Origin of the sequence: Pandoraea communis (genome assembly GCF_902459745.1) — a bacterium.
GTDB classification, from domain to species: domain Bacteria; phylum Pseudomonadota; class Gammaproteobacteria; order Burkholderiales; family Burkholderiaceae; genus Pandoraea; species Pandoraea communis.
Window position 1 is genome coordinate 227,511 of the sequence record NZ_CABPSJ010000001.1, and the last position, 115,343, is coordinate 342,853.

The window sequence follows — 115,343 nt, forward strand, 5'->3', positions numbered from 1 at the left end:
GTGCGGTCGCAATGCCGAGATGCGCGCGCCCGGCGACTTCCTGCGCGAAGACCGTAAGGTTCGGCATGACGAAGCCAAGGCCGAGACCGGCAAGCAGCATATAGGTCGCGATCAGACCGTGAGGTGTGCCGCGATGCGTGGTGACGACGCCTGCGCAAGCGAGCGCGAGCAGGAAAAAGCCGCCGTAGAGCATGACGTTCGGGTTCCGCAAACGGGTGATGAGCCGGCCGTTTACGATGCTGCCCACGGTGATGCACACCACCATCGGCGTAATGAGCAAACCGGTTTCACGCGGCGAGAGTCCGAAACCGCCTTGCAGCATCAGCGGCGCGTAGAAGAGCACGCCGAACATAGCGAAGCCTGCGAACACGGACAGCACGAAGAGCGGCGCCAGACTCTTGTCGCGGAACATCTCGAAGGGGAGGATCGGATGCGATGTGCGCTTCTCCCACCAGTAAAGTGCATACGACGAGACGACCAAGACAACGAGCAACGTCACCACGCCGCGAGAGAGACCGTCGGCGGGCAGCCATTCGACGAGCATCTGCAAACTGCCGAGGGCAGCGGTGATGAGCAGCGCGCCGAGCCAGTCGAGGCTCGCCTTGCCATGGCCTTCGGCGCGCATATGCGGCAGGTGGCGTGCGACGAACCAGAGGCCGAGCAGACCGACCGGCACGTTGACGTAGAAGACCGAACGCCAGCCGTAGCCTTCAGTGAGGAAGCCGCCGAGTGAGGGGCCGATGGCGTTGGCGATGCCGAACGCGGAACTGAGCATGACCTGCCAGCGCAGACGCACGTGCGAATCGGGAAACAGTTCCGGGATGCAGGCGAACGCGGTACCGACGAGCATGCCGCCGCCGATGCCTTGCAGGGCCCGCGCGATGACGAGGAACGGCATGCTGGTGGCGGCACCACACAGGACGGAGGCCGCGGTGAAGACGATGATGGCGGCGACGACGAACGGTTTGCGTCCGTAGAAGTCCCCGAGCCGGCCGAAGATCGGCACGGTAATGACAGAGGTCAGGAGATATGACGTTGCGACCCAGGCGTAGTACTCGAACCCCTTGAGTTCCGCAACGATGGTTGGCAACGCGGTGCCAACGACGGTCTGATCGAGCGCCACCATCATCGTGCAGAAACAAAGGCCGAGCATCGCCACGAGCGACTGCCGGAAGGGCAATACCTGCCCCGCCGAATGCGGGGTACTGGGACTGGGAGCCATTTTTTGGACGGATCAATGTTTGATCAGTCAAAGATTCTAGCACGTTAAGTGCGGAGGGCTTCCAAGCCGGGTTGTCAGTTGGGGGGCAAGGCGGGGGCGGGGCATCCCTCGGCGTCAGGGGGACGGGCCGAATTGAATTCCGAGCAAGTGCATACCGCGCGCGGGTCAAGGTGACGACGGCTTTCGGCCAGCTTGGGACATTCGACGTACTGGCGTAAATCGTCGACAATCCCCGCGCACAAACGCATACATTGAGAGGGGCCATGAGACAGGAAATCACCCTTAACGTTCGATCCGATATTTCGGAGCAAGAGTGGGCCAAAGTTGGGGCCGTCTACAGGTCGATGGACGGTTGGATAGAGGATGAGCACGGGCCGGCTTGGTATGGGCGAGAGGGCGACGCTAGATTCATTTGGGCCTCAGTCGAGCCTGGTGGTATCCAGTTCTGCGGCGAACTCGAAACGCCAATATGGATTGGGTGGCTTACCGTCTTGTGCGCCAAGTTGAGTCTCGCTCTCGGGCGTGAGGTTCGTGACGCCGAAATGTAGATCGGCCGTTCAATTGGCAAGTATTGAAATTGAATGACGAGATTTCGTCGTAGCATCGCATCGGCCGGTGGCAAACTGAGAATATTGACCTCACCATTCTTTCGGACATGGATATGTCGAAAAAGCCAGTATGGGCAGCGTTTCCACTCATCCCGTGGGGTAGCATTGGTTGGAGAATGGGGCACGGAGAGGTTTATTGGGATCAGTGGGTCAAGTGGTTCCGAGCCATATCGCCTGCGGAGCAGGAGGCATATCAGCGCGAATGGCCAGAGCCCAGCAATTGGGCGGGCTTTTACGCACTAGTCCTGCACGGCGTTCCACCCCCACATATCCTGGAGCAGCGCGCAAGAGATCAGAAGCAACAACCACCCACTTCCAGCGAATTGCGCGTGGATGCACCCGACAGAGTGCGATGGTTGGTTCGCTGTTACCTAGAGCGAACAAACGGACGCGATCCAGACTCAACCGCTCCTATTTTTGTCGCACCGAATGGCGAGTTCTGGAAATTCTGTGAGGCCCCTCCAGATTCGCGCATTGCCCCATTCGCTTGGTTCGAGCGCTTTAGCGGTCAAGTGATAGGTCCTGACAACACCTACGACAGCGTGCGCACGGTGCGAGGGAGGCGACCGCCTGTACTTGACAGATAAGTGAAGGCTTCCTGAGTGTCCGCCGCGGGGAAAGATGAAAGACCGCCCCGGGTCGGAATCTGCCGGTAACGACCGGTCGAATCCAAGGTCAGAAGCCGCTGCTAGTCAGCGGAAGTTTCCGGTCAGGCACGGCCGGTCGCGTTTGAACCTTTGGCGTGCGCGAGTGGATCGCGACAGGGCGTTAGGAACAAAGTATCTACGCCGCCCCTTTCGACGACAGGTCTCCCCACTGCAATCAGCGCGGTAACGGCTAGAATTGCGGTTTTAGCCCCGAATACGTCCATGTCTTTCACCTCGCTTGGCCTGATCGACCCGTTGCTGCGCAATCTGCAGGAACGCAATTACCAGACACCTACACCGGTGCAGGCCAAGGCGATTCCTGCTGTGCTCAGTGGCAAGGACGTCATGGCTGAGGCACAGACCGGCACGGGCAAGACGGCGGCTTTTGCACTGCCGCTGTTGCAGCGGCTGGTGCAACACGGCCCGGCGGTGTCGAGCAACCGTGCGCGTGTTCTGGTGCTGCTGCCCACGCGTGAACTGGCTGAGCAAGTGCTGCAAAGCTTCGTCGCTTACGGCAAAGGCCTCGACTTGCGATTTCTGGCCGCCTACGGCGGGGTGAGTCTCAACCCGCAGATGATGAAGTTGCGCAAAGGCGTGGATGTGCTCGTTGCCACGCCGGGCCGTTTGCTCGATCTCAACCGCCAGAACGCCGTGCAGTTCGATCAAGTGCAAACGCTGGTGCTGGACGAAGCCGACCGCATGCTGGATCTGGGCTTTTCACGCGAACTCAACGCCGTCTTCGCCGCCTTGCCCGCTCAGCGCCAGACCCTGCTGTTCTCTGCCACGTTTACCGACGACATCCGCACCATGGCGTCGAGCATTCTGCGCAGCCCGGTCAATGTCAGCGTCAACCCGCCCAATACCACGGTCAGCAAGATCAAGCAGTGGGTGGTGACGGTGGATAAGAAAAACAAGCCCGACCTCTTCATGCACCTTGTGGCCGAGAACCACTGGCAACACGCGCTGGTGTTCGTCAAAACCCGCAACGGCGTGGATTACCTGGCGGCCATACTGGACGAAGCAGGCTACGCGGTCGACACCATCCATGGCGACAAACCGCAACCCGCGCGTTTGCGTGCGCTGGAGCGCTTCAAGACGGGTGAAGTCCAGATGCTGGTCGCCACCGATGTGGCCGCGCGCGGACTGGATATCGACGACCTGCCACTAGTGATCAACGTCGATCTGCCGATCGTGGCGCAAGACTATGTGCACCGTATTGGCCGCACCGGCCGCGCGGGCGCCAGCGGCGTGGCGGTGTCTCTCGTGTGTGCCGACGAAGCGCCGCAACTCGCCGCGATCGAAGCGCTGATCCGGCAAACGCTGCCCCGCGAAGAAGTGCCGGGTTTCGAAGCCGAACACCGCGTGCCGCAGACGAGCGCGACCGGCCAGATCATCAAGAAACCCAAGAAGCCTAAGAAGCCCAAAGTGCCGCTGGCTACGCCGGGCGGCCTGCCGGCGCCAAGCAAAAAACCGCGTAGCCAACCTGCCGGCAAGCCGGCTACGGGTTCACGCAAGCCCGCAGGCAGACCCGCAGGTGGTCACGGCAAACGCCGCCCCTGATCCGTGGGGCTGCGTCGCGCCAGCCGTGAGAATGCGTCCCCGCACCACTACTGTGTCGCCAGTTGAAGTGCCAGTTCGCGATAGATGTCGCAAGCGCCTTCAAGTTGATCGAGGGCGATCGATTCATCTATCGTGTGCGCGTCCTCCTCGTTACCCGGCCCTAGCCCAATCGTCGGAATGCCGCGGCGGCCCGCAGACTCCGATCCATTGGTGCAGAAACGCCATGTACCGAGGCTGGCGACACGACCCGCCGCCCGGACTGCGCGCCCCGCCGCCGACACCAGCGCGTGATCGTCCGCCATCTGCCATGCGGGCAGCCATCGGAATGGCCGTGCACAGCATCCGGTGAATGTCCTCACCTTGTCGCCTGTCACCGCGAGCGTGAAGCGCTCCAGTCCTGCCGCATGCAGTCGCGATTCGATCGCGGAGAGTACGTCCTGCGATGTTTCGCCCGGCAACGTGCGCCGGTCGAAACGGATCGTCACCGCCGTCGGAATCATCGAGATCGACGGGTACGGTGTCGATACGATGTCCGTCGGCACCAGCAACGCTTCTCCCAGCGACGAATGCGTCGGCAATTGCAGATCCTGCAAGGCGATCAGGGCCTGCGCAGCCGCGTGCAACGGATTCACGCCGCACTCGGGCGACGCCGCGTGCGCAGGGGTGCCTTCGAACGTCAGCAGAATCTCCATGCGCCCCTTCTGCCCCGACTTGATCTGCAACTTCGACGGCTCGCAGATGATGACGGCCGCAGGCGAACACCGATCAAGGACCGGTGCCAGCGCAAAGCCTTCGATCACCTCCTCCATCACACTGGCCGATACCGCGACGCGCTGCGTGAGGCGCGCCGTGGCCGCCGCCTGCGCGACTCCGCACATGGCCGCCGCGATGCCGCCCTTCATATCGGTGCTGCCGCGCCCGTAGAGCCGGCCATCGCGAATCTCGCCCCCGAAAGGCTCGACACGCCACTGGCCGACCACCGGCACGACATCCATGTGGCCGTCGAACAGTACGGCAACATCGGTGCCTGCCGGGCCGATGAGGCCCAGCACCGAGCCGTTCTCGTCGCGATGGATCTCGTCGAAACCGAGGTCCCGCATGCGCCGCTCCACCAGCGCCGCCATGCTCCCCTCGTCGCCCGAGAGGCTCGGCGTGCGCACCATTTCCTGCGTCAGAGCAATGACGTCGATCGTCATGTCGTTCCGGCTCCCCATGCTTAGCGATTGACGAGCCGCGCCGGCACTCGCAGCACCAGGAAGGCACCGATGAACGCGAAGCTCGCGAGGAAGTACATGCCCCAGTCGGTCGATCCGGTGGTGTCCTTGATCCAGCCGATCGCATACGGGCTGACGAACGCGGCCAAACCGGCGAAGGCGTTGATGCCCGCGATGCCCGCAGCGGCACTGCGCCCTTCGAGGAAGGCCGTCGGCAAACTCCAGAAGAGCGGCGAGCAGACCATGCAGCCGGCGGCAGCCACCGAGAGCATCGCAACGGCGACCGGCGGGTTATGACCGAACAACGTCGACAGGATCAGACCCGCGCCCCCAACGACGAACGGAATCACCATGTGCCAGCGGCGCTCGCGCGTCTTGTCGGAATGACGGCACACCAGCACCATCGACACCACCGCACAGGCGTTGGGCACGGCGGTCAGCAAGCCGATCTCCAGCAGCGACTTCACACCAGTCGACTTGATGACAGAGGGAATCCAGAACGCAAGGCCCGAAAGGCTCGACACCGTGCAATAGCAAATCAGCGCCATGTGCAGCACGCGTCGATCCTGCAGCAGCTTCCACAGCGAAACGTGCTCGACCTTCTCGCGCGTTTCCGCGGCGACATTGTGGGCGAGACGTGCCTTCTCCGCGTCGTTGAGCCAGCTAGCGTCGGTGATACGGTCGTCGAGGTAGGCCAGCACCGCGACACCCAGCACCAGCGACGGCACGGCTTCGATGACGAACATCCATTGCCAGCCGGCCATGCCATGCCCCATGTGGAACGTCTGCATGATCCAGCCCGAGAACGGGCCGCCGAGAATGCCGGCGAAAGGCACGGCCGTCATGAAGATGGCGATGATCTGGCCGCGACGCGCCGACGGGAACCAGTACGTCAGATACAGGATGATGCCCGGATAGAAGCCGGCTTCGGCTGCACCGAGCAGGAAGCGCAGCACGTAGAACTGGGTAGGCGTTTGCGTGAAGGCCATGGCGGCAGAGATCACGCCCCACAGAACCATGATGCGCGCCAGTGTCTTCCGGGCGCCGATGCGATGCATCAGCACGTTGCTGGGCACTTCGAAAAGGAAGTAACCAATGAAGAAGATGCCTGCACCCAGGCCGTACACGGTCTCGGAAAAGCCCAGATCGTCGAGCATCTGCAGCTTCGCGAAACCGACGTTCACGCGATCGAGGAACGCGGCCACGTAGCAAAGCATCAGGAACGGGACCAGCCGCCATGCCACGCGGCGATACAGCGTATTGTCGTCGGCGTCGCTCAGGACGCGAGGGTCGGCATGCATGCGTTGCTCGGGCGAGCTGCCCGCTAGGGATACAGGGGACGGTGCGTTTTTCATCATAGGCTCCAGCGCGAAAATAATCGTGACGAACTGTTGGCCAGGCGTGATGCACACGAAGACTTCGGCATAAGCTTCGGGCAACACGTTCCCCTGCGGGCCTCGCGGCCTGCATGCCTGTTATGGGGGGTTGGAAAATCTGGAGGCGTCGCGTTGCCTGCCGCGCGCCCCCTCGTCAGACGCTTTCGCGTCTCACGCCCTGCATGCCGGCGGCATCAAGCCTCCGGCGCTACGGCTCCGCGCCGCTCGACGATCATGCGATACGCCTCCGGACGGCGGTGCTTTGCGAAATTGAACGTAGTGCTCTTGTACGAATTACACAGATCGAGATCGCAACGTGCGATGGCGAGTTCGTCGCCCTTGGTCGAGCACGCCGCCACCACTTCCCCCGACGGGGCGATGATGCAGCTCCCGCCGATCATCTCGCAGCCCTCTTCCTTGCCCGCCTTTGCGACGCCGACCACCCACGTACCGTTCTGGTACGCCCCGGCCTGCATCACCAACTGATTGTGGAACATCGACAGGTCGTCGTGCTCCGGCGCCGGCGGATTGTGCACGGGCGTGTTGTAGCCGAGCAGGATCATCTCGACCCCCTGCAACCCCATCACGCGGTAGGTCTCCGACCAGCGACGGTCGTTGCACAGCGCCATGCCCATCACGCCGCCGAAGCCACGCCAGACGTCGAACGAGTCGCCCGGCTCGAAGTAGTGCTTTTCCAGATGCTGGAACGCGCGCCACGGCTCGTTCTCGGCGTGGCCCGGCAGATGCACCTTGCGGTACTTGCCGATGATGTTGCCGTCGGCGCCCACCAGAATCGATGTATTGAAGCGCCGCGCACGACCAGCGTCGTCGAGCGTAATCTCGGCATACCCGAGGTAGAAGCCGATACCCAGACGTTTGGCCGTGTCGAACAGCACCTGCGTCTGCGGGCCGGGCATCTCGCGCTCGTAGAATGCGTCGATCTCGACCGGGTCTTCCATGTACCAGCGCGGGAAGAACGTCGTGAGCGCCAACTCGGGGAAGACCACGAGGTGGCAGCCCATCGCATGCGCGTTGTGCAGATGAGCGAGCAGACGCTCCATCACGTCGGCTCGGGAATCGGCGCGCTGGATCGGTCCGAGCTGCGCGGCGGCGACGTTGACGATACGGGACATTTCGTTATCTCCTTGATGAATCTCGAACCCCTGAGCGGCCGGCATTCCGGGCGCCTCCTTCAGGGGGACAGTCAGACAATTGCATGAACTACGCTGCAAGCTCGGTCATGATCGCGAGCAGCAGATTGGCCCCGGCGCCGATATCGGTGTCGTGGGTGAATTCGGCCACGTTGTGCGAGAGGCCCTTTACGCTCGGCACGAAAATCATGCCGGCCGGGCAAACGCGGGCAAGCATCTGCGCGTCGTGGCCCGCGCCACTCGGCATGCGCCGCACCGAATGCCCCCGCGCCCGCGCCAGCGATTCGACACGCGCGACGATGCGCTCGTCGAACTGCACCGGCGCGAAGTCCGCCAGCGAGCGATGCGTGATGCGTACGCCCTCGGCCTCGGCCACCGCGTCGGCCTTCGCAAAGACGCGACGCACGGCTTCGGCGAGCACCTCGGCATCGGTATTGCGCAGGTCGACGGTGAAGACCGCGCGGTTCGGAATCACGTTGATGAGGTTCGGCGAGACGGACACATGTCCCACGGTCGCCAACTGTGCGCCGCCCAACTCACGCGCCACTTCGCGAGCGAAGCTGGCAATGGTGCAGGCCGCGTAGCCGGCATCGTGACGCATGCGCATCGGCGTGGTACCCGCGTGGTTCGACACCCCCTCGACCGTGAATTCGGTCCAGTGAATGCCCTGCACTCCCGTCACGGCGCCAATCGTGATGCCCTCGTGCTCCAGCACCGGCCCTTGTTCGACGTGCAATTCGACGAACGCGTGCACATCGGGTTTGCCGACCGGACGCTGGCCGGCGAAGCCGATGCGGGTGAGGTTCTCGCTCACGGTGGTGCCATCGATTCCCACGGTGCCGAGCGCGTCGTCCAACGGCATGCCCCCCACATAAACCAGGCTGCCCATCATGTCGGGCGAGAAGCGCGCGCCTTCCTCGTTCGTAAAGAAGCCCACTGCGAGCGGACGGCGCGTGACTACGCCCGCGTCATTGAGTGCAGCGATGACCTCCAGTCCGGCAAGCACGCCCAGGTTGCCGTCGTAACGACCGCCCGTGCGTACGGTATCGATGTGCGAGCCCGTCATCACCGGCGGGCCGTCTTCACGACCGGCACGTACGCCCACGACGTTGCCGATGGCGTCCACACTCACCGTCAGCCCTAGGTCGCGCATCCAGCCGACGACGCGCTTGCGGCCCTCGCCATCGTCGTCGGTGAGCGCCAGACGGCTGCAACCGCCGCCATCGATCGCGCCGACTTCCGCCAGCGCAGCGATGCGGGCAAGCAGGCGCGGCAAATCGATGCGCAGATCCGACATTGCGCCGTCCGGGGAAGTGGCAGGGAAAAGCATGCTCATGGTGCGTTCCGGCTCCGGTAGTCAGGCGGCTTGTTTGACGGCGGCGGCTGTCACGGCTTCGGCGGATTTGCCGACGATTGTCTCGAACAGCACCGGGTCGGTCGCGCCTTCGCTGCCGAAGACCAGCACTCGGCTTGAGGCGTCGAGACCGAGTTCGGCCCGCGACTGCGCGTCGGCGGCGGCGCCAAGACAACCCGCGAGACCCGCCACGGCAGACTCGCCCGCCACCATCGGCGCGTCGCCGAAGCGGCCTTGCGCGAGGATGCGCATGGTCTCCAATGCCGACTCGTCATCGATGGTCAGAAAGGCGTGCGCACCGGGGCGCAGAATTTCCCAGGCGAGCAACGACACTTCGCCGCACGCCAGCCCGGCCATCACGGTATCGAGATCGCCATGGACGGCCACCGGCTTGCCGGCGCGTGCGCTCTCGAAGAGGCACGCCGCCTTTTCCGGCTCGACCACGATGAAGCGCGGACGCGATTCGCCGCGAGCCTCGAGCGTTTCCCAGAAATGCGCCAGCACGGCAGCCGCCAAGCCGCCCACGCCCCCTTGCAGGAAGACGTGCGTCGGCAGTTGTCCCGTTTCGTCGCGAAACTGACGCAACGCTTCGTCGGCCATCACGGCGTAGCCCTGCATCACGTCCTTGGGCACGTCCATGTAGCCGGGGTACGACGTATCGGACACCACGAAGCGGCCCAGACGCGCCGCATCTTCCGCCGCCTGACGCACGGCATCGTCATAGTTGCCCGCCGTGCGCACAACCTCGGCGCCGTAGTGCGCAATGGCGTCGACACGTCCTTGACTGACCGTCGCGTGAACATAGATCACGCACTGGCAACCGAAGCGTTGTGCCCCCCAGGCCACCGAGCGGCCGTGATTGCCATCGGTGGCGCAAGTGACGCACAGCGTGCGGGTCAGGTCGGCAAAGCGTCCCGACAACAGGTCTGCCACGGTGATGCCCGTCTCCCCGGTGCGCGCCTCGATCTCGCGGATCAGCAGGCGGCTCACGGCGTATGCGCCCCCCAGCGCCTTGAAGCTTCCCAGCCCGAACCGGCCGGCCTCGTCCTTGTATCGGATCTGTGCAACGCCTGCGGTACGTGCCAACCCGTCGAGCGCCACGAGCGGCGTCTCGGCGTAGCCGGGCCAGCGCGTGATTTCACGCGATGCCGTGGCAAACGCGTCGCCGCCCAGAATCGCGCGGCGCGCTTCGCCATAGCGTGCGCCGGGCTCGATGGCCGGGTTCACGAAGCGCTGCAGGCGCAGATTGGGAAGGGGGTGGGTCATACAATCTCCTCGTTTCTCTGGATGGATCTGTCGGTGAACTACCGGCTAACGGCGCAAGTCGCCGTAGTCGTCGTGCAGACGCTCGATGTGAGCGAGGCGCTCGCGCGCCGCGTCGCCCAGGGCGATGCCCAGACGCGTGCAAAAGTGGTTGATCAGGCTCATGACGGCGACATACGAATCGAACATGCCGGTCGTGCGATTCACACAGCGCAGCACGACGTCGCTGCGCGCCGGCAGTTCGGTCGCGGTCGGATCGGTCAGAATCACGACGTGCGCGCCCACGCGGTTGGCGTGCTCGACCATCGGACGCAGCAGCGTCACGCGGCGGCGGAAGTCCATCACGACGAGCATGTCGCCGGCGCCCATGTCGGCCAGGTCTTCCGCCAGGTTCAGACCCGCGCCCGGCACAAGCAACACGCCGTCGCGCACCTGAGTGAGCAATGCCCACATGTATTGCGCGAGCACCCGGCCGTTGCGGAACCCCGCGATGAAGACACGCCGCGCGCGTGCGCCGATTTCCACAGCTCGCTCGAGATCGGCTGCGTCAATACGCTCGAAGGTGTGTGCCAGATTCTGCAGATCGGTCGCCAGATGCGCGCCAAGCGCGCCTTCCGGGGCGTCGCCCTCGGCCTGCGGTGCCGCAATGCCCGCCAGGGCGAAGAGGGGCGAGCCGTGATCGGCGTCGTCGCGCATGCGGGTGCGCAGATCGTTGAACGTCTCATAGCCAAGACGCTTGAAAAAGCGTGCCGCCGATGCCTTCGACACCTCGGCCATCTCGGCCAGCTCGGTGGCGGAATACGAGGCCAACTGCGGCAAGTGGGCCAGGGTCACATCCGCCAGACGTTTCTCGCTGGGCGTGAAATCGTCTTGCAGTTGCAGAATCCGGTCTTGAAGCGTGCCGTTCATGGTGTTTTCCAATCGCCCGTCCGTTGCCGGCGGGCGCAAAGTTGCGGGTTCCAGCATGCTGCCACCGACCGCGCCGTTTGCATCGCGCGTTTCAACAGCATGGCATTTTTGGAACTTATATTTCAGTAAACTATGTAAACGAAAATAAAGTGTCAAAGAGAAAAAAAATAGTATTTCGCGGGCGATCGATCGTCCGCGGTGGGATTGGCATGGAGATGGATTGACGCAGTGGCGCATCAAGGAGGACCTGCCCCTGCAAAAATGGCTACGTCGATGGACCGGGCGAGCAGGAGTGATTCAAAGACGTGGGGGCGATCAGCGTCTGGAAGGTGAGCTGAGCAAAGGCAAACGTGCCAGCGCCGGCGGCAATGCCGCGGGCACTGGATGCGCGCCAACCGCGACATTCCCAAGAAAAAAGCGGTGCAACGGGATAACCCGTTGCACCGCCCAGGAACGGCAATCCGGCGCTGTCCCTACGATTTACTTTGCCGTCGGCATCGCAAACTCGGCGCCCTTTTCGGTGCTCTCCGGCCAGCGCTGCATGATCGACTTCTGCTTGGTGTAGAAGCGCACGCCTTCTTCGCCGTAGGCATGCATGTCGCCGAACAAGCTGCGCTTCCAGCCACCGAAGCCATGCCATGCCATCGGCACGGGAATGGGCACATTGATGCCGACCATACCCACTTCGATACGGCGGCCGAACTCACGCGCGACGTGGCCGTCTCGGGTATAGCACGCCACACCGTTGCCGAACTCGTGTGCGTTGATCAGATCGACCGCTTCGGTGAAGTCCTTCACGCGCACGCATGCGAGCACCGGGCCGAAGATCTCTTCTTTGTAGATGCGCATTTCCGGTGTGACATGATCGAACAACGTGCCGCCGGTGAAGAAGCCCGCTTCATGGCCCGGCACTTTCAGCCCGCGGCCGTCGACCACCAGCTTGGCGCCCTCTTCCACCCCCAGGGCAATATAGCTCTCGATACGCTCAAGCGATTGCCGGGTCACGATCGGCCCCATCTCGGCGTCCGGCTCCATGCCGTTCTTGATGACCAGCGTGCGGGCGCGCTCGGCCAGACGATCCATGATCTTGTCGGCAACGTCGCCGACCAGCACCGCCACCGAAATGGCCATGCAGCGCTCGCCCGCCGAACCGTAGCCCGCGCCGACCAGCGCGTCGATGGCCTGATCGAGATCCGCGTCGGGCATCACGACCATGTGGTTCTTCGCGCCGCCCAGTGCCTGCACGCGCTTGCCGTGCTTCGCGCCGGTCTCGTAGATGTAGTTCGCAATCGGGGTCGAGCCGACGAAGCTGACCGCCTTGACGTCCGGATGCGTGAGCAACGCGTCGACAACCACCTTGTCGCCCTGCACCACGTTGAAAATGCCGTCCGGCAGGCCCGCTTGCTTGAGCAGATCGGCCATGAACAGCGACGCCGACGGATCGCGCTCGCTCGGCTTCAGGACGAAGGCGTTGCCCGCGGCGATGGCCACCGGGAACATCCAGCACGGGACCATGCACGGGAAGTTGAAGGGCGTAATGCCGGCAACAACGCCAAGCGCCTGACGCGTCGTCCAGTTATCGATACCGGTCGACACCTGCTCGGTGTAGTCGCCCTTGAGCAACTGCGGAATGCCACAGGCGAATTCGATCACGTCGATACCGCGGGAGACTTCGCCCTGCGCGTCCGAAAACACCTTGCCGTGCTCGGCGGTGATGATCGCGGCGAGTTCGTCGCGATGCTTGTTCATCAATTCGAGGAACTTCAGCATGACGCGAGCACGGCGAATGGGCGGTGTGTCGCTCCATGCCGGGAACGCCGCCTTGGCGCTGGCCACGGCCGCATCGACGTCAGACGTCTCCCCCAGCACCAATCGACGCGCGCTGGCACCCGTCGCCGGGTTGAAAACCGGCTGAGTCCGCTCGCTGTTCCCCTTCACGCGTTGGCCCTGGATGTAATGAACCACGTCGGCGGTATCGTTGAACGCTTGCATTTCGACTCCTCATGAATGGATGAACGATGCCAGCAGTGTATGAATCGCCGGGGGCGACGCATAGGCGGTATCATTGAATTCATTGTTTACATTGACGAACAATCGATCGATGGATCCGGAAAAAATTGAAGGCCTCTGGACGCACCTTCACTGGCTGACGGTGCTCGCCGAACAGGGCAGCTTTACCGCCGCCGCAGCCCGTCTGGGCGTGAGCAAAGCGGCGATGAGTCAGCGCATTGCGGAACTGGAGCGCGCGGCAGGGGTGTCGCTTGTGCAGCGCACCACGCGCAGTGTTCGTTTTACGGAGGCGGGACAACAACTCGTCGACGACACGCGAGGTCAGTACGAACACATCGCGACCAGCTTTTCGAACGTGAGGGATCAGGCCGGCGTGGCGAGAGGATTGATTCGCGTCACGATACCGGTGGCGCTCGGGCGGCAGCAAGTGATTCCGAGACTGTCGCAATTCCTGCGCGCGCACCCCGAGGTTCGCGTGCAGCTCGACCTGTCGGACAGACTGAGTTCGATCGCCACGGAGGGCTTCGATCTCGCCATCCGGCACAGCACGAACGCACCCGAGACGCATGTGGCCTGGAAGCTATGCGACACGCGTTCGCTCATCGTCGCCACGCGCGCGTATCTGAAGCGTCGTGGCACGCCCGCTTCGCCCTGGGATCTGACGGCGCACGATTGTCTCTCCTATCCGCGAGCGCAATCGGCGAACACCTGGTCGTTTGAACCGAATACGAACCGCAAATCGGCCGCGAGCCCTGTCACGGTAAATATCAGTGGCCCGGTGGCGGCGAACAACAGCGAAGCACTGCGCGATGCCGCGCTGGACGATCTGGGAATCGCACTGCTGCCCGATTTCACGGCACAGGCCGCCGTTCGCGCCGGCAAACTGGTCGTGCTGTTGCCCGAATGGCGTCCGGTCGGCGCATTCGCCGAGCGAATCTACGTGGTGCGCCCCTATGCCTCCCATGTGCCACGCGCCGTCAAACTTTTCGTCGATTATCTGCGCGGCGCGTTTACCGACGGATTTCCCTGCTAGCCATCACGATACGGCGCGACGCAGGCGTTAGCGGCGCCGAACGATTCGAGGGAGCCTTCGGTGGCATACTGACGGCTAAGTTCGGCGTCCATCCACCTATCCAGTCAAGCCCAGCAAGATTAGGGTGTCCCCATGAATCTCACCCCTCACGATCTCGAGCAAATCAGTACCGGGACGTTGCAGCACTACAATGCCAATGCCGACGACTTCCGGGAAGGCACGCGCGATCACGACGTCACGCAGAACATTGCGGCGCTGTTGCGTCATATCGACGTAGCGCCGCCTTTCACGATCCTCGATTTTGGGTGTGGCCCCGGCAGAGATCTCAAGGCATTCACAGCACTGGGGCATCACGCAATCGGTCTCGATGGCGCCGAACGCTTCGTTGCGATGGCGCGCAACGACACCGGTTGCGAGGTCTGGCAGCAGGACTTTCTGCACCTCGATTTACCGGGCGCACGCTTTGACGGCATTTTCGCCAACGCCGTCCTGTTTCATATCCCGAGTCAGGATCTGCCGCGTGTGCTGCAGCAATTGCATGCAGCGCTCAAGCCAGGCGGGGTGCTATTCAGTTCCAACCCGCGCGGCACAAATCAGGAAGGCTGGCATCACGGCCGCTACGGCACGTTCCATGATCTGGCGTCGTGGCGTCGATATATGACGACTGCCGGCTTCGTCGAACTCGAACACTATTACCGCCCCGACGGCTTGCCGCGGGAGCAGCAGCCCTGGCTCGCGAGCGTGTGGCGCAAACCGGCCGTCTGAACCGCCGGCGGGTTTCGTCGCCACGCCCCCCCCCCGAACAAGTGACCGGTCGACACGATACCGGGCACCTTGGAGATTTGCATGGCTACTCACGACACGCTGCATCCGCTACGTCCGTTCCTGAAAAACTGGGTTTGGGAGCATGGCCGAATCGGCACTCGCTATCTGGACTGCGTCGATGGCGAAATCAAGTTCGACGAAGGCAAGAAGTCGCACTTTGCGGCGGAAGATTATGTGTACGTGCCCCTGGGCGAGAACGCTGTCGACGATCCGTCCGTGGATGGCCCCGCGATTCAGGAAGCGGGGCTTGCCCGTTTTCTGAAAGCCGCGCAGTTGGGCAAGCCGGAGGAAGCGGGATCGGTCGCCGAGGTTCAGCGGGCTGTTGCCGATTGCCTGGAACTAGGACTGTTCAGCGCTTATCAGGGCGCCGCCCGCGAGGCCCTTGCCCGCTACGCACAAGAGCCGATGTTCGAGGATGAAATCCGCGCGGCGGTTGTGGACGATATCCGGCGCGTCTATGTGGGCATGCGCGCGCAACTGGCGCTGTACGATTTCAGTGTGCTCTACGGCCTGCCCGCACCGTTGCTCATTGGCGATGCGCCCTTCATCGATTGGCGCGCCCTCCCTAGCCCGGCACTTCCCCTCGTATCGCTTCCGCTCGGCCCGCACTCCCTGCTCGTGGGCACACCCTCGGGCAGAAAAAGCCGAATCGGTCCTGTGGTCTGGAAGGCGGCTGCCGCAATGGGCCCGCTGAAGGATCACAACCGCCATATCGCGGAACAGGCGCGTTTGTGGCTGGTCGCCACTACCGATGACCAACTCGTTGCCGTACAAAGCCGCTTCGCCGTGGCGCAAAACGGCAAAGCAGCGGATGCGAAGCCCTGACTGGCATCGCGGACATCGGTTTTGCGATGACGCCCGGTTACGTGATCGCTGACACCGATGGTCAGGCGCTGCCGGACCATGACGGGACGTGAGGCTGCGAACGTCCGCTACGGCGCGTCTTGCCTTGGCGTGGCCCGAAGCGACGAGGTCGTGTTTATCCGGATCACGGCGAACATCACTCGCACTACGCGCGATGCAGTTGCCAGCCGCGCCAACGCTCGCTCTGCCCGATATCGAACGTCTCGCCGAACTCATGCGCGGGCATCGGCACACCAAAGAGATAGCCTTGCCCTTCGTCGCACCCGAGCTGACGCAGGTTATCGCGCTGCTGCAATGTCTCGACGCCCTCGGCAACCGATCGCAAATCGAAGCTGCGCGTCATGTCCACCAGCGCACGCACGACAGACGCGTCGCGTGCCGACTCCATCATTCCCTGCACAAACGAACGGTCGATCTTGATGCGGCTCAGCGGATACCGCCTGAGCAGGCTGATCGATGCATAGCCGGTGCCAAAATCGTCGAACGCGATCCCGACGCCGTAGTCGCGCAACCGTTGTAGCGCGTCGAGAACAACGTCGTCGTCGAGCACGATGCTTTCGGTCACTTCAAGCTCAAGCGCCTCGGGCGGCAAGCCGTGCCGTTCAAGCACCGCGATCACCTCGTCCACAATGCTGCCGATACGGAACTGCAAGCCGAACAGGTTGACGCCGATGCGAAACGCCGGTGCGCCGTTGCGACGCCAGAACGCCGCTTGGCCGCAGGACTCATCAAGTACCCAGGCGCCCACGGTCGCCGCCAGCGGCCCACGTTCGAGCGCGGGCAGAAATGCCGCCGGAGACAACAGTCCGCGTTGCGGATGCCGCCAGCGAATCAACGCCTCTGCGCCCGTCAGCGAGCCATCCGTGAAATCCACCTGCGGCTGGTAGAACATCACGAACTCCCCGTCGCTGACGGCGCGATGCAGCTCGATGTTGTACACACGACGCGTCACCGCCTCCATGCGCAATGCATCGACAAATGCGAACGCCTGACCTGGCCCGTGATGCTTGGCCTGCGACAGTGCGAGATCGGCGTCGCTGATGAGGCTCAGCGCTTCCTGGGCATGCTGCGGCGTGACCGCGATGCCGGCGCATGCGGTCACGCGCACATCGAAGCCATCAATGACCATCGGCTCGGCGATGGCTGCCGCTGCGATGTCGGCGAGGCGGCGAGCGTCCACAGTATTCGTCACGCCCGGCAGCAGCAACGCAAATTCGTCGGCACCAATGCGGGCGATCGTATCGCCAGGCCCCGCGAGTGCTCCGAGGCGTCGGGCGACTTCGCAAAGAATGCCATCGCCGACGACGTGCCCAAGCGTGTCGTTGACATCCTTGAAGCCGTCGAGATCGAGGATCACGACGGCACCGCCCGTCAAATTGACCGAAGCGACTTCTGCGTTCCGGTAAAAGCGTGCGCGATTCGCCACGCCCGTGAGCGGATCGGTATTGGCAAGCCGTTTCAGCGTGTCCTTTTCGATGTTCAGCCCGCTCAGATCGTGCGCATGTGCGCTGAACGTCAATGCGCCGTTTTCGCGCCAGCAAAACAGCGAGAGGCTCAACAGAAATTCCGTACCGTCTTTGCGTTGCCCATACACCTCGGACGGCATGGTCACGCCGTCGACGGAACCGATCGACACAGCTTGCGCGATCTGATCGCGTAGCGCAGACCGGCCGCGCTCAGGGACGAGCGTCTCCATCTCCCTGCCCGGCCCCTCGGCGACTTCGTACCCATAGAGCATGGCGGCCGCGAGATTCCAGTCGAGGATCTTGCCGAACTCGTCGAAGCGAATCATCGCGGTCGGCGAACGACGCTCAGGTTCTGCAAACGTTCGCCGGTCGCGCTCGACGAACAGCTCGACGCGGCGCAGCTCCAGGCGGTCCGATGCCATCCTCGCCAGTTCGAGCAGGCGTTCGCGGTCAACGTCGGAGAAGTTGTGGTTTGGCTTGTTGTCGATCACGCACAGCGCGCCGAGCGCATGTCCTCCCGCGGACAGGAGGGGCACGCCGGCATAGAAGCGCACCTGGCTGTCGCCCGTGACGAGCGGGTTATCGTGAAAGCGCTCATCGCAAGCCGCGTCAGGCACGACCATCACGCGATCCTGCAGGATCGCGTGGGCGCAGAACGACGCATCGCGGCTCATATCCACATCACCGCTGGCGAAACCGGTAGCGGCGGCGAAGAATACGTGATCGTCCCCGACCATGTTGACCGCAGCAACCGGCACGTCGAACATGTGGGCTGCGATTCGTACCACGGTATCAAGACTCGGCAGCGGCCGGTCACTGCCCAGCCCGTATTCGGCCAACGCTGCCAGTCGTTCGGTTTCCATCGGCATTACAGGGGGGCACTTCATCAGTGATCTCCTCGCCTGAAAGCGGTTTATGGACAAACTTCGAGAAGCAAATACCTTGTGATTCGATGCGGGAACGGTTTGATGTAGCGCTTTCGGTATGTCATTGAAAAATCGCCCCGCCTGATTCTCCATGCACGGTGTGAATACGGCCGGGATCAACGTCCCGCCCGGTCCGTATTGCCTGTCCGATTTTGCGGATTATAAGCGGAAGATGGTGTTTTTTGCTTTCTGACGATTCGTCATACGAACCATATGGATAGGCGCGCGAATTCAACAAGGAATTCATCGCATTCGCCATTGATTCATACCAACGTTTGAAACACTTTTTTAGTTGTACGTTTCAGGACAAACAAGGACGACAGGGGTATCGGCCGGCAATCCGGGATACATCGGCGCGGAGGCTCGTCCAACCGTGCGTCTCCCGGCGTCATGCCATATCGTTGGCGGGAAGCCTTTCCAAAGGCCGCCTGACCGGTGAAGCCGCCTTCGTAAGCGATGGCCCCTCACCGCCATCGCGCCGTCTGCTCTGCCCGGCAAGTCGCGAATCTGTATCTGTTATCGCCTTGCCGCCGCGCCTAGAATAGCGTCGCTCCCTCCAACGACCTAAGCTCAACATGCTCAGCATTCTCGGCAGACCGACATCCATCAACGTGCGCAAGGTGTTGTGGCTTAGCCACGAACTCGATGAGCCTTTCGTCAATGAACCCTGGGGAGACGGCGATGCATCGCGCAAGCTCGACACCCCGGCGTTCGTCGCCTTCAATCCGAACAAGATGGTGCCGGTGATCGACGACGACGGCTTCGTCCTGTGGGAATCCAACAGCATCCTGCGTTACCTCGCCGCCACGCGCGAACGCGCCGATCTTTACCCGATTGCGCCGCGTGAGCGCGCGCGGGTCGATCAGTGGATCGACTGGCAAGCCTCGGACCTGAACCCGGCATGGGTGTACCCGTTCAAGGCGCTCGTTCGCCAGGCCCCCGGCTACGACGACGACGGCATGATTGCCGCTGGCGTGGCGCGATGGAGCGAACTCATGCGAGTGCTCGATCAGCAATTGCAGTCCACACAGGCGTTCGTCTGCGGCGACCGGTTCACGCTCGCTGACATCCCCATCGGTCTGGCCGTGCATCGCTGGTTCGCCACGCCCATCGGGCATCCCCCGCTCGACGCGGTCGCGGCCTATTACGAACGGCTGTCGTCCAACGAAGGCTTTCGTCGCTATGGCCGCAACGGAACGCCCTGACGGAACCTGCGGCGGGCTCTGCTTTTAGCCCGCCGCCAACGTCTCGCGCAACACCTCGGCCAGCGCAATGATGCCCGCCTCGATATGCTCGAGCCGTATCGAGGAGAAGCCGAGCCGGAACATGTTGCGTGGCGGCGCATCGCCCATGAAGAACACGTCGCCCGGCTCGATCAGAATGCCGCGCGACTTCGCCCGCGCCGCCAGCACATTCGCGTTCAGCGTCTGCGGCCCCCGCACCCAGCAAGACGCCCCGCCCTTCACCTGCACGAACGACACCTCCGGCATATGCGTGGCGAGCGCCGCGCTCAGCACTTCGGCGCGATGGGCGTAGGTGTCCGCCAGCCGGCGCAGCAACGCGTCGTGGTGGCCCAGCGCGAGGAACATCGAGAACGAGCGCTGAATGAACGCCGAAGGATGTCGAATCATCAGACGCCGCAGCGCACGCAACTCGGCCACCAACGCCGCAGGCGCGACGATGTATCCCAGCCGTAAGCCGGGCGCAAACGATTTGGACAAACTTCCGATATAGATCACCCGGTCGCTGCGATCCAGGCTCTTGAGCGCCGGGATCGGGATGTCCGAATAGCTGTTCTCACTCTCGTAATCGTCTTCGATGAGCACGAAGTCCTCGGCTTCCGCGCGACGCAGCAACGCTTCGCGATGGGCGAGCGGCATCGTGGTGGTCGTCGGGCACTGATGCGAGGGCGTGACGTACACGTAGTCGCATTGCGACAGCCGGTCGTCGACGGGCACCCCATATTCGTTGACAGGCAGGCCGACCAGCTTTGGCGTTCGTATCGCGAAGATGTTGCGCGCATCCGGATAGCCGGGATCTTCGATCCCCACCGTCGTGCGCGCCCCGACGAGCAAATCCGCCAGCAGATAGAGCGCCTGTTGCGCGCCGTTGGTGAGTACGATCTCGTCGGCGTCGGCCCACACGCCACGTCGTGGCAGCACGCGAGTGCGAATCTGCTGAATGAGCGTCTCGTCGTCGCGGGCGATCATGTCCGGTGCCCAGTCACGAATCTCCATGACGGTGAGCGCCTTATGACAGCACTCGCGCCAGTCGGCCGTCGGGAACATCGTCGGATCGAACTGTCCGTAGATGAACGGGTACTGGTACTGCTGCCAGTCGATGGGCTTCACGATGTTGCGCTGCCCCGACGGACGCACCACATAGCGGCCTTCCCAGTCGGGGGTCGACGGGGCTAGTGGCGCGATGGTGCCAGCCGCCGGCGCCGGTGCGGCCTGCGCGGGCGCGCTCTGCGACCCGACGCGCGGTGCGAGGATGTCGCCGTTGACAAAGTATCCGCGCCGCTCGCGGGCGATCAGATATCCCTCGTCGACCAGTTGCTGATAGGCCAGCACCACGGTGTTGCGCGCCACGCCAAGCCCTTCGGCCAACTCGCGCGACGACGGCACGGCAGCACCGCGCATCAGCCGCTCGTCCAGAATCGCCGACACCAGCATCTGGCGAATCTGGCTCTGCAGCCCCATGCCAGCGCGCGCCGACATCAGAAACAACTGGTTCCACATCGCCGCAGAAATCCGGCTCGACATCGCGCCCTCTCTTCGTGTCACTTCCAGAACGTCAATTATTACTCATGAGAAGGTGACGTTAATTCCGAATTGGGGTTTATCCGCAGTCGCGCTGAATCCGGTCGAATTCCAGCATCCATGCGGCTTACGAGCCGATCTCTCGCCATCTGGACCAGTTGGCATCATCAAATGCGGCCAACTGGCTCTAACGAACAAAAATACGGACAGCAATGATGCAGTCACTTGACGCCGATTCGTCACCACCGTTGCGTCAACCGAGTGTTCCACCGATAACTTCCCGATCAGAGGTGAACCATGAATGGACTTCCGAACCGGCTGCGACGGGTGTTCGCTACCACCGCGCTGGCCGCCGCCGCGCTACCCGCCGCCCTCACGCTCGGACTGACGCAGCCGGCCACGGCACAGGCTCAGGAAAAAGAGGTGACGATTGCGTACCAGCAGATCGTCGATCCTTGGCTGGTCGCGATTGCCGGCGGCGAGTTCGAGAAAGCCACCGGTTACAAGATTCACTGGCGTCAGTTCGAATCCGGCGCCAAGGTCGCCACGGCCCTGGCTTCGGGTGACATCAAGATCGGCGTGCTCGGCTCCAGCCCCATGGCGGCGGCCGTCTCGCAAGGGCTGGACTTGCAACTGTTCTGGATTCTCGACGACATCAACCAGGCCGAAGCGATGGTGGTGCGCAACGCATCGAACATCAAGACGCCCGGCGACCTGAAGGGCAAGAAGATCGGCGTGCCTTTCGTCTCGACCACGCACTACCACACGATGTTTGCGCTGCAACAGTGGAACATCAAGCCGAACGAGGTGACGGTGCTCAACATGCAGCCGAACCAGATCGTGGCGGCATGGGAGCGCGGCGACATCGATGCGGCCTATGTGTGGGACCCGGCGCTCGCGCAAATCAAGCAAAGCGGCCATGTACTGATCACGTCCGGCGAACTGTCGAAGCAGGGCAAACCGACGTTTGACGGTATCGCCGTCGACCGCAAATGGGGCGAGGCCAACGCCGACTTCATGGCGAAGTTCGTCAAGGTGATTGCCGACGCGGACGCCGCGTATCGCCAGAATCAGGCCGCATGGTCCGCCGGTTCGCCGCAGGTCAAAGCGATTGTGAAAACGATCGGCGGCAAGCCGGAAGACGTTCCCGGCGCGCTCTCGCTCTACGCCTATCCGTCGGCGCAGCAACAGGCCTCCGGCGATTGGCTGGGCGGCGGCAGGGACAGCCGCGCAGCCAAGGCCCTCAAGGACACGGCCGAGTTCCTCAAGAGCCAGCAGAAGATCAACGCCGTCAAGACCGACTACGCACCCTATGTCACGTCGCGCTACGTCGACGCCGCACTCAAACTGAAGTAAGCCGTGCCGGGGCGGCCACGCCGGATCTCGCCGGTGCGACCGCCCCTCCCCGATCGCTGGATCGACAGGAGAAGGGCTTCATGGAACAACTCATCGTCAACGACGTCAGCGTCGTCTATCCCGGCCGGCGTCCCGGCGAGCAGGTGCAGGCGCTCGCTCACGTCGATCTGAGCATCGCCCCCGGCGATTTCGTGGTGGCGCTGGGCGCCTCGGGTTGCGGCAAGACCACGCTGCTCAGTCTGATGGCCGGCTTCATCGCGCCCACTTCCGGCGAATTGCTACTGGGCGACGCCCCCATCGAAGGCCCCGGCGCCGACCGTGGCGTGGTGTTCCAGAAGCATGCGCTGCTGCCGTGGCTCAACGTGATGGAGAACACCGAATTCGGGTTGAAGCTGCAAGGCATCCCCAAGACGGAACGGCGCGCCCGCGCGGCACGCAATCTCGCGCTCGTCGGCCTGCAGGATTTTCACAACCACATGATCTACCAGCTCTCGGGCGGCATGCAGCAGCGGGTGGGCATTGCGCGCGCGCTCACCTGCAACCCGTCGATGTTGCTCATGGACGAGCCGATGGCCGCCCTGGATGCACTCACGCGGGAGACCATTCAGGAACTGCTGCTCGACGTATGGCGCGAGACCGGCAAGATGATTTTCTTCATCACCCATAGCGTAGAAGAAGCGCTGTTTCTCGCGAGCCGCCTGATCGTGATGTCACCGCGTCCCGGCCGTATCACGCACACCTACGAACTCGACTTCAATCAGCGCTATCTCGAATGCCGCGATGCGCGCGCCATCAAGTCGAGCCCCGATTTCATCGCCATGCGAGAGACCGTGCTCAGCATCATCTATGGTGACGAACGTGCAGGCCAGACGGCGACGTCCGGCACCAGCGCGGTCGCCGCCTGATCGACGCAGGAGACGTTGCCATCATGATGACCAAACCCGTCACCACTCCCCACGCACCATCCGCCAGCGCGGCGCCCGGCAGCGGCGCGCAACGCCCCGCCATGCCGCCGAGTACGCCCAGTACGTCCCGCACACCGCGTCGGCGCGGCTGGTTCGCCCGCATGTTCGCGCCACGCCCCGTCAAGGCAGGAGAATCGTTCGGTGCCCCTGGCCAGGGTCCCAGTCTCGCAATCAGCATCGTGACCGTGATCGTGCTGTTGCTGCTGTGGGTTGCCATTACCTCGTCGGGCATGATCAAGCCGCTGTTCCTGCCGGGACCGCGCGCCATTGTCGAGAAATTCACGCAGGTCATGACCGAGGGCTTCGCAGGCTCGACGCTGTGGCAACACACGCTCGCGAGTCTGTATCGCGTGTTCGGGGCCTTCGCACTGGCGTGCGTCACGGCCATCCCGGTCGGCATTCTGATGGGGGTGTCGCGCGTGGCGCGCGGCGTGTTCGATCCACCCATCGAGTTCTACCGTCCTCTGCCCCCGCTGGCCTATTTGCCGCTCGTCATCATCTGGTTCGGCATCGGCGAGTTCTCGAAAGTGTTCCTGATTTATCTGGCGATCTTCGCCCCGCTCGCCATCGCCGCGCGCGCGGGTGTGCGCTCGGTCTCGATGGAACAGATTCACGCGGCGTATTCGATGGGCGCCTCGCCGCGCCAGATCGTCATGCACGTGATCGTGAAGTCGGCGCTGCCGGAGATCTTCACCGGCATGCGTATCGGCATCGGGGTGGGCTGGACTACGCTGGTCGCCGCCGAAATGGTCGCGGCATCGAGCGGGCTCGGTTTCATGGTGCTCAACGCGGCGGAGTTCCTCGCGTCGGACATCGTGATTATGGGGATCATCGTGATCGGCTTCTTCGCCTTCGGCTTCGATCTGATCATGCGCTATCTGGAGCGTGTGCTCGTGCCCTGGAAAGGCAAGGTCTGACAAGGCAGGCCCAGCAGGTCCGTTGGTCAAAGAAAAATGACGCAGGGCGGCTCCCCCGCCGCACCTGCCGTCAAACAAGGCATTCAGGAGGTTGTGTGGCAGTCGAGACATTGCAGAGCGGGCGTCTTGCCCGCGAGCGGCATTTTGTTGCTGTTGTCGCTGTAGTCCTTCCCCCCCGGTTCGTTCTTTCTCCCCGTTCCCCTCGTCTCTCCCCTAACGCCGTGCCGATTGCGTGCCATCTCACGGGAGGTCTTCATGGCCAATCGTGACAGCGGCGCGCATCTGCAATCGAGCCTCAAACAACGGCACATGAGCATGATTGCGCTGGGTGGCGTGATCGGCGCCGGACTCTTCGTCGGCAGCGGCGTAGTCGTGCACGCCGCTGGCCCGGCGGCAGTGCTGTCGTTCCTCATCACCGGTGCGCTCGTGGTGCTCGTCATGCGCATGCTCGGCGAGATGGCGTGCGCGCTGCCCGCCGTCGGATCGTTCTATGAGTACGCGCGGCTCGCGTGGAACGACAAACCGGTCGGCGGTGAGCTAGCCGGCTTTCTGACGGGCTGGATGTACTGGTACTTCTGGGTCATCGTGGTCGCGGTGGAAGCCGTGGCGGGCGCCAACCTGATTCAGTTCTGGCTGCCGGGCATTCCCGCGTGGGCCATCAGCCTCGCGTTGCTTGTCGTGCTCACACTAACCAATCTGGTGTCGGTAGCGTCGTATGGCGAGTTCGAATTCTGGTTTGCGTCGATCAAGGTCGCGGCCATCGTCGTGTTCCTGTTCCTCGGTGCACTCTTCGTGTCCGGTCTGTGGCCGGGCGCGGTGGCAAGTACCGGCAATCTGCTCTCGCATGGCGGCTTCATGCCCAACGGCATCGGCCCCGTGATGGCCGGCGCCGTCGCGGCCACCGGCTTTTACTTCGGGGCGGAGATCGTAACGATTGCCGCCGCCGAAGCCGCCGAGCCTCAGCAAGCCGTGGCGCGCGCGACCAATTCCGTCATCGGACGGGTGCTGTTCTTCTACATCGGCTCGATCTTGCTGGTGGTGATGCTCGTGCCCTGGAACTCGGCCGGGATGGCAACACCCTATGTGAGCGCGCTCGAAGCCATGCGCATCCCGGCGGCCGCGCACATCATGAATGCGGTCGTGCTTACAGCGGTGCTGTCGGCGCTCAACTCGGGCCTGTACGCCTCGTCGCGCATGCTCTTCGCACTCACGCGCCGTGGCGATGCGCCACGCTCGCTTGCCAGGCTCAACGCGCGAGGCGTGCCGGTTCGTGCGATTCTCGTCGGTACGGTGTTCGGTTATGTCGCCGTGGTGATGTCCTACGTCTCGCCCGACACGGTGTTTGCCTTCCTCGTGAACTCTTACGGCACGGTGGCGATCTTCGTGTACGTGCTGATTGCTTTCTCGCAACTGAAGTTGCGCAAACGGCTGGAACGCGATGCGCCGGGCAAGCTCAAAGTTCGGATGTGGGGGTATCCGTACCTCACCTGGGTCGCGATTACCGGCATGTTGTCCATTGTCACAGCAATGGCCTTCATTCCGGACCAGCGCACACCGCTCGCGCTGGGTATCGCCAGCCTGACGGTGCTGCTCGTGGCCTTCACCGTGCGTTCGATCTGGCGCAAACTGCGCTCGCCCGATCCGGGCTTCGAAATCTGACAAAAGCGTCCGGAAAATGGCCGGCGGCAGACACTCTGCCGCCGGCCATTTTCTTTTGGGGCATTTGGCACCACCCGCCATAAAAATGTGGTGCCAGCGAGCCGTGCCGAACGGCGCGAAAACGCTGCGGCGGTGCCGCTTTTCGCTGGCACCATCACAAAGCGGCGGTGGTACTAATCCCCGGAAAATGTTCTTGGCAGTATGGGCTCATTTCCGTCAGGAGCCTAACGTGGGTACGATTGAATCCTTCGCGCTGGATCGTCGCTCCGAAGCTGCACCATACGATCCGCTTTACGACCCGTTGGTCTCGCCCGGCCCCGGCCTGGGCATGGACTACGCACCAACCTATTGGGTCGCAACGGCCGGCGAACCTCCCGGAGACGACGGCCCGCTGCCCGGCGATGCCGATGTCGACGTGGTCATTGTCGGGGCCGGTTTCACCGGTCTGTCCACCGCGCTTTTCCTCGCGCGCGAACACGGCATCCGCGCCATGGTGCTCGAAGCAAACCGCACCTGCTGGGGCTGCACCAGCCGCAACGGCGGGCAGGGGCAGAACGCGAGCGGACGACTCTATCGCTCGCAATGGATTGCGCGCTGGGGCAAAGACACCGCGCTGCGGCTGGACGCCGAAATCCGCGAAGGCTTCAACACGTTCAAGTCGCTCGTGGCCGAAGTGCCCGAGTGCGACCCGCAACCGGGTGGCCATCTCTACATCGCCCACCGCGATCGCAAGATGGAATTCCTGCGCAACGAAGCCAAGGTCATGCACGACGTGTTCGGCTACGACACACGCATCCTCTCGCGTGCCGAGGTCAGCGAGCAGTACGTCGACGATCAGGAAAACTGCGGTGCCTTGCATGAACCCGACGGCATCGGTGTACACCCGCTCAAGCTCGCTTTCGGCTATTTGCGCATGGCGCGCGCGCTCGGCGCGCGCGTGCATCCGTCCACCCCGGTCCTGAGTGTCGAGACGATCAACGGCGTGCATCACGTGCGCACACCGCGCGGTGTCGTGCGCGCCAGGGCCGTCGCCTTCGCGACAGGCGGCTACACGCGCAACGACGTGACCAAGGCCCTGCGCGCGAAGATCATGCCGATCCTGTCGAACTCGCTCGTCACGCGCGTGCTCACGCCCGACGAAATCGCGGCGACGAATTTCCGCACCCATGAGGTCATCACCGATACGCGCACGCTGCGCTACTACTACCGTCTGCTGCCGGATAACCGCTTGCAGATCGGCAGCCGTAGCTCGATCACCGGCGCGGATGCGAAAAATCCGAAACACATGGCGGTGCTCGTCGAAGGACTGCATCGCAAATTTCCGGCACTGCGGGGCATTCATATCGACTACTCGTGGTGGGGCTGGGTCGACGTGAGCCACGACATGATGCCGCGCGTCACCCAACCCGATCCGCGCCAGAACCTCTTCTACGCCGTGGGCTACGGTGGCAACGGCGTGTCGTTCTCCGCACACGCAGGACGCCGCCTCGCCCAACGTATCGCCGGTCAGCGCGACCCGTCGTGGGATTTGCCGATCTACGACTCGGCGCTGCAATACCCGAACGTGTTCGGCGCCGTGCAGTGGCAAGGTTTCGCGCCGTTCCGCCGCATCGGCCAGCGCTTTCTCTATCAGCGGTATCACGCGCAAGACGAAGCGCGTTGATCCGTCCACAACCTCATTTATTTTGGACTCCGCAATGACGACTCAGAACGAATCTGCCGACATCCAGTTGCTCAAGACCTTCAACGATGCCTGGAATCACCATGACATCGACACCCTCATGGCCTGCATGACGGACACCTGTGTGTTTCACGCCGTGGCCGGCCCCGACATGCTGGGCCGCACCTTCGAAGGACACGACGCCGTGCGCGCTGCGTTTGCGTCCGCGTGGGAGAACTTCCCCGATGCGTCGTGGACCGAGGGCGTGCACTTCGTCACCGGGAATCGCGGCGTGTCCGAATCGACATTCCGCGGCACGAAGGCCGACGGCAGTCGCGTCGAGGCGCGCATGGTCGACGTCTTCACCCTGCGCGACGGCAAGATCGACGTGAAGAACGCCTTCCGTAAAGACCGCCCCGCGTTCTGACGCGCATTCGTCACCTTCGCAGTGCCCATGGCATGGTCACAATCGATTTCGTTTTTCAATACAAAACGTACCAAATAATAAAAATACAGATTGACCATGGCAAACATATCACCTAGATTTCCACTTACACAATGAAATCGGAATTATTTGTTCCGTTTATTTTTCACCGGAGACACCCATGAATGCCAAATATCCAGCGACGGCCCCCCAGCAACCGGCGGCCGCCGGCGACGGCCCGCAGGCCATGACGCCGTCTGAAGCCTTCGTCGAAACGATGGTCGCCAATGGCGTGAGCGAGATGTTCGGCATCATGGGCTCGGCCTTCATGGACGCGATGGACATCTTTGCGCCGGCCGGCATTCGCCTGATCCCGGTGGTGCACGAGCAAGGCGCCGGTCACATGGCCGACGGTTACGCTCGCGTGTCGGGCCGTCACGGTGTCGTGATCGGCCAGAACGGCCCCGGCATCAGCAATTGCGTGACGGCCATTGCCGCCGCCTACTGGGCCCATAGCCCGGTCGTCATCGTCACGCCGGAGGCCGGCACGATGGGCATCGGTCTCGGTGGCTTCCAGGAAGCGAAGCAATTGCCGATGTTCCAGGAGTTCACGAAGTATCAGGGTCACGTGACGCACCCGGCCCGCATGGCCGAATTCACCGGCCGTTGCTTCGATCGCGCAATGGCCGAAATGGGCCCGACGCAGCTCAACATCCCGCGCGACTACTTCTACGGTCAGATCAAGACCGAGATTCCGCGCCCGCAACGTCTCGACCGTGGCGCAGGCGGTGACGAACGCCTCAACGAAGCGGCCGAACTGCTCGCCCAAGCCAGATTCCCGGTCATCATCTCGGGGGGCGGCGTGGTCATGGCCGACGCCATCGAGGCGTGCAAGGCGCTCGCCGAACGTCTGGGTGCACCGGTGGTAAACAGCTATCTGCACAACGACTCGTTCCCGGCCAACCACCCGCTGTGGTGCGGCCCGCTCGGCTATCAAGGCTCGAAGGCCGCGATGAAGCTGCTCGCTCAGGCCGACGTGGTCGTCGCACTCGGCTCGCGTCTCGGACCGTTCGGCACGCTGCCGCAACACGGTCTGGACTACTGGCCGAAGCACGCCAAGATCATCCAGATCGATGCCGATCACAAGATGCTCGGCCTCGTGAAGAAGATCTCGGTCGGTATCTGCGGCGACGCGAAGGCGGCTGCCGTGGCACTGTCGCAGCGTCTGGCCGAACGCACGCTCGTGTGCGATGCCACGCGCGCCGCCCGCGCCGACCAGATCGCTACCGAAAAGGCGGCGTGGGAGAAGGAACTCGACGAATGGACGCACGAGCGCGATCCGTACAGCCTCGACATGATCGAAGAACAAAAGCGCGAGCGCACTTTCAACGGCGGTGAGTATCTGCATCCGCGTCAGGTGTTGCGCGAGTTGGAGAAGGCCATGCCGGAAGACGTCATGGTCTCGACCGACATCGGCAACATCAACTCGGTGGCCAACAGCTATCTGCGCTTCAACAAGCCGCGCAGCTTCTTCGCGGCCATGAGCTGGGGCAACTGCGGCTACGCGTTCCCGACGATCATCGGCGCCAAGGTCGCCGCGCCGCACCGGCCGGCGATCTCGTATGCGGGCGATGGGGCGTGGGGCATGAGCCTGATGGAAACGCTCACCTGCGTGCGTCACAACATTCCCGTCACGGCCGTGGTCTTCCATAACCGACAGTGGGGCGCCGAGAAGAAGAATCAGGTGGACTTCTACAACCGGCGCTTCGTGGCAGGCGAACTCGAGAGCCCGAGCTTTGCCAACATCGCGCGGGCGATGGGTGCCGAGGGCATCGTGGTCGATCGTCTGGAAGACGTAGGCCCGGCACTCAAGAAAGCCATCGATCTGCAGATGAATCACGGCAAGACGACGATCATCGAAATCATGTGTACCCGCGAGCTGGGCGATCCGTTCCGCCGCGACGCGCTGTCGAAGCCCGTGCGCATGCTCGACAAGTACAAGGACTACGTCTGACGCGGTTGAGGTCATTCGTGTGACAGCGCTCCCGGCTCTGTGGGTGCCGGGGGCGCTTTTTATTTTCTCGACATCATGAAAGCCATCAATCGCATCATCGATACCGCGCGCCGCGCACCGATGCGCATCGTGCTGTGCGAATCGGAAGACGAGCGGATGCTCACCGCCACCGCCCGCGCCACACGCGAGGGTATCGCACGCATCGTACTCGTCGGCGATATCGGCAAGACCCGGCGCGCGGCCGAGGCGGCACACATCGATCTGGCCGGCATGGAGCTGATCGATCCTGCGACGTCGGCGATGACGGACGCGTTCGCGCAAACGTGGCACGACATGCGCGCAAACAAGGGAATGACGCGCGCGCGCGCCACCGAGGAGATGCGCTCGCCGCTGGGTTTCGCCAACATGATGGTGCGACTCGGCCACGCCGACGGCGCCGTTGCCGGCGCCGTGAACACGACCGCCGATGTGGTGCGCATGGCCATACAGATCATTGGCGTGCAACCGTCGTTTCAACTCGTATCGAGCTTCTTTCTGATGATGCTCTGCGAGCCGTTCCACACGATGAAGGGCGGTCTGATCTTTTCCGACTGCGCCCTTGTCGTCGATCCCGATGCTGCCCAGCTCGCGCAAATCGCCCTTGCCGCGGCCGACAGTGCCAGCGCCCTGCTCATGGAGCCGCCGCGCGTCGCCATGCTGTCGTTTTCGACGAGCGGCAGCGCGAAACATGCGGCCGTGGACAAAGTCGTGGAAGCGACGCGTCTCGTCAAGGAGGCCCGGCCGGCGTTGGCCATCGACGGCGACGTCCAGCTCGATGCTGCCATCGTCTCCGAAATCGCTCAGCGCAAGGTTGCGCACTCGCAAGTCGAGGGGCATGCCAACACGCTCATCTTCCCCAATCTCGACGCCGGCAATATCGGCTACAAGCTGGCCGAACGCATCGGCGGCGCAAAGGCAATCGGCCCCTTGCTGCAAGGGCTGAACCGTCCGGCAAACGACCTGTCGCGCGGTTGCAGCGCCGACGACATCTACTACGTGATCGGCGTGACCTGCGTGCAAGCGCAGGCTGCCCGCGCGAAACTCACCGGAACGTCGCCGCTCGCCACCCGGCGGTGATGCGTCACTCGGGCGGGATGTTATCCGTGCGCGCGACGGCCGCCGGTGCCGATCCAGTCGACAAGTCTCGAGAGCGTCGTCATGTCGGGAAGTGCGCTCAGATCCAACGCAAGCGAGTTCCGGTAATACGGGCTGAGATCCAGGCCGACGCCGAGGCCCAGCACCTCCACGTCGCCGAGGACGCGCTGCTGCGCCACGACCTCACGCAAATGATGATCGAGATAGTGCTCGTCGTTGACCTGGTTGGTGGCCGCGTCCATTGGGCTACCGTCCGAAATCACGATCAGCAGACGCCGGTTCGCGCTGCGTGAGCGCAACCGCTCGCAAGCCCATTCCACCGCCTCGCCGTCCACCCCCTCGCGAAACAGATCGGCCTTGAACAACGACGCAATGCCGGTTCGCGCGCGCCGCCAACTCGTGACGGCGTCTTTGAAGATCAGATGCGAGACTTCGTTCAGACGCCCCGGGAATCGGGGTTTGCCATGCGCGAGCCAATCGGCGCGGGCGCGTCCGCCGTTCCACGCGCCGGTCGTGAAACCCAGGATTTCGTTGGTGACACCCGCCGCGTCGAGTGCGCGGGACAAAACGTCGACAATCATCGCCACAGCTTCGATGTGCGCTTTCATCGACCCTGAGCAATCGATCAGGAAGCTCACCATCGATTCGGCAATCAACGTGTGCTTCTCGAGCCGGAACAGCCGCCGCTCGGCAGGCGAACTGACCAGTTGCGCAAGGCGTCGTCCGTCGATGCGTCCGTGCTCTTCGCCGAACGACCAGCCGTCGCGTTGCGGCACCGCCAGCGCCGCCTTGAGGGCACGCGCGAGCCTTGGCACGTTGATCGCTTGCGCAACGATTCGCTCGTCGAGGCGCTCGCGGAATTCGGTCAGCAGCGCGTGACGCACGAGCGTGCCGGCATACAGTTCGCGGTCGTAGCGATTCGTGAAGACGCGATAGCCTTGCGCCGACGCCTTAAGCACGCGGCTATCGCCCGAGTGCGCGAGCGTGATGCCGTCGTCTTCCCGTTCGTCGAAATCGAGAAAAAGCGAGAAGGCATTGCGCGCGCCTTTTTCCTGCTCGTCGTCCTTATCCGTGCCTTCCGCTTGCTCGCCGCCCGACGCACGAATCAGTCCCGCGATGTCGGCGGCCAGCGCCCGCGCACACACGGCGAAGGCCGCCTGATCGGCCCGCGTTCGGCGCATGCCCGCGAGCGCGCCGCCGATACGCGGCGCGATGGCCATGCGCGTGGCTTCGATCAGTCCTTCCGTGTCCTCGACGACGGGATAACCCGTCAATCTCGACCAGGCCATTTGCGCGACGGTGTACAGCAACAACCCGACGTGACTGTCGGCCACGCCGGTCACATGCATCGCGCGCGACCACGCTTCGAACCGGTCGCGCAAGTTCTTCGCCACGCCGGGCATGCCCGCCGGGACGAACGTCTCGCAACGCAATTGCTCCATCAGATCGAAGAGCAGTCGCTCGAGCGGTGCTTCGGGTTGCAGGCGGCGGTGCAACGCAGCGTCGCTGTGCCGCAGCCGTAGCGCCGCACCGTCGGCAGCACCGCGCAACGTGTCCGACGCGGCGGCAGATCCCGGCAGCGTTTGCAGATGCGGCGCATGCAGCGGCAGCGGGCGCATGTTCCGGCACAGGCGCGTGCCGCTGTAATGCAGCGCAGCGTCGCCGGTCAACGCGCGCACCGTCGCGGCACACAGGGCCTCACCGCGCGCCGCGCGCCGTGCCGCCTCGCGCTCGGAGATCGTCACGATGCACCGGCCAGCAGCGAGCGGCCACCCTCGTTGGCGGGTAACTCATGGCCGAAAGCGCGCTGGTAAAACTCGGCCACCACGGCGCGCTCGGCCTCGTCGCACTTGTTCAGGAACGTGAGGCGAAACGCCAGTCCGGCGTCGCGGAAAATGCCGACGTTCTCCGCCCAGTTGATTACCGTGCGCGGCGACATGAGCGTCGACAGATCACCGGTGGCGAACCCCCTGCGCGTGAGTTCCGCCACGCTCACCATCGAGTCGATGAGCGTACGTCCGGCATCGTTGTCGAGTTCGGGCACACGCGCCAGCACGATGCCCGCTTCATCCTCGCGCGACAGATAGTTGAGCGTTGCGACGACGTTCCAGCGGTCGATCTGCGCGTGATTGAGTACCTGCGTGCCGTGATACAGACCGTTGAGATTGCCCAGGCCGACGGTGTTCGTCGTGGCAAACATGCGGAAGGCCGGATGCGGATGTATCACGCGATTCTGGTCGAGTAGCGTGAGCTTGCCGTCGCGCTCCAGAATGCGCTGGATCACGAACATCACGTCAGGACGGCCGGCGTCGTACTCGTCGAAAATCAGCGCCACCGGGCGTTGCAGCGCCCACGGCACAATACCTTCCTGAAACTCGGTGATCTGATGCCCGTCGCGCACGACGATGGCGTCTTTGCCCACCAGATCGAGACGGCTGATATGTCCGTCGAGATTCACCCGGACGCACGGCCAGTTCAGCCGCGCCGCCACCTGTTCGACATGCGTGGATTTGCCGGTGCCGTGCATGCCCTGCACCATCACGCGCCGGTTGCACATGAAGCCGGCGAGAATCGCCAGCGTAACGTCGGGGTTGAAGCGGTACGCCGTGTCGATTTCGGGTACGTGATCGTCGCGCTCGCTGAACGCCGGCACCTGCAGATCCGTATCGATGCCGAATACGGTGCGGGCGTCGACCAGGCGATCCGGTTGCTGGGTTGCGGTCTCCATCACGTTCCTCTCCTGTTCTGCTGTTTCACTGTGCCGAGGCAATGTCAGGGCATCATATCGTTAACCATTTTTAGAAACAATTCGTTCCGATTAATAAAATATTCGATTGACACTATCCCGTTGGCTCATCGACATTCGAACGAACTGAAACGCATCGAGAACCGGCCAATGGCGTTCAATCCGCTCGATAGTTCGTTTGGGTACAATACCGCTGATCCATTTTCCGGAACGGCGCATATGAACGACGCAGCGACCCAGCACGACACCCCGTCGGAGAACAAGGCGGATACCCCGACCCTGCGGGCGTTTGCGCTGCTCGAATATCTCGTTGCCGCCGACGCACCGGTGTCGCTCGCCGACATGGCGCATGACATCCAGATGCCGAAGGCTTCGCTGCACCGCATGCTCGGCTCGCTCGAGGCGGGCGGGCTCGTGATTCGCGAACCGGGGCAGAAGAACGCCTACGTGATCGGCCCGCGTCTCGCGCAACTGAGTCTGGGTGTGATGATGCAGGCGGGCGCACGGCGCATGCGTCATGCGATTCTCGGCCGCCTCGTGGCCGATCTCGGCGAGACGTGCAACCTCACGATGCTGCACGAAACCGAAGTGCTCTATCTCGATCGCATGGAGGCGCCGTGGCCGCTGCGTCTCGATCTCAAACCGGGGTCGCATGTGCCCGCACACAGCAGTGCGAGCGGCAAGTTGCTGCTCGCCATGATGCCGCGCGAGCAACGTGCCGCCCTGCTGCGTGCGATGAAGCTGCAACGCTTCACGCCGAATACGCTGACCGATCCCGAATTGCTGGAGAGCGAACTCGACCGCATTGCGCATAAGGGCATCGCCGTCGATAACGAAGAATTCGTGCTGGGCATTGCATGCGTCGCCGCGCCCGTACTCAAGGAAGACGGCTCATGCATCGCCGCGGTGGCTGTGCACGCCCCCGTCTCGCGCACGTCGTTGTCGAAGGCGATGGAGTTCGTGCCGCGTCTGCGAGAAGCCGCAAAGGAACTCGCCAAGACGTTCTGACGCGTCAGAACGCTTTCGACTTTTCTTCCGCGTCCGCTTTTTTCGCCAACGCCTGCGTCTTGCCGGTCCGCTGCCAGTCGAGCAGCGGCGCGAGCGCCGTCGCGGTGTCACGCAGCGTCGGCACCAGTCCCAACAGTTGCTCCAGCGTCACGCGCGCCGTCGGACCATGCACGGCGAGCACCGCGCGCACGTGTCCGTCCTCGATCGCGCGCACCGGCACGCCTACCGCGACCATGCCACGCACAAACTCTTCGTTGTCGATGCCGATGCCGCGCGCGGCCAGCCGGTCCAGCTCCGCGTCAAGCAGGCTGACGTCCGTGATCGTGCGTGGCGTCATGCGTTTGAGCGACAAGCGCGAGAGCACCGCCCGACGCTCGGCCGCCGCCATCTGGGACAGGAACAACTTGCCGCTCGCCGTGCAATGCAACGGCACGCGCATGCCGGGATGCATCTGCATGCGCAGCGGTTCGTTCGTCTCCACTCGCTCGATGTAGAGCACCTCATCGCCGTCGAGCGCCGTCAGATTCACGGTCTCGCCCACGCGATCGACCAGCGTGCGCAGCAGCGAACGCGCGGCGCGCGTGAAGTTGTTGTTCGCCAGCGTGACCAGCGCCAGTCGCGCGGACCGAGGCCCCAACGACAGGCCTCGCTCCGAGCCGCGCGAATCGGGCACATGCGCAACGTAGCCGCACAACTCGAGCGCCTCGATCAGGCGCATGAGTGTGGCCTTCGGAATCGACAGACGCGTCGCGAGTTGCGACAACGTGTAGGGCTGTCCGGCCATCGCCAATCGCTCGATGACGGCCAGCGCCCGCAAGTTCCGCGCCTCGTCGCTCGCGCGCAAGTCCCCATCGTCCAGCGTGCCCGTCTCGCGCATCGCGCCTCCTCGCTCGTCGCTCATACGCAATAAAGGAAACAAAATATACCAATTAATCGAATGGCATCTGCCTCGGGATAACCCCGGTGCAAGGCTGCTCACGCACCGAATACGCCGTTGATCGATGCGCCGCGCCCGCACCTCCCCCTCCCTAGTAAAACCCCGCAGATGCGCCGCAACAATTGTCGCGTTCTGAGACGGCAAGCGCGAAATCCGTTTCAGTTTTCCGTTGCGCACCGCTTTTCGCTTGGCATTTGCGTACCGCTCGCCGACATTGGATCGAAACAATCCGAAACGAATCGTTTCATCCCATCGAAGCAGACGCGAGGCAGGAGACAGGCGGTATGGAACATGAGGTCGACTATCTGATCGTCGGTGCGGGCTCCGCCGGGTGCGTGCTCGCCAATCGTCTGAGCGCAGATCCCGCGTGCCGGGTGTTGCTGCTCGAGGCCGGCGGCCCCGATAGCAATCCATGGATTCACATCCCGGTCGGCTATTTCAAGACGATGCACGACCCGGAACTCGACTGGTGCTATCGCACCGAGGCCGACGCCAATGTCGCCGGCCGCCGGATCGACTGGCCGCGCGGCAAGGTGCTCGGCGGCTCAAGCTCGCTCAACGGCCTGCTCTACGTGCGAGGTCAGCGCGAAGACTACGACCACTGGGCCGCACTGGGCAATCGCGGCTGGCGCTACGCCGACGTGCTGCCGTACTTCCGCAAATCGGAGGATCAGGAGCACGGCGCGAACGAGTATCACGGCGTTGGCGGCCCGCTGAAGGTGTCCGACCTGCGCCTGCGCCGTCCCATCGCAGAACACTTCATCGCCGCCGCGAAAGATACCGGCATCCCCTTCAACGAGGACTATAACGGCGCGACACAGGAAGGCGTCGGCTACTTCCAGCAGACGGCCTTCAAAGGGCTTCGCTGGAGCACGGCCAAGGGCTTTCTCAAGCCGATTCGCGAACGCCGAAACCTGATCGTGGAGACGCGGGCGCAGACGTGCCGTGTCCTGTTTGAAGGCAAGCGCGCCATCGGCGTGGAATATCTGCAAAACGGCGAGCGCAAGAAGGCGCGCGCGGGCGTGGAGGTCATTCTTGCGGCCGGGGCCATCGGCTCGCCGCAGATACTGCAAAACTCGGGGGTAGGTCCGACAACGGTGCTCGCCAAGGCGGGCGTTGCGTTGCGGCATGCGTTGCCCGGTGTCGGCCAGAATCTGCAAGATCACCTGCAAGTGCGTCTGGTCTTCAAAACCCGCGAGCGCACGCTCAACGACGAAGTGAACAACCCGCTGCGCAAGGCGCTCATCGGCCTGCAATACGCGATGTTCCGTACCGGGCCGCTCACGCTCGCCGCCAGTCAGGTGACGATCTTCACGCGCTCGCGCCCGGACTGTCCCGACATTACGCGCCCCGACATTCAGTTCCACATGCAGCCGCTGTCCGCCGACAAGCCGGGCACGGGGGCGCACCGGTTCTCGGCATTCACGTCGTCCGTCTGCCAGTTGCGTCCGTTCAGCCGGGGCAGTGTCGAGATCCGGTCCAACGACCCGCTGCAATACCCGGTCATTCAGGCCAACTATCTGTCGGACGAGCGCGACCATCGCGTTGTGATTGACGGCATCAAGGTGGCGCGCCGCATTGCCGCAGCACCTTCGCTCGCACCGCACATCATCAGCGAGTTCGTTCCCGGGGCGCAGTACCGGAGCGACGACGAGTTGCTACAGGCCGCACGCCAGTTCAGTCAGTCGATCTATCACCCGGCAGGCACCTGCAAGATGGGGCACGACGCCATGGCGGTCGTCGACGACCGTCTGCGCGTGCACGGTCTCGCGGCGCTGCGCGTCGTGGACGCGTCGATCATGCCCGAGTTGGTCTCGGGCAACACGAATGCACCGACCATCATGATCGCCGAGAAGGCGGCCGACATGATTCTCGAAGACAGGGAGCCGGCGTCGGGCATGCAGGAGATTCGCGGCAGCACGCAGGCACCAGAGGAAGCGGCAAGCGTTGCCGTCGCGATTTAGCCAATCACGTCAGCCCCCAACCATTACAAGATCCGGAGACAACCATGAATGCATCGACCCAGACCGACGCCCGGCAGATGCGCCGTGTCGTCGTCGCCAGCCTCATCGGCGCCACGATCGAGTGGTACGACTTTTTCCTCTACGGCGTGGTCGCCGGCATTGTGTTCAACAAGCTGTATTTCCCCGGCAGCGATCCGCTCGTCTCGACGATGCTCGCCTACGGCACGTTCGCCGTGGGTTTCCTCAGCCGGCCGTTGGGCGGCGTGATCTTCGGACATTTCGGCGACAAGCTCGGCCGCAAGAGCATGCTCGTGATGACCCTCACCATCATGGGGGTCGCCACCCTGCTCATCGGGATGGTGCCGACCTACGCGCAGATCGGCCTGTGGGCGCCGGTGCTCCTGCTCGTGCTGCGAGTGCTGCAAGGCATCGGGCTGGGCGGCGAATGGGGCGGCGCGGTACTCATGGCGTTCGAATACGCGCCAAAGGAAAAGCGCGGCTATTACGCCAGTATTCCGCAGGTGGGCCTCGCGCTCGGTCTGTGTCTGGCCTCCGGCGTAGTCGCGTTGCTGTCGTACACCCTCACCGCTGCGCAGTTCCTCACATGGGGCTGGCGGCTGGCGTTCTTCCTGTCGGTCGGCCTCGTCGCCATCGGCATGTATATCCGCCTGAACGTGATGGAAACGCCCGAGTTCACGAAGATCAAGAAGGCCGGGACCGAGATCAGGATTCCGATTGCCGAAGTGCTCACGCGCAACCCCGGCAACGTGCTGGCGGGCATGGGCGCACGCTTCATCGACGGCGTGTTCTTCAACATCTTCGGTGTGTTCTCGATTGCCTATCTGACGCAGACGCTCAAGCTCTCGCAGACCGAGGCACTCACCGGAGTGATGGCGGCCGCGTTCGTCATGATTTTCACCATCCCGTTCTTCGGCAAGCTGTCCGATCGCATCGGCCGCACGCGCATCTACTTCTGGGGCTCGCTCGCGACGGGTCTCTCGTCATTCGCGGGGTTCTGGCTGATGAGGGCGAGCGGCGGCAACGTGATGCTCGTCTGGCTGTCTATCGTGATTCCGCTGGGCGTCATCTACGCATCGGTCTACGGGCCGGAAGCGGCGCTCTTCTCGGAGCTGTTCGACGCCAGGGTGCGCTACACCGGCATCTCCTTCGTCTACCAGTTCTCGGGCATCTTCGCGAGCGGACTGAGCCCGATCATCGCCACGTACCTGTTGCAGAAGAACGGCGGCGAGCCGTGGATGATTTGCATCTACGTGCTGTGCGCGGGCCTTGTCAGCGCGCTGTCCGCCGCCTGGATCGGCAGCCGCAAGCGCCGCCAGCACGTATGGCACGGGGCAGGGGTAACCGAGCACTGACGGCAGGCGTTGTCCCACCGATACGCCGATCCGGCGCTGGTGCGCAGCGAGCCGCAAACAGGGCGAGTCCTTCACCGGGATGCGCCCTGTTCCCTTACGTATTTCGCATCCGGCATGACCCGGATCCGTCCGTGAAGGGTCGATCTCGTGCGATGATTCAGGGTATGGCTCACGTGCCTCGCGCGCCCCTCCGGCAACGCCCTTTCACGCTGTCTGCACATTTTCTTGCAGTGCAAAGGATTGTCTGCGACGGGCACGACGAACGCCCGTTGCCCCCAATTCTCTGGCCCGCGAGACATAATGCAGCGAGATCCGTCGCTAGATGCCGCTATTCCCGAAGACGAACCCGATCGTCCGGGGCCCCTCTCGGAAGCGTCCCTGCTCGGTGCGCCGTCGACGCCCCCCGGCCCAGCCTCGGCAGACGCCGTGCCGCTGCCCATCAGTGTCTATCCGGCGCTCATGGGCATTCTGCTGGCGTATGGCGTGCTGGTTGTCGGCAACGGGCTCTTCGCCACCGCCATCCCCTTTCATGCACTGAAGTACGGCGCATCGACGTTCACGATCGGTGTGATCCAGTCGTGCTACTACGGCGGCTTCCTGCTCGGCGCGTTCTACAACCGCTCGCTCATCGAGCGCATCGGGCAACATCGCGCGTTCGTGGCCTTCACCGCGCTGGCCGCCCTGTTCGTGATGGGCTTCGCGGTGAGCGAAACCACGCTCACGCTCTGCGTGCTGCGGCTCGGTACCGGCTTTGCGCTGATGGGCATGTACACCACGGTCGAGAGCTGGCTCAACGGCTCGGTGCCGAATACGATGCGCGGGCGCGTATTCGGCTCCTATCTCACGATCAACTACCTCGCCGTCAGTACCGGACAATTCCTGCTCAATATCGGAGACGCCGGGAGCGAGGGGCAGCTTCTGCTCGTCGCGGGACTCTTCGTCGCGGCGATTCTGCCGATCACGCTCATGCAGGGATGGCCGACGCGTGTCGCCGACGAACGGCTCGTCAAACAACCGGCAATCGGCCTCTTCGACAGCGTCGCCGAAATGGCACGCGCCACGCCGATCGCCATTCCGGGCTGCATCCTCGCCGGGTTTCTGTACAGCGCGTTCTACGCCATCATGCCGATCTACCTCACGCGCATCGGCCTGTCGATCGGCAGCCTGTCGACGTTGATGGGGGTGGCGCTCTTCGGCGCGCTACTCATGCAATGGCCGGTGGGCCGGCTGTCGGATCGCATGGACCGGCGCACGCTGTCGCGGCGTCTCGCGTTTGCATCGGCCGCGTTCTGCGCACCGTTGATCGTCTTCCAGACACACTGGCTGGTGTTCGTGCTGATGTTCCTGTTCTCTGCGGTCAACTTCACTCAGTACGGGCTGATCGTCTCGCATGTGAACGACCGTACGGTGCCCGAACGGCGTGTGGCGGTGAGCGCCACGCTGCTCATCCTCTTCTCGGTCGGGGGCATTCTCGGGCCGATGATCGCCTCGATGGTCGTAACGCTGCTCGGCCCGGGTGGCTTGCACGTCTTCAACGTCGTCTGCGCACTATCGCTCGCCCGGGTTGCCCGGCGAGCCCAATTGCTGGCGCCCTGACGGATGGCGTCATGAGCGCGGTCATCATTAAGTACGCAGCAAACGGAACGCAATGCCGCACTCGCAAGCCCTGCCGAATCTCGCGGAGAAGCCCCATTCTGGTGCAATCATGCCGCTCACTGGTGCGATGCGTCACAACGCCGGGGGAAAATCGCGGACAATATTGCCGGCGCCGCCGGGCGCCTTTGAGCACGCTTCTTGCTCATCTATTCTGTACATACCACTGCTGCCCCCGCGCCTGCCTCTACCATGACCATGATCGATCTCGACGCCCCCGGTTTGCTGCCGCCCCGTCTGACAGCGGCCGAGGACGGCCGACGCATCGTCATTTACGGCGACTTCACGATTTGCAGCGTCTTCCAACCGGTGTTCTCGGTCTCGCACCGCCGCGCCATCGGCTATCACGCGTCCTTGCGCGCGCATGACGCCGAAGGCCGTCACGTTCCATCGCATGAAGTCTTCACGCTCGCGGCACGTCACGGCGACATGCTCGAACTCGGCCGGCTGGCCGAATCGCTGCATCTGGGCAACTTCTGCGAGTTCGATGGCCGCGACGCGTGGCTCTTCCTGAGCCTGCACCCTGCGGCATTGATGGACACGATCTACGGCGAGGCGCTCATCGCCACGCTCAAGGCCACCGGCCTGTCGCCGCAGCGCGTGGTGCTCGAAGTCCCGGAGCAGGCGGGCGGCGACACGCCGCGCTTCGGCGCCATTGTCGGCAGCCTGCGCAAGGCGGGTTTCCTCATTGCGCTGGGCGGCTTCGGCGCCAAGCACTCGAACATCGACCGGGTATGGGATCTGCGCCCCGATATCGTGGCGCTCGATCGCGGCATTCTCGCGCAGGCGACCGAGCAATCGCACTTGGCGCACGTGCTGCCCGGCCTCGTGTCGCTGCTGCACGAATCGGGGCAGTTGGTCATGATGTGCGGACTTACGACGGATCGCGAAGCGCTGCTCGCCCTGGAGTGCAACGTGGACTTCGTGCAAGGGCAGCACTTTGCGGCGCCCGACGTCGATCCCGTACCGCCGAAGGTTGCCGCAGAGCGCATGGACGTGCTCTCGGCGGGACTGCGCACGCTACTGGTCGAGCGCGAGCGCGCCGAGCATGCGCGGCTTGCACCCTACGTGGCGGGCATCGAATCGGCGGCGGCGCGCATCGCACAGGGGCAGGACATCAAACAGGCCACGCACGACTTGCTCGCGCTGCCCGATGCGGCACGCTGCTTTCTGCTCGACCCTCTCGGACGCCAGATCGGCGACAACGTGCTGCCGCACAGCCATTCCTCGCAACGCGCCAAACGTTTCCGTCCGCTGTTGCATTCGGAGGGTGCGAACTGGGCGCGGCGGCCTTACTTCATCGAAGCCATGCGCGCGCCCGGCGAGGTGCATTTCACCCCGCCTTATCTCTCGATCAACGAGGCGCACCTTTGTGTGACGGCCTCGATTGCCACGCCCACCCAACAGGGGCTGCACGTGCTCTGCGTCGATATCAACTGGTAACTCAGGTGGTCGCGCGTTGCACGCGATAGCGTTCGAGCCAGTGAGCATACGGCGCGGGAAGCACCCACGACGCACGGGCCACGTCAAGCTCGCGTGCCGCGTAGTACGGCCAGTGCGGGTTGGCCAGCAACGCGCGGCCGATCATCACGAGATCCATCTGACCGTCGGCCACCACGCGGTTGGCCGCGTGGGGGTCGTCAATGCCCCACGACGACGCCACGGCAATGCCGGCTTCCTTCTTGACGCGCTCGGCAATCGGCGCGAGGAACGCTGACCCCCAGGGGATATTCGCGGTGGGCGTCGAGAAACCAACGCTCACGTTCAACAGATCGAGACCGCCTTCGCGCATCTGACGCGTGAGCGCGATCGATTCCGCCAACGTCTGTTCATCGCGGCCGTCGTACTCGATCACGCCGAAACGGGCCGTGAGGGGCAGATGGTCAGGCCACACTTCGCGCACGGCGGCGAGCGTCTCGAGCAGGAAGCGGCTGCGCCCGGCGAGGTCACCGCCGTAGGCGTCGTCGCGATGGTTCGCGTGGAGCGAGAAGAAGCTCTGCGCCAGATAGCCGTGGGCAAAGTGCAGTTCCAGCCACTCGAAGCCTGCGGCCAGCGCGCGGCGCGCTGCCGCCACGAAGTCGGCCTTCACGCGCGCGATGTCGTCGAGGGTCATCGCCTTCGGTACCTTGCCGAGATGCGCCCCGAACGGGACTGCGGACGGCGAGATCGTCGGCCAGCCGCGCGGATCGTCTTCCCCGATATGGTCGTCGCCTTCCCACGGGCGGTTGGCACTCGCCTTGCGACCGGCGTGCGCGATCTGAATGCCGGGCACCGCGCCGTGCGCCTTGATGGCCGAGGCGATGCGGGCCATGCCTTGCGCCTGCTCGTCGTTCCACAGCCCCGTACATCCGGGGGAAATACGGCCTTCGGGCGAGACAGCGGTCGCCTCGACAATCACCAGACCGGCACCCCCACGCGCAAGACCGGCGTAATGGGCAAGGTGCCAATCGTTGGTGACACCGTCGACGGCGCTGTACTGACACATCGGCGGAATCGCAACGCGGTTGCGCAACTTGACGCTTTTCAGCGCAAACGGGGAAAACAGGGCGGACATGAGGGGTTCTCTAGGGAGTCAGGGAAAGCGGCGCCGGCTGGCGGAGCGCTGGGCGCCTGGCAGCGATTCGTGGCACCTCGACCGGTTGCGGCCGACACCAGCAATACTAGCCGCACACCACTATAATGAAAACCATCTGTCCATTATCAAATCGATAACAGTTCATTATGGTCAATCCTCAGTGGCTCAAATCGTTCGCCACGCTCGCCGAGCTAGGTAACTTCACGCGCACCGCCGACCGGCTGGGCCTCACGCAGGCCGCCGTGAGCCAGCATGTGAAGCATCTCGAGGAGGCGTTCGGGCCGTTGCTCGTGCGGCGTCCACGCGCCGTGGAACTCACGCCCGCCGGGCAGGCGTTGCTGACCTACTGTCTTGAGGTCGAATGTGCGGCCCGGCACCTGCGCTCGCGTCTGGACGATGCGAACGAGGAATGCGGCGTCATTACGCTCATCACGCCGGGCAGCATCGGGCTGTACCTGTGTCCGATCCTGCTCGATATGCAGAAGGCCAACCCCGCGATGGCCGTACGGCATCGCTTCGCTCCCGACCGCGAAGTGCTCGAAGGCGTATTACAGAATCACTTTGAGCTGGGACTGGTAACGTTGCGACCGGAAGACCCGCGTCTCGCCGCCACGCCATTCACGCAGGAACCGCTCGAACTGGTGGTCCCGGCGGGGGAAGACGTGCACACGTGGGAAGACCTGAAGCGCATCGGGTACATCGATCATCCGGACGGCGAAGCGATGTCGACACGTTTGCTCAGCCGCCGCTTCCCGGGCAATCCGGGCGTGCAGAGCCTGCCGTGCAAGGGATGCACGAACCAGGTCAGTCTGATTCTCGAATATGTCGCTCGCGGTCTGGGATTCACCATCATTCCGCAGTACGCGCGACAGGCGTTTGCCTTGCAGGACGCCATTCGGGTGGTGGACTGCGGCCCGCCGGTGGTCGACACGCTGTGGCTCATCCATCGGGCCGAATGGCCGCTCTCAGCGCGCGCGCAACGCGCCGTGGCGCTGCTGCGCGAACGCGTCGATGCGCCGCGCCCGCATGCGTTCGGTGGCAAACGCGTCTTGCAGCCAACGAGCGCCTGACCTGAGCGCAAGACCTCTCTCGGCTTATCGCGCCGCCTGCGTGAACTTGTTGAACGACGTATCGAAGAGTCCGCGCACGTCGAAGCCCTTGGTCAGCGTGCCGGTCTTCACGAAATCGTCCACGCTCTTCTGCGCTTCGGCGATGGCGCTGTCCGTCAGCGGTTCATAGCGAATGCGTGACGTACTGAACCACTGATGCGCCAGCTTGGGATCGACGCGCGACTTGGCTGACCAGACATCCGCGCAGCGTTCGACATGTCGTGCGTCCGCCAGCGACCACTCGCGCGCACGCTGATAACGCTGAACGAAATCCCCCAACAATTCACGCTTGCTATCGATCACCTTCTGCGTCGTGGACAGATAACTCTGCGCCGCAATCAGGCCCCGAGCCGTCACCACCGTACGTGCGCCGGCCTGACGCAAGCGCGAGACGTACGGTTCCCACGTCGCCGTCGCATCCACCTTGCCCGCCTGTAACGCCGCCGCCGAATCGACAGACGCGAGATACGAGTATTTCACCGCGTCGAGCGGCAAGCCAGCCGACGTCAACGCCGCTTGCACCAGTTGCTGTGACCAGCCGCCGCGCGTGATGGCCACCGTCTTGCCCTTCAGGTCGGCCACCGTCTTGATTTGCGTGTGTGGCCCCGCGAGCAACACCACGCTGTCGGGACTGTCGCGGTAAATGCCGATGACTTTGACGGGCGCACCCTGCGCGGCGAGGAACAGCACCGGACCGTCGCCTTGCAAACCAATGTCGAGCGCGCCCGCATTGACCGCTTCGATCACGGGGGTGCCCGCCGGAAACTGCTTCCATGCAACGGTGTAGGGAGCATCCTGCAACACCCCCGACGCTTCAAAGAGACTCTGCGCGTTGTACGCCTGATCGCCGACGACAAGGACCGGTTTATCGGCCGCTTTGCTCGCGAACGGCAGAATCGCGGCGACGCTCAGCGCGGCGGCAGCGCCGCGACGCAGGCGAACACGCCACGCCGGCCAACGCTCACGCAGACGGCTGCGCAGATCGCGCTTCGCCGAGCGCGTCAGCGTCGCCCGTAACAGCGCTGCGCGCGACGGTGCTGAGATATAGAGACCCAAAGCAATCGCGGAGGCGGCGATGAATGCATCGATCACCGGGTTCACCGCCGGTGTGTTGGAGGAAGCGGATGTCTTCATGTCATGACGCCACACCGAAGCGCGGCTGCGGAAGTAATCGGACGTGTCAGTCTAGGCAAGCCCGCCCGCGCCCCCAACCATCGATTGATGCGATCCATAGCGCGCGCCGCGCCGGTTTGCATATTCGGGTTTGCTTATCGAATTTCGTTGTTTGTCTCGGCATGCGGCGCTCTCGTATCGTGATCGTCTATCGAAATCGAAATGAGAGTCACGTCATGAGCCAACCTGCCCGCAAGCTCCGGCTGGGCGCCTACATGTCGGGGTCCGGCGTGCAAGGCGATAGCTGGCGCCATCCCGACACGGACACCGACGCCTATTCGCAATTCGCGCGCTATCGTCATTACGCACAAACGTTGGAGCGCGGTTGCTTCGACGCCCTGTTTTTCTTCGACAACCTCTTCATGTCGACCGACCCGGTGTCGCTCGCCCATAGCCCCGGTGCACCGCGCTGGGACCCGGTCGTGCTGCTCGCCGGTCTGGCCGGAGCAACGAAGCACATCGGTCTGGTGGCATCGGTAAGCACCACGTACAGCGAGCCCTACAACGTGGCGCGCGCCTTCGCCTCGCTCGACCATCTCTCGGGCGGCCGCGCGGGCTGGAATATGGTGACGTCCACGGGCGGGGGCGAGAACTTCAATCGCGACGATCACGTCGATCATGCCGTGCGATACGAGCGCGCCAACGAGTTTTACGACGTGGTGACCGGTCTCTGGGACAGCCACGCCGACGACGCCTTCCCGCGCAACAAAGCCACGGGCCAATGGGCCGATCCAGCGCGTATTCGCAAACTCGATCATCGGGGCAAGCACTTCCGCGTGCGCGGTCCACTCAGCGCACCACGCCCGGTACAGGGATGGCCGGTGATCGCGCAGGCAGGTTCGAGCGAAGCCGGGCGCGAGTTGGCCGCGCGTGCGGGTGAATTGCTCTACACCGCTGCGCAGGACATCGAAGACGCACGCGCGTTCTATACCGATGTGAAAACACGGGCGTTGAAGTATGGCCGTCGCCCGGAGCACATCTTCATTCTGCCGGGCGTGTCGCCCATTGTCGGCCGCACGCAAGCCGAGGCGCAGGACATCTACGACACCTTGCTGGCGCATCGCGATCCCGCCGTCGTACTGCACTCACTCACGAACTATGCGAGTCTGGGCATCGACCTCGGCAGCCTGCCGCTCGACGCGAAGGTACCGCTGCCCGAACAGGTGCCGGAGACGAACTCGCACAAGAGCCGTCAGAAGCTGCTGGTGGACTGGATTCGGCGTGAACGGCCGACAGTGCGTCAGCTCTATACGCGATTCACCGGGGGCGGTCATCGCGTGCTGGTCGGCACACCGGAATCGATCGCCGACGATTTTCAGCACTGGTTCGAGACAGGCGCAGCCGACGGCTTCAACATCATGTTCCCGAGCGCGCCGAGCGGCATCGAGGATTTCGTCGATCTGGTCGTGCCGGAATTGCAGCGGCGCGGGTTGTTCCGCACACGTTATGAAGGCCACACGTTCCGCGAGAATCTGGGCGTGCCGGCGGTGCCGAATCGACACTTCAATGATGCGGCAACCGCCGTGGCGTCGGTCGCATAAGCGAGGTAACGCATCGAGGCTGACACAGATAGCGAGTGCTGCACTGCGCCGGTGATGGGCGTCACCGGCGCGGTGTATGCCGGCGTACGACTCAGAAAATCACGTACACCTTGCGAATGGTCTCGTCGATCTGCCAGAGACCTTCGGTATTGGCTTCGAAGAACAGCGTGTCGCCCGGTGCGATCTCCAGCGGCGCCTCGCCATCGGGCGTAAACGTCGCGCGCCCCGCCAGAAAATGCATCACTTCGGCCTGCTTGACCGAGCGTCGATAGGTGCCCGGTGTGCATTCGAACACTCCGGTATCGATCGCCTCGTTGCCCGGAATCACCTTCTGCACGCCGCTGACCTGCGCCGGCGTGGTTCCCGGCAGGCCCGCGGTGCCCCAATCTTCCAGGCCGCGCAACTGGGCGCTCTGCCTGATCTGCTGCACTTTCATGAATGACTCCTGTCGCGCGTGCCGTCAGGCGAGATTGCCCTGGCACAGATACTTGATGGCGAGATAATCGTCGAGGCCGTACTTCGACCCCTCGCGCCCATAGCCCGACTCTTTGACGCCGCCGAACGGCGCAGCTTCGCTGGCGAGCGCGCCTTCGTTGATGCCCACGATGCCGGCCTCGAGCGCACCGGCCACCCGCTCGATGCGGCGCAGGTTTTCACTGTAGAAATAGGCCGCGAGCCCGAACGGCGTGTCGTTGGCCCGCTGGACAACTTCGTCTTCCGTCTCGAAGCGGAACAGCGGTGCGACGGGACCGAACGTCTCTTCGCATGTCAGCGCCATGCTTTCGTCGGCGTTGATGAGCACCGTAGGCGCGTAGTAGTTGGGCCCCAGCACATCGAGCCGCTTGCCGCCTGTCGTCACGTGCGCGCCCCTTGCGACGGCATCGTCGACATGGCGGGCGATTTTCTCGACCGCCCGTGCATTGATCATCGGGCCGATCTGCGCCTGATCGTCGGTCGCGGGCGCCACCTTGAGTGCCGCAACGGCTTCGGTCAGCATGCCCGCGAAACGCTCGTACACACCGGCCTGCACGTAGATGCGATTCGGGCACACGCACGTCTGTCCGCCGTTGCGGAACTTGGCCGCCATCAGGCCCGCCACGGCAGCCGGCAGATCCGCATCGTCGAACACGATGAACGGCGCGTTGCCGCCAAGCTCCAGCGACAGTTTCTTGAGCGTGCCGGCGGACTCGCGCGCGAGATGCTTGCCGACCGGCGTCGAGCCGGTGAACGTGATCTTGCGCACGCGCGCGTCGGCCAGCCATTCGGCGACAGCGCTCACGCCCTGCTCTCGCGACGCGGCAATCATGTTGAGCACCCCGGCTGGCAGACCGGCATCTTCTGCCAGATACGCCAGCGCAAGCGCCGTCAATGGTGTGTCTTCGGCAGGTTTGGCCACGACCGTGCAACCGACAGCCAGCGCCGGTGCGATCTTGCGCGCGATCATCGCCAGCGGGAAGTTCCACGGCGTCACCGCCGCCACGATCCCGATCGGCTCCTTGACTGCCATCATGCGCTTGCCGCGCGTCTGCGTCGGGATGATGTCGCCGTACACGCGCGTCGCCTCATCGGCGAACCACGCCACATACGACGCGCCGTAATTGACCTCGCCACGCGCCTCGGCGAGCGGCTTGCCCTGCTCCATCGAAATCAGCCGCGCAAGATCCTCGCGATGCCCGATGATCGCGGCATGCCAGCGGCGCAAGAACGCGGCACGCTCGGCCGGCAACGTGGCGCGCCACGCCGGCAATGCGCGCTCGGCAGCGTCGACCGCAGCGCGGGCATCGGCCGGCGCGGCGTCGGCCACTTGCGCAATGGTCTCGCCCGTGGCGGGATTGGTCACGACGAAGCGTCGCCCGGTGACGGCATCCTGCCATTCGCCATCGACTATCTGTTGCGTGCGCAGCAGTTCGGTGCGCGTGAGTTCCAGCGTCATATTGCATTCTCCGGTTGCTTCATCGATACCGCCGCACGAAAACGCACAGCGGTATCGGTATCAAGGTCATCGTTGCAAAAGGGGCCGATGACTCGCCTGACGAACAAGACAGGGACGTAGAGGGCCTGAGAAATATCGGTGCGTGTCAGGCGCTCAGCACGGCGGCGATCGCCTCGCCGACTTCGGTCGTGCTGGCGGTACCGCCCATGTCGCCCGTGCGCGGGCCGTCCTTGATGACGGCGCCAATTGCCGCGACGATCGCGTCGTGCGCTTCGCGCGCGCGGCCCTGACCCTTGCCCAGAAAGTCGAGCATCATCGCTGCGGTCCAGATCATGCCGATCGGGTTGGCGATATTCTTGCCGGCGATGTCCGGCGCCGAACCGTGTACCGGCTCGAACAGCGACGGGAAGTTGCCTTCCGGGTTGAGGTTGCCCGACGGGGCGATGCCGATCGTGCCCGTGCAGGCAGGGCCCAGGTCCGACAGGATGTCGCCGAACAGGTTGCTCGCCACCACCACGTCGAAGCGATCCGGATTCAGCACGAAGCGTGCACACAGAATGTCGATGTGCTGCTTGTCCCACTTCACGTCCGGATACTTGGCAGCCGTCTCGGCGGCGCGCTGATCCCACCACGGCATCGAGATCGAGATGCCGTTGCTCTTGGTCGCCACGGTGATCTTCTTGGCCGCGCGTTGCTGCGCCAGTTCGAATGCGAACTTCATCACGCGCTCGGTGCCACGGCGCGTGAACACCGATTCCTGCACGACGAACTCGCGGTCGGTGCCCTCGAACATCACGCCGCCGATCGACGAGTACTCACCTTCGGTGTTCTCGCGCACGATCATGAAGTCGATGTCGCCCACTTTGCGGTTGGCGAGCGGCGACGGTACGCCGTCGAACAGGCGGGCCGGGCGCAGGTTGATGTACTGGTCGAATTCACGACGGAACTTGAGCAGCGAGCCCCACAGCGAGATGTGATCGGGCACCGTGTCGGGCCAGCCCACCGCGCCGAACAGGATCGCGTCGACGCCTTCGAGCTGCTGCTTCCAGTCGTCCGGCATCATCTGGCCGTGCAGCGCGTAGTAGTCGCAGCTAGCCCATTCAATGTGCTGGTACTCGAGCGGGATGCCGAAGCGGCGGCTAACCGCGTCAAGCGCGCGCAGGCCTTCGGGCATCACTTCCTTGCCGATGCCATCGCCCGGAATGACGGCGATACGGAACGGGCGAGAAACAGTGGCAGTCATGGTTGTCTCCTGAAATGTCCAAAACGATCGATGGGCTGAGCATCGGGTATGTGTGAAGTTTATTTCACCAAAAACCGAATAGAATCCACCTAACTGTTGACCAACTATCCACGAAGTGTGAATAAAGCATGGCACTGACCTCTCCCGCCCTGTCCGCCTCGCCGAATCTCGACGACCTGCGCGTGTTTTGCCTCGTGGCGCGCAAGGCCAGCTTCTCTGCCGCCGCAGACACATTGAACGCGTCGCCGGCCTATGTGAGCAAACGCGTCGGCATACTCGAAGCGTCGCTGGGCACCAAGCTGCTGCACCGCTCCACACGCCGCGTCACCATCACCGATGCCGGCGAACGTGTCTATGCCTGGGCCGAGAAGATTCTCGACGACGTGCATCATCTGATCGAGGACGTCTCGACCACCCGCCAGGTGCCGCGCGGCATGTTGCGTGTATCGAGCAGTTTCGGCTTCGGGCGGCACATGGTGGCGCCTGCCATGTCGCGCCTGCGCGAGCTGCATCCGCAACTGAACGTGCGGCTCGATCTGTTCGATCGCATCGTGGACGTCGCGGCCGAAGGATACGACCTCGACGTGCGCATCGGCGACGACATCGCACCGCATCTGATTGCCAAGCGACTGGCGGCCAATCACCGTGTGCTGTGTGCCTCGCCCGCCTATCTCGCCGAGCACGGTACGCCGCGACAGATCGACGATCTGGCCGGGCACGCCTGTATCGCCATCAAGGAGCGCGATCACCCGTTCGGCGTGTGGCGCTTGTCGCATCGCGGCGAGACGGTGTCGCTCAAGGTCACCGGCCCACTGTCGACCAATCACGGCGAAGTGGCCGTGCAATGGGCGCTTGATGGGCAGGGCATTCTGCTACGTTCGATCTGGCAGGTGCAGCCGCTGCTCGAGGACGGCACGCTGGTGCAGGTACTGCCCGATGTGACGCAGCCCGCTAACGTGTGGGCGGTCTATCCGACACGACTTGCCGGGTCGGCGAAAGTCCGCGCGTGCGTGAACTTCCTGTCCGAGGAATTCAGTCATTGGGAAGGCGGCATGGGCGTGCCCGCGTCGACACGCTGAGATGCGGGTGAGTCGGCTGCCCCCCGATGTGCTCAGCCTCGCGGAGCGAACAGGGATTCGAGCGGATACTGCGTCTTGACGAACGGCGACTTGATGATGACGTAGCTGAAGTACTTCTCGATGCCAATGTCGCGCTCCAGCAGCCCTTCGATGATGCTTTGATAGTGACTGACGCTGCGCGTGACGAACTTGAGCAGGTAGTCGTAACCGCCGCTGGCGAGATGGCACTCGACGATTTCGTCGACATCGCGAATGGCGTCGACAAAGCGGATGAAGTCCTCGCGGCGATGATCCGCCAGGGTCACTTCGGTGAAGACCAACTGAACGTCGCCGAGCTTTTCAAGCTGAATCTGCGCACCGTAGCCGGCGATGTAACCGGCTTTTTCAAGGCGCTTGACGCGTATCAGGCACGGGCTCGGCGAGAGGCCGACGGCGTCGGCCAGTTCCAGGTTGGTAATGCGGCCTCGCTTTTGCAACTGCGAGAGAATGCGCAAGTCGATACGGTCAAGTTTGCAGTCCGTGCCCATCGTCGTGTCTTCGCGCCCGCAGGGGCTTGGTCAATCGTAGATCGTCAACGATCTTAACACAGCGCTAACGCGCCACAAGCCCCCGCACGAGGCCGCCCATCATGCCGTCGAGCCCCTGCTCATGCGGCTTTCCGGGCCCCCTGCGCGGCGCTCACCGCCGCCTTCACGGCGTCGTCCTGCAGCACTTCGTCGAGCGTGGCGCGCACGCGATCGACCATCAGCGAAACGTCCTGCGCGGTGAAACACAACGCCGGTGCGAAGCCCAGGATGTTGTCGGCGAACGCACGGAAAATCACACCGTGCCGATACGCCGCCGAAGCGATCTTGTCCGACAGTTTCACCGCCGGATCGAAGCGCGCCTTGGTGGCCTTGTCGGCCACGAGCTCTACCGCACCGAGCAGACCGAGATGGCGCGAGTCGCCGACCATCGGGTGATCGAGCAGCGAGTCGAGCCCCGCACCGAACACCGGCGCCACCGCCTGAGCGTTGGCCAGCAAGCCGCCTTCGTACAGTCGGATGACTTCGAGCGCCACGGCGGCACTCACCGGATGCGCAGAGTACGTCTGCCCATGCCCGACAACGGCGCCGTGCTCGCCCTCGGCGATGGCCTGATAAATCGCGTCGCTCATGAGCACGGCCCCCATCGGCGCATAGCCTGAGGTCAGGCCCTTGGCCACGGTCATCATGTCCGGCTCGACCTGTTCGATCTCGCACGCGAACATCGGACCCGTGCGGCCGAAGCCCGTGATGACCTCGTCGGCCACGAACAGGATATCGAGGCGTTTGCACGCGTCGCGCATGGCCCGCAGCCAGCCCTTCGGCGGCACGATCACGCCGCCCGAGCCCTGTACCGGCTCGCAGAAGAACGCCGCCACATAATCGCTGCCGCCGAGCGCCGCCACTTTCGCTTCGAGCGCCGCCACACTGGCATCGATCAGCGCCTGGCCGTCACGCCCCAGCGGATCGCGATAGGCGTACGGCGACGGCAGATAGTGCTGCGTCGCCAGCGGCACGTCGAAGCCGCGGTGGAACGACGCCAGTGCCGTGAGCCCCGCGCCCACCGACGAAGCGCCGTGATAGCCACGCTCCAGCGAGATGAAATGCTTCTTCTGCGCACGGCCTGTGACGTTGTAGTAATGCGTGATGAAGCGCAACGCAGCGTCGACCGCGTCCGAGCCACCGAGCGAGAAGTAGACGTGCTGCAGCGAGCGCGGCGCGATCGAGACCAACTTCTCGGCCAGTTGTGCGGCCGGTGCGCTGCCGAAGTGGAAATAGCCGGTGGCGTACGGCAGCTTCGTCATCTGTTCGGCCGCCGCCGCAACGACGCTCTGCTGCCCGTAGCCGACGTTCACACACCACAGCCCCGCGAAAGCATCGAGCAATTCGTTGCCGTCGATGTCGCGCAGGTAAGCGCCGTGACCGGATTCGAGCAACGTCGCACCGCGCTGTTCGTGGGCGCGATAGCTGACGACGGGATGGATCAGATGCCGGCGGTCGGCATCGAGAAGCGCTTGCTTGGCCATTGGATTCTCTCGGCTTGTCGATGGAAGGGGGTGAACACGCCTTCCATACTAGAGAGTCGCCGGCACGCACGCGCCGCCAAATAATGCCGAAAAAAGAATGTGCGCCGCGTATTTTCGGCGCACGCAGCATTTTCTGCTGTGCGGGGTCCGCCCAGATGTCAGTAGCCCTGGCTGCGATCGATCTGACCGATCATCGGCAGCCCGTCGCGATGCCGGCGCAGGTTGTCGAGCACCACTTCCACGGCCGTCTCCGGACGCGTGGCGCTGGCGATATGCGGCGTGATGCGCACGTTCGGGTGAGCCCACAGCGGATGCGACGCCGGCAGCGGCTCCGGATCGGTCACATCGAGAATGGCATTTGCCAGATGACCGCTGTCGAGCAGCGCCAGCAGATCGTACTGATTGAGATGGCCGCCGCGACCGACATTGATCAACGATGCCCCGCGCGGCAGCCCCGAGAGCAGACGTTTGTCCAGAATGCCGCGCGTTGTTGCGGTGAGCGGCAGCAGGCAGATGAGATAGTCGGTGCGCGCAAGAAAGGCGTTCAGCGACGCGTAGCCGGCATAGCAATTCACGCCCTCGACCTCGCGCGGCGTACGGCTCCAGCCGGCGCAATCGAAGCCGAAGCGACGCAGTTCCCCCAACACGGCCTGCCCAAGCATGCCCAGGCCGAGTACACCGACACGGCGCTCGCCGGCGGGCACCACCGTCAATTCCGTCCACTCGCGTGCCGCCTGCTGGCGGGCATACGCAAAGATGTCGCGATGCAACGTCAGCACGGCTTGCGTGACGTACTCCACCATGCCCTCGATGATGCCGGGCTCGACCATGCGCACCACCGGCACATGCGCCGGTATCAGCGACAGGTCGAACTGGTCGATGCCGGCCCCGGTCGAGAACACCACTTCGACGTTAGGCAGCAGCGAATGCAAGTCTTCGGGTGGCTTCCAGGCGGCGAGGTATCTCACATCGCGGGCATCGCCCACGTCGGGCCACATGCGAAAGCCCGCCTCGGGGGCACGCTCGGCGAACAGACGCGCCCAGACGGCGCCGCGCGCCGGATCGGCCTTGTACAAAAACGACATTGCCCGCCCCCCCCTGTCAGCCGATGGCCTGATTGATGATGGCGAACTGGCGGAATTCGTCGTCGCTGCGCGGCACACCGTTACGGGCCATCTTCACGACGGTATCGACACGCGCCAGCCCAAGCGACGCAAGCCAGTCGGTCAGCCCGCTGTCTGCCGGTGTATCAATCCGCACGAAGCGGCCTTCGTGCAGCGTCAGCCAGTGCGCGATCATCGCCTCGGCGCGCTGCTGCGCCAGTGCGTCGCCACCCTTGCGGCTCACCACCACCGGGCCGATCACGAAGCCGCGGCCGAAACGGCGGAACAGCGAGAAGCCGAGCAGTTCGCCATCGTGCTCCAGCGCGATGCCATCGGCGATATCGAGCAATGCCGGCAGAATGCGACGGCGATCGAGATCGCTGGCACGGCTGGCGAGCACGATCAGGCGCTCCGGATCGTTGGCGCCGAGCGGGCGCAGCCGCTCGCCGGGCGGCAGCTCCATCAACGGCGGGCGACGGGCGGTGCCCTGGTGCTGATCGATCTTGCCGATGGCGGTGAAGCCAAGTTTTTCATAGAGCGGCTGACCGGCCGGCGTGGCGTGCAGCACGGTCGTGCGCGAGCCGAGCGCGTCGAGCATGCGCTCCATCAGTTCGCGGCCGATGCCTCGGCCCTGCCGGTCTGGCGAGACGATGACCATGCCGAGCGAGCCACCTGACTCGCCGTACTGCCAGTACAGTGCGGTGCCAACGACCTCGTCGCCGTCGAGCGCGACGAAACCCTGCCCCTGACGCAACAGAAAGCGCCAGTCGTCGGGTTTGTGCGGCCAGCGCGCGGCGCTGGAAAGTCGATGGCCAGCCGACACATCGGCCGCCGTGAAGGGCCGGTAGACGAGCCGGGATGATGCTGGGAATTCGGACACGCCGAGCCTCCTTGGAGCATTGCCGGATACAGGGTGAGCATGGCTCACGACGCCTTCACTATGGCGACCCGCCCGATCATTGCATAGGACGATCCTGTTATTCGGCGCCACAATCCCGCGCGACGAAAAGAACGCGACAAAACGTGTCGCGCATGCACCGAAAACCATTGCCTCATGCGGTCTGCGCATTTGTTTCGGCGCAATCTGCCACGCGCCTCTGACTACCATGACACAGGGCAGCACCGCACGGCCCTACCCCACATCGCTCCCGTTCCCAACCAGATCGCCTGTCGGCCCGGACCGTGCGCCGAGGCGGCCCCGGAGAATCAGTATGGACAGTTTCGATCCCGCCCAGGTCAGCATCCGCAGCGGACATTTCATCGACGGCAGTCTCGTCGACGCCGGTAACACTTATGCCGACGTAATCTGCCCGTCCAGCGGGCGCCCCTACGCTGCGCTAGCGATGGCCGACGCCGACATGGTCGATCATGCGGCCAGTCGCGCGTGGCACGCCTTCCGTCACAGTGGTTGGGCCACCTGCGCGCCGCGCGAGCGTGCCCGCGTGCTGCGCCGTCTGGCCGATCTGGTCGAAGGCGATGTCGCCACGCTCGCGCCGCTCGAAGCCATCGGCTCGACCCGCCCGGTGCGCGACGCCGCAGCCTGGGATGTGCCGTACACCGCCGAATGTCTGCGTTTCTACGCCGAGCATGCCGACAAACATGGCGGCGAGGTGGCGGCGACAGACCCGTCGCTGCTCGGCATGACCATCACCGAACCGATCGGCGTGGTGGGGGCGATCGCGCCATGGAATTTTCCGTTGGTCATGGCGATCTGGAAGGCGGCGCCCGCGCTCGCCGCCGGCAACGCCATCGTCATCAAGCCATCCGAAATGACGCCCTTTTCCGTGCTTCGACTCGCCGAACTCGCGATCCAGGCGGGTGTGCCTGCCGGCATCTTCAACGTGATACAAGGCGACGGACGTGTGACCGGCGATGCCTTGGTGCGTCATCCCCGCGTGGGCAAGGTCACGTTCACCGGTTCGACCCGCACAGGGGCGGCCATCATGACGGCCTGCGCACAAACCGGCACCAAGCCGGTGACGCTGGAGCTTGGCGGCAAGAGTCCGCAGGTCGTGTTCGCCGACGTGCCCGATCTCGACGCCGTCGCACGACGCATCGCCATGGGCATCACAGGCAATGCCGGACAAGTCTGCAACGCCGGCTCGCGGCTGCTCGTCGAGGCTGGCATCGCCGACGCGTTGATCGAGCGCCTTGCCCCCATCTTCGGTGCGTTGCGCCCGGGGGCAACGTGGGCGGCCGGCACGACGCTCTCTCCCATCATCAGCGCAGCGCAGGCGCAACGTATCGGCGGACTCGTCGACCGGGCGGGCAGCGCCGGCGCCGACGTGGTATGCGGCGGCAAGCCGATCGACGGCGGCACCGGTGGCGCCTGGTATGCCCCCACCATCCTGCGCAGCGTCGACGCGCACGCCGAGATCGTGCGTGAGGAAGTCTTCGGGCCGGTGCTGACCGTGCAGACCTTCACGACCGAAGAAGAAGCGCTGCAACTGGCACAGCATGAGGACTACGGCCTGGCCGCAGGTGTGCACACGGCCAACCTTGGCCGCGCCATGCGCATGGTGCGCGGCATCGATGCGGGCAATGTCTGGGTCAACCGCTACGGCCGGTCGTCGGACTTCGTGCTGCCCACCGGTGGTTTCAAGCGCTCGGGGCTCGGCAAGGACCTCGGCCGTCAGGCATTCGAAGCCAACCTGCGCAGCAAGGCCGTGCTGATCGATCTGAACGGCTGAGCGAATGAACAGACGCGGCGCAGCGGGTGCGTGAACGTTCACCGTTCGCTATTGACGGGCTCGCGCACCGCAGCCGGACAAACGATGAAACAGCGCACGACGCTTCCCGGCAATCAGGTATCCGGGTTACTACCGAGCTAAAAAAGCGCGAAGCATATCGTGCTGTTCATGCCCCCTAAAACGCATGGAATTCTATGTTTGCACCGGGCATTTCAACGCGAAGCCAAAATTTTGATTTGGTTTAATTTTTCACATGGATGTCGCAAAACGCGCATCCCGACACGGGCGACTTCGACGCAGCCCCCTTTCTTTCGCCCGGGAACCCCCAAGGGTTCGCCCTTCACTGAGGACAGAGATCATGATCGACTTCGAGCCGAAATTCATCACCTTCGATTGCTACGGCACACTGGTTAAATTCCGCATGGCCGACATGGCCCGCGAAATTTACGGCGACCGCCTGCAAGGCGAGGCGATGGATAACTTCGTGAAGCTGTTTGCCGCCTATCGCCGCGACGAAGTGCTCGGTGCCTGGAAGCCCTATCGCGACGTGGTGGTCGACTCGGTGCGCCGCACCTGCGAGCGCACCGGCGTGACCTTCAAGGTCGAGGAAGCCGAACGGTTCTACCTGGCCGTGCCGACCTGGGGTCCGCACCCGGACGTGCCGGAAGGTCTGTCGCGCCTTGCCAAGAAGTACAAGCTGGTCGGCCTGACCAACGCCGCCAACGAGCAGATCATGAGCAACATCGAGAAACTCGGTGCGCCGTTTCACGCCGTGATCACCGCGGAAGAAGTCGGTGCCTACAAGCCGCGCATGCAGGGCTTCGAATACATGTTCAAGAAGCTCAATGTGCAGCCGCACGAAATCCTGCACGTGTCCTCGAGCCCGCGCTACGACCTGATGACCGCACATGACCTGGGCATCAAGCACAAGGCGATGGTGCTGCGCGGCCACGAACCGGAAGCGCCGTTCTACGAATACACGCCGGTCAAGGACATCGTCGACCTAGCCGTGCAGCTCGGCTTGTAAGCCGCCGTTCGCTCCCCCCGTTTGTCTCGTCCCCAGACTCTCACCACGCCAATGAAACTCGAATCGTACTGGCTCGATACCGCACCACGCTTCCTCGGCGCCCAGGAAGGTCCTGTCGAGGGGCGGACCGACGTCGCCGTGATCGGCGCGGGCTTCACCGGCCTGTCGGCCGCGCTGGCGCTCGGCAAGCGTGGCGCGTCGGTGACGGTGCTCGATGCCGGTCCGATCGGCGGTGGGGCCTCGGGACGCAACGGCGGGCATTGCAATACAGGCGTGGCGCAAGACTACGCGGCACTGAGCGCACAGCTCGGCGCCGAGCGCGCCCGGGACTGCTATCGCGCGTACGCCTCGGCCGTCGATACGGTCGAGCGCGTCATTCGCGAGGAAGAGATCGACTGCGACTACAGCCGCCGCGGCAAGCTCAAGCTGGCCGCCAAGCCTCATCATCTGGCGCATCTGGAAGCTACGGCGGCACTGATCGCGCGCGACGTCGATCCCGACGTGCAGTTGATCGGCCGCGCCGACATCGGTGACGAAATCGGCTCGGACGCCTTCTACGGTGGCCTGCTGCAACGTCACGGCGGCCAGATGCATATGGGCAAGTTCGCGGTCGGGCTCGCCAACGCCGCCGTCCGTCAGGGCGCGCGCATTCACGAACACGCACCGGTCTCCCAGATCGTCAAGCAGGGAGACGGCACGTACCGCGTCGTCTCCGGGCGCGGCGACGTGATCGCCGCTCAGGTGCTGGTGGCCACCGGCCCGTCGCGCCACGGACCGTTTGGCTGGTACCGGCGCCGCATGGCGCCGGTCGGCTCGTTCATCATCGTGACCGAACCGCTCGGCAGCGACATGCTCGACCGGCTGCTGCCCAAGCGTCGCGCTTACGTCACCAGCCGCCTGATGCACAACTATTTTCGGACCACGCCCGATCATCGGCTGGTGCTCGGCGGGCGGGCTCGCTTCACGGCGTCCGAACAGCCGTCGGATGTGCGCAGCGGTCGCATCCTGCGAGCCAACCTCGTTCAACTGTTTCCCTCGCTCGCCCAGGCCCGCATCGACTACTGCTGGGGTGGCCTGGTCGACATCACCGCCGACCGGCTGCCGCGCGCAGGCCAGCACGACGGCATCTACTTCTCGATGGGCTATAGCGGGCACGGCACACAGATGGCGACGCATATGGGCCAGATCATGGCCGACGTGATGAACGGCGACACCGCAGCCAATCCGTGGCGCGACTTCGACTGGCCGGCGATTCCGGGACACACGGGCAAGCCGTGGTTCCTGCCGCTGGTCGGCGCGTATTTCCGCATCAAGGATGTTTTCTATTGATTCAACCGGCGCTGCGGCGTCGCGAAAAACTGGCAACCCCGATCCTTCGGCAACCCCTACGTGGAGATGTGCAATGAAATCAGAAAAATCGGTCAACGGTGTCGACGCGCTCTGTACACCGGATGAGAGCCTGAGCCAGCGAGGCACCCAACGCCGCGATCTGCTTCGCGCGATGGCTGCCGGCGGTCTGCTGACAATGGCGGGCACGGGATTGCTGACGGCCAGCGGCCAGGCTTTCGCCCAGACGCCCAAGCGCGGCGGCAAGATTCGCGTGGCGACGCAATCGGCGTCGGCGGCCGACACGCTCGACCCCGCCAAGGGCGCACTGGCCACCGACTATGTGCGCGCCAACATGTTCTACAACGGCCTGACCGAACTCGACTCGAAACTCGGTGCCAAGCTCGCATTGGCCGAATCGATCGACACCAAGGACGCCAAGGTCTGGGTCATCAAGCTGCGCAGCGGCGTGCAGTTCCACGACGGCAAGACCCTCACGCCGAACGACGTCGCTTACTCGATTCTGCGGCACAAGGACCCTGCCACGGCCTCGAAAGCGAAGACCCTGGCCGATCAGATCAAGGACGTGAAAGCCACCGGCCCGAACGAAGTCACCATTACGCTCGAAGGCCCGAACGCCGACCTGCCGGTGATTCTCGCCACGTCGCATTTCCTCATCATTCAGGACGGCACCAAAGACTTCAAGAGCGCCGTGGGCACCGGCCCGTTCAAGGTCAAGGAGTTCTCGCCAGGGGTGCGCACAGTAGGCGTGCGTAACGAGAAGTACTGGAAGTCGGGCCTGCCGCATCTCGACGAAATCGAACTGATCGGCATCGGCGAGGAATCGGCGCGTGTGAATGCATTGCTGTCCGGCGACGTGCAGCTCATCAATTCCGTAAGCGCACGCTCGACCGAACGCATCAAGAACACCCCGGGCTTCGCCGTGCTGGAAACCAAGACCGGTCAGTACACCGACCTGATCATGCGCGACGAAGGCGGCATCACGGGCAACGCCGATTTCCGCCTCGGCATGATGCATCTGTTCGACCGCGAACAGATTCGCAAGACGGTGTTCCGAGGCTTCGGCGCCATCGGTAACGATCAGCCGATCGATCCGAGCAACCGCTACTACATGCCCGGCTTGCCGCAACGTCCGTTCGATCCGGAGAAGGCCGCGTTCCACTTCAAGAAGGCAGGCCTGACAAGCTCGCCGTTGCAGGTCTACGCGACCCCCGCCGCCGAAGGCTCGGTCGAGATGGCCATGCTGCTGCAACAGGCCGCGCCGAAGGCCGGCCTGAACCTGCAGATCACCCGCGTGCCGGCCGACGGTTACTGGGCCAACCACTGGATGAAGCACCCGCTCACGTTCGGCTCGGTCAACGCCCGCCCCAGCGCCGACGTGCTGCTCACGCAGTTCTTCCGCTCCGACGCGCCGTGGAACGAAGCCAACTGGAAGAACCCGAAGTTCGACCAATTGCTGGTGGCCGCACGCGGCGAGCCGGACGACGCCAAGCGCAAGGCGCTGTACGGTGACATTCAGACGCTCATCCATCAGAACGGCGGCATCGGCATCCCGATGTTCCTGTCGTCGCTCGACGGGCACACCACCAAGCTCAAGGGCCTGGGCTCGATCCCGCTGGCCGGGTTGATGGGCTTCGCGTTCTCCGAGCACGTCTGGCTCGACGCGTGATGCCGGCAGCGGCCGCGCCTCCGGGTGCCGGCCGCTGATGATCCTCTGGGCTCGCGCTTGCGCGCAGCCGATGCAGGTGAAGTTGCAGTAGGAAGTGTGCGGTGCGCGCGGCCTCATTCGGCGCGCACCGGTTGGGCACCGACGTTCCCCCACGCGCGGTGTCGTATCTACCGGAGACGTTTCCGATGAAAGCCCAGGTGCAACGACTTGTCGCAGCACGCTTCGGCCTGGCCCTGCTGACACTACTCATCGTGTCGGCGATCGTGTTCACGATCACGGCCCTGCTGCCCGGCGACGCCGCTCAGATGGCGCTCGGCCAGGCCGCCACTCCCGAAGCGGTCACTGCGTTGCGTCATCAACTCGGTCTTGACCAACCGGCCATCACGCGCTACTTCCAGTGGCTGGCCCACATGTTCGCCGGCAATTTCGGCGATTCGATGTCGAACAACCTGCCGGTCGCGCAACTCATCGCCACGCGCCTGCCCAACTCGCTCGTGCTCGCCGGCCTCACCACACTGGTGTCGGTGCCGCTCGCGCTCGGTATCGGTGTGGCCGCCGCCATGTGGCGCGGCTCGCTGCTCGACCGCGCGCTCAATGTGCTGACGCTGGCGGTGGTGGCCGTGCCCGAATTCCTCGTAGCCACCGTCGCCGTGCTGATCTTCGCCGTGAAGCTGCGCTGGCTGCCCGCGCTGTCGTACCTGTCGTCGGTCAACTCGTTCGACGATCTGCTGCGCATCTACGCGATGCCGGTGATGACGCTGTGCTGCGTGATCGTCGCGCAGATGGCCCGCATGACGCGCGCGGCCGTGATCGACCAGCTGAGTTCGTCTTATGTGGAAATGGCCGTGCTCAAGGGCGCATCGCCGATCCGCATCGTCTGGCGTCACGTGCTGCCGAACGCCGTCGGGCCGATCGCCAATGCCGTGGCGCTGAGCCTGTCGTACCTGTTCGGCGGCGTGGTCATCGTCGAATCGATCTTCAACTATCCGGGCCTCGCGAGCCTGCTCGTCGACGCCGTCACCAACCGCGATTTGCCCCTGGTGCAAGGCTGCGTGATGGTGTTTTGCACCGCCTACCTCGCGCTCGTGCTGATCGCCGATCTGTGCGCTGTCGTCTCCAACCCGAGGCTCCGTCAACGATGAACATCCGACACCGCTCCCCCGCGACCGCAGCCAAGGCTATCGTTCCCGCCATGTCCGTACCCTCGACTTCCGACGCCGTCACGGCGCCCGCTCCCACTCGTCCCGGCCTGCTTGCCCGTCTGCGCGAGCGCGTGTCGTGGCTCGGCATGATCGGCGGCACGCTGGTGCTGTTCTGGTTGCTGATCGCCTGTATCGGGCCGTCGATCGCCCCGCACCAGAGCGGCACCATCACCTCCGGCGATGTGTTCAGCGCCTACAGCGCCGCATTCCCGCTCGGCACCGACTATCTCGGCCGCGACATGCTCAGCCGCATCCTGATCGGCACGCGCTTCACCGTCGGCATTGCGCTGGCCGCCGCCGTACTGGCCAGCGTGATCGGCACCAGCTTCGGCCTGCTCGCCGCAGTCTCGCCGCGCTGGGTGGACGAAGTGCTCTCGCGCATCTTCGACGCCCTGGTGTCGATCCCGAGCAAGGTACTGGCGCTGGTGGTCATCGCCGCGTTTGGCTCGGGCAATGCGCTGCTGATCGGCGTCGCCGCCTTCGCCTACATTCCCGGCGCGTTCCGCATTTCGCGCGCACTGGCCGTCAACCTGATGACGCTGGAATACGTGCAGGTCGCCCGCGCCCGTGGCGAGAAGCTCTTCTATATCGCCCGCGTGGAAGTGCTGCCTAACATGATCCATCCGATGCTTGCCGACTTCGGCCTGCGCTTCGTGTTCATCGTGCTGCTGCTCTCCGGCCTGTCGTTCCTGGGCCTCGGCGTGCAACCGCCCAACGCCGACTGGGGTTCGCTGGTGCGCGAGAACATCGGCGGTCTCTCGGAAGGCGCCCCCGCCGTGCTGATGCCGGCCATCGCCATCGCCTCGCTGACCATCGGCGTGAACCTGCTGATCGACAACCTGCGCCGGCGTGGCGCCTTCGGCCCGGGAGGTGCGAAATGACCGCCACCAAGACTCACGTCGATTCGTCTGCCCCCATGATCGACGTGCGTGGCTTGCGTGTGATTGCGCGCAGCCACGGCACTACCACCGAAATCGTGCGCGGCGTCGACTTCTCGGTTCGTCGCGGCGAAGTGCTCGCGCTGATCGGCGAGTCGGGCTCCGGCAAGACCACCATTGCACTGTCGCTGCTCGGCTATGCCCGCAGCGGCTGCGAAATCGCCGGCGGACAGATCCGCATCGGCGACATCGACGTGCTCTCGCTCGACGATCGCGCCCGCCGTTCGCTGCGCGCCCGTACCGTCGCGTACGTCGCACAGAGTGCGTCGGCCGGCTTCAACCCGGCGCGCACGATCATGGATCAGGTCATCGAGCCCGCCCTGCTGCACAAGACCGCCAGCGCCGCCCAGGCGCGTGCCAAGGCCATCGAGCTGTTCCGTGCGCTGGCTTTGCCGTCGCCGGAGACCATCGGCGCACGTTATCCGCATCAGGTCTCGGGCGGGCAGTTGCAGCGGCTCATGGCGGCCATGGCGCTGATCACCGATCCGGCAGTCGTGGTATTCGACGAACCGACCACCGCGCTCGACGTGACCACGCAGATCGAGGTGCTCGCCGCCTTCAAGAAGGTGGTGCGCGAGCTTGGCACCACGGCCGTGTACGTGTCGCACGATCTCGCTGTCGTGGCACAGATGGCCGATCAGGTCGTCGTGCTCAATGGCGGCACCGTGCGCGAGACCGGCACCACCGCCAAGGTGCTGCACAGCCCCGACGACGCCTACACCCGCGAGTTGCTGGCCGCACGCCGGCATGACGGCACACCACCGGCCCCGGCAAGTTCGTCCAAGGGAACCGTGCCGCTGCTGGAAATTCGCGGGCTGCATGCCGGCTACGGCAATCGCGACCGTCATGGCCTGCCCGCCGTGCGCGTGCTCGACGACGTCAGTCTGCGCATCGAAAAAGGGAGTGCCGTCGGTGTGATCGGCGAATCGGGCTCGGGCAAGACCACGCTCGCACGCGTGGTCGCCGGGCTCGTACCGCGCGCACGCGGCGAAGTGCTGTTCGACGGCCGCGCGCTGCCCGACACCTTGAGCGAACGCACGGCCGAACACTATCGCCGCATCCAGATCGTTTTCCAGAACGCCGACACCGCACTCAATCCGAGTCATTCGATCGCCGACATCCTCGCCCGTCCGCTCAAGCTCTATCACGGACTCAAGGGCGATGCCGCGAAGAAGCGTACGCTCGCCCTGCTCGACCGCGTACGCTTGCCGGCCACGCTGCTCGATCGCACGCCCGGTGGCCTGTCCGGCGGTCAGAAGCAGCGTGTGAACCTGGCGCGCGCGCTGGCCGCCGAGCCGTCGTTGATCCTATGCGACGAAGTGACGTCGGCACTCGATACCGTCGTGGGTGCCGCCATCATCGATCTGCTCGCCGAGCTGCGTCGCGAGCTTGGCCTGTCGTATCTGTTCATCAGTCACGATATTTCGACCGTGCGCGCGATTTGCGACGAAGTCGTGGTGCTGTACGCCGGTCAACGCGTGGAATCCGGTGCACGTGAGGTGCTGAGTTCGCCGCCGTGGCATCCGTACACTCGCCTGCTCATCGATTCGGTGCCTGCGCTGCGCCAGGGGTGGCTCGACGAACGCCGCGCGTGCCTCTCGGGCGCGCTGCCGCCGCTCGGCACCGCTGCCGATGTTGCCGAGCTGTGCGCGTTCCGCTCGCGCTGTCCGGTGCGCATCGACGGCAAATGCAACGTCACGCCGCCATCGCTCAAAGTGCTTCAGAACGGCGCTGCCATCCTCTGTCATCACGCGGCCGACGATCTCGATACGTTGCAGAGCGCAACGCTGGCGTCGCGCGAGCCGGAGATGAGCGCATGAGCCCACTGCCCGCCCCGGCACGCTTCGTGCGGCTAGCCGAAACGGACCGGCCCGCCGTGATGCTTCGCGTCGACGCGAAGCCCGTTCAAGCGTATGAAGGCGACACGCTGATGGTCGCCATCCTGAGCTTGCAAGGCGCGCTGCGCGATGCCGAGTTCGGGCCCGAGCGGCGCGCCGGCTTCTGCGTCATGGGCGCCTGCCAGGATTGCTGGGTGTGGACGCGCGACGGCGGACGGTTGCGCGCCTGCACAACGCCAGTGGCCGCCGGCATGGATATCGTCACGCGACTGGTTCGCCGTGGTGACGACGAGACCGCGCCGATGCGCGCGGCATCGGAAACCGGAGGGGATCTATGGCCGCTCGCGTAGTGGTGATCGGCGCGGGCCCGGCCGGCGTGCGCGCCGCTGCCGCGCTCGTCGAGGCGGGCGTGCGTCCGGTGGTGATCGACGAAGGCCGGCGCGACGGCGGGCAGATCTACCGCCGTCAGCCCGAAGGCTTCCGGCGCAGTTATACCGCGCTGTATGGCACCGAGGCAGACCGCGCTCGCCACCTTCACGAAACCTTCGACGGGCTGCGCCCGCATATCGACTACCTGCCGGAAACGCTCGTATGGAATATCCGCGATGGCGCCGTCCATCTGGCCAATGCGCAAGGCGCGTCCAGCGTGGCATTCGACGCGCTGCTGGTGTGCACCGGTGCGACCGATCGGCTCATGCCGGTGCCTGGGTGGCAGCATGCCGGCACGTACAGTCTGGGCGGCGCGCAGGTCGCGCTGAAATCGCAGGGCTGCGCCGTGGGCGCACGTACCGTGATGCTCGGCACCGGGCCATTGCTCTATCTGCTCGCCGCGCAATATGTGAAGGCGGGGGCCACCGTTGCGGCCGTGCTCGACACCTCACCCGCCAGTGCTCGCCTGCGCGCGCTGCCACAATTGCTCGCCAAGCCGGGCGTGCTGCTCAAGGGCGCCGCGCTGCTGCGTTCGTTGCGCGCGGCCGGCGTGCCCTTGCATCGCGGCGTGACGCCCGTGCGCATCGACGGTGACGCCGAACTCGGCGTGCGAGGTGTGCACGTGAACCTTGCGGACGGCACCGCACTGCACGTCGAGACCGACGCCGTGGCGATGGGCTTTCATCTGCGCCCCGAAACACAAGTGGCCGATCTCGCGGGATGTGCCTTCGATTTCGACGATGCGCTCGGTCAGTGGGTGCCGCGCATCGACACCGACGGGCGCAGCAGCGTGCCCGGCGTTTATCTGGCCGGCGACGGGGCCCGCGTGCGCGGCGCCGACGCCGCCGAGTCTGCGGGACGGCTCGCTGCGTTGGCGGCCATGCGCGATCTGGGGGTTGCCCCGAAGTTCGACGATTCCGCGAAACTGCGTGACGCACTTGCCCGTTTCACACGCTTTGCAGCAGGGCTGCGCACGGCCTTCCCGTGGCCGGCACAACACGCCAGACAACTACCCGACGACACCGTGGTCTGCCGTTGCGAAGGCATTACGGCCGGGCAACTGCGGCAGGTGACGCTGCAAGCCGGTGCCACGGAAGCCAATCGTGCCAAAGCGTTCTCTCGTGTGGGCATGGGCCGCTGTCAGGGGCGCTTCTGCGCGCATGCCGGCGCCGAAGTGATGGCAGGTGCGCTGGGCGTGCCCGTGTCGGCGGTCGGCCGGCTGCGCGGACAAGCGCCGGTCAAACCGCTGCCGGTCGCGCTCGCACCAGCACCCGCTTGCGCGGAGCACGCATCGACAGGTGCCGCCGACGCGGTACATACGACCTCCACGGAGACCGCATGACGACGTCCGCCTCGCCCACCGCCCAGGCAGACGTCCTGCTGATCGGCGGCGGCATCATGGGTTGCAGTACGGCATTCTTCCTGCGCCGGCACGGGTTGTCGGTCATCCTGCTCGAACGGCAGATGACCGGGCAACAGGCCAGCGGCACCAACTTCGGTGGCGTGCGGCGGCAAGGCCGCGCCTTGCCGCAACTGGCGATGTCCAATCGTGCACTGCGCATCTGGTATGCCGCACGCGATCTGCTCGGCAGCGACGTCGAATTCCTGCCGTCGGGACATACGCGCGTGGCCTATCACGCGCACGACGCCGACTATTTCGACAACTACGCCACTGCCGCGCGCGAGTACGGGCTCGACCTCGAAGTGCTGCACGGTACAGCGATGCGCAAGCGCTTTCCGTTCCTCGGTCCCGAAGTGTTGGCGGCATCGATTTCGCCGCTCGACGGGCATGCCAACCCGCGTCTGGCCGCGCCCGCCTTTGCGCGAGCGGCCGCTGCGCTCGGCGCCGATATTCGGGAGAACGTGTCGGTCCGGCATGTCGAGAAGACCCCGACGGGCTTTCGCGTCGAGACGACCGACGCTCAGGTGTTCCATGCGGGGCGCCTCGTCATCTGTGCCGGTGCGTGGAGCAATGCGCTCGCGACCCAGTTCGGCGAATCGGCCCCCCTGAGCGTGCACGGTCCGCAAATGGCCGTCACCGAACCGGTGCCCTACGTGTTCCGCTCGTCGATGGGCGTCTATACGTCGATCAAGGAAGAGAGCATCTATTTCCGGCAGATTCCGCGCGGCAACATCATCCTCGGCGGCGGCCCGCCCGGACCTGCCGATGTGGACACGTCGCGCGCCGCGGTGCTGCCCGAGAACACGTTGGGGCAACTGCACCAGTTCCGCCGGCTCGTACCGGCGGTCGCCCCGCTGCACATCATCCGTGTGTGGAGCGGTGTCGAGAGCTATCTGCCCGATAGCGAACCCGTGATCGGCGAGAGCGGCACCACCGACGGGCTCTACTACGCGTTCGGTTTCTGCGGCTCAGGCTTCCAGATCGGTCCCGGTGTCGGCGAAACGCTCGCGGAGCTGATCGCTACCGGCCGCACTGAAATCGATCTGCAACCGTTCGCGATCCGGCGCTTCGCCCGTCGTCAGGACGACGATACGCCCGGTGCCACGCCCGCCCCCAACCCCAACGCTACCCCCGCGCCCTCGGCGACTTCATCATGAATCCGCGCTCACCGGTCTGCCTCTCCGCCCGCATGGCAACGGACCCTCGCGCGTCGCGCGGACGGCTCGTCGAACGGTCGGTACACGGCACGCTCGACGACGCACGTGCCTACATCGACGCGTATTTCTACGAGCCGCTCACTGTCGCGCAACTCGCCGACCTCTGCTCGCTCTCGGTATCGCGCTTCGCCACGGCCTTTCGCGAGCGCTTCGAAGATGCGCCGTACCGCTACCTGTGCCGGGTACGTGTGGCCGCCGCACAGCGTCTGCTGCTTGCCGGCGTACCCGGCTCGCTGGTCGCCACCGAAGTCGGCTTCTTCGATCAGAGCCATCTGGCACGGCACTTCAAACGCATCTGCGGCATGACGCCCAGCGCCTTCGTACAGCATCATTTGCATGACGGATGCCATACCGGACACATGACGGCCACGCGCCTCACGCTCGGTCCGCGACTGGGGTAGGCATCGATGCGGGATGGATGGCCCCGCGTCGCGGCTTCCTGAGCGCGCACGACACGGGGCTGGGCAAACATGGGCTTACTGAAGCACGAAGCCCTGTTGCTGGACGTGCTCGGAATCAAGGCCGATCTGCACGTTGAAGTCGCCCGGTTCTGCGACATATTTCAGTTGGGCGTTGTAGAACCTGAGCATGTCTTCGTCGATTGCGAAGCGCACTTCACGCGACTCCCCTGCCTTGAGCAGGATCTTGCGGAAGCCCTTGAGTTCCTTGACCGGACGCACGACCGATGCCGCAACGTCCTGCAGATACAACTGCACGACCGTCTCGCCATCGCGCTTGCCCGTGTTGCGCACCGTCACGCTCGCCTCGAGCGTGCCACCCCTGGCCATCGTGCGCGACGAGAGCGTAACGTCGGACACGCTGAATGTCGTGTAGCTCAAGCCATAGCCGAAGGGGTACAGCGGGCCGTACTGCGCGTCGAAATATTGCGACGTGTAGTTGGCCGGCTTGCCCGGCGTGAACGGCCGGCCGATGCGCAACTGGTTGTAGTACGCCGGAATCTGGCCGATCGAGCGAGGGAACGTAATCGGCAGCTTGCCCGACGGGTTGTAGTCGCCGAACAACACGTCCGCGATCGCGTGACCGCCTTCTGTGCCCGCGTACCACGTCTCGAGCATGGCGTCTGCGTTGGTCTTCGGCCAGTTCAGATCGAGCGGACGGCCATTCATCAGCACCACGACCAGCGGCTTGCCCGTTGCCTTGAGGGCCTGCAGCAGCGCGAGTTGACTGCCCGGCAGCGACAGGCTCGTGCGGCTCGACGCCTCATGCGACATGCCGCGCGATTCGCCAACCGCCACAATCAACGTGTCGGCATGGCGTGCGACCTGCACGGCTTCGTCGATCATCTGTTGCGGGGTACGCTTGTCCTGCACGACTTCCGGATTGTCCCAGTCGAGGAAGTTGAGATACTCCACCACGCGCGGGTCGTCGGTAATGTTCGCACCGCGCGCATAGCTCACCTGCGCCTGCTTGCCGAGGGCATCTCGCACGCCCTGGAGCAGCGTGACAGCCTGCGACGCCTTGCCCGCTGCCGACCAGCTTCCCATGACGTCGATCTTCGCGTCGGCGAGCGGCCCGATCACCGCGATTCTGCCCGCCTTGCGAAGCGGCAGCGTGTCGTGCCGATTCTCCAGCAGGACGAGCGACTTGCGAGCCGCGTCGCGGGCGGCGTCACGATGCAGGCGGCTTTCGGCATTCACGTCCTTCGGGTCCTGCGCGGCGTTCCCGATACGGCGATACGGGTCGGCAAACAACCCCATGTCGTACTTCGCGCCAAGCACTTCGCGCACGGCGCTGTCGATGTCACGCATCGGCACGGCGCCGGATTTCACGAGATCGGGCAACTGCTTGAGGTACTGCACGTCGGCCATGCTCATGTCGACGCCCGCCTCGATGGCCAGTTTCGCCGCCTCGCGGCCGTCCTTCGCCACGCCGTGACGCATCAGTTCCTCGATGGCCCCGTGGTCGCTCACGGTCACGCCTTTGAAACCCCATTCATCGCGCAGCAGGTCACGCAGCAACCACTTGTTCGACGTGGCCGGGGTTCCGTTGATGGAGTTCAGTGCAATCATCACACCGCCGGCGCCTGCGTCGAGGCCCGCGCGATACGGCGGCAGATAGTCCTGATACATACGCATCAGGCTCATGTCGACGACGTTGTAATCGCGCCCGCCCTCCACCGCGCCATACAGCGCGAAGTGCTTCACGAAAGCCATCAGGCTGTCGGGGTTCGCGGGCGAGGCGCCCTGAAACCCCTGCACGCTGGCACGCGCGCTCTGCGAGACCAGATAGGGGTCTTCGCCGAAGCCTTCCGACGTGCGCCCCCAGCGCGGATCGCGCGAGATATCGACCATCGGTGCGAAAGTCGCGTCCAATCCGTCGGCACTCGCTTCGATGGCGGCCACGCGCGCCGCTTGCTTCACCACCGACATATCCCAGCTCGACGCCAGCCCGAGGCTGATCGGGAACACGGTACGATGCCCATGCACAATGTCGTAGGCGAAGAAGATGGGAATCTTCAGGCGGCTTTGCTTGGCGGCGGCGTCCTGCAACGGACGGTTATCCTCGCGTGTGACCGAGTTGAACGTGCCACCCACGCGACCGGCGGCAATCTCCTTGATGAGCATGGGTTGCGGCATATCCGCCCCGATGCTGATCAGGCGCAACTGACCGATCTTCTCGTCGAGCGTCATGCGCGCGATGAGATCGTCGATGAACGCCTGTTTGGCGGCAGGAGACGGCATGGCAACCGGGGCATTGCCCGGCGCACCGTTATTCGGGCCGGAAGGCGCGTCGGCAAAGGCCGGCGCCACTACGAGGCTGGCGGCAAGAGCCAGCGCACAGAACATTCTCATCTGATAGCGATCCAATGTGGCGCGACGCGAGGATGCCGGTAAGGTTGTCTGCGGCAGCCCCCGTCGTATCAACTGGCGTTACCCGGTCCGGAGAAACGCGCCGGACACGTAACGGCGAAGTGCGATACTTTGCCACAATCGGTATCTTCGAAGCGATTCCGCCCCGTTTTTTGCGCAGATCCGTGTGTAATGAGACGCTTATGAGACTTGGTACCTCCCCCCAACTTCTGGAGAGATTCGTGGTTCTGTTTTCCCCCGCCATGTCTTGGCATCGGCACATGCGTTCGTTCTTGCCGGCACTTGTGGCAGGCGCCGCCTTGTTGAGCGCGGCGCATGCCCATGCGTTCTCCCTCGACGATGTGACTGCCCGCGCGAAGGGGCTTGCCGACAAGCCCTACACCGCACCGGTGAGCAACCTCACGCCCGCGTTTGCGAACATGCAGTTCGGCGACTACATCAAGATCCAGCCCCGGCGCGAGACGTTCGAATGGAACGATCAGGCCACGCCGTTCCGGCTGGGTTTCTATCACCAGGGCATGCAGTTCAGCACGCCGGTGAAGATCAACGAGATCGTCGGCAGCGGCAGCAACGCAAAGATCGACGAGATCAGGTACGACACCCGCCGCTTCGACTTCGGCGACCTCAAGCTCGAGCGCAGCGCCACGCAAAACCTCGGCTACGCGGGCTTTCGCGTGCTGTACCCGATCAACGAACCCGGCAAGCTCGACGAGGTCATGAGCGTGCTGGGCGCGAGTTATTTCCGCGTGATCGGCAAAGGACAGATCTACGGCCTGTCGGCACGCGGTCTGGCCATCGACACGGGCCTGCCGATTGCCGAGGAATTTCCGGCCTTCCGCGAGTTCTGGATCGAACGCCCGAAGCCGGGCGAGAAGCATCTGGTCTTCTACGCACTGCTCGACTCGAAGCGTGCCACCGGCGCTTATCGTTTCGATCTGGCACCGGGCGAAGACTCCGTGTTGAAGGTGCAGGCGCGGGTGTTCATGCGCGGACCGGTGACCAAGCTCGGCATCGCGCCACTTACGAGCATGTTCCTGTTCGGACCGAACCAGCAGCGCGACCCGTACAACTTCCGCCCGGCATTGCACGACTCGAACGGGCTTGCGATTCACGCCGGCAACGGCGAATGGATCTGGCGTCCGCTGAACAATCCGCGCAATCTCGCCATCAGCCAGTTTCAGGTCACGAATCCGCGCGGCTTCGGACTGCTCCAGCGCGGACGCGATTTCGCTCAGTACGAAGACCTGAAGGATCGCTACGATCTGCGCCCGAGCGCCTGGATCGAACCGCAAGGCGATTGGGGCAAGGGACATATCGAACTGGTGGAGATTCCGTCGCCGGACGAAACCAACGACAACATCGGCGCGTTCTGGACGCCTGACCAGTTGCCGCCCAAGGGCCAGCCGTTGCAGGCCGATTACACGATCCACTGGACGATGAACGAGCGCAGTATCATCGACCGCAATCTGGCCTGGGTGAAGCAGACGCTTCGCACCGCCGGCGAGATCACGCAAGCCAATCTGATTCGTCACTTCGACGGCAGCACCGGACTCATCGTGGACTTCGACGGCGGCCCGCTCGCCTCTCTGCCCGCAGGCTCGGTCACGCCGCAGGTCAGCGTGAGCGATAACGCCACCCTCATCGAGCAGACGCTGCAACCGAATCCGGTTACGCGTGGCATGCGCCTGAATCTGCGCGTGATGGTCAAAGACCCGGCCAAGGTCGTGGAGCTGCGTGCTGCCCTCGTCGCGGGCGGCAAGGCTGTGAGCGAGACCTGGAGCTATCAGCTCCCCCCGTTCTCGGTCGCCAAGCAATAAGTTGCATCCCGCCGCTACGTGCGGCGGCATCTTGCCGCTGCACACCCCTCCCTCTGCGCAACACCACCCACCGCAATTAAACAGGCACTTACGTGCCGTGTTTTCTCATGTAAAACCCTGAAACGGGCAAATTACCCTTGCAGTTGGCGATCAATTCGCGTTTACTGCATGCACAATATTGCATAAAAACCACCCTTCGCTGTTCACAGAGGTGGTTTGCTGCATTGGCAACGGCCGCAGGCCGTGCCGGTGTGGCTCGGCCTGGTGCCGCTTGCGTCGGTCAAGACATCCCCAAGACTCTCCGCGTTTCGACGGAGGGCGGATTCGTTATGGAGACACCCGCATGCGACACATCGACGTACACCATCTGGCCGACGAAGCGCGCTTTAACGGCTATCACGGCCGCATTCTGCTTTGGTGCGCGCTCATCATCATCTTCGACGGTTACGACCTCGCGGTCGCAGGCATTGCGCTGCCGTCGATCATGAAGGCGATGAACGTGGACGCCACCAGCGCCGGCTTCATGGTCAGCGCCGCGCTCTTCGGCATGATGTTCGGCGCTATCGTGATGGGCATGGTGGCCGACAGCATCGGCCGCCGCAAAGCCATCGCCATTTGCGTGCTGATGTTCTCGCTCTTCACCGCCGCTGCGGGTTTCACACACGAGCCGATCAGCTTCTCCGTCACGCGCTTTTTCGCGGGGGTCGGGATCGGCGGCGTGATGCCGATCGTCGTCGCCCAGATGACGGAGTACTCACCTCGCAGACTGCGTGGCACACTCGTCACCCTCATGTTTTCGGGCTACTCGGTCGGGGGCATGCTCGCCGCCCTGCTTGGCAAAGGCCTGATCGAATCGTATGGATGGCAGTCCGTCTTTCTGGCGGCAGGTCTGCCCGCGCTGCTCGTGCCCTTCGCGATGAAAGCGCTGCCGGAGTCGATGCCCTTCCTGATCCGCACGGGCCGCCTCGATGCGCTCAAGCAAGTGCTCTCCCGGCTTGCGCCGCACTATGCCGCGCAGCCGGGCGATCAGTTCGCGCTGCCCACGACGGATCGCAAGCAGGCCGCGCCGCTGTCGCGCCTGTTTCAGGACGGCCGCGGATTCAGCACCGTCATGCTGTGGGTGGCGTTCTTCATGTGCCTGTTCATGGTGTACGCGCTCAGCTCGTGGCTCGCGAAGCTCATGGCCAGTGCCGGCTACAGCCTCGGCTCGGCGCTCACGTTCGTGCTGGTGCTGAACTTCGGGGCGATGCTCGGCGCCATCGGCGGCGGCTGGCTCGCGGATCGCTTCAACATCAAGTACGTGCTCGTCGGCATGTATGCGCTCGCCGCCGTATCGATCACGTTGCTGGGTGTGAAGGTGCCGACGCCGGTGCTGTTCGTGCTCGTGGGGTTGGCTGGCGCGTCGACCATCGGCACGCAGATCGTCACCTATGCCTATGCGGGCCAGTTCTACCCGATGGCCGCGCGCGGCACGGGCATCGGCTGGGCCTCGGGGGTGGGACGCAGCGGCGCCATTCTCGCGCCCATCGTGATCGGCGTGCTCGTGAGCATGTCGCTGCCGTTGCAGCAGAACTTCATCGCGATCGCGATTCCCGCCGTCGTCGCAGTCGTGGCCGTGTTGCTGATCGACCACAAGAAATCGGCGTCGGTGCAACAGCAAGCTGCAACGCAATCGCACAGCAACGCGGCAGGACTCGCGAACGGCGCGGGAGAACCGGCGTAATCTCGCGCGTCAAGGCAGACTCGGGTGTCGATGTCTGACGTCAACGCACGGCGGCGCAGTCTGGTGCCGCCGTGCGAAAATGCGTGCCGCAGCGGTCATGGGAATGACGGCGGCTTTCAGTGACGCGACGCGTCGGTGCAGGGGCAAACCATTCATTGCCCGGCGCATGCGCGGCACATGAAAAATCATTCAACCCGAGCACCACAGGTGCCGATATCCAGATATCCGTCCCAACGGACGATCTGGGGAAGATCAACATGACGCGTCTCGCTTTGCTGAGTGTTTTCGCATTGGCCGTCGCCCACGCGTCGGCCTTCGCTGCCCCCCCTGACGACGCTACCGTCGCCCAGCTTTCCACCCGACAAGCCATCACCGGCAATGCTGTCTTTGGCGGCAGCCAGGCCGCCACGCTCGGCACCGACGCCCTGCGCGACGCGCACGGTAACTTCGGCGTGAACGTTGCCGCCGGCGCCCTCAACGCGCAGTCGAACCAGCTCGTGCTGGCGAGGGCTTCACACGTTGCGATCGATACCCGTCAGACGCTTCGCGATGCCGCGACCGTCACTGGCGCGATGAACGCGTCGCTCGGGGACCGCGCGCTGATGGGCGCATCGGGCAATATCGGCGTGAATGTGGTGGCAGGTGTCGCCAACGCACAAGCCAACGCGCTGACGATTCATTGACGGCGCAGTGAGGCGTCGCCCGGCCGGATTACGTCTCGGCCGGGAACCGGCGCTGCAGATTGCCTAGCCAGCGTGCAACGACGTCGAGTTCCGCCTCGGTGAAATCATCGTGCAGCAGCGCATTGAGGTCCGCAAGGATGTCGCGGGCACGGGCCATCGCCTTGTGTCCGGCCGCGGTGATACGCAATCGCGTGGCGCGCCCGTCGTCGGCGTCGGCGCGGCGGGTGAGCAGGCCTGCGGTGACCATACGGTTCGCCAGTCCCGTCATCGACGAGGGCGAGAGCTGCAACGCCGCGCCAACTTCGCCCACGAGCGCATCTTCGTGGTGTAGCAGATAGAAGAGCACACCGGCCTGCGCAGCGCTCACGCTGGCGCTATCGCCAGCCCGCGCATCGATCCATCGCTGGACACGCCGCTGACCGACGTTGAGCAGGAAGTACAGTCTGCGCTCGGCAGCCTCGCCTTTTCCCGGTTTCTTGATGGCCGCAGCGGTCTCGGCGGCAGCGGGGGGTCGGCGTTTTGGCATTCGGTCTGATGGAATCGTAGTTACGTCGTTGTCACGTCGGTGCAATCGGAGACGGTATCGTCGTCACAGGCATCGACACGCCCTGCCGCGCGGGTCCCGCCACGCCATGATCGTTCGATCCTGCTGCGACGCTCGTCGATCCCGCCGACAGTAGCCAGTCTACGGTTTCCGGCCAAAGAAACGCACCGGAACGTTGGCGGAAGTATCCCATATGCCCGATCGATCCGGCATCCGAACGAATGGCGGGAATTTCTCGACGCGTCACCGGGGCGTTCCGAAGCCGGGAGACCAACATGTCGATGCCCATCGGCGTGGCCCAGAGGTCGTCGTCGAACCCCAACGACAGGATCGGTGTGCGCACATGCGCGAAGCGCGCTTCGGCGTCGAGCGTCGGGTCGTCGAAGAAGTAGTTCGGCAACCGGGTCCATCCACGCCATTCAAGCAGCACACCTGCGGGCAAGTCCTCGCCAAAGCCCAACTTTCTGCCTGGCAGATACCCGGCAAGACGCGCCAGCACCGGCGCCACCCAGTGCATCAGCACGGTGATGCGCGCGCGCTCTCGCCGGTGGCTCACCACACGCATTGACCCGGCATGCGAAGCCACCTGCACGGCGGCGACCAGTCGATTCGAACTTTCGCACAACCCGATGGCATGGCCGCCGAAACTGTGTCCCACGGCATAGACCGGCAGCGACGGATACCTCTCGAACGCCCAACGGGTGACACCTTCGACATCCAGATCGGCCCAGTCGCGCATGCGCGCCGGGAAACCACGTAGCGCCGGCGGGCGAGATCCGTCGATGCCGCGATAGCTGTAAGTGACGGCGATCAGACCGCGCTGCGCGACGTATTGCGCGAAGGCGAAATAGAGACGTTCCGGCACAGCCGTCGCTGGATGAATCAGCACGACACCTCGCGCAGGCAACGCGTCGGGATACCAGGCATGTGCGCCCAGCGGATAGGCGTCAACGGCAGGAATTTCGACGGCAAGCGATGGCATGACACAACTCCCCGGCGCTCGCAGACTCCGGGGGGATTGCGTAGCGTCTGTCAGTGGAAGGGACGAATATGGAATTTATTTCGCACACGAAGTATATGCGCGATTTTATTTCGCTAGCGAAATAAATTAGAAGGAAGGTGTAACGCGTGTGGCATTCGACAACAACGCGCCGAGACATCGCCCCATGGAAAACGGGGACCGAAATCCCCGTCTGCGCATTGGTTTGTCGGTCTTGCTTACGCCATCAATGCACGCCGTCCAGACACGCAGGCGATAGCGCCGCCTTCGCACGCTGGGCGAACGCCGGCCAGCGGCAGCTTTTCCCATCCGGGCCGTCGCTGCAATCGGGCAAGGCGAGTGTCACACGTTTTGCCGGTTCGTCGAGCGAGAGTGCGGTGAGGTGCCGCATCTGATGCATCGATTGATACACCATCTCCACGCGCACGAACGCATCGCCCGCCGGATCGCGCCACAGCGTGAACACCAATGCGCCATCGGGCGGTGTGTTGTCGGGCTGGTCGGGGAGTTGCCAATCGAGCCCGAGCATGCCCGCGACATTGGCCACGTTCGTGTCGTGGCCAATCAGGACATAGACGCGATTGCCCACCGGCAGAACAGGTCCACGCACCGGCGCGAGAGCCGGTGCGCCACTCTGCGCCGCCGAACGCGTCAGCGCATCGAGGGCCACGGCCAGCAGCGGCGTGCCGTTGGCCGACGCGAGATAAGGCGTGCGGTTGAGCAGATCGCGCTGCGCGTTATGCGCTTCGAGCAGGCGAGCCCAATCCTGCTCGTCGCGGATTCTGCCCCAGGCCACGTCGCTGTCGGGCAGGCCTTCGCCATATTGCAGCAGGAAGACCTCCGACGCCGTCGCCGCACTGCCGAGCGCCCCGCGCAACGCCACGCCGCTGCCATCGCCTTCGACGCGCAATCGCGTGGGCACGTCCTCGAGCTTGCAGCCGCCTTGTGCGCCGCATGCCGGACTGTGCGCATAGTCGAGCACTTCGCTCATGCGGGCAATCGTCGCGGCGTAGCGTTTGTTCAGGCCCGCGACGCCGTCCGGCGCCAGACGCGCCTCGATTGCGCCGCGCGCCACGCCCGGGTCGAGCGGGCAATCCCCCGCAGCCACAGGCTGGAATACCGCGTCGTAAGTCGTGAGATCCGCCTGATGCGACGCACGCATGTCGCACCCCGGCGCCATGCCTTGCAGCAGCGCGTTGCCGGTCTCGCGTGTGCGTTGATCGATGTCGGCCCATCCATAGACCGTAGCGGGTGCCGGGCACACGTTATCGGGCAGCACACGCCGCGCGCGCAGCCAGTCGCCGTAATAGCGGCCCATGCGTTCGGCCAGCGAGCCGCCTCGTGCCGTCAGATAACCGGCGGGCACCGGCCAGCCGGGCCAGGCGTCCGGACTCAGCTTGTCGAGTGGGGGCTGGGCATGGGTCGGCGATCGCACGCCATGACGGCTCACGATCACCGTGGAGATCAGTGTCCAGTCGGCGGGCATGCCATCGATGCGGGCGGCCGATTCAGGTGGTCTGGCCTGCCCCGGTGTCGGCGGCGGCGAGGGGGTGCTGCAAGCGCTCAGCGCACCTGCGACGGCGAACGCCGCGATGCACGCCGGCCACAGCATACCGCTGCGCCTTTGCCTGCGGCGAACCGGAACGTCGGGACAAACATCTCGGGATCGAACGGGTTCACGAGTCATCACGCGGATCATGGCGGCAGTCATGGCAACAAGTCGGGGTGACGGGGGACGGCGTTGACGCTCATCTTACCGTGCGCCGTTAGCGTCGCCTCAACCAACGTGAAAGCGTGGCGCAAATGCATCGGCTGCCAACGTCACGACGCTGCGCAACCCGACGAACACGCAACTATCCGATGACCCCGTCCGCACGCCCCACGGCACCGAAACGCCATGACAACCGGTGCGCCGCCGCAATCAGCGCCTGTGCCGGTGGTGCGTCGAGCGCCGTCTCGAAACTGCCCGCCGACCCCATCAACGCGAGCACCAGGGTGACTTCCCCGGTGTGATCGAACACCGGAACCGCTACGGTATCGATGCCGGGAACCGGGTTGCTTAGCGCCGTATCGAATTGCTGCTCCCGGATCGACGTCAGCCGCGCAGCATAGTCTGGCATCGGCGTCAGCGGGCGCCCTTCCGCGCCTAGCCCCGCCATGCGCACGGACTCCTGCGCGAGCAGACCGTCGAGCACCGCTGGCGGCAGGAAGGCGGCGAACGTGCGTCCGATGGCAGTGTTCACCAGCGAGAGCACCGTGCCGATGCGCAGGCTCACGTGCTGCGGGCGCATCGCTTCTTCCAGACGAACCACCGTCGGCCCGACCGGCCCCAGCACCGCCATCGCCGCCGACAACCCGGTGGCTTGCGCAAGCGCGAGAATCTCCGGCTCGGCTTCGCCGGTCGGCGAGAGACGTTGCAGCGCCATCAATCCGAGTTCGAGACTTAACGCCCCCGCTTCGAAGTTGCCGTGCTCATCGCGCGTGAGCAAGCCCGCACGTTGCAGGCTCACCAGATGCGGATGCGCCTTCGCGGCGGCCATGCCCGCGTCGCGCGCTAGCGCACCCAGCGCTAGCGGGCGTCCCGCCGCGACCAACGCTTCGAGCAACGCGCCGGTGCTTTCAAGCGCCTGAATGCCGCGCTGCGGCTTCGCCGGGGTCATCGTCACGTCGTCCGTCGTCTCATTTGTTCCTGCCCGGCTTCGCGTTGCACTCATGCGCTCACCCCGCCGGCTTCCCGATCCGCATCGACCTGCGCGGCGATCGCTCTCGCCGCCGCACGCAATGCGCTTGCCGCCGCACCGTCCCACGCCACATCGAGCGCCGCCGTCGGCCCGATGGCGGTGAGCCCCAGACGCAGGCGTCCGCTCGCATCGAACACCGGTGCACACAAACTGCTCACCGACGGACTCGGCGTGTTCACGCTGCGCGACATGCCGTGTGCACGCGTCTCGTCCAGCAGGGCGTTGAACCGTTCGCGCTCAGCCGGCGTCGCCGGCATCTGCTCATGCCACGCTTGCGGCCATTGCGCCTGCGGTGTAAAGGCGCAGAACGTGCGGCCGGTCGACGTCGCCGTCAGCGACATCACCGAACCGACATGCAGGTTCACATGCAGCGGAAACGCCGCGCGCTCGAAATGCACGACGAGCGGACCTTGCGGCGCGCGAGTGCAGATCGCTACACAGAAGCCGGTCTCACGGGCCAGCGCGATCACACGAGGCACGGCAGCGCGATAGGCCGGATCGTTTTCAAGATGCAACAACGCGAGACGCAACGTCATGGGACCCGGCGCGTAATCACCCGACATCGGGTCGCGCTTGAGCAAACCCAATCGGGTGAGGCTCACCAGATACGGATGTGCCTGTGCGGGTGGCAGCCCGGCGAGCGCGGCAAGATCGCCCGGCCCCAGCGGGCGGCGGGCTTGCGCCAGCGCCTGAAGCACGCGCGCGGCCACGTCCACGCTTTGTACGCCGCGCGAGGCTCGGCCGGGCCGGCCGTGCACATCGGCGGCACCGTCCATCGGAATTCGGTTCATGCGGTCATGAGAGCCAGGGCTCCCCAAGGAAAATGGCCTAGATTCTAAACAAGTCGGCGTCCGTTGCTTCCCTCTCTCCCTGCCATGCCACAGGGTTAACCCGGAACGTAAACGCCTTCAAATCGCCAACGTCGCAACATTAGCAAATAACAATCATCTTTGTCATTGACAAATATTCTGAGCGTTTCGTAAGATGCCCTCATCATCCGCACCATCCCCGCAGACGAGATAAGAGAGAGACAAGCATGGCCAAAGCATTCGCCTCGCAAGCCGACCTGGAAGCCAAGAAGGTCACATTCACCCAACTGTCGGAGAACACCTGGGCCTATACGGCGGAAGGGGACCCGAACTCCGGCGTCATCATCGGCGACGACGGCGTGATGATCGTCGACACGACAGCCACGCCCGCCATGGCGCAGGATCTGATCGCGAAGATCCGCACGGTCACCGACAAGCCGATCAAGTACGTGGTGCTCTCGCACTACCACGCCGTGCGCGTGCTTGGCGCATCGGCCTACTTCGCCGAAGGTGCTCAGCAGATCATCGCGAGCCGCGGCACCTACGAAATGATCGTCGAACGTGGCGAAGCCGACATGAAGTCGGAGATCGAGCGCTTTCCGCGCCTGTTCGCCGGTGTCGAGACGGTGCCCGGCCTCACGTGGCCGACGCTCGTCTTCGAGAAGGAAATCACGCTCTTCCTCGGCAAGCTCGAAGTGAAGATCGCGCACCTCGGCTCGGGTCATACGAAGGGCGACACCGTCGTGTGGCTGCCGTCGCAGAAAGTGCTGTTCTCGGGCGACCTGGTCGAGTACGACGCCGCCTGCTACACCGGCGACGCGCAACTCGCCGAATGGCCGGCCACACTCGATGCGCTGGCCGCGCTCGGTGCCGAGAAACTCGTGCCGGGCCGTGGTCCCGCGCTGACCACGCCCGAGGAAGTCGCCAAGGGTCTCGCCTACACGAAAGATTTCGTGACGACGCTGTTCGAAGCGGGCAAGCAAGCGGTCGAGCAGAAGCTCGACCTCAAGGGTGCGATGGCGCTCACGCGCAGCCAGATGGACCCGAAGTTCGGCCATGTGTTCATCTACGAACACTGCCTGCCGTTCGACGTGACCCGCGCGTTTGACGAAGCGAGCGGCATCACGCATCCGCGTATCTGGACGGCGCAGCGCGACAAGGAAATGTGGACCGCATTGCAAAACTGAGTTCGATCCCGGCGCGGCCTCGGTAAGCGCGCCGGCAGCAAAAGCGAAAAGTAAAAACGGGACCCGCCGGCGCATGTGCGCCGGTGCGGTGCCGACGATGGAGACATTGCATGAGCAGCATCGATTACCAGCGACTGACGTTCGAATACCAGCCGTGTGCGGAACAATCCGGCAACGTCGCGGCCGAGACGCATCCGGTCATCGTGGTCGGCGCAGGTCCGGTGGGACTCGCAACCGCCATCGATCTCGCGCAGCAAGGCGTATCCGTGATTGTCCTCGATGACGACTGCACGCTCTCGGCCGGCTCGCGCGCCATCTGCTTTGCCAAGCGCACGCTCGATATCTTCGACCGTCTCGGCTGCGGCGAGCGCATGGTGCAAAAGGGCGTGTGCTGGAACGTCGGTCGCGTGTTCCTGCGCGATCAGGAGGTCTACAACTTCGACTTGCTGCCCGAGGCAGGACACCATCGTCCGGCGTTCATCAATCTGCAGCAGTATTACGTCGAAGGCTATCTGTTCGAGCGCGCACGCGAACTGCCGAACATCGACATCCGTTGGAAGAGCAAGGTGGTCGGACTCACGCAGCAGGGCACGCCAGGCACGCCCGACGCGAGCGTCACACTCACGGTCGAGACCCCCGACGGGGAGTATCAAACGCGCGCCCGCTATGTCGTGGCCGCCGATGGGGCTCGCAGTCCCCTGCGCAAGTTGATCGGTGTGGACAGCCACGGCCGCACGTTCAAGGATCGCTTCCTGATCGCCGACGTCAAGATGAGCGCGGACTTCCCTGCGGAGCGCTGGTTCTGGTTCGACCCGCCCTTCCACCCGAATCAGTCCGTTCTGCTGCATCGCCAACCCGACGACGTGTGGCGCATCGACTTCCAATTGGGATGGGACGCCGATCCGGCGCTCGAGAAGACCCCCGAGCGAGTGATCCCGCGGGTGCAGGCCCTGCTTGGCCCGGACGCGAAGTTCACGCTGGAGTGGGTCAGCGTCTATACCTTCTCCTGCTTGCGCATGGACGACTTCCGTCATGGTCACGTGCTGTTCGCCGGCGACGCGGCACACGGGGTGTCGCCATTCGGTGCGCGCGGCGCGAATAGCGGCGTGCAGGATGCCGAGAACCTCGCGTGGAAACTCGCACTGGTGCTCGCCGGTCATGCCCCCGATACGCTGCTCGATACCTATGCGCGCGAGCGCGAATTCGCCGCCGACGAGAACATCCGCAATTCCACTCGCTCGACGGATTTCATCACGCCCAAGAGCCCTGTCTCGCGCGTGTTCCGCGATGCTGTGCTGACCCTGGCCCGCGACCATGCGTTTGCGCGGCAGTTGGTCAACAGCGGACGGCTGTCGGTGCCCGCGGTACTTCACGAGTCGACACTCAACACGACCGGACAAGATACGTTCGCCGGACGCATGGTGCCGGGGGCGGCTTGCGTCGATGCACCGCTCACTCGTCAAGGACAGGATGGTTGGCTGCTGCCGCGTCTGGGTGGACGTTTCGTCGCGCTCGTGTTCGGGGCGCCGGGCTCACTCGACACCGCAGCGCTCACGGCCCTCGATGCCCTTGCGAACGACAGCGTGCCGGTCGTGCCGGTGTTCGTGACGCCCGATGCTGAAGTCGCACAGGATGCGCACCACGGACACAGCGTCTGGCACGACGTGCAAGGTCTTGCCGCCCAACGGTACGACGCCGCACCTGGCACGGTGTATCTGATTCGTCCGGATCAGCATGTGTGCGCACGCTGGCGCACCATCGACGCCACGGCGATTGCCGCCGCGCGCGAGCGCGCGCTCGGCCGAACGGCACCGGAAGTCGCGCCGATGCAATGTGCGGCCTGACGCCGCCCCGGCCGATCCCGCCGATCGACGCTCAGCGCCCACCGATTTCGCAGGAAGGAGACACTTCATGGCACTCGATACACAACCGCGTCTGACACGTCCGGACGATTTCTACGAAGCCTTGATCGATATGCATCGCGACCTCGACGAGACACAGAGTCAGGCCGCCAACGCGCAACTGATCCTGTTGCTCGCCAACCAGATCGGCGATCACGACACGCTGCTCTCGGCGCTTCGTCTCGCACGCGCGGGCGCACTGGGCAACGCGGCGCGCTGATCGCCGGGCAACCTTCCCTGTATCACGCTCCCTGACGAAAGCGGGGCGCCCGATCACCGGGCGCCCCGCTTTTTTTTGGTGCGACGAGTTCTTGTCTTGTATCGCGTGCCGTCGCTCTGCCGGCGTTACACCACCACCATCTGTGAAATCTTCTGCGCCGCCTGCTGAAGGGGCGCGAGGAACTTCGCTTCCATCTCGGCAGCCGACGTCCGGTTGGCCTGACCGCTGACGTTCATCGCCGCAATCACCTGCCCCGCGCGATTACGGATCGGGGCAGCAATCGAAATCAACCCCTCTTCCAGTTCCTGATCGACCAGCGCCCATCCCTTGGCGCGCACGTCGAGAATCCGTTCGCGCAGCGCGTCGATGTCCGTCACCGTGCGGCGAGTGTGCTGGCGGATGTCGGCGCGGCGCAATGCGGCGTCGAGTTCGTCGTCGGGCAACGCCGAGAGCATGACGCGCCCCATTGACGTGCACCACGCCGGCAGGCGGCTGCCGATCGACAGGTTGATCGACATGACCTTGCGCACCGGCACGCGCAGCACGTAGACAATGTCGTCACCGTCGAGCACCGAGGCGGAACTGCTCTCCTGTACCTGCTGCACGAGCGCCTCCATGAACGGCTCGGCAAGATTCCACAACGGCATCGACGTGAGATAGGAAAAACCGAGGTCGAGAATTCTCGGGGTGAGCCGGAACAGCCGCCCCTCGCTTCGTACGTAGCCCAGCGCCTCGAGCGTGAGCAGAATGCGGCGGGCCCCGGCGCGTGTCAGCCCGGAGGCGTGCGCCACTTCCGAGAGCGTCTGCGCGGGGCGCGCGGCGTTGAACGCCTTGACGACCGCCAGCCCGCGCGCGAACGACTGCACATAGGAGTCGCCCGGCTTCTTGCCGGTCGGTTCGGTTGCGTCGTTCGGCACAGGTGTCATGTAGGGGGAGATCGAGTGTCTTCGCGTGAACGGCAAGCGTAATGGATTTGCGTCGCGTGTTCCACCGCGCGACACACGCCACTTCATGGCCGGTGTCACGACGGCATGGCCCGCGTCTCAGGCGGGCACTCGCTTGACGCCCGACACGGGAAGGCTTAGGCTGTTCTTATAGCGAATATTTGTTCGCTATAAGAACATTGTGAACCAGACGAGGCCATTGGACAAGAGGCCATCGCCGGGAGACACCGAACCGGGGCGAGGGGCGCGAGCCCGTCAGCCCGATGGAACTGCCCAGGAGGCACGTGTGATCAACAAGATTTACGACTCGCTCGCCAGCGCGGTCGCCGGCGTTCACGACGGCGCGACCATCATGATTGGCGGCTTCGGCAACGCCGGGATGCCCTCGGCGCTCATCGACGCCCTGATCGATCAGGGCGCGCGCGATCTCACCATCGTCAACAACAATGCCGGCAACGGCGAGACGGGCCTCGCTGCCCTGCTTAAAGCCGGGCGCGTACGCAAGATCATTTGCTCGTTCCCGCGTCAGACCGACTCGCAGGTGTTCGACGCGCTCTATCGCGCAGGCAAGATCGAACTGGAACTGGTGCCGCAGGGTAATCTCGCCGAGCGCATTCGTGCCGCTGGGGCGGGCATCGGCGGCTTCTTCACGCCCACCGGCTACGGCACGCTGCTCGCCGAAGGCAAGGAAACGCGCGTGATCGACGGCAAGCCGTACGTATTCGAACTGCCAATCCATGCCGACTTCGCCCTCATCAAGGCACTCAAGGGCGACCGCTGGGGCAACCTCGTGTATCGCAAGACCGCCCGCAACTTCGGCCCGATCATGGCCACGGCGGCGAAATGCGCCATCGTTCAGGTGAACGAAATCGTCGAACTGGGCGACCTCGATCCGGAAGCCGTGGTCACGCCCGGCATTTTCGTTCAACGCATCGTCGCGGTGCCAAGCGCCGCACGCGCCTGATCCCCATCTGAACCCGGAGCACGACATGAACCGACTGACCCGCGACCAGATGGCCGCCCGCGTCGCCCAGGATATTCCCGACGGCGCTTATGTGAACCTCGGCATCGGTCTGCCGACGGCCGTGGCCAATCACTTGCCTGCCGAAAAGGAGATCATTCTCCAGAGCGAAAACGGCGTGATCGGCATGGGCCCGGCCCCCGCAAAGGGCGAAGAGGACGAAGACCTCATCAACGCCGGCAAGCAACCCGTCACGCTCAAGCCGGGCGGCGCCTTCTTCCATCACGCCGATTCGTTCGCGATGATGCGCGGCGGCCACCTGGACTTCTGTGTGCTGGGCGCCTTCCAGGTCTCGATCACGGGCGACCTCGCCAACTGGCACACCGGCGCCCCCGACGCCATCCCGGCCGTAGGCGGCGCGATGGATCTCGCAAGCGGCGCCAAACAAGTGTTCGTGATGATGGAACACCAGACCAAGCAGGGCGAGAGCAAGATCGTCGAGCAGTGCACGTATCCGCTCACCGGGGTGGGCTGCGTCACGCGCATCTACACCGATCTGGCGGTGCTCGATGTCACGCCCGAAGGTCTGCGCGTGATCGACATGGTCGACGGCCTCTCGTTCGACGAACTACAACGCCTGACCGGTGTGGCGCTGCTGCCGTCGCCGGCCGTGGCCTAACCCGTCGTACGACACCATCGCACGCCACCATCGCCGGGACATCATCGAATGTGGCCCGGCGATTTTCATTGTGAGGTAGACAAATGAGTGAAGTCTTCATCTGCGACGCAATTCGCACCCCGATCGGCCGCTACGGCGGCGCGCTGTCTTCCGTGCGTGCCGACGACCTCGGCACCATTCCCCTCAAGGCGCTCATGGCGCGCAACGGCGGTGTCGACTGGACGCAGGTCGACGACGTGATCTTCGGCTGCGCCAACCAGGCCGGGGAAGACAATCGCAACGTGGCGCGCATGTCGGCGCTGCTGGCCGGCCTGCCGCAAGACGTGCCGGGCGCCACGCTCAACCGTCTGTGCGGCTCGGGCATGGATGCCATCGGCACGGCAGCACGGGCCATCAAGGCAGGCGAAGCCGGTCTGATGATTGCGGGGGGCGTGGAGAGCATGAGCCGTGCGCCGTTCGTGATGGGCAAGGCGGCCAGTGCGTTTTCGCGTCAGGCGGAGATTTTCGATACGACCATCGGCTGGCGCTTCGTCAATCCGTTGATGAAAGCGCAGTACGGCGTGGATTCGATGCCCGAGACGGGCGAGAACGTCGCGACCGAGTTCGGCATCAGCCGCGAAGATCAGGATCGCTTTGCGGTGCATTCGCAGGAGAAGGCAGCGCGCGCTCAGGCGAACGGCACGCTTGCCGAGGAAATCACGCCGGTGTCGATCGCCCAGAAGAAAGGCGAAGCAATCGTCGTCGATCGCGACGAACACCCGCGTGCGACGAGCATGGAAGCGCTCGCCAGACTCAAGGGCGTGGTACGCCCGGATGGCACCGTGACCGCCGGTAACGCTTCTGGCGTCAACGACGGCGCCTGCGCACTGCTATTGGCAGACGAGGCGAATGCGGCGCGCTTTGGCCTGACGCCGCGAGCCCGGATCCTGGGCATGGCGACGGCAGGGGTGGCACCGCGCATCATGGGCATCGGTCCGGCTCCCGCAACAAAAAAACTGCTCGCGCGGCTCGGTATGTCGCTCGATCAGTTCGATGTCATCGAACTCAACGAAGCGTTTGCGAGCCAGGGCCTTGCCGTGCTGCGTCAGCTCGGCGTGGCCGACAACGACCTGCGCGTCAATCCGAACGGCGGCGCCATTGCGCTGGGCCATCCGCTCGGCATGAGCGGCGCACGTCTGGTGACGACGGCGATGTATCAACTGAAGCGTTCCGGTGGTCGCTTTGCGCTGTGTACGATGTGCATTGGGGTCGGCCAAGGCATCGCTATCGCCATCGAAGCGGTGTAATCCCACTACCCCGCCGGTGTTTTCAGGCCGGCGGCGGTCGTGCGGGACTGGGTAAGTTCCGCTACGCCGCACCGGGGTCCCGCGGGCACGATCAGTGCCGGGCGGGACCCGTCTGCCCCTTGTCTCCTTCCGTCCTTCTGTCCTTCCTGCTGTTCCGCTAGTGCCGCCGGCCGTTCAGACAGCCTTGGCGACGTCACGCATCACGGCGTCGAAGAAGGTGGCCTGCGCATCCACATCGCTGCGAGCGTAAGCACGGTTGATCCCGCTGATGACCGCCCGAATCGATGCCGTCGTCAGATTCGCATCGATGCCCACACCGAACGCGCTGCCCACGATGGTCTCGCCCGCCATTTCTGCGATGGCAATCGCCCGTGCGTCGGCCCCCTGCGTGAGGGCGCGTTCCTCGTAGTGCTGCACACGCACAGGCGTACGCATGGCGTGCATCAGCGCATCGAGCGGGCCGTTACCGGCGCCCGACACGGTGGTGCGCTGACCGTGAATGTCGATGGTCACGGCAATGTGCTGACGGCCGTCGCGCTCCGAGAGCGTGTGACCGATGTAGGCGACCGGCGCATCGGACGCCACGTATTCCTTCTGGAACAGTTGCCAGATCTGCGAGGCGGTGACTTCGGCCCCCGTCTCGTCGGTGTGGCGCTGCACGGCCGAGCTGAAATCGACTTGCAGACGACGCGGCATTTGCACGCCGTAGGCCTGCTCGAGCAGGTAGGCGATGCCGCCCTTACCCGATTGGCTGTTCACGCGAATGATCGAGTCGTACGTGCGGCCGAGATCGCTCGGGTCGATGGGCAGGTACGGCACTTCCCAGATCGCATCCGGCTTTTGTACGGCGAGGCCCTTCTTGATGGCGTCCTGGTGCGAGCCCGAAAACGCGGTGAAGACCAGATCGCCGACATACGGATGACGCGGATGCACGGGCAACTGCGTGCACTCTTCGGACGTGCGGGCGATTTCGTTGATGTTCGAGAAGTCGAGGCCCGGGTCCACCCCTTGCGTGTACAGGTTCAGACCGAGTGTGACGAGATCGACGTTACCGGTGCGCTCGCCGTTACCGAAGAGGCAACCTTCGATGCGATCGGCACCGGCCATCACGGCCAGCTCGGCGGCGGCCACCGCCGTGCCGCGATCGTTGTGCGGGTGAACCGAGAGGATCAGCGAATCGCGGCGCGCGAGGTTGCGGTGCATCCATTCGATCTGGTCGGCGTAGTAGTTCGGTGTGCCGATTTCCACCGTCGCCGGCAAATTCACGATGCACTTGCGCTCGGGCGTCGGCTGCCATACGTCGAATACGGCATCGCATACGTCCTTCGCGAATGCGAGTTCGGTACCGGTGAACGTTTCGGGGCTGTATTGCAGCGTCCATTGCGTATCGGGCGCGGCGTCGGCACAACGCTTGATCGTCTTGGCAGCAGCAACGGCGAGCGCTTTCACGCCCGGCTGATCGAGGTTGAAGACGATGCGGCGGAATTCGGGCGCCGTGGCGTTGTAGAGGTGAACGATGGCACGCGGTGCGCCCTTAAGCGCGGCGAACGTACGCTCGATGAGGTCGTCGCGGGCTTGCGTGAGCACTTCGATGGTGACGTCATCGGGGACGTGACCGCCTTCGATCAATTCGCGCACGAAGTTGAAATCGGTGTCGGATGCCGACGGAAACGCCACTTCGATTTCCTTGAAGCCGATGGCGACGAGCGTCTTGAACATGCGCATCTTGCGCTGGGCATCCATCGGCTCGAACAGCGCCTGGTTGCCGTCACGCAAATCGGTACTCATCCAGATCGGTGCGCGCGTGATGGTGCGGCTCGGCCACTGTCGGTCCGGAATATTGACCGGCGTGAACGGGCGGTATTTCGTGGCGGGGTTCTTCAGCATGGCGTTGTCTCGATTGTCGGCAAAAGTGTCAACCGGACGACGCATGAACGCAAAGAAGCTACGACCGCCGGTTGGAGGAACCGGGGCTTAGGTCGGCGTAACTGGGGAAAATCAGCGGTGCTTCAGTGAGGAATTCAGACGATGCACGCGCGCAGCAACGGACCAAGCCCGGTGGAGCGGGCTAGTAGTCGTAGCGAGAGGGAGAATTGCGCGGTGATCATGTGACGCATGAGATCACAGATTTTCCAACGCTGTCAACCATGATGTGTTGCCTCGCAAGATTCCCATAATGGGTAGCATGGGTTGTCGAACGGCGGGGTCTCCCCCTCCCTCTGGGACTCAGGCCGAGAGCGGAACGGCCGAGGTGCACTTGATCTCGTCGAGACAAACGCTCGACTTGACGGCGCTCACCCCCGGAATGCGCATCAGCGTATCGAGCAGAAAGTCGGACAACGCCTTCAGGTCGCGGGCGACGACCTTGAGCACATAGTCGATATCCCCCGTCACGGAGAAGCACTCCTGAATCTGCGCCAGCTCCGCGACCAGTCCCTTGAAGTTCGACAGGTCGCGGATATGCCCGCGCTCCATCGTGACGTGGACGAACGCGACTACGCCGAATCCGAGCCGTTGCGCGTCGAGCCGGGTGTCGTACCCCTTGATCACCCCCATCTCTTCGAGCCGCCGGTGACGACGCAGTGTCTGCGCCGGCGATAGCTTGATGGCTTCGGCCAGTTCCAGATTCGAAATTCGCCCGTTCGACTGCAAAATCCCCAGCAGCCGGACGTCGATTCGGTCGATCTCGATGTGATGCACTTTTATTTCCCCTCACAGTTCCCTGGCGAAATATTAATTCATAACCTAGGGTTTCCCTACCTCAGTTACGAAATCCTATTTTGCGGCACCCCACTTACACTGAGCGCCGTAAAACGTCGAAATGCACGCAAGATCCTTGTCATTTCAAGGGTTCCGGCGAATGGAACGGACGGGGCACCCTATCCCGACCGCACGGTCAACAAATCACAATTTTGTTGCATCTTCCCGCACCGCCGATATGGGTAACGGATGACAACCACCGGGCAGTGCACACGTCCAACGAATCAGTCACCTCACAAATCACCTCACCAAGCCGAGACGATCATGGCCGACCTCTTTGACAACCCGATGCAATTGATGGGCTTCGAATTCGTGGAATTCGCGTCGCCCACACCGAACGTCCTCGAACCGATTTTCGAACAGATGGGCTTCACGCTCGTGGCACGTCACCGCTCGAAAGACGTGGTGCTGTACCGCCAGGGCGACATCAACTTCGTCGTGAATCGCGAGCCGAACAGCGAGGCCGCCTACTTCGCCGCCGAACATGGCCCGAGCGCCTGCGGCATGGCATTCCGGGTGAAAGACTCGCACAAGGCTTACGCCCGCGCGCTGGAACTCGGCGCCCAGCCGGTCGAGATCTCGACTGGCCCGATGGAGCTGCGTCTGCCGGCGATCAAGGGCATCGGCGGCGCGCCGCTGTATCTCATCGACCGTTTCGAAGAAGGCAAGTCGATATATGACATCGACTTCGAATACATCGAAGGCGTCGACCGTCATCCGGTGGGCCACGGCCTGCGTCTGATCGATCACCTGACGCACAACGTATATCGCGGTCGCATGGCGTACTGGGCCAACTTCTACGAGAAACTGTTCAACTTCCGCGAGATCCGCTACTTCGACATCTCGGGCGAATACACGGGCCTGACGTCCAAGGCCATGACGGCCCCCGATGGTAAAATCCGCATTCCCCTGAACGAGGAATCGGCCAAGGGTAGCGGCCAGATCGAAGAATTCCTGATGGCCTTCAACGGCGAGGGCATTCAGCACATTGCGTTCCTCACCGACAACCTGATCGACGTCATCGACCGCCTGCAAATGGCGGGTGTCGACCTGATGACCGCGCCTAACGACTTCTACTACGATGCGCTCGAAACCCGTCTGCCGGGTCACGGTCAGCCGGTTGGCGAACTGAAGTCGCGGGGCATCCTGCTCGACGGCACGACCGAAGGCGGCAAGCCGCGACTGCTGTTGCAGATCTTCTCGAAGACCCTGCTCGGCCCGGTGTTCTTCGAGTTCATCCAGCGTCAGGGCGACGACGGCTTCGGCGAAGGCAACTTCAAGGCGCTGTTCGAATCGCTCGAGCGCGACCAGATCGAGCGGGGCACGCTCAAGGTCTGAGTCCAGGGGAGACACCCGGCGGTATATGCCCCGGGCTCGCGATCATCGTTCGCCACGATGATCCCAAAGGACACGGCGACGGTGCCATAAGCGCCGCGCCGTGGCGGCTCAACGGTTCCGGTTCGTTCCCACAGAACGAAAACAGAGAAGCGCGCCGCTTGGTAACGAAGGTAGGGTAAGGAACAGACATGTCCGGCAACGCAGCAAATGAAGGCTCGCTCCACCGCGGCCTGAAGAATCGTCACATCCAATTGATCGCGCTGGGTGGCGCGATCGGCACCGGCCTCTTTCTGGGCATCGCACAAACCATCAAGACCGCGGGCCCATCCGTTCTGCTGGGCTACGCCATCGCGGGCGTCGTCGCGTTTTTCATCATGCGACAGCTCGGTGAAATGGTCGTCGACGAGCCCGTCGCCGGCTCGTTCAGCTACTTCGCCAACAAGTATTGCGGCCAGTTCGCCGGCTTCGTCTCGGGCTGGAACTACTGGGTGCTCTACGTGCTGGTCTCGATGGCCGAACTCTCGGCCGTCGGCATCTACGTGCAGTACTGGTGGCCCGCCATTCCCACCTGGGTCTCGGCCCTCGTGTGCTTTGGCATCATCAACGCCGTCAATCTCTCCAGCGTGAAGTCGTACGGCGAGACGGAGTTCTGGTTCGCCATCATCAAGGTCGCCGCCATCGTCGGCATGATCGGGTTCGGCGCCTACCTGCTCTTCTCCGGCAACGCGGGCCCCGACGCCAGCGTGACCAACCTGTGGCGGCACGGCGGCTTCTTCCCGAACGGCGTGTCGGGCCTCGTCATGGCGATGGCCGTCATCATGTTCTCGTTCGGCGGACTGGAGCTGGTCGGCATCACCGCGGCCGAAGCCGACAATCCTTCGCGCACCATCCCGCGCGCGACCAATCAGGTCATCTACCGCATTCTGATTTTCTACGTCGGCGCCCTCGGTGTGCTGCTCTCGCTGTACCCGTGGGAAAAGGTCGTGACCGGCGGCAGCCCGTTCGTGCTGATCTTCCACGAGTTGAACAGCGACGTCGTTGCCCATGTGCTCAATGCCGTGGTGCTCACGGCTGCGCTGTCGGTCTACAACAGTTGCGTGTACTGCAACAGCCGCATGCTGTACGGTCTGGCCGGTCAGGGCAACGCGCCGCGCGCCCTGCTCAAGGTGAACGCCCGCGGTATCCCGCTCGCAGCGCTCGGCGTCTCGGCAGCCGCAACCGCCGTGTGTGTGGTGATCAACTACTTCATGCCGGGCAAGGCGTTCCAACTGTTGATGGGGCTGGTCGTGTCGGCACTCATCATCAACTGGGCGATGATCAGCGTGATTCATCTGGCCTTCCGCCGTGCCAAGGCGCGTGCAGGCGAAACCACGTTGTTCAAGAGCCTCGGCTATCCGCTCACCAATTATGTGTGCCTCGTGTTCCTCGGCGGCATTCTGGTCGTGATGTACCTGATCCCGGATCTGCGCATTTCGGTCTACCTGATCCCGGTGTGGCTGGTCGTGCTCGGCATCGGCTATCGCTTGCGTCAGAAGAACAGCGCCGCCCCGGTTCCCGTCAACACAACGCGCTAAACCGCACTGCGCCGGGCCGATCTGCCCCGGCAGCCGCCGGTCTCAAGAAAACGCCGTATGCCCCGGGCGCCAGCCGCCCCGGGGGCATACCCGGCGACACCTCACTAGCGGTATCATCGGTGGTTTGCGTCGCCGGGGCCGCCAGAGCCGCCCGGCCGGCCCGGCGCTCTCTCAGCGCGCGTTACCGACTTTCTTTCGTTTTCCAGGAACTGCCATGTTCGAACATATCGATGCCTACCCCGGTGACCCGATCCTGTCGCTCAATGAGAATTTCGCGAAAGATCCCCGTACCGACAAGGTCAACCTGAGCATCGGCATCTATTACGACGACGATGGCCGTCTGCCGGTTATGCAGGCCGTGCGTCAGGCTGAAGCGCTGCTGCTCGCCGAAGTCGGTCCGAAGCCGTACCTGCCGATGGCGGGCTTCGCCGGCTATCGCGACGTCGTGCAAGCCCTCGTGTTCGGTGAAGACTCGCCAGCCCGCAAGGCCGGCAGCATCGCCACGGTGCAGACGCTGGGCGGCTCGGGCGCACTCAAAGTCGGCGCAGACTTCATCAAGCGCTACTTCCCCAGCTCGCAGGTATGGGTGAGCGATCCGACGTGGGACAACCATCGCTTCATCTTCGAGCGCGCCGGTTTCACCGTGAATACGTATCCGTATTACGACGAAGCCACCGGCGGCCTGCAATTCGAAGCGATGGTCGATGCCATCGACAAACTGCCTGCGCGCAGCGTGGTGCTGCTGCACGCGTGCTGTCACAACCCGACCGGCGTCGATCTGAACGACGCACAGTGGGTGCAACTGATCGACGTGCTCAAGAAGCGCGAACTGCTGCCCTTCGTGGACATGGCGTATCAGGGCTTCGGCTCGGGCATCGACGCCGACGCCTTTGTGATCCGCGAGCTGGCCCGTCAGAGCGTGCCGGCCTTCGTCGCCAATTCGTTCTCGAAGAACTTCTCGCTGTACGGCGAGCGCTGCGGCGGGCTGTCGGTCATTTGCGAGTCGGCGGAAGCGGCCGATCGCGTGCTGGGGCAACTGACGAGCGCGGTGCGCTCGAACTACAGCAACCCGCCGACACACGGCGCGAAGATCGTTGCCAAGGTGCTGAGCACGCCGGAACTGCGCAAGTCGTGGGAAGCCGAACTCGCCGAGATGTGCCAGCGCATCACGCGCATGCGCGGTGCGATTCACGAAGGCCTGCGCGGCCACGTGCCCGACAACATGCTCTCGCGCTATCTCGAGCAGCGCGGCATGTTCACGTACACGGGACTGTCGGCGGCACAAGTCGACGTGCTGCGTGATCAGTATGGCGTCTATCTGATTCGCTCGGGCCGCATGTGCGTGGCCGGCCTGAACGAGAAGAACGTCGGTGTGGTAGCCGACAGCATTGCCAAGGTGCTGAACAACGGCTGAGCGTCGGTCGACACATGAAGCAGGTAAGGGACGGCACATGCCGTCCCTTTTTTCATGTCTCGCAACGCCTCAGGACGCCTTGCGCAGGAACTCGAGCAAATCGGCGTTCACCTTGTCGGCCTCGACGACGCACATGCCGTGCGCACCGCCCGGATAGACCTTCAGCGTCGCGTGCTTGACGATCTGCGCGGTGAGTTTGCCCGAGTCGTCGATGGGCACGATCTGATCGTCGTCGCCATGCAGCACAAGCGTTGGCACGTCGATCTTCTTCAGATCTGCGGTGTAGTCCACTTCCGAGAATTCCTTGATGCAAAGGTACTGGCCCAGATGCGAGCCCCACATCCCTTGCAGCCAGAAGGCATCGATCACCCCCTGCGACGCCTTGGCATTCGGCCGGTTGTACCCGAAAAACGGCACGGCCAGATCCCGATAGAACTGTGAGCGATTGCCCACCACATTCGCGCGAATTTCGTCGAACACGCCGATGGGCAGACCGTTCGGATTCTTGTCCGACTTGACCATGATGGGCGGCACCGCACCGATCAGCACCGCCTGCGCAGCGCGGCGCGTGCCATGACGGCCGAGATAGTGCGCCACTTCGCCGCCTCCCGTGGAGTGCCCCACGAACGTGGCATCGTGCAGATCGAGCGATTCGACCAACGCCGCCAGATCGTCGGCGTAAGTGTCCATGTCGTTACCGGTGCCGGGCTGATCCGAGCGCCCATGCCCGCGACGGTCATGGGCGATAACGCGAAACCCGTGCTGCACGAGAAACAGCATCTGGGCGTCCCACGCGTCGGCGCTCAGCGGCCACCCGTGCGAGAACACCACTGGGCGGCCCTTGCCCCAGTCTTTGTAGAAAATCGAGGTGCCATCCTTCGTCTTGAAAGTGCTCATGATGCGATCCTTGCGCAATGCGCGATATGAACGACAACGAGGAGGTGCCGGCCGGGGCGTCTGTAGAGACGAGATGCCACGTCGCGACACGGAAGGCAGCGCGGCAGGGTTTGCCGGCCATCGAGACAGGACTTCACGTGTCGGAGTGCCATGCAACCGTCGTGAAGGTCTTCAATTTAAGACCGCGATGAGCCTGCATGCAAGGTGAAAATGCTTGACGATTTCGTGAGCGAGATTCACGAAACCTGCCGCATGAGTGTCATGAACGGCAAACCGGCAACACGATGCCCATTGCTGGTGCACACATGGCGCCGCCGTGCATCCGTCGTCAGCACATCTGCGCGCTTGGCGTTATATTGGCTGTCCCGCGGCTCTGCTGGCCGCTTATCACGAATGCGCCGATCCCCATGTCCGATCAGTCCGCCGATTTGTCCCAGTTTCCCATCACGCGCAAGTGGCCTGCTGCGCACCCCGACCGTCTGCAACTGTATTCGCTGCCCACGCCCAACGGCGTGAAAGTGTCGATCATGCTTGAGGAGATCGGGCTGCCGTACGAAGTGCATCTGGTGAACTTCCAGACCGACGACCAGCTCTCGCCCGAGTTTCTCTCGCTCAACCCCAACAACAAGATTCCCGCGATCCTCGATCCGAACGGTCCCGGCGGTAAGCCGCTGCCGCTGTTCGAGTCGGGCGCGATCCTCTGGTACCTCGCCGAGAAGACCGGCAAGTTGCTACCCGCCGACCCGGCCGCACGCTATGAAACGCTGCAATGGGTGATGTTCCAGATGGGCGGTGTCGGGCCGATGTTCGGTCAGGTGGGCTTCTTCCACAAATTCGCGGGCAAAGACTTCGAAGACAAGCGTCCGCGCGAGCGCTATGTGAACGAATCGAAGCGTTTGCTCGGCGTGCTCGATGCGCGTCTGGCGAATCGCCGGTGGATCATGGGCGACGACTACACGATTGCCGACATTGCGACGTTCCCGTGGATCAGAAATCTGGTCGGCTTCTACGAGGCAGGCGAGCTGGTCGATTTCGCCCAGTTCAAGAACGTGCAACGTGCACTCGCGGCATTCGTCGAGCGCCCCGCCGTCGTTCGCGGACTCGACATCCCGAAGCGCCCTGCATAAGCGCGGATGAGCGCAAACGAGCGCAAAAAAACCGGCGCATCGATGAGATGGCCGGCTGAGAACGTGACGAGGCACGAGGAGGTTGTGCCTCGCCACACGTTGGGCCGTCAGGCCGACTTCCTGAAGCGAGCCGCCTCTTCCGAGCCGCCCGTGGCGTTACCGGCGCTGTACGAGTGAGCGCCCACCCCGGCGAGCTTGCCGTCCTGCACGATGAGGTACTCGTTGCGAATCGGACGATTCTCGAAGTAGCACTCCAGAATCTCGCGCGTGCCTGCGGCGTAACGTGTCTGTGCCGAGAGGCTCGTCCCGGAGATATGCGGCGTCATGCCGTGGTGCGGCATGCTGCGCCACGGATGATCGGCCGGTGCCGGTTGCGGGAACCACACGTCGCCGCCATAGCCGGCCAGCTGACCGCTCTCTAGGGCGGCCGCCACCGCGTCGCGGTCGCACAACTTGCCGCGCGCCGTGTTGATCAGATACGCACCGCGCTTGAAGTGCTTCAGGCTGTCGGCGTTGATCATGTGCTCCGTTTCCGGGTGCAGCGGGCAGTTCAGCGTAACCACGTCGCAAACCTTCGCCAGACTCTCAAGACTTGTGTGGTGCGTGAGGTTCAGTTCCTTCTCGACAGACGCCGGCAGACGGTGGCGATCGAGATAGTGCAGATGCGTGCCGAACGGCTTCATCAGGCGCAGCACGCGCAGACCGATCCGCCCCGCGGCGACCGTGCCGACATGCATACCTTCCAGATCGTACGAACGCTCAACGCAATCGGCAATGTTCCAGCCGCCCTTGAGTACCCAGTTGTACGACGGCAGATAGTTACGCACGAGCGCGAGCGTGGTCATCATCACGTGTTCGGCAACGCTGTTGCTGTTGCAGTACGTCACTTCCGCGACCGTGATGCCGTGCTCCATCGCAGCTTGCAGATCGGTGTGATCCGAGCCGATGCCCGCGGTCACGATCATCTTCAGTCGCTTCGCGCGCCTGATGCGCTCGGCCGTCATGTAGGCGGGCCAGAACGGTTGCGAGATCACGATTTCGGCGTCGGCCAGTTCGCGGTCGAGCACGCTGTCGTCGCCATCCTTGCTCGACGTCACCACGAGTTGGTGACCGTTCGATTCGAGGTACTTGCGCAGGCCCAGTTCACCCGACACGCTGCCGAGCAGTGCCCCCGGCTGGAAGTCAATGGCACGCGGCGTCGGCAGCGACTGACCGTCGGGATACGATTCGATCTTGGGCAGATCGTCGCGGGCGTAGGTCTTCGGGTATCCGGTGACGGGGTCGTCGTACAGCACACATACAATCTTTGCCATGGTGTCTCGCTCCTGAAATGATGATCTACACGATGTCTGCGTTGGCGACGCATCACAGCGTCGCTGCATTGCGACCAATGATCGATGCCACAGACGCGCTTGGAAAATCGTTCCGGCCGATCGATTGATCGGTGAGACCTATCAACTCGCAGGGCGATGGCTCAGACCCCGGCCGATCCCCGTGATGTCCTGCGATCCCCCGGGCTTGGCACATGTCATGAAGTGTGCCAACTCAAGTCGACTCCAGGTCAAGGGATTGGCTGCGGGAATGGAGGGCGATCCCGGCCAGTGACGTCAAGCAGTAGCGTCGAAGAGAACGATCCGGATTACGCTGGCAAGAGCGCGTCCAGCCGTGTCTGCAAATCGACCGAGCGAAACGAAGCCACTGCCGCGTCGAGCAACGGCGGGCGTGGTTGCCGCTCACGCAAAATCAGACCGATCTCGCGGTGCAGCGCGGGTTGTAACGGCACGGCATGCAATTCGTCGCGCATCTCTGCGAGACACAGCACGCTGTGCGGCACGATGCTGAAGAGCCCGGCGCACCGCACATGCGCATACAGCGCCATGAGCGAATCCGTCTCCACGCGCGGCAACGCCGACGTGCCCGCCCGCGCCAGCGCCGCATCGATCCCCTGACGGCATTGCATGTTGCTCGTGAGCAGGCACAGCGGCAGCCTCGCCGCCTCATGCCACGACAACGACGTGCGTCCGGCCAGTGCGGTTTCGTCGCGCGCAATCAGCACATATCGTTCACGGAACAGCGAGATCGTTTCGAATTCGCGTAGACGCGGATCGTCGAGATAGCTCAAACCGACATCCAGATCGAGTTCGGAAAGCTGACGCAGCGCCTGCGTCGCGGAAAGCGTATAGACCTCGTGACGCATACCGGGGAACTCGCGCAGACAGGCGTCGGTAAGCAGCGGTACGAGCGGCAGTGCGGTGGGGATCGCGCCGATGCGCAGGCAACCGGTGACTTCTCGACGGCTCGCGCTCGCCTCCTGTCGCAAGCCCTCGCAATCGGCCAGCACCTGTCGCGCCCACGCCAGCACGCGCTCGCCTTCCGGAGTGAAGCCTTCGAAGCGGCGTCCGCGACGCACGATCGGCAGGCCGAACTCTTCTTCGATACTACGGATCGCACCGGACAGCGTCGGCTGCGACACGTTGCACAGTTCCGCCGCGCGGCGAAAGTGCTGCGCCTGCGAAAGCGCCACGAGATAACTCAACTGCCGAATGAACATGGCCTGGGCCCTCCCCGGTGTCGCGGCAGACGCCTCCGCGCTACGTTATATCCTTTCAAATATAGCGCAAGGCATGACGGGCCAGTCATGAGAATACTGCATAACTGTGATGGCAAACCCGCCCGGCGGGCGCCGGGCGGTCGGCTTGCCCGATGGCCGCCGCTTATTGCGCGGGAACGGGCGAGGCGGGATTGGTTGTCGCGGGTGACGGGGAGACAGGCATCACGGGCGGCGCCGACGATGCGCCGCTTCCCGCTGGGGACGACGGCGATCCGCCGTTCGGCGACGAAGCACCCGGCCCGTTCCACTCGCCCGGTACCCCCGGAATCGTGTTGCCGCGCGGCGCGCTTGCGGGCAACGCGGCATCTGGCTGCGTCAGCACGGCCGACGCGACCGGCACGGGCAACGGCCCACCGTCGCTGGCCGCATCGGGCGTCGGGACGGGCGGAGCCGGTACCGGTGCCGCCGGGCGCGTCACCGGTGCCTTCGGTTTGGTTTCCGGCGATGTCTTCGTGAAAAGGCCCGTCACCCAATCGGAGGCGCGTGTCCACCAGTCGCTGTACCAATGATGGTTGTCCGGGGCTTCGAACTTCGCATTCGCATCGATCACCTTCGCACGCAACGCCCGCGAGAATACGTCGCCGACGATCGGCAGCGCGCTATGAGCGCCCTGCCCCCAGTAATCGCTGCGCAGCGTGATACGGCTGTCGTTGAAGCCGACCCACGCGCCCGCCACCAACTGCGGTTGCATGAGGATGAACCAGCCGTCGGCGTTGTCCTGTGTCGTGCCCGTCTTGCCCGCCACGTCGGCGCGAATGCCGAAGCGCGTACGAATCGCATTTCCCGTACCGCGATTGATGACGCCGCGCATGGTGTCGAGCAGCGTGTAATCGTCGTTCACGGAGAGCGCCCGCTCGGGACGCGCCGGCGAGAACGTCGCCAGCACATCGCCTTCGCCGTTCGTGATCTCGGTGACCATTGTCGGCTCGCGATACTCGCCACCGTCCGCGATGGTGCCGTATGCGACGACCATTTCCTTGAGCGAAACAGGGCTCGTGCCCAGCGCCAGCGACGGCACCGGGTCGAGCTTGCTTTCGCGCACGCCCATCGCCCGCGCCAGCCCGGCCACGCGCGATGGCCCGACGTCCTGCATGAGTTGTGCCGTGACGGTGTTGCGCGACTGCGCCAGCGCGTCGCGCAACGTCATGGGTTTGTTGGTCGGCGCGCTGTCGTCGCTGGGCCGCCAGATCTCGCCGCCCGCGAGCGGGATCTCGACAATCTGGTCGACGATGGTGTCGTCCGGCGTTCTGCCTTTGACGAAGGCCGCGCCGTAGACGAACGGCTTGAAGGTCGAGCCCGGCTGACGGCGTGCCTGCTGCACGTGATCGAACGGGTCGATCGTGAAATCGCGGCTGCCGACCCACGCGCGGATTTCCCCCGTGCGCGGATCGATGGCCAGAAAACCCGCCTGCACGCGAGTCTTCGTCGTGCGCAGATTCTGCATGAACGTCTTGTCCGCGAGCAGACGCTTCATCGCCGCCTCAGGCGCTTCGCCCCCCGCTACCGCATTGCGATACTCCGCCGATTCGCGCACGAACGACTGCACCAGCGCCGTACTGTCGCGCCAGCCTCCGCGTGCCGACCAGTTGGCGTCGGCAATGCCTTGCAACTGATTGGCCTGACGCGCCAGCGCCTGCGTCGCCATCGTCTGCAAACGCGAGTCGATGGTGGTGTGCACGACGAGGCCGTCGGAATAGATGTTGTAGCCGTTCCGGTCTGCCCAACCGATCAGCCACTTGCGCAATTGCTGCGCGAAGTGCGGCGCGGGCCCCGGCGCTTCGGTCTGCCGCTCGAAGTCGATGCGCAACGGCCGCTTCTGCAGCGCGGCGAGCTTCGACGCGTCGAGGTCGCCGAACTTGACCATCTGGGCGAGCACGGTGTTGCGACGCTGCAATGCTCGCTCGGGGTTGATCACAGGGTTGTAATAGCTGTTGCCCTTGAGCATGCCGACGAGCGTGGCGGCTTCAACGACGTCGAGCTGATCGGCCGACTTGTCGAAGTACGTGCGCGCGGCCATCTCGATGCCGTACGCGTTGTACAGGAACGGCACAGTGTTCAGATACGTCTCGAGAATCTCGGGCTTCGTGTAAAGCGCTTCGATCTTGAGTGCGGTGATCGCTTCCTTGAGCTTGCGTGTGAGCGTGGGCGCGCGGCCGATCTCGTCGGGATACAGATTGCGCGCGAGCTGCTGCGTGATGGTCGAGCCGCCTTGCCGGTCGCCGGAGAACGTGTGCAGCGCCGCCGATGCCGTGCGCTTCAGGTCGATGCCGTGGTGCTCGTAGAAGCGGTGGTCTTCCGTCGCGATCAGCGCCTTGACGACATTCGGCGACACGTCCTTGAGCGCCACCCATTCCCGGTTCGAGGGCCGGAATTCGGCCAGCAGCTTGCCGTCCACCGACAACACTTGTGCCGGCTGGTCGATCTTCGCCCGCCGGATGTCGCGAATGCCCGGCGTGAACGGAATCAGGATCAGCGTGTAGGCGACGAGCAGGCATGGCACGGCCGCGATGGCGACGAGCACGCTGCGGCGCGTTGGATGGCGCAGGTGATACCACGCACGGGCCGCATATGGCTGCAAGGGTTGCACAAGGCGGAGACCATGCCGGCCAGCTTGGGCGGCGGCATGCAACAGCGACGAAATCGGGCGCTTCACGATAGGGGAAAGCGTAGCAAAGTCCGCATCCTACCAAAACCGGCAGGCGAACCCTGCAAGCTCAGGGCACGATAGGTGCCGGCGAGTCGGGCTCGAGCTTGCGCCAAACGAAGCCAATGTGCTCGCGCATGATGCGGCGCGCCTCCTCCGGCTGACGTGTGCGAATCGCCTCCCAAAGCGCGAGATGCTGCGCGAGGATGATCTCCGACGCCTGTTCGCGCAACTCGAACAGCCCCGCGTTGTTCAGCGAGATGTGCTCGTAGAGCATCTTGACCACGCTGCCTTGCAGGTGACGGAGCATGGCGTTGTGAGACGCGTTGGCGAGCGCTGTGTGAAAGTCGCCGTCCAGCCGCGATTCGAGCACGGTGTCGCCTTGCTCGTGTGCGGCTACCAGCCCGTCGACCAGTTCCGCCATGCGGGCGAGATCCTCGTCGGTCGCCCGCACGGCAGCCAGATATGCCGTGGTGCCCTCCAGCATCAGACGGAATTCCAGCATGTCAGGACGCAGTTCCGGATGGTCGCCCACCAATTGTCGCCACGGTGAAATCAGCCCTGTCTGCAAACGATCCGAAACATAGACGCCCGAGGCGGCGCGCGTCTTGAGCAGCCCGCGAGCCACGAGGCGCTGAAGCGCCGCGCGAACCGTCGAGCGCGCCACCCCCAGCGACGCAGCCAACGCACGCTCGGACGGAATGCGCTCGCCTGGCGACCACACGCCTTCGATCAGTCGGGTTTCGAGTTCGCGCGTGATGCGCTCGGTCAGATTGGGACCGCTCACGGTGATGTCTCCTGCCGCATGCCGGATGCGTTCGGTTGAATGCGTGCGATGGTGGCCACGCGGCGATCGAATTGCACCGCGCGAGCCTCGCATGCTCTGCGCGTGCACCATTGACGCATGTTCTCAGTTTGCCGCGATTCTGCGCCACTCACCGCCGATCACGGCAACTGGTACGACCAGTTTGCCCGAACGCTTCTCGGGTGTCGATCATCGCGGCAGCCGGACGCTACGTCCGCGCGAACCGTCGTGCCATCCGCATCAAACGCGGCCGCACGCACGGCAATACGGCCAGAAACAGGCCTTAAAGCAATCGATCACCAAATCGAGGAGACGTAAGTGGAAGTGTGGGTACAGAACTACGTGCCGGGTGGCACGCTATGGATGGCGGCACTCATGGCCGCGTTACCGATTGTCGTATTCTTCGTAGCCTTGGCCGGACTGCGCATGAAGGCGCATACCGCCGGCGCATTGACCGTCGCGCTTTCCCTCGTCATTGCGGTCACCTACTTCGGCATGCCCGCCAGGATGGCAGCCATGTCGGCGGTTTACGGCTTTGCTTATGGCCTGTGGCCCATCGCGTGGATCATCATCACGGCGGTGTTTCTCTATCGCGTGGTGGTCGAGACCGGGCAGTTCGACATCATTCGCAGCTCGGTGGTGTCGCTGACCGACGATCAGCGTCTGCAAATGCTGCTGATCGGCTTCTCGTTCGGCGCATTTCTTGAAGGCGCTGCGGGCTTCGGTGCGCCGGTCGCCATCACTGCCGCGCTGCTTGTGGGACTCGGCTTCGAGCCGCTCCGCGCAGCGGGGCTTTGCCTGATCGCCAACACCGCGCCTGTCGCGTTTGGCGCGATGGGCATTCCGATTATCGTGGCGGGTCAGGTGAGCGGCATCGATCCGTTCCATATCGGTGCGATGGCGGGGCGTCAGTTGCCGCTGCTCTCCGCTTTCGTGCCGTTCTGGCTGGTGTTCATCATGGACGGCAAGCGTGGCGTCAAAGAGACGTGGCCTGCCGCGCTGGTCGCCGGTGGCAGCTTCGCCGTCGCGCAGTACTTCTCGTCGAACCACATCGGGCCGGAACTGCCCGACATCATCTCGTCTCTGTTCTCGCTCGTGTGTCTGGCCGGCTTCCTGAAGGTTTGGCAGCCGAAGACGTCGGCCGCGCGCGGCCATGCAGGCGTGAGTGCCTCGGGCGGCGCCGCCGCGCTGGGCGGGTTCGGCGGCCTCAATGGCGGATCGGCGCGCAGCACCAAGCCGTCGCCTTATACGGCCGGCCAGATCCTGCGCGCCTGGGCGCCGTTCCTGATCCTCACCGGCATGGTCACGATCTGGAGCCTGCCGGGCTTCAAGGCGCTGTTCGCGAAGACCGGCCCGCTCGCGTGGACCGTACCGTCGCTGCATGTGCCGGGACTGGATCGTCTCGTGGCAAAAGCCGCCCCGATCGTGGCCACGCCCACGCCGATGGACGCCATCTTCAAGTGGGACGCCCTCTCGGCTACCGGCACGGCGATCTTCATCGCGGCACTGCTCTCGATGGCATTGCTTCGCATGAAGCCGGCCGCCGGCGCGACGAACTTCTTCAAGACCGTTGCGGAACTGCGAAAGCCGGTGCTGGCCATCGGCCTCGTGCTGGCGTTCGCCTTCGTCATGAACTACTCGGGCATGTCGACGACGCTGGCGTTGCTGCTCGCCCACACCGGCGCGGCATTCCCGTTCTTCTCGCCGCTGCTCGGCTGGCTGGGCGTGTTCCTGACCGGTTCGGACACGTCGTCCAACGCCCTCTTCTCCGGTTTGCAGAGCACCACGGCGCAGCAGATCGGCGTGTCGAACACGTTGCTCGTCGCCGCGAACACGACTGGCGGCGTGACCGGAAAGATGATTTCCCCGCAGTCGATCGCCGTGGCGTGCGCGGCCACCGGCCTGATCGGCAAGGAAGCCGATCTGTTCCGCTTCACCGTGTGGCACAGCCTGATGTTCGTCGTGCTCGCCGGTCTGATCACTCTGATTCAGGCGTACTGGCTCACGGGGATGCTGGTGCATTGAGTCTGTCTTCGTTATCGACACTCGCCGCCGCGCTGCCGATGCGCGGCGGCGAGTGTGTCGTCCCCTGCCGGAGAACCCCATGAAAGTGGCCCTGTTCGTCCCCTGTTTCATCGATGCACTGTTTCCCGAAGTGGCCATCGCCACCCTGGAGCTGCTGGAGAAACTCGGTGTGACGGTCGATTACCCGCGTCGTCAGACCTGTTGCGGGCAACCGCTGGCCAACAATGGTTGCGAGGCCGACGCCACCGGCACCGAAACGCTCTTCGTCGAGAATTTCGCCGGTTACGACTACATCGTCTCGCCCTCGTCGAGTTGCGTGCATCATGTGCGCAAGCATCTGACGGCCGCAGGCGAGTCGGAACGCGTGGCCGCCGTTCGCGCCAATACGTACGAACTCACCGAATTCCTTCACGACGTGCTGAAGGTTCGCGATTTTCCGTGGGCAGCGTTTTCGCATACCGTCGGCCTGCACAACAGTTGCAGCGCCATCCGTCATCTGCATGCGGCGTCGGCCAGCGAGATTCCCGGAGAACCGTGGTCGAAAGCCCGCACGCTGCTCGAGGGGGTGCGCGGCATCCGCTTCGCCGCCCCTCGCCGTCCCGACGAATGCTGCGGCTTCGGGGGCACCTTTTCGGTGTCTGAACAGGCGGTGTCCGTGAAGATGGGACAGGACAAGGTGCGCGACCATCTCGACGCTGGCGCGCAGTTCATCGTCTCGGCCGACATGTCATGCCTGATGCACCAGAAAGGATGTGCGGCACGCACGCAAACCCCGATGCGGTTCCTTCACATTGCGCAGGTACTCAATGGCGTGGACGTCGGCGCACCGGCGGCCGCGACGCCCAACGAGGTGACGGCATGAGCACGGGGCAGCGCGTCGATCACGCGAAGAACGCCGAGGCGTTTCTCGCGAAAACGGAACACGTGGCGTTTCACGACAAACGCCTCTGGGACCTGCGGATGAAACGCGATGCGCAAGCGGCGTCCATCGGCGAATGGGAGACCCTGCGCACGCTCGCGTCGCAAATCAAGGAACACACCCTGTCGCGGCTCGGCGACTATCTCGACCAGTTCGCCACGCAAGCCGAAGCGAACGGCGTGAAAGTGCACTGGGCGCTCGACGCTGCTGCGCACAATGCCATCGTTCACGGCATTCTCGCGGCGCACGGCGTCAGAACACTCGTCAAGAGCAAGTCGATGCTGACAGACGAATGCGAGTTACGCGAGTATCTCGAACCGCGCGGCATCCATGTCATGGAGACCGATCTCGGCGAGCGCATTCAGCAACTCGACAAGCAGCCGCCGTCGCACGTGGTCGTGCCCGCCGTGCACAAACTGCGGGGAGATGTCGCACAGTTGTTCGGCCGCACGCTCGGCACCGATCCGGCTAACGACGACGTTCGCTATCTGGCCGAGAGTCAGCGGCAGACCACGCGCCCGGCATTTCTCGAAGCGGGGGCGGGCATGACCGGGTGCAACTTTGCCGTCGCGGAAACGGGCACGGTCGTGGTCTGCACCAACGAAGGCAATGCCGATTTGTCCGCCAACGTGCCGCCGGTGCACATCGTGTCCATCGGCATCGAGAAGCTGATTCCGCGCATAGCCGATCTCGGCGTATTCGTGCGCTTGTTATCACGTAGCGCACTCGGGTCGCCGATCACGCAATACACCTCGCATTTTCGCGTGCCGCGCCCGGGCACGGAGATGCACTTCGTCATCGTAGACAACGGCCGTTCGGCGCGGCTGGCGATGGACGACTTCTGGTACTCGCTCAAGTGCATCCGCTGCGGCGCTTGCATGAACACCTGTCCGGTCTACCGGCGCAGCAGCGGCCTGTCGTATGGCAGCACCTACGCGGGGCCCATCGGCGCGATCCTCAATCCGGCCTACGATCTCAAACGCTACAGCGCGCTGCCGTTCGCCTCGACAATGAACGGCAGTTGCACCAACGTCTGCCCCGTGCGCATCAACATTCACGAGCAGTTGTACAAGTGGCGCCAGATCGTGGCCGAGGAAGGCGAACTGCCGCGCGTCAAGCGCAGCCTGATCAAAGTCGCTGGCAAACTGCTCGCCAATCCGGTGCTGTATCGCACATCGGTCAAGTCGATGAACACCGCGCTGCATCGGCTGCCCAATATGGTGCTCTACAACCCGCTCAACACGTGGGGCAAAGGCCGCGATCTGCCCGACGCGCCCAAGCAGACATTCCGTGACTGGTATGACGCCAACCGGAAGTCGCCCGACACCGGACGCAAGGACCCATCATGAGCACTTCCCGCGAAGCATTTCTCGTGCGCGTGCGCGCCGCACAACGCGTGGCGCTGCGCGACGACGATCATCCGGCCGAAGGCGCGCGTGAGCCGTTTCCCTTGCCTGCGCTGCCTGTCTTCGAGACACCGGGCGGCGATCGGTGCGAGCGGTTTGGCAACAACCTCGTCACCATGGGCGGCAAGCTCGCAACGCTCGACAATGCGCAGGCGCTGGCTGCCTGGCTCGCCGAACGCTTCCCCGGCGTTACGCCAGTGACAGCAACATCGGAAGCCGTGTCGGCGCAACCGCTCGATGTCTTGCGCGCACCTGCGTCGCTGCATGACGTCGACGTCGGTATCGTGCGCGCCCGCTTCGGCGTTGCGGAGACGGGGTCCGTCTGGCTCTCCGAACGGGAGTACGGCGTCAACGCACTCGGCTATCTGGTACAGCATCTCGTGGTATTGCTCGATCCGCGCGATATCGTCGACGGCTTGCAAGACATATACCGTCGGCCCGACTTCGCGCTGGCGCGCTATGCGGTGCTCGTTACGGGCCCATCGGCGACAGCCGATATCGAAGGCGTGCTGATTCAAGGCGCCCAGGGCGTGCGCTCGCTGACCGTCGTGTTGCTCCCTCGCGACTGACCGTCGCGAAAACAACACGAACGCGCGACAGTTTGTCGCACAACGCCCCCACGTTTCCCCGCGCTTGACGCGCGTCAAGTTCGCCGAAGGAACCTGCTTCTACCATCGATCGTGCTCACTCACGACTTTGGACATCATCATGAAGCACTCCCTCGGCGCTGCGGCCATCGCAGCCGCGCTCGTTACCGGTGCCGCCTTCTTCAGCGCATCCGCCTCGGCACAAGCCAATTCGCAAGCCCCGTCACAGGCCGCAGACAACGCGGCCCCCGCGCCGGAGAAGACCTTCGGCTTCATCAAGGACAGTTCGCAAGGCATCTACGCCGGCGACATCCTCGCGCGCGTGCGCGCCATCGGCATCTTGCCCGACTCGCATGCGAGCGGCAGCGTGCTGCCGACGCTGGGCGTGACCGTGAATAACGCGATCGTGCCGGAACTCGACTTCACGTACATGATTCTCGATAACGTCGGCGTCGAACTCATTCTCGGGATGTCGCGTCATCAACTCACGTCGAACATCGGCCATCTGGGCGGTGTGAACGTGCTGCCGCCGACGCTGCTGCTGCAATACCACTTTAACCATGCGGGCAAGGTGCGTCCGTATGTCGGTGCGGGTATCAACTACACGCGCTTCTGGAACAGCAGCCTGAACGCGGGTGGCACCCCGATCTCGATCAAGAACCACAGCGTCGGTCCGGCACTGCAAGCCGGGGTGGACATTCAGATGACGAAGAATCTGTTCTTCAACATCGACATCAAGAAAGTCTGGATGAAGACCGACACTTCGCTCGCAGGCACCGACCTCGGCACACTGCACATCGATCCGCTCATCGTCGGCGTCGGTGTCGGCCTGAAGTTCTGATATCCGGTGTGGAGCGCCATACGCCTGGGGGGGCGGTGGCGCTCCTTTTTTTACCCGGACGCCCGATGCGGCAAATTGTCGCGCACTCCCTACATGAGAACGCAAGGCATTTACGCCGCTCGGCGACAGCACCTACAATGCTTGGTTCCCTGATTTTTTCCCATTTCTTCATCCGGCCCGGGCATGCGCAAGCTTCGTCAGCATCGCGTCGCAATCGGGATCGCCTTGCTGGCGATCCTGCTGGCAGCGCTCATGCCGGCGATTGCGCAATGGCGCGCCGCAACGCAGCAAGACCCATTCGCGGTCTATTGCACGGTGCAGGGCACGCAGGCCGCACTGGGCACGAACACCACGGAGCGCGCCAACGCCCAGCGTGAAGCGGCCCACGACGGACACACCGGTCACGACGACGCGCAAGCACCGCCCGCACAGCCGCAGGCCACGAGCCTGCACAGCAGCCACGGCGGCACGGATCACTCGCTCGCCTCGGCAGACCATTGGGAAAAGTGCGGCTACTGCACGCTCTGGGCCCATCAACCCCTTGTCACCACCCACCTTCTCTCCCTCCCGCCTGCCGCACCGGCAGGGGTCGCCACCGCCCCCCGGGTGCTGGTGCCGTACTACCCGCGCGCCCGTTTCTCCGCCGCCCTCGCGCGCGCACCGCCCGTCCCCGCCGCCTGATTCTTCCGACTTCCGGCCAATACCGGAATGCCCTGCCGAACGCGTCGAGCCTCGTTAGCGCGTCTTGCCGTGATCTGCACTCGCTGTGAACACACCGTTCGCGCAGCGCGTTTGATCCGTGTCGTGCGCACCGCCCGCTTTGGAGAACACCGCGCGGCCGCACGCGTCATCGCGCACGTATGCGAAACGACATCGAGTTGTCACCACGACGCGCGGGGCATTGTCATTCCCGTGTGTCGCAGCAAGGCACGGCACACGTTCGGCACCCACACGATCATCAGGCGACCGCGACGCGGTCGCGAGAGAGACTCTCATGTCACGTCCCATGACACAGAAGCCGCTGCAAACGGCCATCGCACTTGCCCTTGCCTCGCTGGGCAGCACGGCACACGCACTCACTAACGACCCCGAGACGACTGGCCTGAGCGTTGCGATCGACGCGACACACGCGGCAACGCGCACGGGCCACCACCCTGACACCCTCGTTGCTTCGTCAACGCCCAGCACGCAGTCCCCGGCACACGCACCCGCGATGTCTCTCGCGCAGGCGGTTGTGCCTTCGACGGCGTCCGCAGCGCCGGTTCCCACGGCCACGCTGCCGCTCACGACCGTGACCGCACCGGCAGAGTCGCTCACCTCGCCGAGCGTCGACGACCAGAAGGCCAACCTGTTCCAGACAGCAGGGTCTGTCGCCTTCGTCGACGCCGATTCATACCAGAACACCTATGCCTTCAACCTGCGCGATATCCTCAAGGACACCCCCGGTGTATACGTGCAGAACCGGTACGGTCAGGAACTGCGCGTGTCGATTCGCGGCTCAGGCATCGCACGCGGCTATCACGTTCGCGGGCTCGACATCCTTCAGGACGGCATTCCGACCAACTCGGCCGATGGCAGCGGAGACTACTACCAGATCGACCCGATGGGCTTGCGTTCGACCGAGATCTACAAGGGCGGCAATGGCCTCACATACGGCTCGACCACGCTTGGCGGGGCCCTGAACTTCGTCACCCCGACAGCCTATACGGCTGACGCGCCCAACCAGTTCCGTCTCGAGGGCGGCAGTTTAGGCACCGTGCGCGCCAGTGCTCAGATGTCGCGCATCTTCGGCCCATTGGATGCACTCGCGACCGTCACCCTGAATCGCGCCGACGGTTATCGCGACCACGACAAGGGCAATTACGCGCAGATCAACGCCAACATCGGCTACAAGTTCTCGCCGAACTTGGAGACCCGGTTCTTCTTCGGCGCCTATATCGTCGACCAGAAGCTACCCGGCACGCTGTCGCTGTTCGACGCGCTCAACAATCCGACGAAAGCCTCTGCGTCCGCCGTCTCCGGCGATCAGGCACGCAACACACGTACCGAGCGACTGGGCAACCTGACGACGATTCGCTTCGCCACCGGCCAGCTCGACATCGCGTCGTGGGTCATCCACAAGAGCCTTTATCACCCGATCTTTCAGGTCATCGATCAGGACGGCTGGACCTACGGCGTGGCGCCGCGCTACACGGCCAACCTGACGCTCGCCGGCATGCGCAACGACCTGATCGTCGGTGCACGCTTCTTTGGTGGCAACACGCAGGCCGACCAGTACGTCAACGTGAACGGCAATCGCGGCGCGCGAACGCTCGACGCCCGCCAAAGCGCCTACAACTACGAGGCGTACTTCGAGAACCGTCTGTTTTTCCTGCCCACGGTCGGCCTGATGATCGGCGCAAAAGCGTACCGCGACGTTCGTCAATACATCGATTACGGCGGCCTGCCGGGCGACCCGAGCTACCGCTCGACAAGCGCCGCCTACTCGGGCGTCAATCCGAAGATCGGGCTGTTGTGGGAGCCTCGCAAGGACATGCAGGCCTTCATCGACGTCACGCGCAGCGCCGACGTGCCCGACTTCACCGATCTGTCGCAGACCTTCGGCGCCACGTCCCGCTTCGTTCCGCTGGCATCGCAACACGCCTGGACGATTGAAGCCGGTACGCGTGGCAAACTCGAGCGCGTGGCGTGGGACGTGACTGCGTATCGTTCGCTGGTGCGCGATCAGTTGCTTCAGTACACAACATCGCCCGACATTCCCGCCGCGACCTTCAACGCGAACAAGACGGTGCTGCAAGGTCTGGAAGTGGGCGCTGCGGTGGACGTGTTCAAGAATGTGGTGGCGACCGGGGATCGAATCACACTGTCGCAAATCTGGAACTACAGCGATTTCCGTTTCCGCGACGACCCGCAGTACGGCAATAACCGCATCGCCGGTGTGCCGACGAATGTGCTGCGCACGACGCTCGGCTACGCGTTGTCGAACCGCTTCCAGATCTCGGCGTCGCTCGACTGGGTGCCGACCGGCGCCTGGGTCGACTATGCCAACACAATGCGCGTGCCCGGCTACACGCTGCTCGGCGTACAGGCGTCGTACCTGATTCAGCGCGGCGTGACGTTCTATGTCGACGCCCGCAACCTGACCGACAAGCGCTACGTCACCGACTTCAGCACAGTGACCGATGCCCGCATGACCAATACCGCCGTGTTCTATCCGGGCGATGGAAGAAGCGTGTTCGCCGGCGTGCGCTTCGCGTTCTGAGTCTCAACGGATTGCACCACCCGGCGTGCGCGGCGCAGGAAAGATGCCGCGCACCGCCCGGCAGCAGGTCGTGTGGCGAACCTCGTTCACAGCATGCGCCGCAACGTATCGTCCCGACGGAAGTAGTGATGCCACAGCGCCGCCAGTGCGTGCACGCCAATCACCCAATAGAACGCGCTGCCGATCGTCTCGTGAATGTCCTTGATCGACCGGCCCACTTCAGCGTCTTTCCCGATGAATTGCGGCAGCGCGGCATCCAGCCCTGGAATCGTGAGCACATGTCCCCCGGCATTGAGCGTGAGGTATCCCAGCACCGGCTGCGCAAACAGGAACAGATAGAGCAACAGATGCACCACGGCGGACGATGCCCGCACCAGCCCCCCCTGGCCGGGTAACGGCGCCGGCGCCCCCTTGATCATTCGCCAGAGCAAACGCGGCACTGCCAGTACCAGCACCACAACCCCGGCCCACTCGTGAATCGTCATGGACAACGCACGCGGCGCGCTGCCTTTCGGCAAATACCCTTTCGCGATGACAGCCGCATAGGCAATCACGACCAGCAACGCGATTGCCCAATGAAAGAAGATGGCGGCCGGCGCGTAGCGCTCGGCCAAGGAGAGCCGCGAGCCGCTCGGGCGGAACTTAATTGCGTTACCCATCTGGGGGAGTCCTTTTCTGTCTTGCAAGTGACGTCATTATGACGTCGGTTCCGTTACGCGAAAAGGTCTCGAATCGTCGCAGTTGTTACTTCAAGTTTCCTCTTGGTATTCGGATTCCTCCTCCCCACGGACGCTCTTGCTATGCCGACAATACGTCTCAAGCGCGCACGGCCCCATAGATGCGCCCCCGACGAACCTCCTTGGCCGACCGTTGCTTGGTCGGCCTTTCAGCCCCGCTCGCGGGGCTTTTTTTTGGTTCATCGTGGAAAATCGTGGGGGTTTTCGACAGGAAATGCGGTATGGCGCCCGGTGTCAGGCGCCTCGCTACGTTCGAGCGACGGCTTCCGCCGGAACGACGTGCCGCGCGAGACCGAGCGCCGCCGCATCGATGCCCAGCGCCAAACCAACGAGCTGAGGCAAATGCAGCACGGGGAGATCCAGCGTAGTACCGAGATCGCGTGCCATGTCGTCCTGATACGTGTCGAGCACTGTATGGCACAAGGGGCACGGCGTCACCATGGCGTGCGCACCGGCCGCTTTCGCCGACGCGACGTGCCGACCACTGAGTTTGATGGGAATGACATCACTTTGCGCGGAACAATGAAAACCGCAACACGATGTCCGGCCGGAATATTCCACGGTCGTGCAGCCCAGAATCTGCGCCAGCGTCTCGATCGACCGGACGCTCTGCGCGTCCGTGCCCCCGAAGGTGGAGGGTGGCCGAACGATGTGACAGCCGTAGAACGCCGCGATCCGGTGCGACGACAGCGGCACCTTCACCAGCGAACGCAACCGCACCTCCCCCACCTCCTCAAGCAGATACCACAATAGGTGCGTCACGCGCGACGTCCCACTGTAGACAAGGCCTTCCTCGGCCAACTGGCTATTCACGCGAGCACGCAAGTCCGAATCGCTTTCCACACGTTGCTTGGCCTCGATCAGGTTCAACGTACAGGTATTGCAGATCGTCATGAGATCGAGGCCTTTCGCCTCAGCCAACGCAATGATGCGAATGTTCAGCGCAACGAAGCGCGCTGCATCGGCCGCACGAATCTCACGACTCCCGGTGCAAGTCGCAGAACTCAGCGTCTCCAGTTCGACGCCCAGCCGATCTGCCACGGCGTGCGTGGCCACCAACAACTCGCTACACGTCGTGCGTGCGCTGCACCCGGGGTAGAAAGCAATCCGCATGCTCATGCCTCCTCGAAAGACATCTATCGGAAGAAAATACGTCGGATCGTCTTGATGCCGGGCACCGGTCGACGCAACAACGCGGCCAACGGCTTGACCTTGCCCCGCAGCATCAGCTTGAGCGTGCGCCCGGGTCGTTGTAGCACCGCGCGCCATCCGCGCGTACCCAGAACGAGCAACATGGGTTCGATCCGCCCTCGCCGCGCCACGATATCCATGAACGTGCGCGCATGCGGCGACGCCTCGCGTGCCTGCGCATAGGCGAGTTGCTTGAGCGGTTCGATGGCGGCACTCACGATCGGAATGCCCGCAGGGCAGACGGCTTCGCACTGGTAACAAGACACGCAATGGTGAACTTGCGCTTCGTCCAGAATGGCCTGCAGACGCGCTCCATCGTCGCGCGCATCCAGCGCAACGCGAGCCAGATGCACGAGTGGCGCTGGCCCGGCGAACGCGATATCGTCGGGAAAATCGAGCACAGGGCATGCCGAGTAGCAGGCGAGGCAACTCAGGCAGTCCATCGTCGCGCGTAACGACGCGGCGTTTGCCGCATCGATCGCTTCCGGGAACCCACCGTAAGGACGTGAGCGCTGAAGCCAGGTTTGCAGCGACACCAGCTTCGCTTCGACGGGCGAGCGATCGACCGCGAGATCGCGGATTCGCGGCAGGTGGCGCAGCGGCTCGATATGCATCTCCGCTTCGGCCGCCTCCCAGCACATTAGCACCTCCCGTCCATTGACCCGCGCGGCGCAGGTGCCACATTTTTTCGTGCCGCAGTACCACCGGTAACCGATGTCCACAGCGAGCGTTTCCTGCACGTAGTTCAGCGCATCGATGATGCGCATGTGCCGCACGTGCGGCACCACGTAGGTCTCCACGTATGGCGCCGCGTCCGTTTCCGGATCGAAACGCGAGATGTGCAAGGTCACCGCCGCCAACTCACTGGCCGCGTCCTCCCGAAATTGCCCGACGTCCGAATGCATGTGTCCCCTCAGCGCAAATGGTCTTTTTGACGACGGATCCTTAGCGTCGAGATGCCCCGGATCACCACGGCACACTGAAATACGCTTGCCGATCGAATCCCGGAGCGATGGCGCCCTCCGGATATCGCTCTTGCCTGAACCGGTAGCCGCTGCCATCGCGCGCGATGATGTTCTTGCATTGCCATACGGTGTTGTCGACGTAGGGAAAGTCAGTGCGATAGAAGCTGCCCCGGCTCTCTTCACGCCGCAATGCACTTTGCAATGTGGCTTCGCACACATCGACCAGGTTATGAACATCGAGAGCGTCGAGCCATGCCGTGTTGAAGCGCCGCGACGCACTCGGCGGTTTCATACGCGGCAGTTCGCGCGCGCGCAGTCCGGCAAGCCGTGTCAGACCGTCGCGCATCGC

93 protein-coding genes (2 of these 93 cut by a window edge) are annotated in these 115,343 nt (G+C 64.0%); 52 read left to right on the forward strand and 41 right to left on the reverse strand.

The window, feature by feature from the left end:
- Positions 1–1,222, reverse strand: partial view of an MDR family MFS transporter gene (locus PCO31110_RS01135; protein WP_150689433.1) — the 5' portion only. Its footprint begins 374 nt before the window's first position; only the first 1,222 of its 1,596 coding nucleotides appear in the window; it begins with the start codon at positions 1,220–1,222; its stop codon lies beyond the left edge, outside the window.
- 1,477 nt (positions 1,223–2,699) lie between these two features.
- Between PCO31110_RS01135 and PCO31110_RS01145 the strand changes: the two genes are divergently transcribed.
- Positions 2,700–4,037 carry a DEAD/DEAH box helicase gene (locus tag PCO31110_RS01145; protein WP_150689435.1) on the forward strand — a complete coding sequence of 446 codons (1,338 nt, stop codon included), beginning with the start codon at positions 2,700–2,702 and terminating at the stop codon, positions 4,035–4,037.
- A 47-nt stretch (positions 4,038–4,084) separates the two neighbouring features.
- Here the strand turns inward: PCO31110_RS01145 and PCO31110_RS01150 are convergent, their stop codons facing one another.
- From PCO31110_RS01150 to PCO31110_RS01180, 7 genes are all read right to left on the reverse strand, one after another.
- A complete protein-coding gene (locus PCO31110_RS01150) occupies positions 4,085–5,233 on the reverse strand; it encodes a YgeY family selenium metabolism-linked hydrolase (protein WP_246189691.1) in 1,149 nt (382 codons plus the stop codon).
- A gap of 20 nt (positions 5,234–5,253) precedes the next feature.
- Entirely contained in the window at positions 5,254–6,552 is a 1,299-nt protein-coding gene (locus PCO31110_RS01155) for an MFS transporter (protein ID WP_246189692.1), read from the reverse strand.
- 269 nt (positions 6,553–6,821) lie between these two features.
- Positions 6,822–7,760, reverse strand: coding sequence for an N-carbamoyl-D-amino-acid hydrolase (locus PCO31110_RS01160; RefSeq protein ID WP_036663669.1), 939 nt, complete (start codon positions 7,758–7,760; stop codon positions 6,822–6,824).
- Between the two features lie 88 nt (positions 7,761–7,848).
- Positions 7,849–9,114, reverse strand: coding sequence for a M20 family metallo-hydrolase (locus tag PCO31110_RS01165; protein ID WP_370855799.1), 1,266 nt, complete (start codon positions 9,112–9,114; stop codon positions 7,849–7,851).
- Positions 9,115–9,135: 21 nt separating this feature from the next.
- Positions 9,136–10,398 (reverse strand): diaminopropionate ammonia-lyase, encoded by a 1,263-nt coding sequence (locus PCO31110_RS01170; protein ID WP_150689437.1) that lies wholly within the window; start codon positions 10,396–10,398, stop codon positions 9,136–9,138.
- A 45-nt stretch (positions 10,399–10,443) separates the two neighbouring features.
- Entirely contained in the window at positions 10,444–11,304 is an 861-nt protein-coding gene (locus tag PCO31110_RS01175) for a MurR/RpiR family transcriptional regulator (protein ID WP_010805029.1), read from the reverse strand.
- 480 nt (positions 11,305–11,784) lie between these two features.
- Positions 11,785–13,296 carry a CoA-acylating methylmalonate-semialdehyde dehydrogenase gene (locus PCO31110_RS01180; protein ID WP_010805027.1) on the reverse strand — a complete coding sequence of 504 codons (1,512 nt, stop codon included), beginning with the start codon at positions 13,294–13,296 and terminating at the stop codon, positions 11,785–11,787.
- Between the two features lie 109 nt (positions 13,297–13,405).
- Between PCO31110_RS01180 and PCO31110_RS01185 the strand changes: the two genes are divergently transcribed.
- From PCO31110_RS01185 to PCO31110_RS01195, 3 genes are all read left to right on the forward strand, one after another.
- Entirely contained in the window at positions 13,406–14,347 is a 942-nt protein-coding gene (locus tag PCO31110_RS01185; RefSeq protein ID WP_010805026.1) for a LysR family transcriptional regulator, read from the forward strand.
- 132 nt (positions 14,348–14,479) lie between these two features.
- Positions 14,480–15,112, forward strand: coding sequence for a class I SAM-dependent methyltransferase (locus PCO31110_RS01190; RefSeq protein WP_150689438.1), 633 nt, complete (start codon positions 14,480–14,482; stop codon positions 15,110–15,112).
- A gap of 81 nt (positions 15,113–15,193) precedes the next feature.
- Complete coding sequence (locus PCO31110_RS01195) at positions 15,194–15,997, forward strand: hypothetical protein (protein WP_010805024.1); 804 nt, start codon at positions 15,194–15,196, stop codon at positions 15,995–15,997.
- A 184-nt stretch (positions 15,998–16,181) separates the two neighbouring features.
- Here the strand turns inward: PCO31110_RS01195 and PCO31110_RS01205 are convergent, their stop codons facing one another.
- Positions 16,182–18,389: a putative bifunctional diguanylate cyclase/phosphodiesterase gene (locus PCO31110_RS01205; RefSeq protein ID WP_150689439.1), complete on the reverse strand. Its 2,208-nt coding sequence runs from the start codon at positions 18,387–18,389 to the stop codon at positions 16,182–16,184.
- Positions 18,390–19,003: 614 nt separating this feature from the next.
- Here PCO31110_RS01205 and PCO31110_RS01210 point away from each other — a divergent pair.
- Positions 19,004–19,633 (forward strand): glutathione S-transferase family protein, encoded by a 630-nt coding sequence (locus tag PCO31110_RS01210; protein WP_010805022.1) that lies wholly within the window; start codon positions 19,004–19,006, stop codon positions 19,631–19,633.
- Positions 19,634–19,657: 24 nt separating this feature from the next.
- Here PCO31110_RS01210 and pdxR read toward each other — a convergent pair whose 3' ends face one another.
- On the reverse strand, positions 19,658–21,193 hold the full coding sequence (pdxR, locus tag PCO31110_RS01215) for a MocR-like pyridoxine biosynthesis transcription factor PdxR (protein ID WP_150689440.1): 1,536 nt from the start codon (positions 21,191–21,193) through the stop codon (positions 19,658–19,660).
- A gap of 294 nt (positions 21,194–21,487) precedes the next feature.
- Between pdxR and tauA the strand changes: the two genes are divergently transcribed.
- The 8 genes from tauA (at position 21,488) to pta (ending at position 31,301) form a co-directional block, all read left to right on the forward strand.
- Entirely contained in the window at positions 21,488–22,546 is a 1,059-nt protein-coding gene (tauA, locus tag PCO31110_RS01220; protein WP_150689441.1) for a taurine ABC transporter substrate-binding protein, read from the forward strand.
- Between the two features lie 80 nt (positions 22,547–22,626).
- Positions 22,627–23,451 carry a taurine ABC transporter ATP-binding protein gene (locus PCO31110_RS01225; protein WP_010805019.1) on the forward strand — a complete coding sequence of 275 codons (825 nt, stop codon included), beginning with the start codon at positions 22,627–22,629 and terminating at the stop codon, positions 23,449–23,451.
- 101 nt (positions 23,452–23,552) lie between these two features.
- Complete coding sequence (locus PCO31110_RS01230; RefSeq protein ID WP_051126428.1) at positions 23,553–24,428, forward strand: ABC transporter permease subunit; 876 nt, start codon at positions 23,553–23,555, stop codon at positions 24,426–24,428.
- Positions 24,429–24,683: 255 nt separating this feature from the next.
- Positions 24,684–26,087 (forward strand): amino acid permease, encoded by a 1,404-nt coding sequence (locus PCO31110_RS01235; protein ID WP_010805017.1) that lies wholly within the window; start codon positions 24,684–24,686, stop codon positions 26,085–26,087.
- A 229-nt stretch (positions 26,088–26,316) separates the two neighbouring features.
- Positions 26,317–27,750 carry an NAD(P)/FAD-dependent oxidoreductase gene (locus PCO31110_RS01240; protein WP_174979263.1) on the forward strand — a complete coding sequence of 478 codons (1,434 nt, stop codon included), beginning with the start codon at positions 26,317–26,319 and terminating at the stop codon, positions 27,748–27,750.
- Positions 27,751–27,784: 34 nt separating this feature from the next.
- A complete protein-coding gene (locus PCO31110_RS01245; protein WP_150689442.1) occupies positions 27,785–28,174 on the forward strand; it encodes a nuclear transport factor 2 family protein in 390 nt (129 codons plus the stop codon).
- A 178-nt stretch (positions 28,175–28,352) separates the two neighbouring features.
- On the forward strand, positions 28,353–30,185 hold the full coding sequence (gene xsc, locus PCO31110_RS01250) for a sulfoacetaldehyde acetyltransferase (protein ID WP_174979265.1): 1,833 nt from the start codon (positions 28,353–28,355) through the stop codon (positions 30,183–30,185).
- Positions 30,186–30,260: 75 nt separating this feature from the next.
- On the forward strand, positions 30,261–31,301 hold the full coding sequence (pta, locus tag PCO31110_RS01255) for a phosphate acetyltransferase (protein WP_150689443.1): 1,041 nt from the start codon (positions 30,261–30,263) through the stop codon (positions 31,299–31,301).
- Positions 31,302–31,321: 20 nt separating this feature from the next.
- Here pta and PCO31110_RS01260 read toward each other — a convergent pair whose 3' ends face one another.
- Entirely contained in the window at positions 31,322–33,064 is a 1,743-nt protein-coding gene (locus tag PCO31110_RS01260; RefSeq protein ID WP_150689444.1) for a cobaltochelatase CobT-related protein, read from the reverse strand.
- Complete coding sequence (locus PCO31110_RS01265; protein ID WP_150583203.1) at positions 33,061–34,047, reverse strand: AAA family ATPase; 987 nt, start codon at positions 34,045–34,047, stop codon at positions 33,061–33,063. Before PCO31110_RS01265 ends, PCO31110_RS01260 begins: the two co-directional genes overlap by 4 nt.
- 237 nt (positions 34,048–34,284) lie before the next feature.
- Here PCO31110_RS01265 and PCO31110_RS01270 point away from each other — a divergent pair, with 237 nt between their 5' ends.
- Positions 34,285–35,073: an IclR family transcriptional regulator gene (locus PCO31110_RS01270; RefSeq protein WP_051126430.1), complete on the forward strand. Its 789-nt coding sequence runs from the start codon at positions 34,285–34,287 to the stop codon at positions 35,071–35,073.
- Between the two features lie 4 nt (positions 35,074–35,077).
- Here the strand turns inward: PCO31110_RS01270 and PCO31110_RS01275 are convergent, their stop codons facing one another.
- On the reverse strand, positions 35,078–35,950 hold the full coding sequence (locus PCO31110_RS01275; protein WP_150689445.1) for an IclR family transcriptional regulator: 873 nt from the start codon (positions 35,948–35,950) through the stop codon (positions 35,078–35,080).
- A gap of 344 nt (positions 35,951–36,294) precedes the next feature.
- Between PCO31110_RS01275 and PCO31110_RS01280 the strand changes: the two genes are divergently transcribed.
- The 4 genes from PCO31110_RS01280 (at position 36,295) to PCO31110_RS01295 (ending at position 42,443) form a co-directional block, all read left to right on the forward strand.
- Positions 36,295–37,974 (forward strand): GMC family oxidoreductase, encoded by a 1,680-nt coding sequence (locus PCO31110_RS01280; protein ID WP_010805008.1) that lies wholly within the window; start codon positions 36,295–36,297, stop codon positions 37,972–37,974.
- 44 nt (positions 37,975–38,018) lie between these two features.
- The gene (locus PCO31110_RS01285) at positions 38,019–39,347 is read left to right on the forward strand and encodes an MFS transporter (RefSeq protein ID WP_010805007.1); all 1,329 of its coding nucleotides are present in this window, start codon (positions 38,019–38,021) and stop codon (positions 39,345–39,347) included.
- A gap of 300 nt (positions 39,348–39,647) precedes the next feature.
- Positions 39,648–40,943, forward strand: coding sequence for an MFS transporter (locus PCO31110_RS01290; protein ID WP_150689446.1), 1,296 nt, complete (start codon positions 39,648–39,650; stop codon positions 40,941–40,943).
- A gap of 249 nt (positions 40,944–41,192) precedes the next feature.
- Positions 41,193–42,443: an EAL domain-containing protein gene (locus tag PCO31110_RS01295; protein WP_010805005.1), complete on the forward strand. Its 1,251-nt coding sequence runs from the start codon at positions 41,193–41,195 to the stop codon at positions 42,441–42,443.
- A gap of 1 nt (position 42,444) precedes the next feature.
- On the opposite strand, the gene PCO31110_RS01300 is transcribed toward PCO31110_RS01295, so the two are convergent.
- Complete coding sequence (locus PCO31110_RS01300) at positions 42,445–43,554, reverse strand: NADH:flavin oxidoreductase/NADH oxidase (protein WP_010805004.1); 1,110 nt, start codon at positions 43,552–43,554, stop codon at positions 42,445–42,447.
- Between the two features lie 167 nt (positions 43,555–43,721).
- Between PCO31110_RS01300 and PCO31110_RS01305 the strand changes: the two genes are divergently transcribed.
- Positions 43,722–44,645, forward strand: a complete 924-nt coding sequence (locus PCO31110_RS01305; RefSeq protein ID WP_010805003.1) for a LysR family transcriptional regulator — start codon at positions 43,722–43,724, stop codon at positions 44,643–44,645.
- A gap of 24 nt (positions 44,646–44,669) precedes the next feature.
- On the opposite strand, the gene PCO31110_RS01310 is transcribed toward PCO31110_RS01305, so the two are convergent.
- The gene (locus PCO31110_RS01310; protein ID WP_150689447.1) at positions 44,670–45,818 is read right to left on the reverse strand and encodes an ABC transporter substrate-binding protein; all 1,149 of its coding nucleotides are present in this window, start codon (positions 45,816–45,818) and stop codon (positions 44,670–44,672) included.
- Positions 45,819–46,033: 215 nt separating this feature from the next.
- Here PCO31110_RS01310 and PCO31110_RS01315 point away from each other — a divergent pair, with 215 nt between their 5' ends.
- A complete protein-coding gene (locus tag PCO31110_RS01315; protein WP_010805001.1) occupies positions 46,034–47,398 on the forward strand; it encodes an LLM class flavin-dependent oxidoreductase in 1,365 nt (454 codons plus the stop codon).
- A 91-nt stretch (positions 47,399–47,489) separates the two neighbouring features.
- Here PCO31110_RS01315 and PCO31110_RS01320 read toward each other — a convergent pair whose 3' ends face one another.
- The 3 genes from PCO31110_RS01320 to PCO31110_RS01330 form a co-directional block, all read right to left on the reverse strand.
- Entirely contained in the window at positions 47,490–47,834 is a 345-nt protein-coding gene (locus tag PCO31110_RS01320) for a cupin domain-containing protein (RefSeq protein ID WP_150689448.1), read from the reverse strand.
- A 24-nt stretch (positions 47,835–47,858) separates the two neighbouring features.
- Entirely contained in the window at positions 47,859–49,331 is a 1,473-nt protein-coding gene (locus PCO31110_RS01325) for an NAD-dependent succinate-semialdehyde dehydrogenase (protein ID WP_010804999.1), read from the reverse strand.
- Positions 49,332–49,476: 145 nt separating this feature from the next.
- A complete protein-coding gene (locus PCO31110_RS01330; protein WP_010804998.1) occupies positions 49,477–50,574 on the reverse strand; it encodes a tartrate dehydrogenase in 1,098 nt (365 codons plus the stop codon).
- 128 nt (positions 50,575–50,702) lie between these two features.
- On the opposite strand from PCO31110_RS01330, the gene PCO31110_RS01335 reads away from it, so the two are divergent.
- Positions 50,703–51,653 (forward strand): LysR substrate-binding domain-containing protein, encoded by a 951-nt coding sequence (locus PCO31110_RS01335; RefSeq protein ID WP_281350587.1) that lies wholly within the window; start codon positions 50,703–50,705, stop codon positions 51,651–51,653.
- A gap of 32 nt (positions 51,654–51,685) precedes the next feature.
- On the opposite strand, the gene PCO31110_RS01340 is transcribed toward PCO31110_RS01335, so the two are convergent.
- The 4 genes from PCO31110_RS01340 to PCO31110_RS01355 all read right to left on the reverse strand — a co-directional run bounded on the left by PCO31110_RS01340 (position 51,686) and on the right by PCO31110_RS01355 (position 55,686).
- Positions 51,686–52,180 carry an Lrp/AsnC family transcriptional regulator gene (locus PCO31110_RS01340; RefSeq protein WP_010804996.1) on the reverse strand — a complete coding sequence of 165 codons (495 nt, stop codon included), beginning with the start codon at positions 52,178–52,180 and terminating at the stop codon, positions 51,686–51,688.
- 119 nt (positions 52,181–52,299) lie between these two features.
- Positions 52,300–53,703 (reverse strand): aminotransferase class III-fold pyridoxal phosphate-dependent enzyme, encoded by a 1,404-nt coding sequence (locus tag PCO31110_RS01345; RefSeq protein ID WP_150689449.1) that lies wholly within the window; start codon positions 53,701–53,703, stop codon positions 52,300–52,302.
- A 158-nt stretch (positions 53,704–53,861) separates the two neighbouring features.
- A complete protein-coding gene (locus PCO31110_RS01350; RefSeq protein WP_150689450.1) occupies positions 53,862–54,788 on the reverse strand; it encodes a 2-hydroxyacid dehydrogenase in 927 nt (308 codons plus the stop codon).
- A gap of 16 nt (positions 54,789–54,804) precedes the next feature.
- Positions 54,805–55,686 (reverse strand): GNAT family N-acetyltransferase, encoded by an 882-nt coding sequence (locus PCO31110_RS01355; RefSeq protein WP_246189693.1) that lies wholly within the window; start codon positions 55,684–55,686, stop codon positions 54,805–54,807.
- 331 nt (positions 55,687–56,017) lie between these two features.
- On the opposite strand from PCO31110_RS01355, the gene PCO31110_RS01360 reads away from it, so the two are divergent.
- The 11 genes from PCO31110_RS01360 to PCO31110_RS01410 all read left to right on the forward strand — a co-directional run bounded on the left by PCO31110_RS01360 (position 56,018) and on the right by PCO31110_RS01410 (position 68,966).
- A complete protein-coding gene (locus tag PCO31110_RS01360) occupies positions 56,018–57,496 on the forward strand; it encodes an aldehyde dehydrogenase family protein (protein WP_150689451.1) in 1,479 nt (492 codons plus the stop codon).
- A 358-nt stretch (positions 57,497–57,854) separates the two neighbouring features.
- Complete coding sequence (locus tag PCO31110_RS01365) at positions 57,855–58,523, forward strand: haloacid dehalogenase type II (protein WP_010804991.1); 669 nt, start codon at positions 57,855–57,857, stop codon at positions 58,521–58,523.
- Positions 58,524–58,574: 51 nt separating this feature from the next.
- Positions 58,575–59,852, forward strand: coding sequence for an NAD(P)/FAD-dependent oxidoreductase (locus tag PCO31110_RS01370; protein ID WP_150689452.1), 1,278 nt, complete (start codon positions 58,575–58,577; stop codon positions 59,850–59,852).
- Between the two features lie 73 nt (positions 59,853–59,925).
- Complete coding sequence (locus PCO31110_RS01375) at positions 59,926–61,539, forward strand: ABC transporter substrate-binding protein (RefSeq protein ID WP_010804989.1); 1,614 nt, start codon at positions 59,926–59,928, stop codon at positions 61,537–61,539.
- A 185-nt stretch (positions 61,540–61,724) separates the two neighbouring features.
- The gene (locus PCO31110_RS01380) at positions 61,725–62,681 is read left to right on the forward strand and encodes an ABC transporter permease (RefSeq protein ID WP_150583220.1); all 957 of its coding nucleotides are present in this window, start codon (positions 61,725–61,727) and stop codon (positions 62,679–62,681) included.
- Positions 62,678–63,622 carry an ABC transporter permease gene (locus tag PCO31110_RS01385; RefSeq protein ID WP_174979267.1) on the forward strand — a complete coding sequence of 315 codons (945 nt, stop codon included), beginning with the start codon at positions 62,678–62,680 and terminating at the stop codon, positions 63,620–63,622. Before PCO31110_RS01380 ends, PCO31110_RS01385 begins: the two co-directional genes overlap by 4 nt.
- Positions 63,619–65,499 (forward strand): ABC transporter ATP-binding protein, encoded by a 1,881-nt coding sequence (locus PCO31110_RS01390; protein WP_246189694.1) that lies wholly within the window; start codon positions 63,619–63,621, stop codon positions 65,497–65,499. The genes PCO31110_RS01385 and PCO31110_RS01390 overlap by 4 nt, the downstream gene beginning before the upstream one ends.
- On the forward strand, positions 65,496–65,867 hold the full coding sequence (locus tag PCO31110_RS01395) for a (2Fe-2S)-binding protein (protein ID WP_010804985.1): 372 nt from the start codon (positions 65,496–65,498) through the stop codon (positions 65,865–65,867). The genes PCO31110_RS01390 and PCO31110_RS01395 overlap by 4 nt, the downstream gene beginning before the upstream one ends.
- Positions 65,852–67,288: an FAD/NAD(P)-dependent oxidoreductase gene (locus tag PCO31110_RS01400; RefSeq protein ID WP_150689453.1), complete on the forward strand. Its 1,437-nt coding sequence runs from the start codon at positions 65,852–65,854 to the stop codon at positions 67,286–67,288. The genes PCO31110_RS01395 and PCO31110_RS01400 overlap by 16 nt, the downstream gene beginning before the upstream one ends.
- Complete coding sequence (locus PCO31110_RS01405) at positions 67,285–68,505, forward strand: NAD(P)/FAD-dependent oxidoreductase (protein WP_150689454.1); 1,221 nt, start codon at positions 67,285–67,287, stop codon at positions 68,503–68,505. Before PCO31110_RS01400 ends, PCO31110_RS01405 begins: the two co-directional genes overlap by 4 nt.
- A gap of 32 nt (positions 68,506–68,537) precedes the next feature.
- Entirely contained in the window at positions 68,538–68,966 is a 429-nt protein-coding gene (locus tag PCO31110_RS01410) for a helix-turn-helix transcriptional regulator (RefSeq protein WP_174979334.1), read from the forward strand.
- 75 nt (positions 68,967–69,041) lie between these two features.
- On the opposite strand, the gene bglX is transcribed toward PCO31110_RS01410, so the two are convergent.
- Positions 69,042–71,372 (reverse strand): beta-glucosidase BglX, encoded by a 2,331-nt coding sequence (bglX, locus tag PCO31110_RS01415; protein ID WP_150689894.1) that lies wholly within the window; start codon positions 71,370–71,372, stop codon positions 69,042–69,044.
- Between the two features lie 284 nt (positions 71,373–71,656).
- On the opposite strand from bglX, the gene PCO31110_RS01420 reads away from it, so the two are divergent.
- Together PCO31110_RS01420 and PCO31110_RS01425 are read left to right on the forward strand one after the other, a co-directional pair.
- Positions 71,657–73,213, forward strand: a complete 1,557-nt coding sequence (locus tag PCO31110_RS01420; protein ID WP_150689455.1) for a glucan biosynthesis protein G — start codon at positions 71,657–71,659, stop codon at positions 73,211–73,213.
- A 343-nt stretch (positions 73,214–73,556) separates the two neighbouring features.
- Positions 73,557–74,936, forward strand: coding sequence for an MFS transporter (locus tag PCO31110_RS01425; RefSeq protein ID WP_150689456.1), 1,380 nt, complete (start codon positions 73,557–73,559; stop codon positions 74,934–74,936).
- Positions 74,937–74,976: 40 nt separating this feature from the next.
- On the opposite strand, the gene PCO31110_RS01430 is transcribed toward PCO31110_RS01425, so the two are convergent.
- Entirely contained in the window at positions 74,977–75,195 is a 219-nt protein-coding gene (locus PCO31110_RS01430; RefSeq protein ID WP_150689457.1) for a hypothetical protein, read from the reverse strand.
- On the opposite strand from PCO31110_RS01430, the gene PCO31110_RS01435 reads away from it, so the two are divergent.
- A complete protein-coding gene (locus tag PCO31110_RS01435) occupies positions 75,194–75,619 on the forward strand; it encodes a FapB/FapC family functional amyloid domain-containing protein (protein ID WP_150689458.1) in 426 nt (141 codons plus the stop codon). The genes PCO31110_RS01430 and PCO31110_RS01435 overlap by 2 nt on opposite strands.
- Before the next feature lie 28 nt (positions 75,620–75,647).
- On the opposite strand, the gene PCO31110_RS01440 is transcribed toward PCO31110_RS01435, so the two are convergent.
- The 5 genes from PCO31110_RS01440 to PCO31110_RS01460 form a co-directional block, all read right to left on the reverse strand.
- Positions 75,648–76,145 (reverse strand): MarR family winged helix-turn-helix transcriptional regulator, encoded by a 498-nt coding sequence (locus tag PCO31110_RS01440; RefSeq protein WP_150689459.1) that lies wholly within the window; start codon positions 76,143–76,145, stop codon positions 75,648–75,650.
- A 31-nt stretch (positions 76,146–76,176) separates the two neighbouring features.
- A complete protein-coding gene (locus PCO31110_RS01445) occupies positions 76,177–77,145 on the reverse strand; it encodes an alpha/beta hydrolase family protein (RefSeq protein WP_010804976.1) in 969 nt (322 codons plus the stop codon).
- Between the two features lie 244 nt (positions 77,146–77,389).
- A complete protein-coding gene (locus PCO31110_RS01450) occupies positions 77,390–78,775 on the reverse strand; it encodes a histidine-type phosphatase (RefSeq protein ID WP_150689460.1) in 1,386 nt (461 codons plus the stop codon).
- A gap of 241 nt (positions 78,776–79,016) precedes the next feature.
- Positions 79,017–79,877 (reverse strand): IclR family transcriptional regulator, encoded by an 861-nt coding sequence (locus PCO31110_RS01455; protein WP_150689461.1) that lies wholly within the window; start codon positions 79,875–79,877, stop codon positions 79,017–79,019.
- On the reverse strand, positions 79,874–80,695 hold the full coding sequence (locus PCO31110_RS01460) for an IclR family transcriptional regulator (RefSeq protein WP_246189695.1): 822 nt from the start codon (positions 80,693–80,695) through the stop codon (positions 79,874–79,876). The genes PCO31110_RS01455 and PCO31110_RS01460 overlap by 4 nt, the downstream gene beginning before the upstream one ends.
- Positions 80,696–80,940: 245 nt before the next feature.
- On the opposite strand from PCO31110_RS01460, the gene PCO31110_RS01465 reads away from it, so the two are divergent.
- From PCO31110_RS01465 to PCO31110_RS01475, 3 genes are all read left to right on the forward strand, one after another.
- Positions 80,941–81,900, forward strand: a complete 960-nt coding sequence (locus PCO31110_RS01465; protein WP_010804972.1) for an MBL fold metallo-hydrolase — start codon at positions 80,941–80,943, stop codon at positions 81,898–81,900.
- A 110-nt stretch (positions 81,901–82,010) separates the two neighbouring features.
- Positions 82,011–83,744, forward strand: a complete 1,734-nt coding sequence (locus PCO31110_RS01470; RefSeq protein ID WP_150689462.1) for an FAD-dependent oxidoreductase — start codon at positions 82,011–82,013, stop codon at positions 83,742–83,744.
- A gap of 67 nt (positions 83,745–83,811) precedes the next feature.
- Complete coding sequence (locus tag PCO31110_RS01475) at positions 83,812–84,021, forward strand: DUF2783 domain-containing protein (RefSeq protein ID WP_150557640.1); 210 nt, start codon at positions 83,812–83,814, stop codon at positions 84,019–84,021.
- A gap of 125 nt (positions 84,022–84,146) precedes the next feature.
- Here PCO31110_RS01475 and PCO31110_RS01480 read toward each other — a convergent pair whose 3' ends face one another.
- Positions 84,147–84,947 (reverse strand): IclR family transcriptional regulator, encoded by an 801-nt coding sequence (locus PCO31110_RS01480; protein WP_010804969.1) that lies wholly within the window; start codon positions 84,945–84,947, stop codon positions 84,147–84,149.
- Between the two features lie 304 nt (positions 84,948–85,251).
- Between PCO31110_RS01480 and PCO31110_RS01485 the strand changes: the two genes are divergently transcribed.
- From PCO31110_RS01485 to pcaF, 3 genes are all read left to right on the forward strand, one after another.
- Positions 85,252–85,929 carry a 3-oxoacid CoA-transferase subunit A gene (locus tag PCO31110_RS01485; protein ID WP_150583231.1) on the forward strand — a complete coding sequence of 226 codons (678 nt, stop codon included), beginning with the start codon at positions 85,252–85,254 and terminating at the stop codon, positions 85,927–85,929.
- 25 nt (positions 85,930–85,954) lie between these two features.
- A complete protein-coding gene (locus tag PCO31110_RS01490; RefSeq protein WP_010804967.1) occupies positions 85,955–86,605 on the forward strand; it encodes a CoA transferase subunit B in 651 nt (216 codons plus the stop codon).
- An 83-nt stretch (positions 86,606–86,688) separates the two neighbouring features.
- Positions 86,689–87,891, forward strand: coding sequence for a 3-oxoadipyl-CoA thiolase (gene pcaF, locus PCO31110_RS01495; RefSeq protein WP_010804966.1), 1,203 nt, complete (start codon positions 86,689–86,691; stop codon positions 87,889–87,891).
- Positions 87,892–88,065: 174 nt separating this feature from the next.
- On the opposite strand, the gene leuA is transcribed toward pcaF, so the two are convergent.
- Complete coding sequence (gene leuA / locus PCO31110_RS01500; protein WP_150689463.1) at positions 88,066–89,778, reverse strand: 2-isopropylmalate synthase; 1,713 nt, start codon at positions 89,776–89,778, stop codon at positions 88,066–88,068.
- A gap of 339 nt (positions 89,779–90,117) precedes the next feature.
- A complete protein-coding gene (locus tag PCO31110_RS01505) occupies positions 90,118–90,591 on the reverse strand; it encodes an Lrp/AsnC family transcriptional regulator (protein ID WP_010804964.1) in 474 nt (157 codons plus the stop codon).
- A gap of 324 nt (positions 90,592–90,915) precedes the next feature.
- Between PCO31110_RS01505 and hppD the strand changes: the two genes are divergently transcribed.
- The 3 genes from hppD to PCO31110_RS01520 all read left to right on the forward strand — a co-directional run bounded on the left by hppD (position 90,916) and on the right by PCO31110_RS01520 (position 94,977).
- The gene (gene hppD / locus PCO31110_RS01510) at positions 90,916–91,989 is read left to right on the forward strand and encodes a 4-hydroxyphenylpyruvate dioxygenase (RefSeq protein WP_010804963.1); all 1,074 of its coding nucleotides are present in this window, start codon (positions 90,916–90,918) and stop codon (positions 91,987–91,989) included.
- Between the two features lie 188 nt (positions 91,990–92,177).
- Positions 92,178–93,563, forward strand: coding sequence for an amino acid permease (locus PCO31110_RS01515; RefSeq protein ID WP_150689464.1), 1,386 nt, complete (start codon positions 92,178–92,180; stop codon positions 93,561–93,563).
- A gap of 214 nt (positions 93,564–93,777) precedes the next feature.
- Positions 93,778–94,977, forward strand: a complete 1,200-nt coding sequence (locus PCO31110_RS01520) for an amino acid aminotransferase (protein ID WP_150689465.1) — start codon at positions 93,778–93,780, stop codon at positions 94,975–94,977.
- Between the two features lie 69 nt (positions 94,978–95,046).
- Here the strand turns inward: PCO31110_RS01520 and PCO31110_RS01525 are convergent, their stop codons facing one another.
- Positions 95,047–95,874, reverse strand: coding sequence for an alpha/beta fold hydrolase (locus tag PCO31110_RS01525; protein ID WP_150689466.1), 828 nt, complete (start codon positions 95,872–95,874; stop codon positions 95,047–95,049).
- Between the two features lie 407 nt (positions 95,875–96,281).
- On the opposite strand from PCO31110_RS01525, the gene PCO31110_RS01530 reads away from it, so the two are divergent.
- Complete coding sequence (locus tag PCO31110_RS01530) at positions 96,282–97,001, forward strand: glutathione S-transferase N-terminal domain-containing protein (protein WP_010804959.1); 720 nt, start codon at positions 96,282–96,284, stop codon at positions 96,999–97,001.
- A 107-nt stretch (positions 97,002–97,108) separates the two neighbouring features.
- Here the strand turns inward: PCO31110_RS01530 and PCO31110_RS01535 are convergent, their stop codons facing one another.
- The 4 genes from PCO31110_RS01535 to PCO31110_RS01550 form a co-directional block, all read right to left on the reverse strand.
- Positions 97,109–98,314, reverse strand: a complete 1,206-nt coding sequence (locus tag PCO31110_RS01535; protein ID WP_010804958.1) for an NAD-dependent formate dehydrogenase — start codon at positions 98,312–98,314, stop codon at positions 97,109–97,111.
- A 326-nt stretch (positions 98,315–98,640) separates the two neighbouring features.
- Positions 98,641–99,552, reverse strand: coding sequence for a LysR family transcriptional regulator (locus tag PCO31110_RS01540; RefSeq protein WP_150689467.1), 912 nt, complete (start codon positions 99,550–99,552; stop codon positions 98,641–98,643).
- Positions 99,553–99,715: 163 nt separating this feature from the next.
- The gene (locus tag PCO31110_RS01545) at positions 99,716–102,265 is read right to left on the reverse strand and encodes a penicillin-binding protein 1A (protein WP_370855800.1); all 2,550 of its coding nucleotides are present in this window, start codon (positions 102,263–102,265) and stop codon (positions 99,716–99,718) included.
- A 61-nt stretch (positions 102,266–102,326) separates the two neighbouring features.
- Entirely contained in the window at positions 102,327–103,043 is a 717-nt protein-coding gene (locus tag PCO31110_RS01550) for a FadR/GntR family transcriptional regulator (RefSeq protein ID WP_036663702.1), read from the reverse strand.
- A 336-nt stretch (positions 103,044–103,379) separates the two neighbouring features.
- Between PCO31110_RS01550 and PCO31110_RS01555 the strand changes: the two genes are divergently transcribed.
- From PCO31110_RS01555 to PCO31110_RS01585, 7 genes are all read left to right on the forward strand, one after another.
- A complete protein-coding gene (locus tag PCO31110_RS01555; RefSeq protein ID WP_010804954.1) occupies positions 103,380–105,086 on the forward strand; it encodes a lactate permease LctP family transporter in 1,707 nt (568 codons plus the stop codon).
- A gap of 79 nt (positions 105,087–105,165) precedes the next feature.
- Positions 105,166–105,948: a (Fe-S)-binding protein gene (locus tag PCO31110_RS01560; RefSeq protein WP_010804953.1), complete on the forward strand. Its 783-nt coding sequence runs from the start codon at positions 105,166–105,168 to the stop codon at positions 105,946–105,948.
- The gene (locus tag PCO31110_RS01565) at positions 105,945–107,354 is read left to right on the forward strand and encodes a lactate utilization protein B (RefSeq protein WP_150689468.1); all 1,410 of its coding nucleotides are present in this window, start codon (positions 105,945–105,947) and stop codon (positions 107,352–107,354) included. The genes PCO31110_RS01560 and PCO31110_RS01565 overlap by 4 nt, the downstream gene beginning before the upstream one ends.
- Positions 107,351–107,980: a LutC/YkgG family protein gene (locus tag PCO31110_RS01570; RefSeq protein ID WP_150689469.1), complete on the forward strand. Its 630-nt coding sequence runs from the start codon at positions 107,351–107,353 to the stop codon at positions 107,978–107,980. Before PCO31110_RS01565 ends, PCO31110_RS01570 begins: the two co-directional genes overlap by 4 nt.
- A gap of 139 nt (positions 107,981–108,119) precedes the next feature.
- Complete coding sequence (locus PCO31110_RS01575) at positions 108,120–108,839, forward strand: OmpW/AlkL family protein (RefSeq protein ID WP_150689470.1); 720 nt, start codon at positions 108,120–108,122, stop codon at positions 108,837–108,839.
- Positions 108,840–109,022: 183 nt separating this feature from the next.
- On the forward strand, positions 109,023–109,520 hold the full coding sequence (locus PCO31110_RS01580; protein ID WP_150689471.1) for a DUF2946 family protein: 498 nt from the start codon (positions 109,023–109,025) through the stop codon (positions 109,518–109,520).
- A gap of 532 nt (positions 109,521–110,052) precedes the next feature.
- Positions 110,053–112,101, forward strand: a complete 2,049-nt coding sequence (locus PCO31110_RS01585; RefSeq protein ID WP_150689897.1) for a TonB-dependent receptor family protein — start codon at positions 110,053–110,055, stop codon at positions 112,099–112,101.
- 86 nt (positions 112,102–112,187) lie between these two features.
- Here PCO31110_RS01585 and PCO31110_RS01590 read toward each other — a convergent pair whose 3' ends face one another.
- The 4 genes from PCO31110_RS01590 to PCO31110_RS01605 form a co-directional block, all read right to left on the reverse strand.
- Positions 112,188–112,760 (reverse strand): cytochrome b, encoded by a 573-nt coding sequence (locus tag PCO31110_RS01590; protein ID WP_150689472.1) that lies wholly within the window; start codon positions 112,758–112,760, stop codon positions 112,188–112,190.
- Between the two features lie 324 nt (positions 112,761–113,084).
- Positions 113,085–113,957 (reverse strand): CoB--CoM heterodisulfide reductase iron-sulfur subunit B family protein, encoded by an 873-nt coding sequence (locus tag PCO31110_RS01595; protein WP_010804945.1) that lies wholly within the window; start codon positions 113,955–113,957, stop codon positions 113,085–113,087.
- 17 nt (positions 113,958–113,974) lie between these two features.
- Entirely contained in the window at positions 113,975–114,934 is a 960-nt protein-coding gene (locus tag PCO31110_RS01600; protein WP_010804944.1) for a succinate dehydrogenase/fumarate reductase iron-sulfur subunit, read from the reverse strand.
- Positions 114,935–114,995: 61 nt separating this feature from the next.
- Positions 114,996–115,343, reverse strand: the 3' end of a protein-coding gene (locus PCO31110_RS01605; protein WP_150689475.1) for an FAD-binding protein. 1,395 nt of this gene lie beyond the right edge of the window; 348 of the gene's 1,743 nt are visible here — the last part of the coding sequence; the start codon falls outside the window, past its right edge; the stop codon is at positions 114,996–114,998.

Bases quoted from the DNA above. Each gene is read 5' to 3' on its own strand.
- PCO31110_RS01145 (WP_150689435.1), top strand. From the start codon at position 2,700: ATGTCTTTCACCTCGCTTGGCCTGATCGACCCGTTGCTGCGCAATCTG.
- PCO31110_RS01150 (WP_246189691.1), bottom strand. From the start codon at position 5,233: ATGACGATCGACGTCATTGCTCTGACGCAGGAAATGGTGCGCACGCCG.
- PCO31110_RS01155 (WP_246189692.1), bottom strand. From the start codon at position 6,552: ATGCATGCCGACCCTCGCGTCCTGAGCGACGCCGACGACAATACGCTG.
- PCO31110_RS01160 (WP_036663669.1), bottom strand. From the start codon at position 7,760: ATGTCCCGTATCGTCAACGTCGCCGCCGCGCAGCTCGGACCGATCCAG.
- PCO31110_RS01165 (WP_370855799.1), bottom strand. From the start codon at position 9,114: ATGAGCATGCTTTTCCCTGCCACTTCCCCGGACGGCGCAATGTCGGAT.
- PCO31110_RS01170 (WP_150689437.1), bottom strand. From the start codon at position 10,398: ATGACCCACCCCCTTCCCAATCTGCGCCTGCAGCGCTTCGTGAACCCG.
- PCO31110_RS01175 (WP_010805029.1), bottom strand. From the start codon at position 11,304: ATGAACGGCACGCTTCAAGACCGGATTCTGCAACTGCAAGACGATTTC.
- PCO31110_RS01180 (WP_010805027.1), bottom strand. From the start codon at position 13,296: ATGCAAGCGTTCAACGATACCGCCGACGTGGTTCATTACATCCAGGGC.
- PCO31110_RS01185 (WP_010805026.1), top strand. From the start codon at position 13,406: ATGGATCCGGAAAAAATTGAAGGCCTCTGGACGCACCTTCACTGGCTG.
- PCO31110_RS01190 (WP_150689438.1), top strand. From the start codon at position 14,480: ATGAATCTCACCCCTCACGATCTCGAGCAAATCAGTACCGGGACGTTG.
- PCO31110_RS01195 (WP_010805024.1), top strand. From the start codon at position 15,194: ATGGCTACTCACGACACGCTGCATCCGCTACGTCCGTTCCTGAAAAAC.
- PCO31110_RS01205 (WP_150689439.1), bottom strand. From the start codon at position 18,389: ATGAAGTGCCCCCCTGTAATGCCGATGGAAACCGAACGACTGGCAGCG.
- PCO31110_RS01210 (WP_010805022.1), top strand. From the start codon at position 19,004: ATGCTCAGCATTCTCGGCAGACCGACATCCATCAACGTGCGCAAGGTG.
- pdxR (WP_150689440.1), bottom strand. From the start codon at position 21,193: ATGTCGAGCCGGATTTCTGCGGCGATGTGGAACCAGTTGTTTCTGATG.
- tauA (WP_150689441.1), top strand. From the start codon at position 21,488: ATGAATGGACTTCCGAACCGGCTGCGACGGGTGTTCGCTACCACCGCG.
- PCO31110_RS01225 (WP_010805019.1), top strand. From the start codon at position 22,627: ATGGAACAACTCATCGTCAACGACGTCAGCGTCGTCTATCCCGGCCGG.
- PCO31110_RS01230 (WP_051126428.1), top strand. From the start codon at position 23,553: ATGCCGCCGAGTACGCCCAGTACGTCCCGCACACCGCGTCGGCGCGGC.
- PCO31110_RS01235 (WP_010805017.1), top strand. From the start codon at position 24,684: ATGGCCAATCGTGACAGCGGCGCGCATCTGCAATCGAGCCTCAAACAA.
- PCO31110_RS01245 (WP_150689442.1), top strand. From the start codon at position 27,785: ATGACGACTCAGAACGAATCTGCCGACATCCAGTTGCTCAAGACCTTC.
- xsc (WP_174979265.1), top strand. From the start codon at position 28,353: ATGAATGCCAAATATCCAGCGACGGCCCCCCAGCAACCGGCGGCCGCC.
- pta (WP_150689443.1), top strand. From the start codon at position 30,261: ATGAAAGCCATCAATCGCATCATCGATACCGCGCGCCGCGCACCGATG.
- PCO31110_RS01265 (WP_150583203.1), bottom strand. From the start codon at position 34,047: ATGGAGACCGCAACCCAGCAACCGGATCGCCTGGTCGACGCCCGCACC.
- PCO31110_RS01270 (WP_051126430.1), top strand. From the start codon at position 34,285: ATGAACGACGCAGCGACCCAGCACGACACCCCGTCGGAGAACAAGGCG.
- PCO31110_RS01275 (WP_150689445.1), bottom strand. From the start codon at position 35,950: ATGCGCGAGACGGGCACGCTGGACGATGGGGACTTGCGCGCGAGCGAC.
- PCO31110_RS01280 (WP_010805008.1), top strand. From the start codon at position 36,295: ATGGAACATGAGGTCGACTATCTGATCGTCGGTGCGGGCTCCGCCGGG.
- PCO31110_RS01285 (WP_010805007.1), top strand. From the start codon at position 38,019: ATGAATGCATCGACCCAGACCGACGCCCGGCAGATGCGCCGTGTCGTC.
- PCO31110_RS01290 (WP_150689446.1), top strand. From the start codon at position 39,648: ATGCAGCGAGATCCGTCGCTAGATGCCGCTATTCCCGAAGACGAACCC.
- PCO31110_RS01295 (WP_010805005.1), top strand. From the start codon at position 41,193: ATGACCATGATCGATCTCGACGCCCCCGGTTTGCTGCCGCCCCGTCTG.
- PCO31110_RS01300 (WP_010805004.1), bottom strand. From the start codon at position 43,554: ATGTCCGCCCTGTTTTCCCCGTTTGCGCTGAAAAGCGTCAAGTTGCGC.
- PCO31110_RS01305 (WP_010805003.1), top strand. From the start codon at position 43,722: ATGGTCAATCCTCAGTGGCTCAAATCGTTCGCCACGCTCGCCGAGCTA.
- PCO31110_RS01310 (WP_150689447.1), bottom strand. From the start codon at position 45,818: ATGAAGACATCCGCTTCCTCCAACACACCGGCGGTGAACCCGGTGATC.
- PCO31110_RS01315 (WP_010805001.1), top strand. From the start codon at position 46,034: ATGAGCCAACCTGCCCGCAAGCTCCGGCTGGGCGCCTACATGTCGGGG.
- PCO31110_RS01320 (WP_150689448.1), bottom strand. From the start codon at position 47,834: ATGAAAGTGCAGCAGATCAGGCAGAGCGCCCAGTTGCGCGGCCTGGAA.
- PCO31110_RS01325 (WP_010804999.1), bottom strand. From the start codon at position 49,331: ATGACGCTGGAACTCACGCGCACCGAACTGCTGCGCACGCAACAGATA.
- PCO31110_RS01330 (WP_010804998.1), bottom strand. From the start codon at position 50,574: ATGACTGCCACTGTTTCTCGCCCGTTCCGTATCGCCGTCATTCCGGGC.
- PCO31110_RS01335 (WP_281350587.1), top strand. From the start codon at position 50,703: ATGGCACTGACCTCTCCCGCCCTGTCCGCCTCGCCGAATCTCGACGAC.
- PCO31110_RS01340 (WP_010804996.1), bottom strand. From the start codon at position 52,180: ATGGGCACGGACTGCAAACTTGACCGTATCGACTTGCGCATTCTCTCG.
- PCO31110_RS01345 (WP_150689449.1), bottom strand. From the start codon at position 53,703: ATGGCCAAGCAAGCGCTTCTCGATGCCGACCGCCGGCATCTGATCCAT.
- PCO31110_RS01350 (WP_150689450.1), bottom strand. From the start codon at position 54,788: ATGTCGTTTTTGTACAAGGCCGATCCGGCGCGCGGCGCCGTCTGGGCG.
- PCO31110_RS01360 (WP_150689451.1), top strand. From the start codon at position 56,018: ATGGACAGTTTCGATCCCGCCCAGGTCAGCATCCGCAGCGGACATTTC.
- PCO31110_RS01365 (WP_010804991.1), top strand. From the start codon at position 57,855: ATGATCGACTTCGAGCCGAAATTCATCACCTTCGATTGCTACGGCACA.
- PCO31110_RS01370 (WP_150689452.1), top strand. From the start codon at position 58,575: ATGAAACTCGAATCGTACTGGCTCGATACCGCACCACGCTTCCTCGGC.
- PCO31110_RS01375 (WP_010804989.1), top strand. From the start codon at position 59,926: ATGAAATCAGAAAAATCGGTCAACGGTGTCGACGCGCTCTGTACACCG.
- PCO31110_RS01380 (WP_150583220.1), top strand. From the start codon at position 61,725: ATGAAAGCCCAGGTGCAACGACTTGTCGCAGCACGCTTCGGCCTGGCC.
- PCO31110_RS01385 (WP_174979267.1), top strand. From the start codon at position 62,678: ATGAACATCCGACACCGCTCCCCCGCGACCGCAGCCAAGGCTATCGTT.
- PCO31110_RS01390 (WP_246189694.1), top strand. From the start codon at position 63,619: ATGACCGCCACCAAGACTCACGTCGATTCGTCTGCCCCCATGATCGAC.
- PCO31110_RS01395 (WP_010804985.1), top strand. From the start codon at position 65,496: ATGAGCCCACTGCCCGCCCCGGCACGCTTCGTGCGGCTAGCCGAAACG.
- PCO31110_RS01400 (WP_150689453.1), top strand. From the start codon at position 65,852: ATGGCCGCTCGCGTAGTGGTGATCGGCGCGGGCCCGGCCGGCGTGCGC.
- PCO31110_RS01405 (WP_150689454.1), top strand. From the start codon at position 67,285: ATGACGACGTCCGCCTCGCCCACCGCCCAGGCAGACGTCCTGCTGATC.
- PCO31110_RS01410 (WP_174979334.1), top strand. From the start codon at position 68,538: ATGGCAACGGACCCTCGCGCGTCGCGCGGACGGCTCGTCGAACGGTCG.
- bglX (WP_150689894.1), bottom strand. From the start codon at position 71,372: ATGTTCTGTGCGCTGGCTCTTGCCGCCAGCCTCGTAGTGGCGCCGGCC.
- PCO31110_RS01420 (WP_150689455.1), top strand. From the start codon at position 71,657: ATGCGTTCGTTCTTGCCGGCACTTGTGGCAGGCGCCGCCTTGTTGAGC.
- PCO31110_RS01425 (WP_150689456.1), top strand. From the start codon at position 73,557: ATGCGACACATCGACGTACACCATCTGGCCGACGAAGCGCGCTTTAAC.
- PCO31110_RS01435 (WP_150689458.1), top strand. From the start codon at position 75,194: ATGACGCGTCTCGCTTTGCTGAGTGTTTTCGCATTGGCCGTCGCCCAC.
- PCO31110_RS01430 (WP_150689457.1), bottom strand. From the start codon at position 75,195: ATGTTGATCTTCCCCAGATCGTCCGTTGGGACGGATATCTGGATATCG.
- PCO31110_RS01440 (WP_150689459.1), bottom strand. From the start codon at position 76,145: ATGCCAAAACGCCGACCCCCCGCTGCCGCCGAGACCGCTGCGGCCATC.
- PCO31110_RS01445 (WP_010804976.1), bottom strand. From the start codon at position 77,145: ATGCCATCGCTTGCCGTCGAAATTCCTGCCGTTGACGCCTATCCGCTG.
- PCO31110_RS01450 (WP_150689460.1), bottom strand. From the start codon at position 78,775: ATGCTGTGGCCGGCGTGCATCGCGGCGTTCGCCGTCGCAGGTGCGCTG.
- PCO31110_RS01455 (WP_150689461.1), bottom strand. From the start codon at position 79,877: ATGAGTGCAACGCGAAGCCGGGCAGGAACAAATGAGACGACGGACGAC.
- PCO31110_RS01460 (WP_246189695.1), bottom strand. From the start codon at position 80,695: ATGAACCGAATTCCGATGGACGGTGCCGCCGATGTGCACGGCCGGCCC.
- PCO31110_RS01465 (WP_010804972.1), top strand. From the start codon at position 80,941: ATGGCCAAAGCATTCGCCTCGCAAGCCGACCTGGAAGCCAAGAAGGTC.
- PCO31110_RS01470 (WP_150689462.1), top strand. From the start codon at position 82,011: ATGAGCAGCATCGATTACCAGCGACTGACGTTCGAATACCAGCCGTGT.
- PCO31110_RS01475 (WP_150557640.1), top strand. From the start codon at position 83,812: ATGGCACTCGATACACAACCGCGTCTGACACGTCCGGACGATTTCTAC.
- PCO31110_RS01480 (WP_010804969.1), bottom strand. From the start codon at position 84,947: ATGACACCTGTGCCGAACGACGCAACCGAACCGACCGGCAAGAAGCCG.
- PCO31110_RS01490 (WP_010804967.1), top strand. From the start codon at position 85,955: ATGAACCGACTGACCCGCGACCAGATGGCCGCCCGCGTCGCCCAGGAT.
- pcaF (WP_010804966.1), top strand. From the start codon at position 86,689: ATGAGTGAAGTCTTCATCTGCGACGCAATTCGCACCCCGATCGGCCGC.
- leuA (WP_150689463.1), bottom strand. From the start codon at position 89,778: ATGCTGAAGAACCCCGCCACGAAATACCGCCCGTTCACGCCGGTCAAT.
- hppD (WP_010804963.1), top strand. From the start codon at position 90,916: ATGGCCGACCTCTTTGACAACCCGATGCAATTGATGGGCTTCGAATTC.
- PCO31110_RS01515 (WP_150689464.1), top strand. From the start codon at position 92,178: ATGTCCGGCAACGCAGCAAATGAAGGCTCGCTCCACCGCGGCCTGAAG.
- PCO31110_RS01520 (WP_150689465.1), top strand. From the start codon at position 93,778: ATGTTCGAACATATCGATGCCTACCCCGGTGACCCGATCCTGTCGCTC.
- PCO31110_RS01525 (WP_150689466.1), bottom strand. From the start codon at position 95,874: ATGAGCACTTTCAAGACGAAGGATGGCACCTCGATTTTCTACAAAGAC.
- PCO31110_RS01530 (WP_010804959.1), top strand. From the start codon at position 96,282: ATGTCCGATCAGTCCGCCGATTTGTCCCAGTTTCCCATCACGCGCAAG.
- PCO31110_RS01535 (WP_010804958.1), bottom strand. From the start codon at position 98,314: ATGGCAAAGATTGTATGTGTGCTGTACGACGACCCCGTCACCGGATAC.
- PCO31110_RS01540 (WP_150689467.1), bottom strand. From the start codon at position 99,552: ATGTTCATTCGGCAGTTGAGTTATCTCGTGGCGCTTTCGCAGGCGCAG.
- PCO31110_RS01560 (WP_010804953.1), top strand. From the start codon at position 105,166: ATGAAAGTGGCCCTGTTCGTCCCCTGTTTCATCGATGCACTGTTTCCC.
- PCO31110_RS01565 (WP_150689468.1), top strand. From the start codon at position 105,945: ATGAGCACGGGGCAGCGCGTCGATCACGCGAAGAACGCCGAGGCGTTT.
- PCO31110_RS01570 (WP_150689469.1), top strand. From the start codon at position 107,351: ATGAGCACTTCCCGCGAAGCATTTCTCGTGCGCGTGCGCGCCGCACAA.
- PCO31110_RS01575 (WP_150689470.1), top strand. From the start codon at position 108,120: ATGAAGCACTCCCTCGGCGCTGCGGCCATCGCAGCCGCGCTCGTTACC.
- PCO31110_RS01580 (WP_150689471.1), top strand. From the start codon at position 109,023: ATGCGCAAGCTTCGTCAGCATCGCGTCGCAATCGGGATCGCCTTGCTG.
- PCO31110_RS01585 (WP_150689897.1), top strand. From the start codon at position 110,053: ATGTCTCTCGCGCAGGCGGTTGTGCCTTCGACGGCGTCCGCAGCGCCG.
- PCO31110_RS01590 (WP_150689472.1), bottom strand. From the start codon at position 112,760: ATGGGTAACGCAATTAAGTTCCGCCCGAGCGGCTCGCGGCTCTCCTTG.
- PCO31110_RS01595 (WP_010804945.1), bottom strand. From the start codon at position 113,957: ATGAGCATGCGGATTGCTTTCTACCCCGGGTGCAGCGCACGCACGACG.
- PCO31110_RS01600 (WP_010804944.1), bottom strand. From the start codon at position 114,934: ATGCATTCGGACGTCGGGCAATTTCGGGAGGACGCGGCCAGTGAGTTG.